The following is a 113,104-nucleotide window of genomic DNA, read 5'->3' on the forward strand; positions in this document are numbered from 1 at the left end:
ACCTTCAAGACCGACGCCGTCAAGGGCGGCCTGCTCGTCGGCACCGCCACCATCACCGCACAGATCAAGTAACACCCAGCGCCACCAGCGCACCCACACGACACGAGAACGCCGCTCCCCGACCGGGGAGCGGCGTTCTCGTCGTGTCAGGCGTCGAAGCGGGTGCCCTTGGGGTTCGACGGCAGCAGGAACACCACGAGCAGCACGAGCGAGCCGATGCCGACGAGCACGTGCAGGAACTGCCAGAAGCCGGACAGGTTCGCGTCGTGCAGCCGACGGGCGCCGAGTGCGAGCGATCCGACCAGCGTCGCCAGGCCCCAGAGCACGAACAGGTACGAGCCCACCGGGTTCTCGAGCATCGGGCTGTCCGGGGTGAAGGCCTGCGGCACCAGTTGCAGCACGAGCCCGATCGCCAGCGACGTGATCGACCACCACCAGAACTCGGAGCGGGATGCTCGCCCGGTGAACACGGTGTACTTCCGCCAGAACCGTCGGAGGGCCTCGGTGAAGGGCGCGCCGATGAAGGGGTCACGCAGGGCCACGCCACCGGGCTGCGGGCTGTCGTCTGTCATGCGGACCAGCCAACCACGCCCGAGCCCGGCGGCGTTGCACCCCCCGACGCACATCGCGCCCCGCAGGAACGGGGCGCGATGGTCATGCGGGGGTGTGATCGGCGAGCGGCCGCGGGGTCCGGCTACACGAGCGAGTCGCGCCAGGCCGCGTGCAGCTGCGCGAAGCGCCCCGTGCCCGCGATCAGGTCGTCCGGCGTGCCGTCCTCGACGATCCGGCCGTACTCCATCACGAGCACCCGGTGGGCGATCGCGACGGTGGACAGGCGGTGCGCGATGATCACGGCCGTGCGGTCGGCGAGCAGGGTCTCGAGTCCCTCCTGCACCAGCCGCTCGGACGGGATGTCGAGCGACGCCGTCGCCTCGTCGAGGATGAGCACCTTCGGGTCGGCGATGAACGCCCGCGCGAACGACAGCAGCTGCCGCTGTCCCGCCGACACACGACCACCGCGCTTGTTCACGTCGGTGTCGTACCCGTCCGGCAGCGCCATGATGAACTCGTGCGCGCCGACGGCCTTGGCGGACGCCTCGATCTCGGCGCGGGAAGCCCCCGGCTTGCCGAGCGCGATGTTGTCCGCGACCGTGCCGGAGAACAGGTACGCCTCTTGCGTGACCATCACGATCGCGCGGCGCATGTCCTTCGTGTCGAGGTCCCGCAGGTCCACGCCGTCCAGCTCGACCGAGCCGCGCGACGGGTCGTAGAACCGCGCCATGAGCTTGGCGAGCGTGGACTTGCCCGCACCCGTCGACCCGACCAGCGCGATCGTCTGCCCCGACGGGATGTGCAGGTCGAACGCCGGCAGCACGACCTTGCCCTTGTTGTACGCGAACTCGACGCCGTCGAAGTCCATCCGACCCTTGGCGTCGGCGAGCCGGGTCGGCTTGACCGGGTCCGGCACGCTCGGCCGTTCCTCGAGCACGCCGGAGATCTTCTCCATCGCGGCCGAGGCCGACTGGTACCCGTTGTAGAACATCGCGAGTTCCTGCGCCGGGTCGAAGAAGCGCTTGGCGTACAGCGCGACGGCCAGCAGCGCGCCGACCTCGAGCGTGCCGCCGATGACCCGGAAGCCGCCGACGACGACGACCGCGGCGAGCGTGACGTTGCCGATCAGCACGAGCACCGGGTCGAACGTCCCGAACAGGTTGAACACCTTCGTGTTCGCCACCCGGTAGTCCTCGACGAAGCCGCCGTACTCGTCCCGGTTGCGTGACTCCTTACGGAAGGCCTGCACGGCGCGGATGCCCGTCATGGTCTCGACGAACTGCACGATGACGCGCGCCGAGGCCACACGGGTCGCACGGAACAGCGTCTGCGAGTTCGACTGGAACCAGCGGATCAGGAACCACAGCGGCACGAGCGCCACGGCGAGCACGAGCCCGGACGTCGGGTCGAGCGACACCAGGGCCACCGCGGTGAACGCCATGTACAGCACGCCCTGGATCAGCTGGTTCAGTCCGGAGTCGAGCAGCTCGCGGATCGAGTCGAGGTCACTCGTCTGGCGGGAGATGATCCGGCCGGACGTGTAGGTCTCGTGGAACTCGAGCGACAGCCGCTGCGTGTGCAGGAACACCCGCTTGCGCAGGTCGAACAGGATCGCCTGGCTGATCCGCGCCGCCAGCACGGTGTACCAGGCGGTCAGGACCGCGCCGAGCACCGCCACGACGATGTACGTCGCGACGACCCCGTACGCCGGCACCCAGTCGTTCCGCTCGAGCACGTCGGGCAGGGCGTTGTCGATGCCCCACGCGATGAGCGCCGGCCCGGCGACCTGGCCGCCGGTGGACACGACCACGACGATGCCGAGCAGCACCAGCCGCAGCTTCAGGGGCGCGGCGAGCGACCCGAGCAGGGCGAGGGAGCGGCGCCGCAGGCGCTTGCTCTCCGCCTTGGTGAAGTCCTGGCGCTCCTCGCCGCGCACACCGAGCGTGGTGATCGACGCGGTGACGGGTGCGGCAGACTGCGACTCGGCGGTGGCCTGCAGTTCCGGATCCGGGCCTCCTGGCCGGTCGGCCGTCCCGACGGGCCGGTTGGTGTCTCCCTGCTGGCTCATGCCATCGCCCCTTCTCGTGCCGTGGCGTCGTCCTCGTCCAGGGACGAGATGACGTAGCGGTAGTGGTCGTTCGTGGCCATCAGCTCCGAGTGGGTGCCGACGGCGGTGACGACGCCGTTCTCCATGAGTGCGACGCGGTCCGCGAGCGTCACCGTCGAGGGACGGTGCGCCACGATGAGCGACGTGGTCTCGGCGAGGACCCGGCGCAGGCCGGCCTCGACCCGCGCCTCGGTGTCGACGTCGAGCGCCGACAGCGGGTCGTCGAGCACCAGGACCGACGGCCGCGCCGCGATCGCGCGTGCCAGGGCGAGCCGCTGTCGCTGCCCACCGGACAGGGACAGCCCCTCTTCACCGACCCGGGTGTCCACGCCGTCGGGCAGGTCGTCCACGAACGACGCCTGCGCGATGTCGAGGGCTTCGCGGAGCAGCTCGTCGGCGGCGGCGCCGGTGACGTCCGGACGGCCGAGCAGCACGTTCTCGCGCACGGTCGTCGAGAACAGGGTGGCGTCCTCGAACGCGACACCCACGTGCCGCCGCAGTTCTTCGCGGGTCAGGTCACGGATGTCGACGCCGTCGATCGTCACCGAACCGCCGGTCACGTCGTACAGGCGCGGCACCAGCGAGAGCAGCGTCGTCTTGCCGCAGCCGGTCAGGCCGACGAGCGCCATGGTCTCGCCGGGCTCGAGCTGCAGCTCGACGCCGTTGATCAGGTCCGGGTACTGCGCCGCCGAGTCCTGGTAGCGGAAGTGCACCGCGTTGAACGACAGCGCACCGTGCGGCTCGGCGATGGTCTTCGGGTGTTCCGGGTCCGTGATCGTGTTCTCGGAGTCCATCACCTCGAAGAAGCGGTCGACCGCAGTGCGCGCGTCGAAGGTCATCGAGAGCAGGAAGCCGATCGACTCGATCGGGAACCGCAGCACCGTCGCCGTCGCGAAGAACGCGAACAACTGTCCGACGCTGAGCTGTCCCTGGCTGGCCAGCCAGATGCCGGCGAGCAGGCACAGCGCGAACGCGACGTCCGGCACGAGCAGCAGCCACAGCCAGATGCTCGCGATGGCCTTCGCCTTCTTGATCTCGGTGCCGCGCAGGGCCTCGGCCTGCTCGCTGAACTCCTCGAGCTTGTACCCGCCGCGACCGAACGCCTTGAGCACGCGGATGCCGTGCACCGACTGCTCGACGCTCGTGGCCAGGTCGCCGACCTGGTCCTGGCTGCGACGCGCGACGACGGAGTACCGCCGTTCGAACAGCAGCCCGTTGATCCACAGCGGGATCGACGCGATCAGGAAGATCAGGCCGAGCAGCCACCCGAAGGTGAACAGCACGGCGAACCCGACGACGATCGTGACGACGTTGACGACGAGCAGCACGACGCCGAACGCCAGCCACCGTCGGATGAGCGACAGGTCGGACACCGAGCGCGACAGCAGCTGCCCGGACTCCCACCGGTCGTGGAAGGCCACGGGCAGGTCCTGCAGCTTGGCGTACAGCGCGTTGCGCATGCTCGTCTCGATGCGGGTCGACGGGCGCATCACCATGCGACGGCGCGAGGCGATGAAGAACGCCTCGAGCACGCCGAGGGCGAGCACACCCAGGCCGGCCGGCCAGATCTGGGCGGAGTCCTTGGAGGACAGGGGCCCGTCGACGAGCCCCTGCAGGACGTAGGGGATGGCGAGCGCCACCAGGGAGGCACCCATCGCCGCGGCCATGCCGGCGATGAGGCGGCCCTGGAAGGGCTTCACGTAGGGGTAGATCCGCGCGATCGCGCGGAAGGTGGACGGGCGCGCCGTGCTGGGCGACTTGGACATGCGTTGCGTCCTCATGCGTCTGCCGGGTCCTGTCGGGTCGCGTCACGCGGCGTGCGTCGCGCGTCGACGGCCAGGAGGCCCGGTGGTGCGTTGCGTGGTCATCATCAGCCGGGCGCGTGGTCGCGCGCCACCGCCGTCACCTGCGTGACGTCGGTCGGGCCGGTAGGCACCGGGGGACAGTGGTCCCCCGGGTTCAGGCGGGTGGTTCGCGGTCGCCGTGTCACCGTGGTGGTGCGGCGCCGCGAGGCCGTGGGAGACGGCCTGGCTAGGCGGCGGCCGCGATCCGTCGGGATCGCGGGGCAGGAGTGGTCCCCACGGCGGACACCAGACCTGCGCGGGCGGCGGTCGCCACTGTTCCGGTCGAGATGTCCATCGTCACTCCAGTCGTCGTCTTCGTCACCGTTGTGTCTGCGGTGCCGCCGATCCCGAGGGATCGTCGGCTGCCTGTCGCAGAGCCTTACAGGCTATTCAGAGGAACCGCGAAGCGCAATGGCCTTGCCACGATTTGTTCAGATCAGTGGAAGAAGTGCCGCTCGCCGGTGAAGTACATCGTCACGCCGGCCGCCGTGGCCGCCGCGATCACCTCGTCGTCACGCACGCTGCCGCCGGGCTGGGCGACCGCACGGACACCGGCGTCGATGAGCACCTGCAGGCCGTCGGCGAACGGGAAGAACGCGTCCGACGCGGCGACCGATCCGGCAGCGCGGTCGCCGGCGCGGGTGACGGCCAGGTGGCACGAGTCGACCCGGTTGACCTGGCCCATGCCGACACCGACGCTCGCACCGCGGTTCGCCAGCAGGATCGCGTTCGACTTGACCGCGCGGCTGGCCTTCCACGCGAACGCCAGGTCGGCGAGGGTCGCGTCGTCGGCGGGCTCGCCGGCGACCAGGTCCCACGTGGACTGGTCGAACGCGGTGAACCGGTCGGCGTCCTGCACGAGGAACCCGCCGGACACCTGCTTGAGCTCACGCGGGGCGAGCGCGAAGTCGGCGGGCAGCGTCAGCAGGCGGATGTTCTTCTTGCGCGACAGGACCTCGAGCGCCTCGGGCTCGAAGCCCGGGGCGACGACGACCTCGGTGAAGACGTCCTTGACCGTCTCGGCCATCTGCAGCGTGACGGGACGGTTGGCGGCGATGACCCCTCCGAACGCCGACAGCGGATCGCAGGCGTGTGCGGCGGCGTGCGCCGAGGCGATCGGGTCGGCCGCGTCGGGTGCCCCGATCGCGATGCCGCAGGGGTTGGCGTGCTTGATGATCGCGACGGCCGGCTCGGTGAAGTCGTACGCGGCCCGGACGGCTGCGTCGGCGTCGACGTAGTTGTTGTACGACATCTCCTTGCCGTGCAGCTGCGTCGCCTGGGCGATGCCGGTGCCCCCGGCGGTCGTGTAGAGCGCCGCCGCCTGGTGCGCGTTCTCGCCGTAGCGCAGGGTCGCACCGAGGTCGGCGGTGACGGTCAGGCGCTGGTCGAAGGTGCCGGGCGTCTCGGGGTCGGGGTCCGTCGCGACCACATCGGCCGCGGGTGCGTCGACCACGTGCTCGGCGAAGTACGACGCCACCGCGGTGTCGTACGCGGCGGTGTGCGCGAAGGCCTGTGCCGCCAGACGCTTCCGGAGCTCGAGCGCGGTCCCGCCGGCGCGGACGGCCTCGACGACCTCGGCGTACGACGCGGGCGAGACGACGATCGCGACGTTCGGGTGGTTCTTCGCCGACGCGCGGACCATCGCCGGACCGCCGATGTCGACGTTCTCGACCACGGTCGCGGTGTCGGCACCCGAGGCCACCGTCTCGACGAACGGGTACAGGTTCACCACCACGAGCTCGAACGCCTGGATGCCCAGGTCGGCGAGCTGCTGCTCGTGCGACTCCAGCCGCAGGTCAGCCAGCAGCCCCGCGTGCACGGACGGGTGCAGGGTCTTCACGCGGCCGTCGAGCGACTCCGGGAAGCCCGTCACGCTGGAGACGTCGGTGACGGCGTACCCGGCATCGCGGATCGTCTGCGCGGTGGAGCCGGTCGACACGAGCTCGACACCGGCGTCCGCCAGCGCTCCGGCCAGGTCGAGCAGGCCGGACTTGTCGCTCACGGAGATCAGGGCGCGACGCACGGGGACGACGTCCCGCTCGCGGTACAGGCTGGGGTCGGCGGCGTGGACGCTCATGCGCTCGTGGTGCCCTTCAGGTCGATGTGTCCGTTGGCGATGTCGAGGACGGTCTGGATGAGCAGGCGGCGCTCGACCGGCTTGATGCGGTCGTGCAGCGTCGACTCGGAGTCGGACGGCAGGACGGGGACGCGTTCCTGCGCCAGGATCGGTCCGCTGTCGACGCCGTCGTCGACCTGGATCACGCTCGCACCCGTCTCGGTGACCCCGGCGGCCAGGGCGTCGCGCACTCCGTGGGCGCCGGGGAACTCGGGCAGGTACGCGGGGTGGGTGTTGATCACCGCGGGGCCGAACTCGGAGACGACGGCCGGGGGCAGCAGGCGCATGAGCCCGGACAGCACGAGCAGGTCCGGCGACCAGGGACGGATCTGCTCGGCGAGCGCCTGGCCCCACGCGGCGCGGGAGTCGTAGCGCGCGTACGGCACCGTGAAGGTGGGGATCGCGTACTCCTCGCCCAGGCCGAGCCCCTCGGCGTCGCGGTCGGCACCGATGGCGACCACACGGGCGGGGTACTCGGCATCGTGGGTCGCCTCGAGGAGGGCTCGGAGGTTCGAGCCGGTACCGGAGATCAGGACGACCAGTTCGAGCACGGCACAAGCCTAGCGGGAGCGGTGTGCGGGCCGGGCACCCGGGGATGCCCGGCCCGCCGAGCACTCAACTGAAGTCGTAGCTGTAGGTCGACGGGGTCGACGAGACACCGTTCAGCGTCTGCACGACGCTGACGGCGTTCTCGCCCGCCGCGAAGGCCGAGGTCACGGTCGCGATGCCGTCGGCACCCGCGACGCCGGACGTCGTCACACCGTTCACGGTGACCCGCACGGTGGCACCGGGCTGCGCCGTGTAGTCGATGGTCTGGTCCACGTCACCCGCCAGCACGGCGCGGTTCATCGCTTCGATCTGCTGGACGGATGACTGGTCGATCGGGGCGGGCAGTGCGGCGTCACCGAACGCCACGGTGACCGGCGTGGTGGCGGTCTCGCCGTCACGGACGACCGTGAACTGCTCGGCGGCCTTGCCGGACCCGAAGACGATCAGCCGCACGGTGCCGCTCGCGTCCGACTGGCGCGCGTCGACCTCGTGGCCGGCGGCGTCACGCACGCTGTAGAAGCCGGGCTGCGACACCTGCACGGTGAGGACGACCCGCCCGGCGACGACGCGCTGCGCAACGCTCGTCACCGAGGACCCGGACGCCTGCGGCGCGCTGCTGGCGGTCGGCGTCGCGAGTGGCGCGGCGTTCGCCATCACGGGAGCGAGCGAGAGCGCGACGCCGAGTGCGGCGGCGGCGCCGATGGTGGTGATGTGACGGTTCATGGGGTTCCTGTTCGATCGGGGGCCGGATCAGCCCCGTCGACCTTGCAGGATCACCACTGAGGTCATTCTGTATGCGATATATTTTAAGCAGGACGCTCAGTGCCGGTCGTCCTTCGGGCGACGCCACCACGGCAGCTCGTCGTCCGGCACCTGGTCGGTGGTGTCCCAGCGCTTCGGGGCGGTCGTCGCGGCAGCCGGTCCGTCGGTGTCGTCCCTGCCGGCGACGAACTCCTCGGTGCTCCACGGGAAGGCGGGCTGCTCGTCGCGGGCACCCGCGACCTCGGGAGGCTCGGGGCGCTGCAGGTCGGGACGGTCGTCCGGCGACCGGTCCGAGCGCTCGGCATCGGCGCCGGTCACACGGTCCCGCAGGCTGCCCGCCCTGACCCGCAGGTCGTCAGCGCGGCCGCGGAGTCCACCCGCACGCGTGCGCAGGTCGTCCGCTCGGCCCTTCACGCCGTCGGCGGCACCGCGCAGGCGGTCACGGATGCCGCTGGAGCGGCTGCCGGACTCGCCGACCGGCTGCGGCGTCGACTCGGGACGGGGAGCCGACACGGCCGGCGCCGCGCCCGTGCGGGCCCAGTCCGGCAGCGGCACGTCGTGGTCCGGGTCGGTCGCGTGGTCCGGGTCGGTCGCGTGGTCCGGGTTGCCGTGCGGCGTGCGGTCCGCCCCGCGGTCCGTTCTCGGACGGGAGGCCGGGGTCACGTCGGGCGCACGCCGCACGTCGTCCGCGATGGTGTCGGTCGCGGTCGTGTCCGACTCGCTGCGGTCGGCGCGGGTGACCGGCTGGTGGGCCTCGGTCACGACGAAGCGGTGGACGTCGGTGGTTCGCCCCGCTCCCGCACGGTCGAGTGCATCGAGCAGCGAGCCGGCCTGCTGCACCTCGGCAGCGTCCTGGGCGGCGTCGTCCGTCTCGTGCCAGCGCTCACGGTTCCACGGACGCTCGGGCAGGCGCACGAGGTCCTGCCCGATCGCCAGGGCGACGATCGCGGGCACACCGACCTCGAGTGCGGCGAACACCCCGACGAGCAGGGCGTGGGGTCCGACGTCGGCCAGACGACCGGGACCGAACGAACCGGACGACAGCCACGCGATGCCACCCGTGACGAGGCCGGCGACGATCCCCGTCGCCAGGCCACCCGATGCCCGCAGCAGTGCGCTGTCGGCGGCACCGAGGGCACGCACGAGCCGTGGCCGCAGGAGCCCGCCGGCGGCGAAGCCGGCCAGCACGGGCACCAGGACCCAGAGCAGCCCGAAGGTGTGGCCCGATGCCGGCAGCGCACCGAACACGGGCAGCGCGGGGATCGGGCCGAGGGTCGTGCCGATCGGCGAGACGCTCGAGCCGGTGCCGATCGCGAACCCCGGCCCGACGAGCCACGACGTCGCCCACCCGACGAAGTCCGGCAGGAACGCGAGCTGGCCGATCGTCAGCGCGATGCCACCGACGACCTCGGCGTGCGAGCGCTCGTACAGCGTGATCACCTCGGCGAAGGAGCCGAACAGCAGGAACCCGACGACGATGCCCGCGACGGCGACGACCATCGCGGTCGCCGCGGTGCCGGCACGCAACCCGAAGCCGATCACGGCCCGCCACACGGCGGGGATGCGGTGCACCTGGTCGAGCACCCGGCCGGTGACCGGGTCGGCGGGTACGGAGCGCCGGCGGCGGCAGACCTCGGCGGCGACCAGGGCGGGGATGCCGAACCAGAGCGCGGGGAACACGACCGCCTGCCACAGCGTGGGGTGGGATGCGGCGGACGTTGCGGACAGCCCGAGGCCGAGTCCGAGCAGCGCGGTCAGCCCGGTGCCGACCAGGATGCCCGTCACGCGGTGGTCCGTCTCGGCGAAGCGGCGGCCGGCCCGTGCGCCCAACCAGGCGGTGACGGCGGCGAACCCGAGGGCGGCGAGCGTGATCGTGATCGGTGCACCGGCGCCGCTCACGCCGGAGGCCTTGGCAGCGGCAGCACCGAGCTCGAACGTCACGTCGACGCCGTGGCCGATGAGCCAGACGCTGCCCGCGGCCTTCCAGAAGACGTCCCAGTCGACCTGCAGGCCGTACTCGAAGCCCCACAGCAGCGTGAGCGGGACGAGGGCGATGCCCAGGCCGACACCGACGGTCACGACCGCTTCGACGGCGGCGAGCAGTGCGGTTCCCAGGCGGTTCATCGCAGCGAGGATACGTGCCCGGCCGTGTGAACGACGGGAGGCTCGGCGCGCAACCCGCACCGAGCCTCCTGGCAGTCCCGTGAAGGACGGATGCCGCTACGCGGCGGCGATCACCTCACGCAGCAGCGCTGCCGTCTCGGACGGCGTCTTGCCGACCTTGACGCCGGCTGCCTCGAGCGCCTGCTTCTTCGCCTCGGCGGTGCCGGCGGACCCGGAGACGATCGCGCCCGCGTGGCCCATCGTCTTGCCCTCGGGAGCCGTGAAGCCCGCGACGTAGCCGACGACCGGCTTGGTGACGTGCGCCTTGATGTACTCGGCCGCACGCTCTTCGGCGTCGCCACCGATCTCGCCGATCATGACGATCGCCTCGGTCTCGGGGTCGGCCTCGAACGCGGCGAGCGCGTCGATGTGCGTCGTGCCGATGACCGGGTCGCCGCCGATGCCGATGGCGGTCGAGAAGCCCAGGTCGCGCAGCTCGTACATCATCTGGTAGGTCAGCGTGCCCGACTTCGACACCAGACCGATCGGGCCCTTGCCGGTGATCGTGGCCGGGGTGATGCCGACGAGGGACTCACCGGGCGTGATGATGCCGGGGCAGTTCGGGCCGATGATGCGGGTCGTGCCGCCCAGGGCCTTGGCGTGCGCCCAGAACTCGGCGGCGTCCTGCACGGGGATGCCCTCGGTGATGACGACGACGAGCGGGATCGCGGCGTCGATGGCCTCCATCACCGCGTCCTTCGCGAACGCCGGCGGGACGAAGACGATCGAGACGTCGGCACCGGTGGTGTCGATGGCCTCGCGCACGGAGCCGAAGACGGGCAGCGACACGTCGCCGTGGGTGACGGTCGTGCCGGCCTTGCGGGCGTTGACGCCACCGACGACCTGCGTGCCCGCCTTGAGCATGAGCGCGGTGTGCTTGGTGCCCTCGCCGCCGGTGATGCCCTGGACGATGACCTTGGAGTCCTTGTTGAGGAAGATCGACATTGTTCTGAGCGCTCCTTACGCCGCTGCTGCGGCGAGCTCGGCGGCCTGCTCGGCCGCATCGTCCATGGTCGCGGCGATCGTCACGAGCGGGTGTGCCGCTTCGCGCAGGATCCGGCGACCTTCTTCCACGTTGTTGCCGTCAAGACGGACGACGAGCGGCTTGGTCGCCGCGTCGCCGAGGATGCCGAGGGCCGCGACGATGCCGTTCGCGACCGCGTCGCAGGCGGTGATGCCGCCGAAGACGTTGACGAACACGCTCTTGACCTGCGGGTCGCCGAGGATGACGTCGAGGCCGTTGGCCATGACCTCGGCCGAGGCGCCGCCGCCGATGTCCAGGAAGTTGGCGGGCTTGACGCCGCCGTGGCGCTCACCGGCGTAGGCGACGACGTCGAGCGTCGACATGACGAGCCCCGCGCCGTTGCCGATGACGCCGACCTGGCCGTCGAGCTTGACGTAGTTGAGTCCGTGCGCCTTGGCCTTCGCCTCGAGCGGGTCCTCGCTGGCGGTGTCCTCGAGGTCCCTGTGGTTCTCGTGGCGGAAGTCGGCGTTCTCGTCGAGCGAGACCTTGCCGTCCAGGGCCAGGATCTGGCCGTCGCCCGTACGGACGAGGGGGTTGACCTCGACCAGGGTCGCGTCCTCGCCCTTGTAGACGTCGTAGAGCTTGACGAAGACGTTACCGACTTGGTCGACCAGCTCGGCCGGGAAGCCCGCAGCGATGGCGAGCTCCGTGCCCTTGGCCTGGTCGATGCCGGTCAGCGGGTCGACCTCGACCCGGGCGAGCGCCTCGGGCTTCTCGACCGCGAGCTGCTCGATCTCCATGCCGCCCTCGACGCTGACGAGCGACAGGTACGAGCGGTTGGCCCGGTCGAGCAGCACCGAGAAGTAGAACTCCTCGGCGATGTCGGCGCCCTGGGCGATCATCACGCGCTGGACGGTGTGGCCCTTGATGTCGAGGCCGAGGATCGCCTGCGCGTGCTCGAAGGCCTCGTCCGGGGTCTTCGCGACCTTGACGCCGCCCGCCTTGCCGCGGCCGCCGACCTTCACCTGCGCCTTGACGACGACCACGCCGCCGATCTGCTCGGCTGCGGCCCTCGCCTGCTCGGGGGTGTCGGCGATGATGCCCTGCAGCACAGGGACGCCGTAGGACTCGAAGAGGTCCCTGGCCTGGTACTCGAAAAGATCCACGCTGTTCTTCTTCCCGCACGGTGGGTGCGATCGGCATCGGTTTCGCGAGGTCGCAGCACTCACCATCGAGGGTCGCTCGATGTCGAGACAACGGCCGCGGACCACACTAGCGTCGCCAGGTGGACGGCGGATGGACCGGGGCGGGGCATCGGGTCGGACCGGGGATGCGCGGTCGCCCGACTCGACGTCGGCGACCGCGCTCCACTCCCCCGAGCACGGCGAGTGTGCACGGTCGGCGTGACACGGAGGTTGCGCGCGGGTGAACGACCGGCGACCTGGGCGGACCCTCACCCCGCGCGGGTATGCAGGAGCCCCCGAACGAAGGAGCACGCCATGAGCGACCCCGGCATCAGCCCCGTCGACGACTTCGACTCCGAGCAGCGTCGCGACGACGACATCGACCGTGAACACGTCGGCCCGTACGAGGTCGACGAGACCGAGGCGTCGATGGAGACCGTCACGAACGACGCCGTCGCCGGCGAGACCGTGGAACCGCAACCGGGCGACGGCACCGACGACGGCCCCACCGGCGGCGCTCCCCGCGAGGGCAGCGCCGACCTGTGGGAGCACGACGACGACACCGAGCGCCCCGACCTGGGCAACGACCTGGGGAACCGGCCGCTCTGAACGGCGGTGCGGTCCGGCCCACTGGTGCCGTGACCACCAGACGGACAGGAGGCTCGGTGCCGGCCGCGCGCCGGGCCTCCAGTCCGTCACCAGGTCGCGATCGCGACCTGACACGTCTGCTGGCGGACAGCACACCGGTCCTGGCCGGTGGACGCGCCATCCTGCTGCAGATCGCCGATCCCGTCGTCGCCGCCGGCGTCCGCCGGCACTCCGACTTCGCCCGTCGGCCGCAGCAGCGGCTCGCCCACACGCTGATGTACGTGTACGCAGTCGTCGTGGGCTCGCCGGAGGACGCCGCGACGGCGACGGCGTTCGTGAACCGGGCACACGCCCCGGTGGCGGGCGCCGACCAGGTCGACCGGCAGCGCTGGGTGGCCGCGACACTGTACGACTCCGCGCTCCGGGCGCACGACGCCTTCGGCGACCCGGTCCCGCCGGACCTGGCACGGCGGATGCTCGACGCCTACGCCCCGCTCGGGGTCGCCCTGCGGGTGCCTGCCGACCGGTGGCCGTCGTCCGTCGACGCCTTCGAGACGTACTGGGCCGACACCCTGGTCGCGCTGCGGGTCTCCGACGATGCCCGCGGGGTCGTGCGTGACCTGCTGCACCCGCGCTTCGCCCCGCTGTGGGTGCGCGCGGCGATGCCCCTCGTGCGGATCGTGACCGTGGGCTTGCTGCCGGATGCCGTGCGCGACCAGTACGGCTTCGCGTGGGGGCCGCGTGAACAGCGACGGTACCGACGGGCGACGGCGGCGATCCGGCGGACCCGCGCGATCGTGCCGCGGTGGGTGCTGCGTCTGCCGGGGCCGCTGCTGCTGCGGGCGATGCGCCGGACGGCTGCGCGACACCCGTAGTTGTCACAGCGACAAATACCGTGCTACGGTCGGGTCATGGCAGTCGAACTCACCACCTGGGACCGCGACGGCACCACCGTCGCCCCGACGTTCTCCACCATGCGGTTCCCGGCGGGCGAATCGCACGTCAAGGTCGCCGTCGAGCACGACGCACCCGCTGACCTGACCGAGATCGCGACCCTGCGCGGCACGGACGGCAACGACCTGCTCATGCTCGGCATGTGGGCGGACGCCGTCCGTCAGCGCGGATCGAGGTCGGTCGCCCTGGTTCCGTACCTGCCGGGTGCACGCCAGGACCGCGGTCTGCCCTTCGGCGCGAAGGTCTACGCGGACGTCCTCAACGGCTTCCACCTCGACCAGGTGATCGCCTTCGACCCGCACTCGCCCGTCATCGTCGGGCTGGTGGACAACCTGACGGTGGTCACCAGCGAGCAGGTGGTCCGCGACGCCGTGCTCGACGTCGACGGGGACGCCTACACGGGCATCATCGCGCCGGACAAGGGTGCCGTCGCCCGGGCCACGGCGGTCGCCGAGACGTGCGGCCTGCCGCTCTTCCGGGCCGAGAAGCACCGCAACCCGGACACCGGCAAGCTCGACGGCTTCACCTGCGAGCCGCTGCCCGCGGACGGCCGGTTCCTGGTCGTCGACGACATCTGCGACGGCGGCGGCACGTTCATGGGGCTCGCCGGCAGCACCGGCCTGCCGAAGGAACGCCTGGGCCTCTGGGTGTCGCACGGGGTCTTCTCCGGGCGCGCCCCGCAGCTCGCCGACCACTTCGGCGAGATCGTCACCACCGACTCGTACCCCGCGCAGAACGCCGTCCCGGGCGTGCGCACGATCGAACTCACCCCCTACCTGACGGAGCAGATCCGATGACCGACACCACCACCGCACTGGCCCCCCGCATCACGACCGCCAGCCCGATCGCCCCGCTGCTGGCCGTCGACGGGTACAAGCACTCGCACCGGCAGGTCTACCCCCGGGGCACGACCCGCATCCTGATCAACTGGACGAACCGGTCGAACGCGCACATGCCCGAGTCGACCCACGCCGTGGTGTTCGGACTGCAGGCGTTCATCCAGCGCCACCTGGTCGAGGCATGGGCGCCGTTCTTCGCCGCCGACGAGGACGAGGTCGCCGACCTGTTCGAGCAGGCCCTGCAGGGCTACTTCGGCCCGAACCACATCGGCGTCGACCACGTCCGCGCACTCCACCGCCTGGGGTACCTGCCGCTGACGATCCGTGCGCTCCCCGAGGGCACCCTCGCGCCGATCGGCGTCGCCACCCTGACCGTCGAGAACACCGTCGACGCGTTCTTCTGGCTGCCGAACTACATCGAGACCGCCCTGTCGGCGTCGATCTGGCACCCCTCGACCGTGGCGACGAAGGCGCTGGAGTACCGCGACCTGATGGAGGACTGGGCGGCCCGCACCGGCGCCGTGCCCGAGAGCATCGACTTCGCCGCCCACGACTTCTCGTTCCGCGGGCAGTCGAGCATCGAGTCCGCCGCCGCCGGCGGCGCGGGACACCTGCTCTCGTTCCTCGGCACCGACTCGATGCCGACGCTCGACTTCATCGACCGCTACTACCCCGGCGACAACGGCTGGGTCGCCGCGAGCGTGCCGGCCACCGAGCACAGCGTGATGTGCGTGCGCGGCGCCGACGGCGAGCTCGAGACGTTCCAGCAGATCCTCGACGTGTACCCGACGGGCATCGTGTCGGCGGTCAGCGACGGCTTCGACCTGTTCAAGGTGATCACCGAGACGCTGCCGCAGCTGAAGGACCGGATCACGGGCCGCGACGGCAAGCTCGTCATCCGTCCCGACTCGGGCGACCCGGTCGACATCGTCACCGGCACCGTGCACGGCGTACCCCAGGACGAGCTGCTGGCCGAGGGGCGCTCGGACGAGCAGAAGGGTGTCGTCGAGCTGCTCGACGAGCTGTTCGGCCACACGGTGAACGCCGCCGGGTACAAGGTGCTCGACCAGCACGTCGGCGTGATCTACGGCGACAGCATCACCCTCGACCGTGCCCGTCGGATCTACGAGCGCCTGGCCGCCAAGGGCTACGCGAGCGACAACATCGTGCTCGGCATCGGGTCGTACACGTACCAGTACATGACCCGCGACAACCTCGGCAGTGCGGTCAAGGCGACCTGGGCCCTGGTCGACGGGCAGCCGGTCGACATCCAGAAGGACCCGAAGACCGGCAGCGGCAAGAAGAGCGCCAAGGGCCGCATCGCCCTGCACCGCGACGCCACCGGCGAGATCCGCCAGACGGACCAGGCAACACCCGAAGACGAGGCGACCAGCCTGCTGCAGCCGGTCTGGGTCGACGGCCGGTTCCTGGTGCACCAGTCCTTCGCCGACGTCCGTGCGACCCTCCGCCGCGAGCGCACGGACCGCGCCGCCCGACGCGCAGCAGCCGCATCGTGACCGACGCGGTGACGACCCGCGACCAGCCGCTCATCGCGATCGACGTCGTCCCGATGTCCTTCTCGGCGACGGAGGGTCTGCGGGTCGCCACCGCGCGTCGGCCGTACGACCCGTACGCCGGCCACCAGGCACTGCCTGGCGTGCTCCTGTTCCCGGCGGAACGCCTGGCCGACGGTGCACAGCGCGCCATGCGCACCAAGGCGGGCATCGGCTCCGACTCGGTCCGGCACCTCGCGCAGATCGGTGCGTTCGACGGGCCCGGGCGGGACCCGCGCGACGCGGCGATCAGCATCGCGTTCGTGGCGGTGGTCGACGCCTCCGGGCACCCCGACGCCACAGCGATCGGACCCAGAACAGCGAAGCCCGCGACCGAGCCGTCGGAACCGCGCCCGCCCGAGGCCGCGCCGGCCGCCGTCTGGCGCGATCCCGCCCAGGCCGAGCCGGGCCTCCCGTTCGACCACGACCGCATCATCGCCGCCGCCCTCGAGCACGCGCGCACCCGGCTGTGGCGCGACGCGGCGCTGACACGGGCACTGCTCGGACCGCGCTTCACGACCGCCGATGCGGCGCGGTTGCAGACCGCGCTGACCGGCACCGCACCCGATCCCGGCAACCTCAACCGGGCGCTGCGGACCAACGCCGCCATCCTCCGGTCGGACGATCCTGCGCCGTCCGCGGCCGGGCGTCGCGGCGGCCGTCCCCCGGTCACCTGGACGTGGCGGGCCTGACGGGCGTTGGCTGGGGGCATGGCCTCCGCTCCCCTGTCCGGTGACACCTCCTTCGCGTTCCCCGAGCTCGACGACCCACCCGCCTCGCCGCTCGACGTCGCCGGCACGTGGGTGGCCGACGCGCAGGACGGCGACGTGTCCGAGCCGATGTCGATGACCCTGGCGACCGCCGCCGACGGTGTCGTGAGCGCCCGCACCGTCGACGTGAAGACGATCGACGACCACGGACTGGTGTTCGGGTCCTCGACGCTCAGCCCGAAGGGACAGCAGCTCACCGCCAACCCGGCCGCCGCACTGCAGGTCTACTGGCGCGAGACGATGCAGCAGCTGCGGTTCGAGGGCACCGTCGTGCAGCTCTCCGAGCAGGAGTCCGACGACCTGTTCGCCGCCCGGTCGCCCAAGTCGCGCGCTGCCACCGCGGTCGCCGACCAGTCCGCGCCGCTCGACGGCTCGTTCCAGGACCTGATCGACGACGCGAACGACCTGCTCGCCGAGTCCGAGGACGTCCCACGCCCCGCGTCGTGGGTGGCGTGGCGGCTCGAGCCGACGTCGGTGGAGTTCTGGCACGGCAGCCGCGACCGGATGCACCGACGGCTGCAGTACCGCCTGGGTCCGGACGGGTGGACCTCGGCGGTGCTGCAGCCGTAGCGCCCGCTACCCGCGCGCGATCGGGTTCGGCATCGCGCCGGCCCGGATCAGCGACGACGACTGGTCGGCCAGGTCGACCATCGACAGGGTGTTGCGCAGCTGCAGCCGGTTCAGGCACGAGTGCTCGAACGTCGGCGCGCGCAGGTCCAGGTCGCGGCGGTCCGGGTGTGCATCGGCGTGCTCGTGGATCGTCGCCGCGACGAGCTCCCAGAACCGCGAGGCCGGCAGCACCCCGTCGTCGTCGAGGATCGCGGCGACGAACCGCAGCACCCCGTCGAACACGTCGGTGAACACCGCCAGGGCGGCTTCGGCGTCGTCGACCGGATGCACGATGCGCTCGATGCCGGCGGGGACGTGACGGGGTGCGAGCACCGCGACCTCTTCGCCGACGTCCTTCATCACCGCGCGGACGACGGCGCCGTCGCGGACGACCAGCACGAGGTTCTCGCCGTGCGGCATGAACGCGACGTCGTGGACGGTCAGGCAGTGCACGACCGGCAGCAGGTACGCGCGCAGGTACCCGGCCACCCACTGCTCGGCGGGCAGGCCGGACGCGGCGATCAGCGCGGCGACCACCGACTGCCCGGCGGCGTCCCGGTGCAGCAGCGCCGCCATCGTCATCAGACGCTCGCCCGGTGCCAGCTGCGGGACCGGGCTCTCGCGCCACAGGGCCGCGAGCATCTTCCGCTGCGGCGACGGCACGTCCACGCGGTGGTACGCGTCCCCGGTGTACCCGATGGCCGCGTGCTCGCGCAGCATCGAGAAGCCCACGGCCCGCAGCGTCGGGTCGCCGTGCACGATGCTCGCCACCCAGTCGTTGACCGCTGGAGTCGTCCGCATGTACGCCGGCGACATGCCCCGCAGGAAGCCCATGTTCTGCACCGCCAGTGCCGTCTTGACGTACGAGCGTGACGGCGACGACCGGTTGAACGCCGTGCGGATCGACTGCTGCGGCTGGTGCAGGTCGGGCCCCTCGCCCAGGTCGACCAGGTCCTGACGCCCCAGGTCGGGCGCGAACGTCACGGCGATCCGGTGCTGCCACTGCCACGGGTGCACCGGCAGCCACACGTACGCGTCCGGGTCCAGGCCGCGCCCTTCGAGCGTCGACCGGAACCCCCGGACGGTCGCGGGGTCGAGCTCGGCGTCCCAGTGCGCCTGCTCGGTGCGGTCGGCCGCCAGGGACAGGTGCGTGTGGTCGCGGCGGGCAGCGAGCCAGCGGTACCGGAAGCGCCCGCCGGACTCCGGCGCGTACGCCCGGTACTCGTCGAGCCCGAACCCGATGCGGCCGTTCGCGGCGACGAACGCGGGATGCCCCTCGGTCATCGCGGACTCGACGTCCTGGAACGCCGCGACGACGTCACCGTCCGAGCGGCCCCGAGCGAGCTGCGCCGCGGACGGTCCACCCCGCCGGTGCTTGGCGGCGGCGCTGGCCAGGGTCGACGCGATCTCCTCCAGGTACGTCCCGAGCAGCGGGTCGGGGATCCCCAGCACGTCGCGCAGCTCGAGCACCAGGTCCTGGGCGCTCAGGGGCAGCGCCGACCCGTCGCGGGTGCGGGTGAGCGAGGCCTCGTCGATCGACCAGTGCTCCAGCAGGTGCACGCGGGCGCGGAACCGGTAGGTCGAGTCCCCGGCGTCCAGCCGCCAGCCGTCGCCGTCGGCGACCGGTGCGACCAGGCGCTCGTGCGTGAACTCGGCGATCGTCTTCGCGACCAGGTGCCGTTCGGCCTGCTCCAGGTGCTCGGGACGCAGGTGCGCCGCGGGGCCGTCGTCGTCCGGCACCCCGATCCGGGCGGTGTCGAGCACGGACAGCAGGGCCCGCTTGCCGTCGACGTCGACCTCGCGCAGCGCACGGAAGCCCACCTCGGCGTTCTTCGCGTGCACGGCCGTGTTGCGCACGTCGGGTTCGACGACGACGCGACGGGCGCCCAGGGCGTCGCGGCAGTGCTCGACGACGGTGCGCATCACCGCGCTCGTGAGCCCGTGCACCCGTGCGTCGGCGGGCGGCGGTGCGACGAGCAGGTGCATGCCGACGTCGCCGGGCTCGGCGGCCCACACGTCGGTGAGCAGCACGCGGGCCGGGTCGTACGTCTCGGCCAGGAAGCACGGCTCCCCGTCCCGACGTCCCAGCCAGGCCGCCTGCGCCGGGTCCTGCTGGACGCCGCGCAGGTACGTCCGCACCCCGTCCACGTCGAGGTGTGCCATGCCCCACCACGAGGACGCCGGGTGCGCGAGCCACGCCTGCACGACGGCGGCGTCGCGGTCCGGGTCCACCGGCTCGACGGACAGGAGGCCCGGGGCCGCGTCCGGCGAGCCGCTGCCGGCCGGCAGGACGGCCGGGTCGACGGCCGAGCGTGCGTCCGGCAGGACGGCGGGGTCGACGGCCGCGCGTGCGTCCTGCGGGACGCCCGCCGCGGCGCTCACGCGCCCACCCCGGCAGGCAGGCCGAACTGCTGGAAGGCGATCCGGTCCTCCAGGCCGTACGGCGACCGACCCGTGACGGACCGCAGGATCGACGCGTTCCGCCACGCGCCCATCCCCAGGTCCGGCGCGGTCAGGCCGTGCGTGTGCTCCTCGGCGTTCTGCACCCAGATGCGACCACCCAGCGTGTCGACGTGGTGGTCGCGGGCGACCGCGAACCGACCGCGGGCATCGCGCTCGACCAAGTGCTCGACCGGGTCCAGGAACCCTGGCGTCCGCGGTGCGTACCCGGTCGCCAGGACCAGCCGCTCGACCTCGTGCTCGTAGGTCCTCCCGAGCTGCTCGTGCCGCAGCGTCAGCCGGTACGTCCCCCGGTCGGCCAGCCACGTCGCATCGACGACGCTGGTCTCGGTCCGGAGCGTCGTCGGGATCGGCCCCCGTGCGCTGATCCGGTAGAGCGCGTCGTACAGCTCGTCGACCAGGTCGGCGCTGATGCCCTTGTACAGGCCGCGCTGCTCGCGGCCCAGACGGTCGCGGGCGGGCTCGGGCAGCGCGTGGAAGTGGTCCGTGTACTCGGGGCTCGTCATCTCGAGCGTGAGCTTGGTGTCCTCCATCGGGAAGAACCGCGGCGACCGGGTGATCCAGTCCAGGCGGTACCCACCGGAGCGGACGTCCTCGAGCAGGTCCCGGTAGACCTCGGCGGCGGACTGTCCGCTGCCGACGACGGCGATGGACCCGGCGCTCCGCAGGGCATCACGGTTCGGCAGGTAGTCCGACGAGTGGATCACCGGACCGGCCAGGTCGCGCAGGGGCTCCGGGACGGCCGGCTCGGTGCCGATGCCGAGCACCACGTGGCGTGCGCGGTACGTCTCCGGACCGTGGTCGGTCTCCGCGTGCACCGTGAACAGGTCGGTGCGCTCGTCGTGGTCGACGGCGACCACGCGGCGACCCCACCGCAGGGTGTCCAGCCGGTCCGCCGCCCACCGGCAGTAGGCGTCGTACTCGCTGCGCAGCGGGTGGAAGTCCTCGCGGATGTAGAAGGGGTAGAGCCGACCGGTCTCCTTGAGCCACGCCAGGAACGAGAACGGCGAGGTCGGATCGGCCATCGTGACCAGGTCCGCCAGGAACGGCACCTGGATCGTCGCGTCGTCGAGCATCATCCCGTGGTGCCAGGCGAAGCCGTCGGCGGTGTCGAGGAACACCGCGTCGACGTCGTCGAGCGGGTCGGACAGGCACGCCAGGCCCAGGTTGAACGGGCCGATGCCGATGCCGACCAGGTCGTGGACGGGGGTGTCGTGCACTGCGGCCGCGGTGGCCGTGTTGTCCGTCGTGTGGGTCGCAACGGCGGCGGTCATCGGGTCGCTCCGGTCGCTCCGGTCGCTCCGGTCGGCACGGCGCCTGCCGCGCGCAGGTCGGCGGCCGTCGCCACCACGTGTGCCAGCGAGCGCTCCACCTGCTCGATCGTGGTGTCGGGGTTCAGCAGCGTGAGCTTGTTGCACGGCCGCCCGTCGATCACGGTCTTCGCGATGAGGACCCGTCCCTCGGCCAGCAGCGCGGCCCGGAGCGGTCCGACCAGGGCGTCGGCCTCGGCGTCGGACACCCCCGCCGGCTGCCAGCGGAACAGCACCGTGCTGAGCTGCGTCGGCGCGACGAGCACCAGGTCGTCGTGCGCTGCGACCAGCGCGTGGGTCTGCTCGGCCAGGTCGATCACGGCGTCGAACGCCCGACCGATCGCCTGGGCACCGCTCGCCCGCAGCGTTGCCCAGAGCTTCAGCGCGTCGAACCGCCGGGTGGTCTGCAGCGACTTGTCCACCTGGTTGGGCTCGGTCGCGTCCTCCGGGTTCAGGTAGTCCGCGTGCCAGGAGGCCCGGGCGAGGTCCGCAGGGTCCCGCACCACGAGCGCACTCGACGACACGGGCTGGAAGAAGGACTTGTGGAAGTCGGCCGTCACACTGCGGGCGCGCTCGATCCCGGCGAGCAGGTGCCGCCGGGTGGGTGACACGAGCAGGCCGCATCCGTAGGCAGCGTCGACGTGCAGCCAGACGTCCTCCAGGTCGCACACGTCGGCGATCGGCTCGAGCGGGTCGATGACCCCGCGGTCCGTGGTGCCGCCCGTCGCGACGACGGCCATCGGCGTGCGGCCGGCGGCCCGGGCAGCGGCGATCGCTGTGGCCAGGGCAGTGGGGAGCATGCGGCCCGCGTCGTCCGTGGCGACGTCGACGACGGCGTCGTCGGGCAGGCCGAGCAGGCGGGCGGACTTGCGGACGCTGAAGTGGGACTCGGCGGTGGCGAAGACGGTGGGGGGAGGGGTCGGGATCGTGCTCGTGCTCGTGTTTGCGGTCATGGCTTCGCGCGCCAGCAGCAGGGCCTGCAGGTTCGACTGCGACCCACCCGAGGTGAAGATGCCGTCGCCCGCGACGAACCCGATCCGGCTCGCGACCCAGTCGACGACGTGCCGCTCCATCTCGGTGCCGATGCGCGACTGGTCCCAGGTGTCGACGGAGGGGTTGACCGCCGCCAGCACCGCCTCGGCCGCGACGGCGGGCAGGGCCACAGGGCAGTTGAGGTGTGCCATCGAGGCCGGGTCGTGGAACCAGACCGCCTCGCGGACGAACAGGTCGTCGACCTCGGCCATCGCCCGGTCGGTGCCGATCGGCGGCGCGTCCAGGTCGATCGCGCGGACACGGCGTCGGAGTTCGGCGGCCGGGGTGTCCGTCGTCGGCCGGTCGACCTGCGCGAAGCGGTCGGCGGTCCGGTCGACCGTGGCCCGGACGACCTGTCGGTAGCGCTCGGCGGTGGCAGTGGAGAGCATCTCGTTGATCGGTGTCACGTTAGGTAAGGCTAACCTCACCATTGGCCGCTGTCACAGGTGATCGAACGCCCGGGCGTGGCGGACATCGGCAGGCCCGGCGGCTCCGACAGGATCGGGTCATGGGAGGACTGACCGCACGACCGGCCGAGATCGCGGACGCCGATGCCATCGCCCGGGTCCACGTGCAGGCCTGGAAGGAGGCCTACGCGCACCTGCTCCCCGCAGCGTTCCTCGACGACAGAGACGTCGGGCAGTACGCCGAGCGGTGGCGCACGATCATCGGGTCCGGCAGCACCGACGTCGCCGTGGCGGACCTCGACGGAGTCGTCGTGGGTTGGGCTGCGGCGGGCGCCGGCCGCGACCACGACGCACCGCGGGACCGTGAACTCGAGGGCATCTACGTCCTGGCCGCCGTCTACGGATCAGGGGCCGGCCAGGCCCTGATCGACCGCGCGGTTGGCGACGCACCGGCGTACCTGTGGATCGCGGAGCACAACCCGCGGGCCGAGGCGTTCTACCACCGCAACGGGTTCCGTCGCGATGGCGTGGTCAAGCGCGAGCAGTTGGGTCCGCACACACTCGACGTGGTGCGGATGGTGCGCTGAGGAGTCCCGGTCAGGCGCCCGGGATCTGCCCGCGGCGGAGGGTGAGACGCCGGTCTTCGACCGACTTCTCGGCAACGACACCCTGCTCGTGCTGTCCGGCGGCCGCGAGCTCCCAGAACGGCCAGGTGTGGGGGCTGAGTTTCGGGTCGAACCACGGGGCAGGTCCGTTGTCGTCCTCGCGGAGCGCCCGCGCCACCGCCGCGTGATCGAGTTCCGGCAGCCCGGCGGCCCGGGCCTCGCTCACCACGCGCATGCCGACCCGCGCCACGACGGCGGACCGACCGACCCGCGCGCGTCGGGTGATGAGCCGCCCCGCGATCGCCCCGCTCACGACGCACGCGGCCGCCACCACCACACTGCCGACCGTCACCCGAGACGCTTCGGCATCCTCCGACGTACGGGACGACGCGATGACGACCACGACGATGCCGAGCACGACCGCGCCACCGATGACCCGGTTCGCGATCGTCGTCGCGCGCTGCAGCGCAACCGTGGCGTCGACCACGGCACCGATGTCGACGACCACGTCCGAGTCGCCGCCGGGGTTCGGGGCAGCCACGCCCCGCTAGAGCTTCTCGATCGGGGCGATCTTGATCAGCAGCTTCTTGCGACCGGCCGCATCGAACGCGATCTCCGCGATGCGCTTGGCGCCCTGCCCCGTGACCGCCGACACCGTGCCCTCGCCGAAGTCGAGGTGCTTGATCCGGTCGCCGGCGGTGAGTTCCATGTCGCCGTTGTCGCGGACCTGCCCGGAGACCCGGTTCGCCCACTCGGTCTTCGGACGGGTCTTCGCCGCAGCGGCCGCCCGGTCGTACGAGCCACCGCCCCAGCCGCCACCCCCGCGGTAGCCACCACCGCCGAACCCACCGGACTCGGCACCGTCACGCTTGGCGTTGAGCGCCCGCGGCTGCGTTCCGCCGCGGCTGTTCGCCATGCCCGGGGACTGCTTCCACTCGATGAGCCCCTCGGGGATCTCCTGCAGGAAGCGCGAGGGCATGGCGACGTTGACGTCACCGAACTGGGCGCGGGTCATCGCGAGCGACAGGAACAGGGACTTCTTGGCGCGGGTGATGCCCACGTAGAACAACCGGCGCTCTTCCGACGGGCCACCCGGCTCGTTCGCGGACATCCGGTGCGGCAGCAGGTCCTCTTCGACGCCGGTCAGGAACACGGCGTCGTACTCCAGCCCCTTGGCGGTGTGCAGCGTCATGAGCGACACGGTGCCCGAGGAGTCGTCGAGCTCGTCTGCTGCGGCGACCAGCGACACCTCGGTCAGGAAGTCGACGAGGGTGCCGTCCGGGTTGTTCTTCTGGAACTCGCGCGTGACCGCGACGAGCTCGTCGATGTTGTCCGCACGCGCGGAGTCCTGGGCGTCGGGCGACTTCCGGAGCTGTTCGAGCAGGCCGGAACCGTCCAACAGCTGGGTCAACGTGTCCACCACCGGCTGGTCGGCCGCCTTGGCGGACACCTCGTCGAGCAGGGCCGCGAACGCCGTGATGGCGTTGCGCACCTTCGGCCCGAAGCCGAGTTCGTCGGCGTGCCGCAGGGCTTCACGCAGAGTGACGTCGTGGTCGTCGGCGTAGCGCTGCAGGGTGGTCTCGGTGACGGAGCCGATCCCGCGCTTGGGCACGTTGAGCACACGGCGCAGCGCCATCGGGTCGGCGGGGTTGGCGACCGTGATCAGGTAGGCCATCGCGTCCTTGATCTCGGCACGCTCGTAGAACTTCGTGCCGCCCAGCACCCGGTACGGGATCGCCGCGCGGATGAAGATCTCCTCGAGCGCGCGCGTCTGCGAGTTCGTCCGGTAGAACACCGCCATGTCGCGGTAGTCCATGCCGTCGTCGTGCAGACGCTGGATCTCGTCCGCGACGAACTGCGCCTCGTCGTGGCCGGTGTAGCCCGTGAACCCGATGATCTTGTCGCCCGCGCCGACCTTGGTGAACAGGTTCTTGACCTGGCGGTCGAAGTTGTTCGCGATGACGGCGTTGGCCGCGTCGAGGATGTTCTGCGTCGACCGGTAGTTCTGCTCGAGCAGGATCACCTTGGAGTTCGGGAAGTCCCGCTCGAACTCGACGATGTTGCGGATGTCCGCCCCGCGGAATGCGTAGATCGACTGGTCCGAGTCACCGACGACGGTCAGCGAGGCCCCGGCGATCGACCCGTCCGCCTCGCGCATGCGAGCGACGTGCTGCCCCTCGTCCTCGAGTCGGTCGACCTGCTCGACCGGCACCGGGCGGGTGAGCTCGCGGATCAGGGAGTACTGGGCGTGGTTGGTGTCCTGGTACTCGTCGACCAGGACGAAGCGGAAGCGTCGCTGGTACAGCGCCGCGACCTCGGGGAAGGCCCGGAACAGGAAGACCGTCTGCCCGATCAGGTCGTCGAAGTCGAACGCGTTGGCCCGGCGCAGGTCGTTCGTGTAGCGCCGGAACACCTCGGTGAACATCACTTCTTGTGGGTCGTTGGCGTTGATGTTCCGCGCGTAGGTGTCGATGTCCTGCAGCTCGTTCTTGAGCTTGGAGATCTTCGACGCCGCAGCCCCGACGGTCAGCCCGAGGGTGTCCGCTTCGAGGTCCTTGATGATCCGCTTCAGCAACGCCCGCGAGTCGGCGGAGTCGTAGATCGTGAACGACTGCGGGAACCCGAACCGCTCCGCTTCGCGCCGGAGGATCCGCACGCACGCCGAGTGGAACGTCGAGATCCACATGCCCTCGGACGCCTGCCCGACGAGTGCACGGACACGCTCGCGCATCTCGGCGGCGGCCTTGTTCGTGAACGTGATCGCCAGGATCTGCGACGGCCAGGCTTCACGGTTCGCCAGCAGCAGGGCGATGCGTCTGGTGAGCACGCTCGTCTTGCCGGATCCGGCTCCGGCCACGATCAGCAGGGACTCGCCGCGGTACTCGACCGCTTGCTTCTGCTGGGGGTTCAGACCGGCGGTGAACGGGTCGTCGTAGGGGCGTTCCCCGGCACCCGGCTCGGGCGTCGAGTCGAATGGGTCGAGCACGATCGTCATGTCCGACCCAGTCTAGGCGCGCCCCCCGACACCACCAGCCCCGTCCGCAACCACCGAACGGGCGTGCACCGCCAGGTCCGTGTGGTCCGCGAAGACGCCGTCGACGCCGGTCCGGATGATCGAGGTGTACCAGCGCTCCCAGTCGCCGTGCGCCGCGACGTCCCCGCCGCGACGGAGCGGTGCGGGCAGGAACCGGTTCTCCGGTCGCAGGGTCCACGTGTAGATCGCGAGCCCCGCCGCGTGCGCCCGGTCGACGATCGGCGACCGCACCGGACGGGGGTCGTCGACCGCGACCGGATCGACCCCCGCCATCAGGGTCTTCAGGTCGACACTGATGCCGTCGAACTCGTCGGCGAGCGCAGCGAGTGCCGGGTCCGTCCGCTCCGTCGCGTACGTGGGAGCCGCCGAACCGTGTGCCGCGACCTCGTCCGCGGCGCTGCCACGTCCCTCCTGCAGGTACACCAGCCGACCACCCGCCCCCCGGGCGGCGAGGTCGCGCAGGACGCCCTTCTCGAAGCACTCGAACGTGAGCCGTTCGTCATCCCGCCAGCCGGCGGCGCCGATCGCCTGGTCGACGAGCTGCCCCATCGGCAGGCTGACGCCGTCGAAGTACGTGGCGTGTTTGACCTCGGCGACCAGCCCGACCGGCCGCGGCGCAGCATCGAGGATCGCGAGCAGGTCCTCGAGTCGCAGGATCGGGTCCTGGCCGTCGTGCGCGGCGGAGTCCGGTCGCAGCGCCGGCAGGCGTTCACGCGTGCGGAGCGTCGTGAGCTCGTCCCACGTGAAGTCCTCGGTGAACCACCCGGTCAGCCGGTCACCGTCGACGGTCTTGGTCGTCCGGCGATCGCGGAACTCCGAGTGGTCCGCAACGTCCGTCGTCCCCGAGATCTCGTTCTCGTGCCGGAGCACCAGGACACCGTCCGCCGTCGGCACCAGGTCCGGCTCGATCGCGTCGGCACCCAGCTCGATCGCGAGTTCGTACGCGCTCCGCGAGTGCTCCGGGCGGTACCCGGAGGCTCCTCGGTGGGCGATCACCAGGGGGGTCATGCGGCCGACCCTAGTGCGCTCCGGTGTCGGGCCCGTGCGTTCCGCAGGACGCCCGGATGATGAGTTCCGCAGGGAACTCGTGGTGTGTCGGTGGGGATCCGTCGAGCAGTCCGCGCACCGCGGCCTCGGCCATCGACTCGACCGGCTGCCGCAGCGTGCTGAGTGGCGGCCACGTGTACTCGGCCTCCCACGAGCCGTCGAACGCCACGACGGCGACGTCCTCGGGAACACGGACGCCGCGCTCGTGGAACGCCCGGAGCAGTCCGACCGCGGTGCGGTCGGACGCCGCGAACACCGCGTCCGGCGGATCGGGTTCGTCGGCGATCTGCAGTCCGGCGACGTACCCGCCTTCGCGCGTGTACCCGCCGTCATACACCCTGCCGGGAGGCACGCCCCACCGCCCACACGTCGCCCGCCACCCCGCATGGCGGGGTTCACGGGTGTCGAGCTGGCCCACGAACGCCACCCTGGTCCGCCCGTGGCCGAGCAGGTGCTCCGTTGCCTGTTCCGCCCCGCCCCGCAGGTCGGCCCCGACGCTCGCGACGCCGGGTCGACCGCCCGTGACGTTGAGATCGACCCAGGGCAGGCCGACCGGGTCGATCGCGGTCCGGTCCGCGACACCACTCGACAGCACCAGGACGCCGTCGACCATGCGGGCGGCGAACTCCTCGAACCGGGTGCGCAGGCCGTCGGGCGCGAACGTCGTCGCCGTCGTCGACAGCACGTACCCGCGGGCGCGGGCGACGGACTCGATCGCAGCGGCGAACTCCGCGAAGAACGGGTTCGAGAAGACCGGGTCCTGTGCGTCCGGCACGGCGAGCACCAGCGTGCGTGCCGAGCCGGACCGGAGCGCACGTGCCGCCTGGTTCGGACGGTACCCGAGTTCGGCGACTGCGGCCAGGACGCGACGGCGGGTGTCGGCGGCGACCGGGGCGCCGCCGTTCAGTGTGTAGCTGACGACGGCGTCCGACACCCCGGCCAGGCGCGCCACGTCGCGGCGGGTGGGCTTGCGAGGCCGATCAGCCGTCGGCACCGCCGCTTCCTGACGAGATGGTTCCGCGCTGGCGACGGCCGAACGTGTGTCCGCGTCGACGGGGCGCGCGCTCGCGCTCGCCGGTCGCACGCTCGGGTCGGTCACTGGTCGATCATGACACCCGGTCGACGGCCGGCAGGCGTTCGCCGACCGCGACGGGTGCATCGCCCTGGTCCGGGATCGTCAGGCGCTCCCCGTTGCGCTTGGCCGACTCGAACGCGACCAGCCCCGGGAGCGTGTACCGAGCCGCCTGCCAGGCGTTGACCGGCGGCAGGACGCGGTCGTTGACGGCCGTGACGAAGTCGTCGACCAGCAGCTGGTGCGAGCCCTCGTGCCCGTTCGGAGCGAAGTCGAACTCGGCGGGCAGGCGCCCGGTCAGGTCGTCGTGCACGGGGGCGTGCCCCGACACGAACGAGCTGCGCAGTGCGGGCGAGACGTCGGCCAGGCGGGGGTCGTCCTCGTCCATGGTCGGTCGGTTCGCGATCTGGTCGGAGACGTCGGTCACGCCGTCGCGGTCCTGCCAGACGGAGTTCGTGACGAGCTGCTCGAAGCTGCCGTCGGTCCCGAACCAGCGGAAGCGGCTCTCGCGGATGTACGAGGGGAAGCCGACGCGACGGAACTCGTTGATGCGCATCGAACCGCCGCCGTCGAGCTCGAACAGTGCAGTCATGTTCGAGAAGTCGTTGTCGAACATGCTGACCTGGGTGTCGAAGACCCCGTCGCCGCGGTCGTCGTGCACACCGATGCAGCTGACGCTGGTGGCGTGACGGGGGACGGCTCCGAGCACGCCCCCGATCGCGTGCGTCGGATACCACATGGGCGGGTAGCTCGCCGTGGCCTTCCAATCGTCGCCGCCGCTGTACTTGTACGCGTCGTAGAACCCGAGGTCCATGTCGTGGACGTAGTCGCCCTCGGCGTAGAACACCCGCCCGAACGCACCGTCGTCGTACTTCTTGCGTGCGAACACCGTCGCCGGGTTGTACTGGCTGGTCTCGCCCATCATGTACGTCAGCCCGGTCTGCTGGACCGCCTGGATGATCGACTCGATCTCGGTCTGCGCGGTCGCCATCGGCACCGCCGAGTAGACGTGCTTGCCGGCCTGCAGTGCCTGCAGCACCAGGGGTCCGTGCGTCCAGCGCTGGGTGAAGATCGCCACGGCGTCGACGTCGGGGCTGGCGAGCATGTCGTCGAACGAGGCGAACGTGCCGGCCAGGTCGAGCTCGTCGACGAGCTGCTGCGCGCGCTCGGGCAGGACGTCGGTGGCGTACACGGCGGAGATGCCGGGGTGCTTGTCGAACAGGGTGGCGAAGTGGCTGGCGAACTGGCCGGCTCCGACCATGCCGAGGGTGAACGTCATGCTGGGCTCCTTCTGGCGGGTGCATCGTTGCTCGTCCATGCTCGCGCGTGGGGTTTACTCGTGTCAACCCTTGGTTTCCCGGGGGATTCTCGACGACCGTCGATCACATGCGCAGCACCCCGCCGTAGAGTTCGGGTACCGGTCCCACCACCGGCGTCCGCTCGCCGCGAATCCCCAGCCTTTCCGGGCCGAGCCCACCTAGGCTGAGAGGACGCGAAGGAACGGATCACCGCTCCTGCACGACCTGAGACCAGAGGAATCCGAGGACACCATGGCTTTCAAGCCCGGTTTCGACCAGTCCCCCGCCTTCAACGACGCGGGCCGGAACGCTTGGAGCGCCGGCTCGCAGCAGCAGCGCGGCGGGTGGGGCCAGACCCCGCAGCAGCCCGGCATGACGCCCGAGCAGCTGCAGTACATGTACGACCGTCCGGCGGCCAACACCGTCGACACCGACCGCATGTCCTACGAAGACACGATCGTCAAGACGCTCATGGCGTTCGGCGTGCTCGTCGTCGGTGCCGTGGCCGGCTGGAACCTCCCCCCGATCGTCTGGATCGCCGGTGCAGTCATCGGGTTCGTGCTCGCCCTCGTCAACACCTTCAAGAAGAAGCCGTCCGCCGGGCTCGTCCTGGCCTACGCCTTCTTCGAGGGGCTGTTCGTCGGTGGCATCTCGGGGTACTACAACTCGGCGTTCGAGGGCATCGTCACGCAGGCCGTGTTCGGCACGCTCGGCGTCTTCTTCGTGACCCTGCTGCTGTTCCGCTCGGGCAAGGTCCGTGCGACGCCCAAGGCGACGAAGTTCTTCCTGGTCGCGATGGTCGGCTACATGGCGTTCTCGCTGGTGAACCTGGTGCTGGCGTGGACTGGCGTCACGAGCACGCCGTTCGGGCTCATGGGCGCGCCGAGCTTCCTGTTCGGCATCCCGTGGGGCGTCATCATCGGCGTCTTCGTCGTGGTGATGGCGGCGTACTCGCTCATCCTCGACTTCGACCAGATCAAGACCGGCGTCCAGCGCGGCGCTCCCCGCATCTACGGATGGACTGCAGCGTTCGGCCTGATCGTCACCCTGGTCTGGCTGTACCTCGAGATCCTGCGCATCCTCGCCATCATCGCGAGCAGCCAGCGCAACTAGCTCCTCCACGCACACATGAAGGGCCCCGGCACACGCCGGGGCCCTTCGTCGTTCCCGGCGCTCCCCCTCGTTCCGAGTCGCGACCGCGTTCCGAGTCGCGACCGGTCACAACTCCCCGCTCACGTTCGCCGAGCGGTCACGAACCGTCGCCCGGCACGCCGCCCACCGACGACGTGTGACCAGTCGACAGACCTCCAGCGGGGTGTTGCGACCAGTCGGCGCCGCTCGAGCCACTGTTGTGACCAGTCGGCGCCGCTCGAGCCACTGTTGCGACCAGTCGGTGCCGCTCGAGCCGGTGATGCCCCGGAACCCCTGGAACGACGACGGGGCCCGGCGCATCGGCACCGGACCCCGTCGTCAGGGGAGTCTCACTCCCACTCGATCGTCCCCGGCGGCTTCGACGTGACGTCGAGCACGACGCGGTTGACGTCGCGCACCTCGTTGGTGATGCGGTTCGAGATCTTCGCGAGCACGTCGTACGGCAGGCGGGTCCAGTCCGCGGTCATCGCGTCCTCGCTCGACACCGGACGCAGCACGATCGGGTGCCCGTAGGTCCGCCCGTCGCCCTGCACGCCCACGGAGCGCACGTCGGCCAGCAGCACGACCGGGCACTGCCAGATCGTGTCGTCGAGGCCGGCCGCAGTGAGTTCTTCGCGCACGATCGCGTCCGCGGACCGCAGGAGTTCCAGGCGCTCCTTGTCGACGGAGCCGACGATGCGGATGCCGAGCCCGGGCCCGGGGAACGGCTGGCGTCCGACGATGACCTCGGGCAGCCCGAGTTCACGGCCGACCGCACGGACCTCGTCCTTGAACAGGGTGCGCAGCGGTTCGACGAGCTTGAACGTCATGTCCTCGGGCAGGCCGCCGACGTTGTGGTGCGACTTGATGTTCGCGGTGCCGGATCCGCCGCCGGACTCGACGACGTCGGGGTAGAGCGTGCCCTGCACCAGGAACTCGACCTGACCGGCGCCGTCGTCGGACGAGTCGGCGCGGGCTTCGAGGACCAGGGCTTCAGCAGCGGCCTCGAACGTGCGGATGAACTCGCGCCCGATGATCTTGCGCTTCTGCTCGGGGTCGCTGACACCGGCGAGGGCGTCGAGGAACTGCTGCTCGGCGTCGACCGTGACCAGGCGGACACCGGTCGAGGCGACGTAGTCCTCTTCGACCTGCTTGCGCTCGTCGGCGCGCAGCAGCCCGTGGTCGACGAACACGCACGTCAGCTGGTCGCCGACGGCCTTGTGCACCAGGGCCGCGGCGACGGCGGAGTCGACGCCGCCGGAGAGCCCGGCGATGACCCGCGCGGAACCGACCTGCGACCGGATGCGGGCGACCTGCTCCTCGATCACGTTGTTCGAGTTCCAGTCACCGGGCAGCCCGGCGGCACGGTGCAGGAAGTTCTCGAGCACGGCCTGGCCGAACGTGGAGTGCTTGACCTCGGGGTGCCACTGCACGCCGTAGAGCTTGCGTTCGTCGGACGCGAAGGCCGCCACAGGGGTGGAGGAACTCGACGCAAGGACCTCGAAGCCCGCGGGCGCTTCGGACACCGAGTCGCCGTGCGACATCCACGTCGTCTGGGACGCCGGCTGCCCGCCGAGCAGGACCGAGTCCGTGCCGGTCACGTCGACGTCGGTGGCGCCGTACTCGCGCAGGCCGGTGTTGGCGACGGTCCCACCGAGCGCCGAGGCCATCGCCTGGAAGCCGTAGCAGATACCGAGCACGGGGACCCCGAGTTCGAGGATCTCGCCGTCGAGCGCGGGCGCACCCTGCTCGTACACGGACGACGGACCACCGGACAGCACGATCGCGGCCGGGTCCTTCGCGCGGATCTCGGCGGCACTCATCGAGTGCGGGACGATCTCGCTGTAGACGTTGGCCTCACGCACGCGGCGAGCGATGAGCTGCGCGTACTGGGCTCCGAAGTCGACGACGAGGACAGGACGCTGATCGGTCTCGCTCAACGAGCGCTCTCTTTCTCCCGCGCCTGCTGCGCGGTCAGCTCGTGGTACGTGGTCATGGCGGCCTTCTGCATGCGGTGCTCCACCACGAAGGACATGAACGGGATGATGCCGCCCAGCGCGATGAGCAGGAACCGCGACGGGCGCCAGCGCATGATGCTCCACAGGCGGAAGTCCATGAAGAGGTACACGACGTACAGCCACCCGTGGGCGATCAGGATCGCGATCGACAGGTTGAACGTGCCGGGGGCCTGGCCGGCGGTGCCGTTCGGGACGAAGAACGTCGGGCCACCGAGCTGCATCTCGAGCTGGAGCGGCGTGTACTTGATGATCACCTCGATCACCAGGGCGAGCAGCAGCACACCGGTGATGTACGCGGAGATGCGGTACAGCCGCACCGCCCCCGGGATCTTGGGGATGTCGCGGGTACGGACGGTCAGGGCCATGGCAGCAATCCTACCGTCGGTCGGACGTTGCCCCGGCGGCGCTGTCAGCACCGTCAGCACCCTCGGCGGGGAACCCGAGGTCGGCCTGCAGACGCTCGTCCTCTTCGCGCTCCCAGGTGTCCTTCACGAACCGCCACCACAGGAACACGGCGAAGCCGGCGAACACGACCCACTCGATCGCGTAGAACAAGTTGAGCCAGTCGAACTGGACCTCGCGCGTGGGGGCGCGGTCGGCGATGGTGCCGAGGTCGGCTGCCGACGCGGTCGTGCCGTCGGCGACGACGTACCCGCCGTACATCCGGTCGTCGAACGCCTTCCACGTGTTGACGAACCGCGCGGGGGCGACGGCCGAGTACTCGGACTGCTGGAACGCGTCCTGGTCCGGCGACTCGGACGGGTAGTACCGGCCCTGGACCGTCACGGTCGCGCCGTCCGCCAGACGGTTACCACCGGCGACGGCGGCAGACCGCTGGTCGGACCAGCCGATGACGACCGGGAGGCTCGCACCGGTGGTCGTGTCGACCATGTGTCCGACGGTCTGGTAGCGACCACCGCCGCTCCGCCCGGTCAGCACGGTCGTGTCACCGGCCACGAAGCGGCCGGTGACGGTCACCTTCTGTCCGGCGAGGCTGTCGCCCACGCCGCGCTCGGGCTTCGAGACGTCGGACAGGACCTGCCGCGTCTCAGTCGTGGCGGGCGCCGGCTTGCCGTTCTCGATGCTCCGCTCGAGCTGCCACTTGCCCAGGAAGGCGAACACCGCAGCGAGGACCAGCGCCAGCAACAGCAGCGCGATCCACCTCGGTCGACGGGCGACGGCCCACATGCGTGTCAGTACTCCGGATCACGTGCTCGGGCCGGGCGTTCGGGACGCTCGGCGGGGATCTCGACGGACGACGTGCCGGTGCTCACCGTCTCCGGTTCGGCATCGGCAGTCGTCTCCGGTGCACCATTCTCGCGCTCGTCCCTGCCAGCCGCCTCCACGAGCGCGAACTCCTCGGCGAACCGGCGGTCGCGCTCGGCCTTGCGTGCGGCCGCGGCCTCGGCCGCGGCGCGCTCGCGTCCACGGAGCTTGCGCACCCGCCCCGGGCGGAGCACCAGGCGGCCGATGCGGTCGGAGTTCGTGGCGAGGATCGGTCCCAACACGGCCATGATCAGGACGTACAGGCCCGCGAAGGCGGTGATCCGTTCCTCCAGTCCGGCGGCAGCCGACAGCGTCGCGAGGATCAGCGCGAACTCGCCACGGTTCACCAGGATGACGGCGGTGTTGATGCCCTGCTGCGCACTGAAGCCGTTCATGCGGGCGACCAGCTGGCCTGCGACGGCGTTCAGCACGACGGTCATGCCGATCGCGCCGAGGACGGGCCAGAGCACCTCGCCGAAGGTCGAGATGTCGAGGCCCAGGCCGAAGTTGACGAAGAAGAAGGCCGCGAAGACGTCGCGCATCGGCAGGGCGAGCTGCTCGATCCGGTCGCGGTAGCGGGTCGCACCGCACAGCAGCCCGATGACGAAGGCGCCGATGGCGTCGGTGACGCCGAGCAGGTCGCCGATGCCACCGAACATCACGGCCAGGCCGAAGAACAGCACGGTGAACAGCTCGTCGTCGCGGGTGGCGAAGATCTTCGAGACCTGTTTGCCACCCCAGCGCGCCAGGCTGAACATGACGATGAGGAACCCGAACGCCAGGCCGAGCTTGCCGATCACGCCCCAGATGTTCGTGTCGCCGGACAGCACGACCGACACGATCGCCAGGTAGATCGCGATGAAGACGTCCTCGATGACGGTGACGCCGAGGATCATCGGGGTCTCGTCGTTCGCCAGCCGCCGCAGCTCGATCAGCAGCTTCGTGACGATCGCGCTCGACGACGTCGCGGTCATGCCCGCGATCACCAGGGCTTCGCGCGTGCCCCAGCCGAGCGAGAAGCCGAAGGCGAACCCGACGGCCATGTTGATCGCGACGTACGTGCCGCCGGAGACCAGGAGCTTGCCGGCGTTGCCGTAGAACTCTTCTTGGTCGAACTCCAGCCCCAGGTTGAACAGCAGCAGGATCAGCCCGAAGGTCGCGATCAGCTCGATCGTGTGGGACTCGACGCTCAGCCCGATCCACGGCGTGTGCGGGCTCGCGATGAGTCCGACGACCATGTAGATCGGGATGGCGGGGAGCCCGATGAGCTTGCCGAGTCGGCCCAGGACGTAGGCGATGAGGAACAGGCCGCCGATGGTCAGCAGCTCACCACCCAGGTGCATGCCGCTAGCTCCGGGGCGGCGCCTCGGCCGCAGATGCCGCCGCGAGTGCACCGCTGCGGTAGAACGAGAACGCCTTGGCGACCTTCTCGGGAGCGCCGGCGACCACGATGGTGTCGCCCGGGAACACGACGAAGTCCGCCGAGGGGGCGGGGTTGGCGCTGTCGCCACGGACGACGGCGACGACGGTCAGGCCGATGAAGCCGGAGTCGTGCAGGTCGCCGAGTGGCTTGCCGGCGATCGCGTCCTCGTAGTCGACGGAGAACCAGTCGATCGACAGACCCGGGATCTCGTCGAGCTTGTCGAGGCCCTCGGTGATACGGGTGCCGCCCAGCAGTTCGGCGAGGGTGTGGGCCTCGTCGTCGCTCAGGCGCAGCGAGACCTTCTCGGACTTGTCGGCGCCGTCGGAGACGTCAGCGAAGGAGATGAGGTCGGAGTGACCCGACCTGTGCGTGATGACCCCGCACTTGCCACCGTCGTCGGTGTAGAAGCTGTGCAGCACGCCGACTCCGGGGAGTTTGACGCGATGAACGTCGACCATGATGGCTCCCTTTCCCAGGACACCCATGCTAACCACCGTGGGCGCTCGCGCATTCCGTTCTCAGCGCAGCAGTCCGAGTGACCGCGCTGCCGACACGGCCGCGGTGCGCGAGGACACCCCGAGCTTCGAGAACACGTGCACCAGGTGCGTCTTCACGGTGGCGTCGGTGATGTGCAGGGCTGCGGCGACGTCGCCGTTGGACGCTCCCGACGCCACGAGTCGCAGCACCTCGAGCTCGCGCGCGGACAGGCTGACCCGCGGCGAGCGCACCCGCTCCATCAGCCGGCTGGCGATGACCGGGGCCAGGGCGCTCTCGCCCGCGGCGGCGGCCCGGACGGCGGCCAGCAGTTCGTCCGGCGGGGCGTCCTTGAGCAGGTAGCCGCTCGCCCCGGCCTCGACGGCGCCCAGGATGTCGCCGTCGGTGTCGTAGTTGGTCAGGACGAGCACGTAGGGCGGGGCGTCGAGCGCTCGGATCGCGCGGGTGGCGTCCGCTCCGGTCTGGGCCTGCCCGAACTGCAGGTCCATGAGCACGAGTTCGGGCGCCAGCTCGGCAGCCAGGGCGACGGCCTGCGCAGGGACAGCGGCCTCGCCCACCACGGTGATGTCGGCGGCGGTGTCGAGCAGTGCCCGCAGGCCGGCCCGCACCACGGGGTGGTCGTCGGCGATCACGACGCGGATCACGGCGCACCGCCCAGGACGACCCGCACGGTGGTGCCGCTGCCGGGTGCCGAGTCGACGTCGAGCCGGCCGTCGAGCTGCCGCACGCGCTCGGTCATCGCGGCCAGGCCGAACGAGTCGCTGGACCCGGCGCGCGCCCGGACGGCCACCGGGTCGAACCCGCGGCCGTCGTCGGACACGGTCAGGGTGGCGCAGGGGCCGTCGACGACCAGGGTGATGCGGACCGCCGTGGCCTCGGCGTGCTGCACGACGTTGGCCAGGGCCCCCTGGGTGATCCGCAGCAGCGCGGTCTGCGTGGCCATGGGCAGCGTCACCTGCTCGGGCACGTCGACGTGGACGGCCAGGCCGGCGCCGGCCAGCCCGGCCCCGGCACGGTGCGATCCCGCCAGTCGGTCGAGCGCCGACCCGATCCCCTGCTCGAGCGTCGGCGGGCTGAGCTCACGGATGAAGCGCCGGGTGTCGGCCAGCCCCTCGGCAGCGGTCTGACGGGCCAGTCGGACGTGCTCGATGCCCGGTCGCTCACCGTCGGCCGATTCGGCAGCGTGCAGCAGCATCTGGATGCTCGAGAGTCCCTGTGCGACTGTGTCGTGGATCTCGCGAGCGAGTCGCGCTCGTTCGGCCAGGACCCCCTGCTCGTGCTGCGTCGCGGCGAGTTCGTCCTGCGTCCGGATGAGCCGGGCGACCAGATCCTCGCGCTCACGTGCCTCTTGCGCGAGTGCCCGGTAGCCGAGTCCGATGAGCAGGGCGACGCCGGCGCCGACGAGCGGTCCGACCACCCCGCCGACGGTGAACCCGCCGTGCAGGCCCAACGCCACGATCGCGATCCCGGTGGCGACGAGCACGGCCACGGGTCCGACGACCCGCGGCAGGACGTGCAGGTACAGGAAGAACAGCGGGAAGACCAGGTACGCGGCCTCGGGGACGAGCACGAGCAGCGCGATCCAGACCACCGTCAACGTGACGAGCCACACGGCTCCGGCGAGGACGCGGCGGGTCGGCCGGGTCGCCGCTGCCAGGCCGCCGAGCACGTACACGATCGCGAAGACGACGACGAGTGCCAGGGCGGACCACGAGGTGCGTCCGGGTTCGACGAGCACGCGCACGACGACGAGTGCCGTGAGGGCGGCGACCAGGACGTGGAGTCCCGTCCGCAGCCCCACGAACACCGGCGTGAGCGTGCTGTGCGACATCGGTGTCCAGCGTAGGGAGCACGCCGCCGGCGGGCATCAACCGAACGGTCGATGCCAGGACCACACCCACCGGCGATGTCCCGGCGCGACCGCCCCGCGAGGCTGGATGCCGTGCCGTGGACCGTCCCGGCACGGAGAGGAGTCAGCGTGTTCGTCGCCTGGCGTGACCTGCGGCATGCGCGGGGTCGATTCGTCCTGATCGGGAGCGTCGTCGCCCTGATCACCCTGCTGGTCGGGTTCCTGGCCGGCCTGACCGGCGGTCTGGCGTCGCAGAACGTGTCGGCGGTGCTGGGTCTGCCGGGCGACCGTCTGGTCCTGCAGCAGCCGTCCACCGGGCAGCCCTCGTTCGCGCAGTCCACGATCGACGAGCAGGCGCGGGTCGGCTGGCAGGACGCGGCCGGGGTCGACGAGGTCGTGCCCGTCGGGATCGTGCAGGGTCGCGCCACCGCCGGTCGTGCCGCTTCCGCCGGCGCCGACACCGCCGTGGGCGTCGCACTGGTCGGGTTGCCGCACGGCAGCGGCGGCGCACGTGGGTCGGTCGTGGCCGATCTCGCCCCGCGGGCCGACGACCAGGTCGGGCTGTCCGCCGGAGCGGCGCACGACCTGGGTGCCGCCGTCGGGGACCGCGTGACCGTCGCCGGCTCGACCTTCCGCGTCGCCTCGGTGGGCGGCGACGCCTGGTACAGCCACACACCCGTGCTCGCGCTCACCCCGGACGCCTGGGCGGCGGCCGACCGCCGTCTCGGCGGCGACGGAGCCGCGACCGTGCTCGCCGTGAGCGGGACGCCGGACTGGTCCGCCGTCTCCGCACGGACGCACACGTCGGCGGCGACACCGCTCGGCAGCCTGACCGCGCTCGAGACCTTCCGATCCGAGGTCGGATCGCTCGGGCTCATGATCGCGATGCTGTTCGGGGTCTCGGCGCTCGTCGTCGGGGCGTTCTTCACGGTCTGGACGATGCAGCGGGCCGGGGACGTCGCCGTGCTCAAGGCCCTCGGTGCGAGCACACCCTCACTCGTCCGCGATGCCCTCGGGCAGGCGCTCGTCGTGCTGGTCGCCGGGATCGGTGTCGGCACGGTCGCGGTCGTCGCCCTCGGAGTCGCAGCGGGCGGCGCGCTGCCGTTCATGCTCAGCCCCCTCACCACCCTGCTGCCCTCGGTCGCGATGGTCCTGCTGGGCCTGGCGGGCGCCGCCGTCGCCCTGCGCACCGTCACCGCCGCCGACCCCCTCACCGCACTCGGGAGCAACCGATGATCACCCTCGACGACGTCACCCTCACCTTCCCCGACGGCGCCACCCGCACCACGGCCGTCGACCACGTCACCCTGCGCGCCGACGCCGGCCTGGTGACGGGGATCACCGGCCCCTCCGGCTCGGGCAAGTCCTCGCTGCTGGCGGTCGCGGCGACGCTGATCCGGCCGGACTCGGGGCGGGTGCTGATCGGCGACCTCGACGCGACCGGGCTCGACCGGCGTGCGGCCGCCGAACTCCGCCGCGACCGGATCGGGATCGTGTTCCAGCAGTCGAACCTGCTGCCGGCGCTCACCGCCCGCGAACAGCTGCTCGTGATGGGACGGCTCGGCACCACGGACCGCGCGGGTCGTGCCCGCATCGCCGCCCGCGCGGACGACCTGCTCGACACCGTCGGACTCACCGCCCATGCCGACAGGCGACCGGCACAGCTGTCCGGCGGCCAGCGGCAACGGGTCGCCATCGCCCGGGCGCTGGTGCACGACCCCGACGTGCTGCTGGTCGACGAGCCGACGAGCGCGCTCGACCAAGAGCGGGGTGCTGCGGTGATGGACCTGGTCCATCGTCTGACGCACGAGCGCGGGACCGCCACGCTGTTGGTCACGCACGACCTGGTCCACCGTGCCGCGCTGGACGCGCTGGTGACCGTCGTCGACGGCGCCGTCACGCGGATCGAGCAGGCCGCGCCGGCGAACGCAGCGTGACCAGCAGACGGACGGGAGGCCCGTGACCAGCCGGTCACGCGCCTCCTGTCCGTCGCGCCCCGCCTAGCTGGGTTCGGTCGTCTTCTCGCCGACCACCTGCTCGTCCGACGCCGTGGCGCCCTCGGCGCCACTGGAGCGGCCGCCGCCGACGACCACGTCGTCCTCCTCGAAGCCGAACGCGATGTCCGGGGCCTCGAGCCGCACGCGGTCGGCGGACTCGTCGTCGGGCTGCAGCTGCGACTCGCGCTCGGCAGCGACACGCTTCAGGTAGTTCGCCACCTCGGCCTCGGTCTGCTCCTGGTCCCAGCCGAGCACGCCCGCCATCAGCTTCGCGGCGACGGGAGCTGCGGACTCGCCGCGGTCCCAGGCCTCGATCGAGACCCGGGTGCGGCGGGCCAGGACGTCCTCCAGGTGCAGGGCGCCCTCGTGCGACGCCGCGTAGACGACCTCGGCACCGATGTAGTCGTCGGCTCCGGGCAGGGCCTCGGCGAGCGCCGGGTCCTGCTTGACCAGGTCGAGCACCTCGGTGGCGAGCGTGCCGTACCGGTTCAGCAGGTGTTCGATGCGGACCTTGTGCACGCCGAAGGTCTTGGCCGTGCGGCCACGCTTGTTCCACGCGGCGGGGTACCCCTCGGCGCCGAGCAGCGGGATGTCCTGCGTGGTCGACGCCGGGATGCGGCCGTCCATCGCGGCCACGGCCTCGTCGATGGCGTCCTTGCCCATCACGCGGTAGGTCGTCCACTTGCCGCCGGCCACGACCACCAGCCCGGGGGCGGTGTGCGCGACGACGTGCTCGCGGCTGAGCTTCGACGTGACGTCGGACTCGCCCGCCAGCAGCGGTCGCAGGCCGGCGTAGACGCCCTCGACGTCCTCGCGGGTGAGCGGCACACGCAGGACCTTGTTGACGTGTTCGAGGATGTAGTCGATGTCGGCCGCGGTGGCGGCGGGGTGCGCCTTGTCGAGGTACCAGTCGGTGTCGGTGGTGCCGACCAGCCAGTGGCGGCCCCACGGGATCACGAACAGCACGCTCTTCTCGGTGCGCAGGATCATGCCCATGTTCGACTGGAACCGGTCGCGCGGCACGACCAGGTGCACGCCCTTCGATGCACGGACCTTGAACTGCCCGCGCGTGCCGACCATCGCCTGGGTGTCGTCGGTCCAGACGCCGGTGGCGTTGACGACCTGCTTGGCCCGGATGTCGAACTTCTCACCCGTCTGGATGTCGTGCGCGTGGGCGCCGACCACGCGCTCGCCGACCTTGATGAAGCCCTCGATCCGCACGCGGGCGGCGGCGTGGGCGCCGTAGGACGCCGCGGTGCGCACCAGCGACGCGACGTAGCGGGCGTCGTCGACCTGGGCGTCGTAGTAGGTCATGCCGCCGACGAACGCGTCCTTCTTCAGCGACGGCATCGACCGCAGCACCTGCGTGCGGGTGAGGTGCCGGTGGTGCGGGACCCCGGGCGGGCGGCCACCGGACCAGCTGAAGGCGTCGTACATCGCCATGCCGATCCCGATGTAGAAGCGCTCCCACACGCGGTGGTTGAGCGGGTACAGGAAGCGGACCGGCTTGACCAGGTGCGGGGCGATGCGCTGCAGCAGCAGGCCGCGTTCGATCAGGGCCTCGCGCACCAGGGTGAAGTTGAGCTGTTCGAGGTACCGGATGCCGCCGTGCACGAGCTTCGACGAGCGGCTCGACGTGCCCGATCCCCAGTCGCGGGCCTCGACGATCCCGACGCTCAGGCCACGGGTGACGGCGTCGAGGGCGCTGCCCCCGCCGACGATCCCACCACCGACGACCAGGACGTCGAGCTCCCTCGTCTTCAGTGCTTCGATCGCATCGGCCCGTTCCTCCGGTCCGAGCTTCGCCTGGGGATCGAACCCCGCCGTGCCGAACGCACCGCCGGGTGCCTTCTTGCCCGAGACCGTCGTTGCCATCATCGCCTCCGCGTCACCGTGGTGGAGCAGCACGTCAGCGTGCTGCCGTCCGGCGCCGGTGCACTCAGCGGTGGTAGGGCGCCACGACCACTTCTACTCGCTGGAACTCCTTGGCGTCGGAGTACCCGGTGGTGGCCATCGACCGTCGCAGGGCACCGACGATGTTCGCGCGGCCGTCCCAGGTGGGGGTCGGGCCGTTCAGGACGCTCTCGAGCGGGGCGATGGTGCCGACCTCGACACGACGACCTCGCGGGAGTTCCGGGTGGTGTGCCTCGGCGCCCCAGTGGAAACCGCCGCCCGGCGCCTCGGACGCACGGGCCAGGACGGTGCCGAGCATGACGGCGTCGGCGCCCATCGCGATCGCCTTCACGACGTCGCCCGCGGTGTCGAGGCCCCCGTCGGCGATGACGTGCACGTAGCGGCCACCGGACTCGTCCATGTAGTCACGACGGGCCCCGGCGATGTCGGCGACCGCGGTGGCCATCGGCGCGTGGATGCCCAGCGCGGCACGGGTGGTCGAGGCGGCGCCGCCACCGAAGCCGACCAGCACGCCGGCCGCGCCGGTGCGCATGAGGTGCAGGGCGGCGGTGTAGGTCGACGCGCCACCGACGATCACGGGGACGTCGAGCTCGTAGATGAACTTCTTGAGGTTCAGGGGCTCGGTGTTCTGCGACACGTGCTCGGCCGACACCGTGGTGCCGCGGATCACGAACAGGTCGACACCGGCGTCGACGACCGTCTGCGAGAACTCCTGCGTGCGCTGCGGGCTGAGCGACCCGGCGACGGGGACACCAGCGGCGCGGATCTCGGCCAGGCGCGCGGTGATCAGCTCGGCCTTGACGGGCTCGGCGTAGATCTCCTGCATGCGCTTGGTGACGTTGTCGTCGGTGAGCTGGCGGATCTCGGCGTAGTAGGGCCCGGGGTCCTGGTACCGGGTCCACAGGCCCTCGAGGTCGAGCACACCCAGGATGCCGAGCTTGCCCATCTGGATGACGGTGGCCGGCGAGGCGACGGAGTCCATCGGTGCGGCCAGGATCGGCGCTTCGAACGTGAAGGCGTCGATCGACCACTGCACGTTGACGTCCTGCGGGTCGCGCGTGCGCCGCGAGGGAACCACCGCGATGTCGTCGAACGCGTACGCCCGTCGTCCGCGCTTGCCTGCACCGATCTCGACTTCACTCACCCGGCAAGCCTACCGGGCGCCCTCTGCGCGGGGCCGCATGGGTACTGGTGCGTCAGCGCGAGCGGCGGCGGCGCTGTCGGAGCACCCGCAGCGTCAGGCCCAGCCCGAGCGCCAGCACGACGAGCACGACCAGCAGCAGCGCGGCGACCTTCACGAGCAGCGCGGCACCGACGAAGAGCACCACGAACACCACCCACACCAGCGCGTCCATGGCGCGTGCCGCGATCCTGTCCACGTCGGGAACGCTACCCGTGTGGCGGTGGTGGGACGAGCCTCCAGGCTGCCACCGGCCCGTCGAGTGCGCGTCGACCGGTCACGACACCCCGTCGGACGGTCGTCGACCGGTCGCGAACCGTCGCTGGGGGCGTCGCGAGTCGACGGAACGCGACCACTCGACGGACGTGAGCGGGGTGTCGCGACCAGTGGGCACGGCAGCACGCCGCACGCCCCACACACCACGCCCCACGGCCGCACGCCCCACGCAGCACGTCCACACGGCAGCACGCCGCGCGCCGCGTGCCGCACGACGAACGGCCGCACGAGGAGCGGGGCCGCGCGGCGCATCAGCGACTGCGCACGGCCCCACTCGGTGCCGGCACCGCCCCCACAGCGACACCGGCGGGTCGACGCCCCTACTTGGCGGCGTCGACGTCCTTGGCGAGCGTCCCGAGGTACAGCTCGATGACCTTCGGGTCGTCGGCGAGCTCACGCCCGGTGCCCGAGTACGCGTTCCGCCCCTGGTCGAGCACGTACCCACGGTCGCAGATCTGCAGGCACCGGCGGGCGTTCTGCTCGACCATGATGATCGAGACCCCGGCCTTGTTGATGCGGCGCGTCCGGATGAAGGTCTCGTCCTGTCGCACCGGGGACAGACCGGCGCTCGGCTCGTCGAGCAGCAGCACCTTCGGGTCCATCATGAGCGCGCGGGCCATCGCGACCGACTGCCGCTCGCCACCGGACAGGGACCCGGCACGCTGCCCACGGCGTTGCGCCAGGACCGGGAACAGGTCGTAGATCACCTCGAGGCGCTCCGCGAACTTCGACGGCCGCAGGTACAGGCCCATCTGCAGGTTCTCCTCGATGGACAGCGAGGGGAAGACGTTGTTCGTCTGCGGCACGAACCCGACCCCCGCCTGCACGAGCTTGTTCGCCTTCATGTTCGTGATGTCCTCGCCCTGCAGGGTGACGGAGCCCTCGCGCACGGAGACCAGCCCGAACAGGGCCTTGAGCAGCGTCGACTTGCCCGCACCGTTCGGCCCGATGATGCCGATGAGCTCGCCCGGACGGCACTCGAGGTCGCACCCGTTCAGGATGTTGACGCCCGGCAGGTACCCGGCGACGAGCCCGCTGGCCCGCATCACCGGTTCCACGGTGGCGGTCGCGGCCGCACCGCTGGTCGGACTGGAGGCTCCGCTCGCGTTCACCGCGTCGCTCGCGTCGGTCATCGTGTCGCCTTCCCGTCGTCGTCGGCGTCCGCCGTCGTGTGCCCCTGCGTGGTCTGCGCGTCTGTCTGCTCTTCCTGGGCGACCTCGGCGCTGAGCTCCTCGTAGGTCTCCTCGTTCAGGAGCGCATCGTCACCCAGGTCGGTGTCGTGGTGTGCTCCGAGGTACGCGTCGATGACCGCCTGGTCGTCCATCACCGAACCGGCGGGGCCCTCGGCGACGACGCGTCCCTCGGCCATCACGACGACCCAGTCCGAGATGTGCCGGACCATGTGCATGTCGTGCTCGACGAACAGCACCGTCATGCCGTCGTCGCGCAGGGACTGGATGTGCCCGAGCAGCGACTGCGTCAGCGCCGGGTTCACCCCCGCCATCGGCTCGTCGAGCATGATCATCGTCGGGTCGGACATGAGCGCCCGGGCCATCTCGAGCAGCTTCCGCTGGCCGCCGGACAGTGATCCGGCGTAGTCGTCCCGCTTCTCCAGCAACTTGAACCGGTCGAGCAGCTCTTCGGCCTTCGCGGTGATCTCGCGCTCGCGCTTCGACCACAGCGGCCGGACCAGGGCGGCGAAGAAGTTCTCGCCGGGCTGGTCCTTCGCACCGAGCAGCATGTTCTGCATCACCGTCAGCCGCGACAGCGCCTTGGTGAGCTGGAAGGTACGGACCATGCCGGCGCGGGCGACCTTCGCGGCGCCGGTGTGGCCGAGGGTCGCACCGTTGAAGACCCAGCTGGCGTCCTTGCCGCTGGAGGGCTTGTCGAAGCCCGTCAGCAGGTTGAAGAACGTGGTCTTGCCGGCACCGTTCGGGCCGATCAGCGCCGTGATCGAGCCGCGCTGGACCTCGAGGTGGTCGACGTCGACCGCGGTCATGCCGCCGAAGCGACGGGTGATGTTGTCGACGGTCAGGATCGCGTCGGGCTTGGCGGCACCCGGGGTGTGGGCGACCGCCGTCGTGGGCGTGGGTGACTCAGACACTGAAGGTCAGCTCCTTCTTGTTCCCGAGGAGTCCCTGCGGGCGGAAGACGATGAGCAGCATGAGCGCGACGCCGACGAGCACGTACGAGAACTGCTCGGCCTGCTGCGAGTTCATGATCGAGTTGGGGATGAAGTCGCTGGCCAGGGTCCGGATGCCCAGGCGGACGACGAAGAACAGCACGGCACCGAGCACCGGGCCGAACACCGTCGCGGCCCCACCGAGGATCAGCGCCGTCCAGATGAAGAACGTCATCGAGCGGCCCATCGCGTCCGGCTGCACCGAACTCGGCAGGACGTAGATGATGCCGGCCAGGGCACCGAGTGCGCCACCGAACACGAGCGACTGCATCTTGTACGAGTAGACGCTCTTGCCGAGGGACCGGACGGCGTCCTCGTCTTCGCGGATGGCCTTGACGACGCGACCCCAGGGGCTGCGCATGAGCAGGAACAGCACGAGCGTGAACAGGGCGACCAGGCCCCAGCCGACGATCCGGATCCACCAGCCGTTGACACCGTTGTTCGAGTACGTGAACCAGAGGATGGTCGTGGTGCCGTCGGGTAGGAAGCTCAGCGCGTTGAACGGGTCGCGGTAGCTCGAGCCGGTGATGCCGTTCGAGCCGCCCGTGGTCGTGGTCAGCAGACTCGAGCGGCCGACCATGCGGATGATCTCCGCTCCCGAGATCGTCACGATCGCCAGGTAGTCACCCCGCAACCGCAGGGTCGGGATGCCGAGGATGACCGCGAAGACGACGGCGATCAGCAGCGCGACCAGGACGGCCATCCCGAAGGGCAGCCCGTTCGTGATCGAGATCGCGAAGCCGTAGGCGCCGAGCAGCAGGAACGCTGCCTGGCCCATGTTCACCAGGCCGGTGAGCCCGAAGTGCACGTTCAGCCCGATCGCGGCGAGCGCGAACGCCGCCGTGGTGGGCGCGAGGGCCTCTTGGGTCAGCGACTGGAGGAGGTTGACGATGTAGTCCATGGCGGCGCTCCTTAGCCGATCCGCTCGGCACGGCCGAAGATGCCCTGCGGCCGGAACAGCAGGATGAGGATGAGGATGACGAGGGCCGTGGCGTACTTGAAGTCGCCCGGCAGCACGAGGTTGGTGAGCTCGACGACGACGCCGATGATCATCGACCCGACCAGGGCGCCGTACGCGGTGCCCAGGCCACCGAGGGTGACGGCGGCGAACATCAGCAGCAGCAGCTGGAGTCCGGTCTGCCAGTTCACGCCGTTCAGCACCAGGCCGAGCATCACGCCGGACAGCCCGGCCAGGCCGGCGGCGAGCGTCCACACGAACCGGATGACCCGGTCGACGTCGATGCCGGACGCCGATGCCAGCGCCGGGTTGTCCGACACGGCGCGGGTCGCGCGGCCGAAGCGGGTCTTCGCCAGGAACAGGCCGGTCGCGATCAGCACGACGAGCGCGATGCCCATCGCGACGTAGGACTGCACCGTCAGCGTGACCCCGGCGAACGTCACCGTGTCGGGGTTGCTCTGCTGGATGCGGACGGTCGAGGCACCGAAGAAGTACTGGAACGCGTACTGCGCCGCGATCGACAGGCCGATCGTCACGATCATGAGCTGCGTCAGGCTGATCCGACGCCGGCGCAGGGGCTTCCAGATGACCATGTCCTGCAGGTACCCGGTCGCCGCGCAGAGCAGGACGACCACCACGCCGGCCAGCCAGACGTTCCACCCGAGCTGGTTCGCGAAGAGGTACGCCAGCAGTCCGCCGAGCGTGACCTGCTCGCCGTGGGAGAAGCTCGACAACCCGGTCGTGCCGTAGATCAGCGACAGGCCGATCGAGGCGAGGGCGAGGAGCAGCCCGAGCCGGATGCCGGACACGAACTGCTGCCAGGCACGGGCCGGACTGACGCTCGTGGACGCGTCCGACGTGGTTGCGCCCTTCTGGTCGGACAGCTGGAAGATCTGTCCCGCGTTCGCGTTGAGGTTCGCCTGCACCTCGCGCTTGGCGTCCGCAGCGTTCGTCAGGAACTGCCCCTTCGGCAGGGTGTCCTGGTCGACGGTGACGCTGTACTGCCCGGCTGCCGGCACGCTCACCGACCAGCGCCCGGCGTCCGTGGTGGTCGAGGTCGCGGTGAAGCCGCCCGGTCCGGCGACGTCGACGGCCACGCCCGCTGCGGGCTTGCGCTCCGAGTCGAGGATCGTGCCCTGGATACAGCCGTTCGTGGTGCTGACGGTGCAGGGCTGCGTGCTCGACGGCGCGGGCCCGGTCGATGCCGACGCGGACGCCGATGCCGTGGGCGTCGCGCCCGCACCGATCGCCGGCGCACTGACGGCCCAGTCGATGGCGAAGGTCGCCAGGAACGCCGCGACGAGCACGACGACGAGCAGCAGTCGGCGACGACCTGGTGCCCCGGGGCGGAACCGGCGCAACAGCGCCGGCCCCGCAGGAGTGATGGATCCCACGGAAGAGCCTCTCGTTCGGATGCCGAGGAACCTATGGGGAATTTGTGTCGCGGGTGTTTCCGAAACGTTCCCTGTGTGATTCGTGCCGAAACTGTGACCCTGTGGAGGAACGGGCCTGCCGGGGGTGGGGCGGGCCTCCTGTCCGGATCGACGCCACCGGGAGCCGGAATGCGCAACGGGGCGCGCGCGTTAGCATGGTCCATCCGGAACCCGACGCTGCGTCCGGTGTTGCAGACCACTTCACCTCGCCCACGAAGGGGACCCATGGACCAGCCGGATCCGTTCGGATTCATCGGACTCACGTACGACGACGTCATGCTCCTGCCGGGGCACACCGACGTCATCCCGAGCGAGGCGTCCACCGCGTCCCGGCTCACCAAGCGGATCTCGGTCAACGTCCCGCTGCTCTCCGCAGCGATGGACACCGTCACCGAAGCGCGCATGGCCATCGCCATGGCACGACAGGGCGGCATCGGGATCCTGCACCGCAACCTGTCGATCGACGACCAGGCCGCCTACGTGGACAAGGTCAAGCGGTCCGAGTCGGGGATGATCACCAACCCCGTCACCACCACCCCGGACGCCACCGTGGCCGAGGTCGACGCCCTGTGCGGTCAGTTCCGCGTCTCGGGCCTGCCCGTCGTCGAGGACGACGGCACGCTGGTCGGCATCATCACCAACCGCGACATGCGCTTCGTGGCGACGTTCGAGCAGCAGACCACCCTGGTGCGGGACGTCATGACGAAGGCGCCGCTGATCACCGCGAACGAGGGCATCGACCCCGAAGAAGCGGTGGCGATCTTCGCCCAGCACAAGATCGAGAAGCTGCCGCTGGTCGACGCCGCCGGCAAGCTCCGCGGGCTCATCACGGTCAAGGACTTCGACAAGAGCGAGCAGTACCCGGACGCCACCAAGGACGACGAGGGCCGCCTGCGTGTCGGCGCCGCCATCGGCTTCTTCGGTGACGCCTGGCAGCGCGCGTGCGCCCTGCGTGACGCCGGTGTCGACGTGCTCGTCGTCGACACCGCCAACGGCGAGAGCGAGGGTGTGCTCGACATGGTCCGCCGGCTCAAGGCCGACCCGTCGTTCGCGGCGATCGACGTCATCGGCGGCAACGTCGCGACGCGTGCCGGCGCCCAGGCGCTCATCGACGCGGGCGTCGACGCCGTCAAGGTCGGCGTCGGTCCGGGCTCGATCTGCACCACCCGCGTCGTCGCCGGTGTCGGCGTGCCGCAGGTGACCGCGGTGTACGAAGCGTCGCTGGCCGCGCGTGAAGCCGGCGTGCCGATCATCGCCGACGGTGGCCTGCAGTACTCGGGCGACATCGCCAAGGCCCTGGTGGCCGGTGCCGACACCGTCATGCTCGGCTCACTGCTCGCGGGCACGGACGAGTCCCCCGGCGACCTGGTGTTCGTCAACGGCAAGCAGTTCAAGGCGTACCGCGGGATGGGCTCGCTCGGCGCGCTGCAGACTCGCGGCAAGAAGACCTCGTACTCCAAGGACCGGTACTTCCAGGCCGATGTCCCCTCGGACGACAAGCTCATCCCCGAGGGCATCGAGGGCCAGGTGCCCTACCGCGGGTCGGTCGGCAACGTCGTGTACCAGCTCACCGGTGGGCTGCGGCAGTCGATGTTCTACGTCGGCGGCCGCACCGTCGCCGAGCTCAAGGCGCGCGGCAAGTTCGTCCGCATCACCGCGGCCGGGCTCAAGGAGTCGCACCCGCACGACGTGCAGATGGTGGTCGAGGCGCCGAACTACACCCGGTAGCGCGCACCCGGCACGAACGAGCGCGGCGGTCCTCGACGAGGGCCGCCGCTGTCGTGTCCCCGGGGTCGGATCGTTCCGGAGCGCTTGCACAGCTTCGTCACGGCTCGGTAACGAAACGTCCAGGTTCGGATTTCGTCACACGGGCGAAACACAATCGCCCTACTTTTGCTCGCATCCACACGGAGGCGTCGCACTCGACCCGATGCGACACACGGCCTCCGTGCCGAGAAAGGGTTCCACGGATGATCAGAACCACCCGCGTCACCACGGCGCTGGCACTGGCGGGAGCAGCCGCAGTGCTGCTCGCGGCATGCTCCACCGCAGGCAGCTCCAGCCCGTCCTCGTCGGCCTCGTCGGCCAAGAAGGACCCGGCGTCCAGCTGCAAGGCCCCCTCATCCCCGAGCACCGACGCGCTGAAGATCGGCACGATCCTGCCGCTCACGGGTTCACTCGCGTACCTGAACCCGCCGGCCGAGTCCGGCGTGGGTCTCGCCGTCGACGACATCAACGCAGCGGGCGGTGTGCTGGACAAGGACGTCTCGATCGACCCGCAGACCGACTCGGGTGACAGCACGGACATGACCGTCTCGAGTTCGGCAGCGACCAAGCTCGTCAACGCGAAGGTTCCCGTGGCGATCGGCGCCGAGTCGTCCTCGGTCACGCTGAACGTGATCGACCAGCTCACCAGCAGCTGCATCGTGGAGATCTCCCCCGCCAACACCGCGACCGACCTGTCCGGCTACTCGTCGTACTACTACCGGACCGCTCCGCCGGACTCGGTGCAGGGTTCCGCGCTCGGGCAGCTCATCACGGGTGACGGCAACGCCAAGGTGGCGTTCATCGTCTTCAACGACACGTACGGCACGGGCCTGCGCAACTCGGTGCAGGAAGCGATCGAGTCGTCCGGCGGCCAGGTCGTCTACGGCGGCAAGGGCAAGGGCCAGGAGTTCCCGCCCGGACAGACCACGTTCTCGTCCGAGGTGACCGCGGCACTGGCCGCCAAGCCGGACGCGATCGTCGTGCTGGCGTTCGACGAGACGAAGTCGATCGTCCCCGAGCTCGTCTCGCAGGGCTGGGACATGTCGAAGACCTACATGTCGGACGGCAACACCGCCGACTACGCCAAGGACTTCGACCCGGGCACGCTGAACGGTGCACAGGGCACGATCCCCGGCGCCTCGCCCAAGGACGACCTGAAGCAGCGTCTGGTCGCGTACTACAAGAAGTCGTCCGGCAAGGACCTCGCTGACTTCTCGTACGCCGCCGAGTCCTACGACGCCACCACCCTGGCCGCGCTGGCCGCGGTGAAGGGCAAGGGCACCGACGCCGGCACCATCCAGGCCAACATGGACAAGGTGTCCGGGGCCGACGGCGGCACCGAGTGCTCGACGTTCGCCGACTGCAAGAAGCTGCTCGACGGCGGCAAGGACATCCACTACACGGGCCCGTCGGGCATCGGTCCGTTCGACGCGAACAACGACCCGTCCAGCGCCTACATCGGCATCTACAAGTTCGACGGGGACAACAAGCCCGTCTACCAGAGCGCCATCCAGGGCTCGGTCAAGAAGTAACACGCGTCACCAGGACGGCCCCGGCAGCACTGCTGTCGGGGCCGTTCCGCGTCCGGCGGCGGCGGGCTCTGCCGTCGCCGAGTCTCGGGCCCGTGGACAGATTGCGGCGTCCGGACGCCGCAATCTGTCCGCCATGCCGAGACTCGGCGCACGGGCCGGACGGTGAACGGCGGCGGGCAGCAGGCGGACGGGAGGCCCGGGCCGGCTCCGTCAGGCGGCTGCCGCGGGCAGCGGGGCGCGCCGGGCGCGCCGGTTCGCCACGAACGAGTCGGTGGTCAGGATCAGCAGCGCGAGCCACACGATCGCGAAGCCGGTCCACCGCGACGGGCTCATCGCCTCGTGCTGGACGGCCACGCCCACGACGAGCTGCATCACCGGGGTCAGGTACTGCGTCAGCCCGAGCGTCGACAGCGACAGCCGGCGGGCCGAGGACGCGAACAGCAGCAGCGGCACCGCGGTCGCCGGGCCCGCGGCGACCATGATCAGCGCGTGCACCCAGCCGGCGCTGCCGAAGGTGATCCCGCCGCCCAGCCCCGTCAGTCCCATCACCACGAGGGCGACGACCGCGACGGGGGTGAGCCACATCGTCTCCATCGTCAGCCCGCTCAGCGCGTCGACCGTGCCACCGACGCGCTTCTTCACCAGGCCGTACAGCCCGAACGAGAACGCCAGCACGATCGAGATCCACGGCATCTGCCCGTACCCGACGGCGATCACCACGACGGCCACGATGCTGATGCCGACCGCCACCCACTGCGCCGGCCGCAGGCGCTCGCGCAGCAGCACGACGCCCAGCGCGATCGTGACGAGCGGGTTGATGAAGTACCCGAGCGCGGCCTCGACCGTGTGGCCGGTCGTCGTCGCGAGGACGTACACGGTCCAGTTCACGACGATGAGCACCGCGGCGACCGCCATGACGCCCATCACCCGGCGTTGCGCGACCAGCGAGCGGGTCCGGCGCCACGAGCGGGTGACGGCGATGCCGACGGCGCAGAACCCCAGCCCGAAGACGATCCGCCAGGCGACGATCTCGAACGCGCCGGCGGGAGCCATCGCGGTGAACAGCAGCGGCATGAGCCCCCAGAGCCCGTAGGCCACGACGGCCTGCAGGACCCCGACGGATGCTTCGCTCCTGGCCACGCGCTCACTCACCCGGCAATGCTACGGACGTGCGCCGACAGGACGACGCAGGCCGGGCCTCCAGGACGGCCACCGCGCCCCGCGACCGGAACGGCGAACGCCCCGCCGGTCCGGGGACCGACGGGGCGTTCGACGAGGAGCTGAGCCTCGGGCTCAGTGCTCGATGACGGCGAGGACGTCGCGAGCGGACAGGACCAGCAGGTCCTCGCCCGAGTACTTGACCTCGGTGCCGCCGTACTTCGAGTAGATGACCTTGTCGCCGACGGCGACGTCGAGCGGGACGCGGTTGCCGTTGTCGTCGATGCGACCCGGACCCACGGCCACGACCTCGCCCTCCTGCGGCTTCTCCTTCGCGGTGTCCGGGATGACGAGACCGGACGCAGTGGTCTGCTCCGCCTCGACCTGACGGATGACGATGCGATCTTCGAGCGGCTTGATGGTGACGGCCACGGTGACCTCTTCTTTCTCGGTACTGACTCGGTAGAGATGAAAACCGGTTGGCACTAGACACACGAGAGTGCCAGGTCCAACTGTAGGGGGCCGCTGGCACTCGGTCAATCCGAGTGCCAGGACTCCCGTCGATGGGAGGATCGTCTCATGGACGCCACCGAACTCGCACAGCTGCTGACGCCGGACGGCATGGCGCTGCTCGACCGGACCCCCGCGGTCTCCGACGGCGGTGAGATCGTCCGGGTGGTCGCACGGCTCCGCAGCGAGGGGCACGACCCGGCGCTCGTCTCCGCGGTCCTGACCCAGGCGAAACTGCGGCAGAAGGCCCGCGGCAAGTTCGGCGACTTCGCCAGCCGGATGCTGTTCACCGAGGCCGGCCTCGAGCAGGCGACACGGCTGTCGGTCGCCGCGCAGCACGCCGGGCGCTTCGCCGCTGCCGGGCTGCGCCGGGTGGCGGACCTGGGCTGCGGCATCGGCGGGGACGCGATGGCGATGGCCGCGCTCGACCTCGACGTCACCGCCGTCGACCGCGACGAGGTCACGGCGGCCGTCGCGACCCACAACCTGGCGCTGTGGGACGACGCCCGCGTCGAGCTCGGCGACGCGGGCACGTTCGACCTGTCCCGCGTGGACGGCGTCTGGATGGACCCGGCCCGACGCACGAGCGGCCACACGAACACCCGCCGACTGGCCGACCCCGACGACTGGTCCCCGTCGCTCGACACGGTGTTCGCCGCCGCCACCACGACCCCGACCGGCGTGAAGCTCGGCCCCGGCATCGACCGCGACCTGATCCCCGACGCGGCCGAGGCGCAGTGGACGTCCGTCGACCGCGAGGTCGTCGAGCTCGCCCTGTGGTTCGGGCCCCTCGCCCGCCCGGGCATCCGACGCGCAGCGACCGTGATCGGCGCCCACGGCATCGCCGAGCTCACGGGCGACGCCGACGCCCCGGACGTCGGGGTCGGCCCGATCGGCGCGTACCTCTACGAACCCGACGGTGCCGTCATCCGGGCCCGGCTGATCGGTGACCTGGCACGGTCGATCGAGGGGAACATGCTGTCGGACGGGATCGCGTACGTGACGAGCGACCAGGCCGTGACGACGCCGTTCGCGCAGGGGTTCCGGGTGCTCGACACCCTGCCGCTCGACGTCAAGCAGCTCAGCGCTCGGCTGGCGGCCGACGGCGTGGGCACCGTGGAGATCAAGAAGCGCGGGGTCGACGTCGACCCCGCGCAGTTCCGGAAGCGCCTGCGGCTGCGCGGCGGCACCCGGCAGGTGACGCTGGTGCTGACCCGCCTGGAGGGCCGCCACACCGCGGTGCTGTGCGAACGGCTCCCACAGGCGGCCAGCTGATCGGACAGCGAGCCGAGGACCGCGGGCCGTTGGCCGCGGTCGACGGTGCCGCGTCGGCCTCGCCGGCCCGTCGGCCGGTCCGTCAGAGGACGAAGGCGCCCGAGTTCGAACCGGAGTCGTAGTCGGAGTAGTTGGCGGACTGCCCGATCGCGAAGACGACCACGGCGATCCACAGGATCCACAGGCCGAGCATGACCCAGCCGGCGATGATGCCGGTGAGCGCCAGACCGCGGCCCCGTTCGCCGCTCTGCTTGATCTTGCCGAGAGCGACGTGGCCGAGGATCGCCCCGGCCGGACCGAGCAGGACCGCGATGAAGAACAGCGGGATCGCGCCGAGGCCGAACACGATCGACAGGATCGCCAGCAGGTTCGTCTTGGGCTGCTGGGCGTAGGGCTGGTACGCCGAGGCGGCGTAGGGGTTCTGCTGCCCCTGCTGCGCGTACGGGTTGTACTGCTGCTGCCCGGGCTGCTGGGCGTACTGGCCGGGCTGGGCGTACTGGCCGGGCTGACCGTTCTGGCCCTGCTGGCCGTACTGACCCGACTGGCCGTACTGGCCCGACTGGTCGTACTGACCGGGCTGGCCGTACTGACCCGGCTGGCTGTACTGGCCAGGCTGCGGCGCCGAGGGGTTCTGCGGGGCCCCGTACTGCGGCTGGGCCGGCTGCTGCGGCTGCTGCCCGTACTGCGGCTGGGCCGGCTGCTGCGGCTGCTGCTGTCCGTACGGCTGCTGCTGGGTGTTCTGGCCGTACCCGTTCGGCTCGGCGGCGGATCCGGGGGCGGGAGTCGACGCATCCGGGCGCTGCCCGTCCGGCTGCTGCTCGCCCGGCTTCGGCCACTGGTTCTGATCGGACACGTTGCACCCCTCCCGACGACCCGTGCGGCCGTCGACAGGAATCCTCCCACAGCCGGCAGCCGCCGGTTCAGACCTGGACGGTCGTCACCGGCAGCGTGGAGTCCGCTGCCAGGCCGAGGTCGCTCGGCGGATGCCCCTCGGCGACCAGCCGGGCACCGACCGCGGCGATCATCGCACCGTTGTCCGTGCACAGGTCGAGCGGCGGGATCCGCAGCTCGACCCCGGCGGCCGCGCAGCGCTCGGTCGCCACGGCACGCAGGCGGGCGTTCGCCACGACACCACCGCCGAGCAGCAGCCGGGGCACGCCGGTGTCACGACAGGCGTTCAGTGCCTTGGTCAGCAGGACGTCGACCACGGCCTCGCGGAAGGACGCGGCGACGTCGGCGACGGGCACCTCGGTCCCCTCGTCGCGGCAGCGTTCGACCCACCGGGCGACCGAGGTCTTCAGGCCCGAGAACGAGAAGTCGTACCGGTGCGCCGCCAGGTCCTTCGGCAGCGTCAGGCCCCGGGGGAACCGGATCGCCGTGGGGTCCCCGTCCGCGGCGGCGCGATCGATCTGCGGCCCGCCCGGGTAGGGCAGGCCGAGCAGCCGGGCGACCTTGTCGAAGGCCTCGCCCGCGGCGTCGTCGATGGTCTCACCGAGCAGCTCGACGTCACCCACCAGGTCGCGGACGAGCAGCAGCGACGTGTGCCCGCCGGACACCAGCAGCGCCACGGTCGGCAGCTCGAGGGCGCTGCCGTCGGCACGCAGCACGTCGGCACCGACGTGGCCGACCAGGTGGTTCACGCCGTACAGCGGCTTGCCGGTGGCCACGGCGAGCGCCTTCGCGGCGCCGACCCCGACCATCAGGGCGCCGGCGAGCCCCGGGCCGGCGGTCACCGCAACGGCGTCGAGCTCGTCGAGGGTCACGCCGGCCTGCGCCAGCGCCTGGGCCAGGGTGGGCGTCATCGCTTCGAGGTGGGCACGGGCCGCGACCTCGGGCACGACCCCGCCGTAGCGCGCGTGCTCCTCCATGCTCGAGGCGATGACGTTGGCCAGCAGGGTCGTGCCGCGGACGATCCCGATGCCGGTCTCGTCGCACGAGGTCTCGATGCCGAGCACCAGCGGTTCAGCCATCCACGGCCTCCTGTCCGATCGGTCCGGGTCGGGTGGCCGCGCTCGGCAGTGCCAGCCGCATCACCCGGGCGTCGACGCCGTCGGGTTGGTAGTAGCGCGGCCGGGTGGCGATGTGCTCGAACCCGAACGCGGTGTACATCGCCTGGGCGACGGGGTTGTCGGCGCGGACCTCGAGGAAGACCTCGTGCACGCCACGACGACGGGCCTCGTCCAGCAGCTCGGTGAACAGGGCCCGGCCGATGCCCGACCCGCGGTGCTCGGCGGCGACGGCGATGGTCTGCACGTCGGCGACGGGGTTGCCGGCCAGCGAGGACAGTCCCGCGTACCCGACGACCGTGGGTGCTGGCCCGTCGGTGGTCTCCACGACGACGTAGTGGCCGTGCGGCGACCACAGCTCGGCCGACATCTGCGACGACGACCAGGCATCGGTCGGGAACGAGGCGTGCTCGAGCCACATCACGTCGTCCAGGTCCTGCGGGTGCGCGCGCCGCAGGCGCAGCCCGTCGGGCAGGGTCACCGGGCCACCCGCTTCGGGGCTCCGGGCATGGTGACGTCGGGGTCGCGGAGGTAGAGGGGCGCGTCGTCGGCGAAGGGCGCACCCACGGCGAGCCGGTCTGCAGCGAGCACCCCGAGCCTCCCGGCCGGGATGGTGACGGCGGTGACCCGCCGGAACCCACTGGAGGCCCCCAGCACGTCGTCCAGGTCGGCGGGCCTGGCGAGACCCGGACCCGCGGTGCGTGCGCCGGTCTGGTCGTGGACGCTCCAGTGGACCTCGCGGCGACGGGCGTCGGTGAGGACGACGAACGGCTCGCCGTCGGCCGCTGCCGCCGCGACCGCGTCGTGGCTGACGACGGGATGGACGGGGACGCCGCGCGCCGCGGCGAACGTGCGGGCGGCGGCGATGCCGACGCGCAGACCCGTGAAGGGGCCGGGTCCCATGCCGGCGACGACGCCCGTGACGTCGGCGGCGGTGATGCCGGCGTCGGACAGGACGTCCTGCAGGAACGGGCCGATCACCTCGGCGTGGCGGCGGGTGTCCTCGGTGGACCGTTCGGCCAGGACCTGGCGGGTGGCGGGGTCGACCACGGCGACGGAGGTCCCGGCGGAGGTGTCGATCGCGAGCAGCACCCGTCCATCGTAGGCGCGCGCTCGGGCCGCATCACCCCCGGTGGCCTGTCCCCCGTTCGCTGGGAATGTGCCGTCAGCCTGGGAAGACACCCGGCGTGGTACATGGACAGGTCGATCGCGGACAGACGGTCTGGTTCGCCCTCCCACTGGGGACACCCCGGCACTTCCGCACTCGGAGAGGTGACCGACAGGCTCTTGTACGAGCCCGTCGGGAGGGCTCCATCCCAAGGAGTGTCCGCTCATGCACAAGCGCTTCACCAGGACGGCGTTGGTCGCCCTCGTCGTCACCTCGGCTCTGATCGCCGCGCCGCTGGCGGACGGCAGCGCCGCGCAGGCCGCCGGGGTGCCGGTCGGCAACATCGGCAAGTTCAAGCAGAACTACCTCGAGTCCTTCAGCACCGCCGCCGCGGCGAACGGTCCGTTCGCGAAGACCTACGCCAACTCGTGGCAGCCCTACCCGGACGGGATGGGCAACGGCCAGTACTGGTCCGGGTCCCAGATCAGCGCCACGGGCGGGATGATGGACATCGCACTCAGCGGCACGCGTGGCGCGGCCGGGACCTTCGGCACGAAGAACGGCGCGTGGTCGTTCGTCGGCGGGAAGTTCACCGTCCGGGCCCGGGCCGTGGGCGGCGACACGAACGGTGCGGCGTTCATCCTCTGGCCGACCTCGAACAACTGGACCGAGGGCGAGATCGACTACCCGGAGGCGAACTACGAGACGTCCCCGATGCTGCACCAGCACTCGATGATCGCCGGCAAGGAGGACACCGCGACGAGCGTCTCCACCCGGGTCTCCTGGCGCGACTGGCACACCTACTCGGTCGAGTGGATCCCGGGGAAGTCCGTGCGCTACCTGCTGGACGACCGGGTCATCGCCACCGTGACGAAGGACGTCCCGAAGACCCCGCACCGCTACATGTTCCAGACCGGCAACTGGGGCAAGGCGGGACACCTGTACATCGACTGGATCACCACGTACACGTACCAGCCCTGACCCGTGGCCCGGACCGTTCCGGATCAGGGCGGTCCGGTCGTAGGTTGGGGCCCATGGGCGACGTACAGGACGACGGGCCGTTCTTCCACGGCACCACCGCGGTGCTGCAGGCGGGTGATCTGCTGACCGCGGGGTTCCGGTCGAACTACCGGCCCGAGGTGGTGATGCGCCACGTGTACTTCACGGCGCTGCCGGACGGGGCAGGCATGGCGGCGGAACTCGCCGTCGAGCTGCGCGCCCGTGCGAGCGCGGAGTCCGAGGCGGTCGCGCCGCACGACCCCGCCGAGCCGGTCGCGGGGGTCGCGCCGCACGTGTACCGCGTCGAGCCGACCGGCCCGTTCGAGGACGACCCGAACGTCACGGACAAGAAGTTCCCCGGCAACCCCACGCGCTCGTACCGCAGTACCGAGCCGGTCCGGGTGGTGGCCGAGGTCACCGACTGGACCCGGCTGACACCCGAGGCCCTGCAGTGGTGGCGGGAGCGGATCGTCGACCGGCCCGCTGACGAGCGCGGGGAGATCCTGAACTGATCCCGCGGTCCGCGCGCGCTCTCATCCGAAGGGATGGTGTGCGGGACCTCGTCCCGATGCCGGTCGTCCGGGTGAACGCTGGTTCCTAGCGTCGATGTGTGGCCGAACGTCGGCCGCACCCCGACGGAGGACATCATGACCACCATCGACCACCCGCGGACGACGGCCCCGCGCCCGAGCGCCCCGAACGTCGTCCAGCGGCACCCGCTCGTCGCGTTCGCCGTGCTGGCGTGCGGCCTCAGCTGGCTCGCCTGGATCCCCTACGTGCTGTCCCCGCACGGCCTGGGCGTGTGGGACCTGCACATCCCGGAACTGCTCGGCTCCGGCCAGCTCGCCGGGGTCCTGCCCGGGGCGCTCCTCGGGCCGCTCGGTGCCGCGTTCGTCGTGACGGCGGCCACCGACGGCCGTGCCGGTCTCCGCACCTGGGTCGGGCGGCTCTGGCGCTGGCGCGTCTCGTGGCGCTGGTACGTGCTCGCCCTGGTCGCGGTGCCGCTCGTCGTCGTGGCCGCCGGCGCAGTCGCATCCGGTGGTGTGATGCGTGCACCGTCGCTGCTGGCGCTCGCCACGATCATCCCCGGGCTGGCCCTGCAGATGGTGACGACGGGCCTGTCCGAGGAGCCCGGGTGGCGCGACTTCGCGCTCCCCCGCCTGCAGCGCCGCTTCGGCCCGCTCGGTGCCGCCGCCGTGCTCGGTCCGCTCTGGGCCCTCTGGCACATGCCCCTGTTCCTCAGCGACTGGGGCGGCTGGCCGGACGCGCACTGGACGGCCCCGGTCCTCTTCGCCGGCTTCACGATCACCTTCAACGTCGTCATGGCGTGGGTGTTCAACCGCACCGGCGAGAGCCTGCCGCTGTCGATGCTGCTGCACGTGGGCGTGAACAACACCGTCTCGGTGCTGTGGACCGACATGTTCCCGGGCATCGACGGCGATCGCGGCGTGCTCGTCCTGTTCGTCGGCGCGACGGTGGCAGCGACGGCGATCGTGATCGGCACGCGCGGCCGGCTCGGGTACACCGGCGACCGCGACGTACGCACCTCCCTAGACTCGGCTCATGGCCAGCGCTGACGCCCGCACGGACACGGCCGTCCGTCGCCGGGACGTCGTCGTCGCGACCCTCACCGCGATCGTCGGCGTCGGGCTGCTGCTGTCCCTCCCCGCGATCGACGCCGCCGACCCGGACGGTGCCTCGCTGGGCGTCCCCGCCCTCGGGCGGGACCAGGGCACCGGTGGGTGGTGGCTGCTGCTGGTCGTGCTGCTCGCGCAGTCCGCGGCGCTGGTGCCGGTCCGCCGGATGCCGGGATCCGTGCTCGTGGCCACCGCGGTGCTCGCGCTCCTGCCGGCGGCGGTGAGCGGTCCGCTGTACGGCCTGTCGGCGCTGCCGGTGGGGGTCGCGGTCGTCCTGCTCGTGCTCACCGTGCCGCCGCTCAGCCGATGGGCAGCCCTCGGTGGTGCGGCGGTCCTGGTGGCCGCCGGTGTCACGGTGAACTCGTCCACGGCGTACGGCGCACCCGTCGTCGCCGGAGTCGGCCAGGGCCTCCTGCAGGCGGTGGGCGTCATCGCGCTGCCGCTGCTCGCGACCCTGGTGGTGCGGTCCCGCCGCGAGGTCACCACCGCCCGTCGGGACGAACAGCGCGCGCTGGTGGCCGAACACCAGGCGATGGTCGACGCCACCCTGTCCCGTGAACGGGCGGCGATGGCCCGCGAACTCCACGACATCGCCGCGCACCACCTGTCCGGCATCGCGCTGATGGCCGGAGTGGTCGACCGACAGATCGACACCGAACCGGACAAGGCGCACGCGGGCGTCCGGCAGGTCCGTGCACAGAGCACGGCCGTCCTCGACGACCTGCGCCGCCTGGTCGGGCTGCTCCGTGACGACACGACTGCCGAGCGGTCGGTCGAGACCTTCGCGACGATCCCCGCGCTGGTCGACCGGGCACCCGTCGAGGCCGCGTACTCCGTCCTGACGGACCACCCCGAGGCTCCGGTGGGTGCCGGCGTCGGTCCGCTCGCACAGCTCGCCGCGTACCGCACCGTCCAGGAGGCCCTGACCAACGCCGCCACGCACGCCACGGGTGCCCTGTGCACCGTCCAGGTCGACGACCGGTCCCCGGACCGCGTCACGATCGTGGTCCACAACGACGCACCGACACGCGCGTCCACCGGTCACCCGGCCGTGCCGCCGACCTCCTCGGGCGGGTTCGGGCTGGTCGGCATGCGGGAGCGCGCGGACCTGGTCGGGGCGGACCTGTCGTACGGCCCCGCGTCGGACGGCGGTTGGGACGTGCGACTCGTCCTGCCCCGGGACGGGTCGACACCGTGATCCGCGTGCTCGTCGCCGACGACCAGGCACTCGTGCGGGCCGGCGTCGTCGCACTGCTGGACGGGGAGCCGGACATCCAGGTGGTCGGCGTCGCGAGCGACGGCGCCGAGGCCCTGGCGCTCGCCCGGAGCACCCGTCCGGACGTGGCCTGCCTGGACATCCGGATGCCGGTGGTCGACGGCATCGAGGTCGCCCGGCAGCTCTGCGCTCCCGACGCCGACCCTGCCGTGTCCGTGCTCATGCTGACGACGTTCGACCTGGACGACCTGGTGTTCGGCGCGCTCGAGGCCGGGGCGTCCGGCTTCCTGCTCAAGGACGCCGACCCGGACACGATCATCGACGCCGTGCGGCAGGTCGCTGCGGGCAACGGCACGATCGACCACCAGCTCACGCGACGGGTCCTGCGGGAGTTCGTCGAGCGCCGGCAGCTGCAGCCGGTGACGGGGGACCGCGCGGACGGCCTGCTCACCGCCCGTGAACGCGACGTGCTGCTGTTGCTGGCGCAGGGCATGTCGAACGAGGAGATCGCCGGGGCGCTCGTCGTCGAGCTGTCGACGGTGAAGTCGCACGTCGCCCGGATCCTGCCGAAGCTCGGCGTCCGGTCACGGCTGCAAGCCGTGGTGTGGGCCTACCAGAACCGCATCGTCCGCCCCGCCGACGACTAGAGCGAGACGCGGTCCCAGCGCGGGCCCGAACCCGTGACGACGACGCGGCGCGGTTCGTCGGGCACGTCGTCGGGGTCGAGGTCCTGGTCGGCACCGGCCGCGTCGGCACCGGTCGAGCGGCTGATCTCGACGTCGAGCACGCTGTCGCTGATGCCGTCGACCATGCCGCGGCCCCACTCGACGACGACGATCGCGCCGTCCCAGTCGAGGTCGAGGTCGTCGAGCTCGACGGGGTCGCTCAAGCGGTAGGCATCGACGTGCACCAGGTCGGGTCCGGCCGTCGTGGGATGGGTCCGTGCGAGCACGAACGTCGGGCTCGACACCTGACCACGGGCACCCAGAGCAGCCCCGAGTCCGCGGGTCATCGTCGTCTTGCCGGCCCCGAGCGGCCCCGTCAGCACGACGAGGTCACCGGCACGCAGCACCTGGGCGAGCCGGGCACCGAGCTCCCCCATCGCCGCAGTCGTCGCGACGGAGGTGTCGAGCAGGACGGTCACGGGTGCTCCCCGCGCAGGTGATCGCCGACGCGGCCCTCGACGGAGTGCCCCTCGTAGACCCGCGGGACCCGCTGCCCGATCCGGCAGACGATCTCCTCGCCGATCGTGTCGAGCGCCTGACCCCACTCGAGGACGGTCATCTCGTCGTGCTCACCCGTGCCGAACAGCACGACGGTGTCGCCCACGCGCACGTCGTCGTCCCCGACGTCCACCAGGAACTGGTCCATCGCCACCCGGCCGGCGATCGGGTAGCGCGTGCCGCCGATCGCGACCTCGACCCGACCCTGCGCCAGCCGCGGGACACCGTCCGCGTACCCGACGGGCACCAGCGCGAGCGTCGTCTCGGTCGCGGTGCGGTACGTGTAGTCGTACGACACTCCGGTGCCCACCGGCACCCGCTTGGTCTTCGCCACCGAAGCCGTCAGCGTCATCACGGGTTCCAGCCCCAGATCGGCTGCCGACACACCGTCGGCGCCCGGGATGCCGAACAGGTTGGCACCCATCCGGACCATGTCCTTGCGGTACTCCTTGCGCTCCAGTCCCGCCAGCGACGCCGCGACGTGCTCGACCGGCACGTCGAGCCCCAGGTCCTCGGCCTGCTCCACTGCCTGGTCGAACAGCGACACCGCGCTGGCGTCGTCCTGGTCCGACGACTCGGCCAGGTGCGTGTACGCCGCCACGACCTCGATCCGCCCCGCACGCTGAGCATCCCGAGCGAGCGCGACGAGCCCGGGCCAGTCGGCCGCCGAGGCGCCGTCGCGGTGCAGCCCCGTGTCGACGCCGAGGTGCACGCGCGCCGGTCGGTGGTCGACGGCGTCGATGACGCGCTGCAACTCGGCGACGTTCGACACACCCAGGTCGACCGCGGAGTCGATCGCGTCGCGGAAGTCCAGCGCAGGGTCGTGCTGCCACGTGAACAGGTGGACGTCCTCGCCCACACCGATCGACCGGAGCCGCAGCGCCGCAGGCACCGTCAGCACGCCGATCCACCGGACGCCGGCATCGACGGCGGCGAGCGCGATGGGCTCGAGGCCGTGCCCGTAGGCGTCGGCCTTCATGATCGCCATCAGCTCGACCGGGTCCATCCACTCGCGGACCAGGTCGAGGTTGGCGCGGTAGGCATCCAGGTCGATCACGGCCTGGCGCAGGCGCGCACTCACGTCGTCCTCCGTTCGATGCTCCGCCCGAGCCGGGCGACGACCTCGTAGTTGATGGTGCCGACGGCCGCTGCCCAGTCCTCGACCGCGGGGTCGCCGTTCGCAGGGTCGCCCCACAGCACGACCTCGTCGCCGACGGACACGTCCGCGTCCCCGATGTCGACGTGCATGGCGTTCATCGCGACCCGGCCGACGACCGCGAAGCGTGCGTTCCCGATGCGGACCGACACGTGGTTGCCGAACGCCCGGTCGAGGCCGTCGGCGTACCCGAGCCCGATGACCGCCAGCCGCGTGTTGGTCTGGGCACGCCAGGTGTAGCCGTAGCTGACGCCGTCGCCGGCCGGGACGTCGACGGTGCGCAGGACCGATGCCGTCAGGCGCATCGCCGGGCGCAGGCCGAGGTCGGCCGACGAGCGGTCGGCGAACGGACTGAGACCGTACAGCGCGATCCCGACCCGGGCCAGGTCGCGACGGGTCTCGGGGAGCGCCATGCTCGCCGCACTGGCAGCGAGGTGCACGACGTCCGGACGGATGCCACGCGCCGCCAGGCCGTCCAGCGCTCGCTGCAGCCCGGCGTCCTGGTCGAGGTCGTCGGTGCGCGAGGCGTTCGACAGGTGCGACATGAGCCCCTCGACGCGGGTCCGGGCTCCGCTGCGTGCCAGGGCACCGGCCCGGTCGAACAGCTCGGGCCACTCGGACTCCACCGCGCCGTTCCGGCTGAGACCCGTGTCGACGCAGACGTGCACGGCCGGGACCTCGGCGTCCGCGGCGCTCGAGAGCTGCTCGACGCTCGACACCGCCGGGGTGATGCCGAACTGGGCCGCGCGGCGGAAGTCCTCGTCGGGCGCGTGCAGCCACGCCAGGATCCGGACGTCCTCGTCGATGCCCGCCTGGCGGAGCGCGATCCCCTCGTCGATGTCGGCGACGCCGAGCCAGTCGGCGCCGGCGTCGACGAACGCCCGGGCGGCGTCAGCCGCACCGTGTCCGTACCCGTTCGCCTTGACGACCGCCATGACGCCGGACGGAGCCACCTGTTCGGCGAGCGTCGCGTAGTTGGCGATCAGAGCCTCCCGGTCGAGGGTGATGCCCGTGAACGCACTCAAGCCGTGTCCCCTGCTCCTTCGATGACGACGAATGCCGTCGCGATCCCACCATCATGCGAGAGCGACAGGTGCACGGACATGACGCCACGCGCGCCCGCCACCTGCTGCGCCTGCCCGCGGAGCGTCAGCGACGGGTTCCGCTGGTCGTCGGACACGACCTCGAGGTCCTGCCAGCTCAACCCCGCACTCGACCCGAACGCCTTGATCAGTGCCTCTTTCGCCGCGAAGCGCGCGGCGAGCGACGCCACCGGACGGGGCTCCCCGTCGCGCACCTGCTCCGCCGGGGTGAACAGGCGCGTCCGCATGGCGGGTGTGCGGGTCAGCACCCGCTCGAAGCGTTGCAGGTCGACCACGTCGACACCGATGCCGATGATCACGGTCCGACTACTCGACGGTGACCGACTTCGCCAGGTTGCGTGGCTGGTCGACGTCGAGTCCCTTGGCGGCGGCGAGCTCCATGCCGAACATGTGCAGCGGCGCGACGGCCAGCAGCGGCTCGAAGAGCGGCGTGGCGAGCGGGATGCGCAGCACCTCGTCGGCGAAGGGCAGCACGGCGGCGTCCCCTTCTTCTGCGATCGCGATGACCCGGGCACCGCGCGCGCGGATCTCCTGGATGTTCGACACGACCTTCGGGTGCAGCGAGCGGGCGTCACGCGGCGACGGCACGATGACGAAGACGATCTGGCCCGGCTCGATGAGTGCGATCGGACCGTGCTTGAGCTCGCCGGCGGCGAAGCCCTCGGCGTGGATGTAGGCGAGCTCCTTGAGCTTCAACGCACCTTCGAGGGCGATCGGGTACCCGACGTGGCGGCCGAGGAACAGCACGCTGCGGGTGTCCGCCATCCACTTCGCCAGCTCGGCGACCCCGGAGGCGTCCTCGATGGTCTGCTGCAGCTTGGCCGGCAGCCCCTCGAGCTCGGCGACCTGCTCGGCGATCTGCTCGGGCGTCATCGTGCCGCGGATGGTGGCCAGGTGCAGCCCCAGCAGGTACAGCGCGACGCCCTGCGCCAGGAACGCCTTGGTCGATGCGACGGCGACCTCGGGGCCGGCGTGCGTGTAGATCACCGCATCGGACTCACGCGGGATCGTCGCACCCTGGGTGTTGCAGATCGAGAGCACCTGGGCACCCTGCTCACGCGCGTACTTGACGGCCATGAGCGTGTCCATCGTCTCGCCGGACTGGCTGATCGACACGACCAGGGTGTTCTCGTTCAGCACGGGGTCGCGGTACCGGAACTCGTGCGCGAGCTCGACCTCGACCGGCACGCGGGCCCACTGCTCGATGGCGTACTTGCCGAGCATGCCAGCGTACGCCGCGGTGCCGCAGGCGATCACGATCACGCGGTCGACGTGCTGCAGACGCTCGGCGATCGGCGCGAGGTCGGTCAGCGTGACCGCACCGTCGTGCACGCGGCCGAGGACCGTCTTGGCGACGGCCTCGGGCTCTTCCGAGATCTCCTTCGCCATGAACGAGGACCAGCCGCCCTTGTCCGCGGCCGAGGCGTCCCAGTTCACCTCGAACTCGTCCGGGTCGGCGCGCGTGCCGTCGAAGTGGATGACGTCGACGCCGTCGGGACGGATCGTCGCGATCTCGTCCTGCCCGATCGACAGCGCCCGCTGCGTGTAGGCCACGAACGCGGCGACGTCGGAGCCCATGAAGTTCTCGCCGTCGCCAAGCCCCACCACCAGCGGCGAGTTGCGACGGGCGCCGACCACGACACCGGGCTGGTCGGCGTGCACGACCAGCAGCGTGAAGGCGCCGTCGAGTCGCTGCACGGCCTGCTGCATCGCCGTGGTCAGGTCGCCCGTGGCGCGGAAGGCACGGGCGACCAGGTGCGCGGCGACCTCGGAGTCGGTCTCGCTGAGGAACTCGACGCCCTCGGCGACCAGTTCCTCGCGCAGCGCCGAGAAGTTCTCGATGATGCCGTTGTGGATGAGCGCGAGCTTGCCGCCGTCGGCCAGGTGCGGGTGCGCGTTCTCGTCCGTCGGTCCGCCGTGTGTGGCCCAGCGCGTGTGACCGATGCCGGTGCCACCGTCGTGGATCGGGTGCGCCTCGAGCTCGTCCACGAGGGCCTGCAGCTTGCCGGCCTTCTTCGCCGAGGTCATGTCGCCCGACGGGTCGATCACCGCGATGCCGGCCGAGTCGTACCCGCGGTACTCCAGCCGACGCAGGCCCCCCAGGAGCACGTCCGTGCTGCTGTTGCTGCCGACGTAACCCACGATTCCACACATGGCGTCGATCTTATGGTCTCCTCCGACCACCACCTTGTGAGGAGACCAGATCGAGACCGGTCGTGCGGTCTCGTGCTTTCTCGACAACTCTGTCGCGAAAGACAGAATCACGTAGAATCAGACAGATGCACGCCCAGTTGAACCCGTACGCCCCCGGCGCCGGCCTCCGTCCACCCGAGCTCGTCGGCCGGCAGCTCGAAGTGGACGCGTTCGATCTGCTGGTTGCTCGGTCGCGTCGTGGGCAGACCGGACGGAGCCTGGTGCTCCATGGCCTCCGAGGAGTCGGCAAGACGGTGCTGCTCAACCAGTTCCGGATCCAGGCGGACGGCGCCGGCTGGCTCGTCGTCGACGTCGAAGGGCAGACCTCGGACTCCGGACGACAGACGACTCGGCGGCGCCTGGCCCGCGAGATCGCGCTCGCTGCCCGGCGACTGCATCGCGGACGCGCGATGTCCGCCGCGGTGCGGGACGCGCTCGCCACCGTCAAGTCCTTCGGTGTGCAGTTCGGCGGGCTCGGGTTCTCGATCGACATCGACGCAGCATCGGGACGAGCCGACACGGGCGTGATCGAGATCGACCTCGAGGAACTCATCGAGGACCTCGCGCCGGCCCTCCGCGAGCAACAGCGGGTGATCGCCCTGTTCATCGACGAACTCCAGGACCTCGAACCCGAGCTCCTGGGGGCGTTGCTCACGGTCCAGCACCGCGCCGGGCAACGGGGGTGGCCGTTCGTCGTGGTCGGAGCCGGGCTCCCGAGCGTTCCGGGCGCACTCACGTCCGCGAAGTCCTCCGCCGAGCGCCTGTTCGACTACCGCGAGATCGGCTCGTTGCCGTCAGGCGCCGCGGCAGACGCGCTCGTGCTCCCGGCGCGACGTGCTGGCGTGACCTTCGACGCGAGTGCCCTCGACGTCCTGCTCGACGCGGCCGGCGGGTACCCCTACTTCCTGCAGACCTACGGGGCAGCGGCGTGGGATCTCGCCGAGGACAAGCGCATCACCGAGGCAGACGCTGTGGGCGCGATCGATCGTGGCAACGCAGAACTCGACAGCGGGTTCTTCCCCGGCCGTTGGGCGAGTGCGACGCCCTCCGAACGGCAGTACCTCGTCGCCATGGCCGATGACGAGGACGGCGAGTCCTCGACCGGAGCGGTGGCCTCGCGGCTCGGCGTTGCGGCGAACGCAACGAGTCAGGCCCGGCACGGCCTGATCAGCAAGGGAATCGTGTTCGCACCGCAGCGCGGCAGGATCGCCTTCACCGTGCCGCACATGCGCGCGTTCGTCCGTCGTCAGGCCGATCTCGACATGGTCGACTAGGTTCCGGTCCATGGGACGTTTCGACGAGATCGCCATCACCACGCTGCACGGCGAGCAGACCACCTTCGGCGAGTACGGCGACAAGGCGGTGCTCGTGGTGAACGTCGCGTCGCGCTGCGGACTCGCACCGCAGTACGAGCAGCTCGAGGAGCTCCAGAAGACCTACGGCCCGCGCGGCTTCACGGTGCTGGGCTTCCCGAGCAACCAGTTCCTGCAGGAGCTCGGCTCGTCCGAGGCCATCGACGAGTACTGCTCCACCACCTGGGGTGTGACCTTCCCGATGTCCGAGAAGGTCAAGGTCAACGGCGGCGGCGCACACCCGCTGTACAAGGAGCTCAAGCAGACGCCAGACGCCGCGGGCAAGGCCGGCCGCGTGATCTGGAACTTCGAGAAGTTCCTCGTCGCCCCGGACGGCACCGTCACCCGCTTCCGTCCGACCACCAAGCCCGACGCCCCCGAGGTCATCGCCGCCATCGAGGCAGCGCTCCCCGCCTGATCCGTCGCCCTCGGTCGCGCCCGGCGCGACCCGCGGTTCCGGACGGGAGGCCCGGATCGCGTGCGCCGATCGGCGCACGTGATCCGGGCCTCCCGTCTGTACGCTCGATCCCATGCCGATCCCGGAGACCACCGTCGCGCACCCCACCCCCTTCGTGGAGATCCCGCGCGCGGAGTGGTCCCAGCTCGCGCCGAAGGAGCACCTGTCCCTGACGGAGCGCGAGATCGTCCAGCTGCGCGGGCTGGGTGACCGGCTCGACATCCACGAGGTGCAGGAGGTCTACCTCCCACTGTCGCGGCTGCTCACGCTCTACGCCGCCGGCGCGCGGAACCTGCACGCCGAGACCAGCCGGTTCCTGGGCGAGCGGGCCGGACGCACCCCGTTCGTGATCGGCGTCGCCGGGTCCGTCGCCGTCGGCAAGTCCACCGTCGCCCGACTGCTGCGCGAGCTGACGAAGCGCTGGCCGGACACCCCGCGGGTGGAACTCGTGACGACCGACGGGTTCCTGTACCCGAACGCCGAGCTCGAACGCCGCGGGATCATGGACCGCAAGGGCTTCCCCGAGTCCTACGACCGACGCTCCCTGCTGCGCTTCGTCAGCCAGGTGAAGAGCGGCGCGACCGAGGTCCGGGCGCCGTACTACTCGCACCTGGTCTACGACATCGTGCCCGACGCCGAGATCGTCGTGCGGCAGCCGGACATCCTCATCGTCGAGGGTCTCAACGTGCTCGCACCGCCGTTGCACGGGCGTCTGGCGCTGTCGGACCTGTTCGACTTCACGATCTACGTCGACGCGAAGACCAAGGACATCGAGTCCTGGTACGTCGACCGGTTCCTGGCGCTGCAGGAAGCGGCCTTCGCCAGCCCGGACTCGTTCTTCCACCGGTTCGCGTCACTGTCGCGCGAGGACGCCGTCGAGACGGCGACCCAGGTGTGGCGGGCGATCAACGAGCCCAACCTGCTCGAGAACGTGCTGCCCACGCGCTCGCGGGCGACGCTCGTGCTGAAGAAGGGCGCGAACCACACGGTCAACTCGGTCCTGCTCCGCAAGATCTAGCGCGGCGGGGCCCGGGCGCGGGCCCGGCGCCGGGCTCGCGGTTCGCACCCCCGCAACGACATCGCGCCCCGTCTGCACGGGGCGCGATGTTCGTCAGCGGGCGCGAAGCGGACCGAGCTACGCGGCGTCGAGCGCCAGACGGTCCTCGACGACCGCGGCGAGTTCCTCGGCGATGCGCTGGGCGTCCTCCTGCGAGGCGGCCTCGACCATCACGCGCACGACGGGCTCGGTTCCCGACGGACGCAGCAGCACACGGCCGGTGTCCCCGAGCGCGGCCGAGGCGGCAGCCACGGCGTCCTGCACACCCTGGTCGGCGAGCCCGTGGCGGTCGACACCCTTGACGTTGAGCAGCACCTGCGGGAAGACCGTCATGCACGCGGCGAGCTCGTGCAGCGTCTTGCCGGTGCGGGCCATCTCGGCGACCAGGTGCAGCCCGGTCAGGATGCCGTCGCCCGTGGTGGCGTACTCCTGGAAGATGATGTGCCCGGACTGCTCCCCGCCGAGCGAGTAGCCGCCCTCGTTCATCTTCTCGAGCACGTAGCGGTCACCGACGCCGGCCTCGATCACGGTGATGCCCGCGTCGGACATCGCGCGCTTGAGACCCAGGTTCGACATGACCGTCGCCACCAGGGTGTCGGCCACCAGGTGCCCGCGCTCCTGCAGCGACAGGGCCAGGATCGCCATGATCTGGTCGCCGTCGATGGCGTTGCCCAGCGCGTCGACCGCCAGGCACCGGTCGGCGTCACCGTCGTGCGCGATCCCGATGTCGGCACCGGCTTCGAGCACGGCACGCGACAGGTTGTCGATGTGGGTCGAGCCGACCCCGTCGTTGATGTTCCAGCCGTCCGGGTCCGCGCCGATGAGCGTCACGCGGGCTCCGGCGTTGACGAAGACCTCGGGCGAGACCCCGGCAGCGGCACCGTTCGCGCAGTCGAGCACCACGTGGATGCCGTCCAGCCGGTGCGGCAGCGTGCCGAGCAGGTGCACGACGTAGCGGTCCTCGGCATCAGCGAACCGGGTGATGCGGCCGACACCGATGCCCGTCGGCGTGGGGGCCGAGTGGTCGTGCATGGCGGCCTCGATGCGGTCCTCGACCTCGTCGGGGAGCTTCTTGCCGCCCGTGGCGAAGAACTTGATCCCGTTGTCGGGCGCCGGGTTGTGCGAAGCGGAGATCATCACACCGAAGTCGGCGTCGACGTCCGCCACCAGGAACGCGGCGGCGGGCGTGGGGATGACCCCGGCGTCGAGCACGTCGACGCCGGCGGAGGCGAGCCCGGCCGCCACAGCGGCACCCAGGAACTCACCGGAGACGCGCGGGTCGCGCGCCAGGACCGCGCGGGGGCGCGGTCGGCCGGACGCCCGACGGGCGTCCGCATGGTGTCCGTGCGTGAGCACGGCCGCGCTCGCCTGGGCAAGACCCAGTGCGAGCGCGGCCGTCAACTCGCCGTTGGCGAGGCCACGAACGCCGTCGGTACCGAACAGACGCGGCATTGCATCCTCCGCCGTCGGTTGATCAGCGCTTCGAGAACTGCGACGCCTTGCGGGCCTTCTTGAGACCGGCCTTCTTGCGCTCGATGACGCGAGCGTCACGGGTGAGGAAGCCAGCCTTCTTGAGGATCGCGCGGTTGTTCTCGCGGTCGATCTCGTTCAGCGTGCGCGCGATGGCCAGGCGGAGTGCACCGGCCTGACCCGAGGGGCCACCACCCGTGATGCGGGCGGTCACGTCGTACGAGCCCAGGAGCTCGAGCACCTTGAACGGGTCGTTGATGAGCTGCTGGTGCAGCTTGTTCGGGAAGTAGTCCTCGAGCGTGCGGCCGTTCACGACGAACGTGCCGGAGCCCGGGACGAGCCGGACGCGCGCGATTGCCTCCTTGCGGCGCCCGACGGCACCGCCGGAGACGTTGAGGATCTGACGGGGAGCGGCCTCGGCAGCGGCGGGTGCGCTCTCCGTGGTGAAGCTCTCCGGGGTCTGGTCGAGGGAGTCAGCGATCTGAGCCATGAGTTTTCTCTGTTCCTTGGAAGTCGTCGTGGCCGGGCGTTACTGCGAGACCTGGTCGAAGGTGTACGTCTTGGGCTGCTGCGCGGCGTGGGGGTGCTCGGCACCCGCGTACACCTTGAGCTTCTTGAGCTGCTCGCGGCCCAGCGTGTTCTTCGGCAGCATGCCGCGGATCGCCTTCTCGACGGCGCGGGTCGGGTGCTTCTCGAGCATCTCCGGGTACGACGTCGCGGTCAGGCCGCCCGGGTAGCCCGAGTGACGGTAGTAGACCTTCTTGGCGAGCTTGGAGCCGGTGAGGGCGACCTTGTCCGCGTTGACGATGATGACGTAGTCACCCATGTCCATGTGCTGGGCGAAGGTGGGCTTGTGCTTGCCGCGGAGCAGGGCGGCGACGTGCGAGGCGAGACGGCCGAGGACGACGTCGGTCGCGTCGATGACGATCCAGTCGTGCTGGACGTCTGCCGGCTTCGGTGAGAACGTGCGAGTCACAGGAGTGCTGCTTTCGTGTCGAGGTGAGGAGTCCGTGAATCCCGCTCCGGTCCGGGTTCTGCGCGGCAAAGCCGTCGGAACTCCGGGGTGGAGGGCTCATCTGACTGTCTGGCACACAACGGTGCGCAGACCAAGGTGAGATCCTACCGGACGCGACTCGCCCGGGTCAAACGCCGCCACCTGACGAGACGGGAGGCCCGGTGCCAGCTGGCACCCGGCCTCCCGTCTCGTTCCTGGTTACGCGGCGCTGGCGCGGCGACGGCGCGCGATGAGCACGCCCGTCCCGGCTGCGAGCAGCAGCAGCGCGGCGGCGATGCCGCCACCCAGCTGCGCACCCGTGAACGCCAGGTCCCCGCTCGTCACCGCACCCGTGGCCGGGTCGATCCGGATGCCCGTCCACCCGATCAGCGTGCCGTCAGCCGCCGTCACCGCCAACCGGTGCGCACCCGGCGTCGTACCGGCCGGGATCGTCACCCGCACCGTCCCGTCCGCCGCGACCGTCTCCGAGCCCAGCAGCACCGGATCCGAGAACAACCACACGTTCACCCGCTCGCCGACGTGCGACGAACCGACACCGACCGTGATGGTCTCCCCCGCACGCGCCGACACCGGAGCCGTGATCCCCCCACGCACCGCATCAGTCAACGACGAACCCGACGGCGCAACCGGCGCCGGCGTGGTCGTCCCGCCGTCGCCCGGCGTGCCTCCGTCACCCGGCGTGCCTCCGTCGCCGGGCGTGCCTCCGTCGCCGGGCTCGGTGTCGCCGTCGGCCAGGTCGAAGCCGACCAGGATCGGGTCGTGGTCGCTCGCCCGGTACACGTCGTCGGTGTACAGGTTCGTGGCGTTGGCGTTGTAGCGGCTGTACTCCAGGCCCACCGACTCGACCGAGTTGATGTTCCAGATGTCCACGCCGGTGACCGTCTCGAGTGCGGCGGGCGAGGCGAGCACGTGGTCGAGCGACCCGCTCAGACCGCTGAACACGTAGGACCACTCCGAGGCGTCCTCCGTCGGGCCCAGGTCCGTGTACCCGGCATCGTCGAGCACGACCATCGGGTCCTCCTTGCTGTAGGCGTTGAAGTCGCCGAGCATGAAGACCTTGTCGGTGCCGTACTGCTGCTGCATGTCGGCAGAGAAGGTCACGAGTGCCTTCGCCTGGCGCACACGGTCGGCGTTCGAGGCGCCCTGGCCGTCGCCCTGGTCGGCGTTCTCGCCGGTGCCGGAGCCCTTCGACTTGAAGTGGTTCGCGATCACCAGGAACTCGTCGTCCGCGGTGCCGCCGACGGGCCGGAAGGCGTCTGCGACCGGCTGGCGGGCGTTCGTGAACGCGGCGTCGAGCAGGATCGTCGACTCGCCCGTCGGTGCGACGCGGGCCTTCTTGTAGATGAGGGCGAGACGGATGACGTCCTCGCTGGCGGGCAGCGTCTTGGGGGACGGGACGTACGCCCACGTGTCGCTGCCGGTCGCGGCGTTCAGCGCGCCGACCAGGGTGGCGACGGCCGCGTCGCGGTCCTGGCCGAACTCGCGGGAGTTCTCGATCTCCTCGAGTGAGACCACGTCGGCGCCCAGCCCGTTGATCGCCTTGACGATCTTGACCTGCTGGCGCTGGAAGTCCTGCTGGTCGGCGGCACCGCGGGCGTCGCAGCCCGAGTTCACCGTCACGGGGTCACCGTCGCGGTCCGTGTAGTACGAGCAGCCCGTCAGCTGGTCGCCGGTGGTCGGGAAGTAGTTCAGGACGTTGAACCCGGCCAGCTTGACGTCACCGCCGACGTCGGCCGGCTTCGTCGTGCGGACGTTCGAGAACGTCGTGGGCAGGTCGGGCTTCGGGGTCGCGCCGGTGATCGGTGCGGTCGGCTGGAACTTCCACGCGTTGTTGCGGTAGTCCAGGACGACCGGTTTCGTGAAGGACGCGGCGGCGCCGACCGTGACGGGGGCGTCGTTCGTCAGCCACGAGACCGGGATGGACTGGTTCGCCTTCGACAGGAAGTTCGTGCTGCCACCGTCGTCGAGCGTGACCTTGCGTGCGGCGTTGTCCGCGGCGACGGCGAGCGCGGCCGGGGACCCGGGACGGGCGACCTCGGTCGGCTGGATGAGTCGCTTGGTGCCGGTGGCCAGGACGATCTCGCCGTACTGGTTCGTCGTGTAGTTGTCCGCGACGGTGTAGTCGCCCTGCGGTGCGACGAGCATGCTCTCGAGCGACTCGCGCTGGGCGTCGGTCGACGGGAACGCGACCGCGGCGGGCTGCGGCGCGGGCACCGTGTCGGTCAGCATCGTCACGCCACCCGCGGCGACGGTCAGCTCGGTCAGCCCGGAGAACTCGGACACGGTCCCGGTGAGCTCGACGTGGTCGCCCGCGTGCACCGACCCGGCCGTGGCAGCCGAGTAGACGAACACGGCGTCGCTCGCGGTGTGCGTCGCCAGGTCGACCGCGCCGCCCGTGCCCGGGGTCTGGACCGTGTAGCCGTTGAAGCCGCCCGTGGCGTACACCGCGGTGACCACGCCGGACGTGACGACGGTCTTGCCGACGTACGGCGAGGTGTCGGTCGTGCCCTGCAGCTGCGCGATGGTGACGGCCTGGGCGGGAGCGCCCGGGTCGGTCGGCGTGCCCGGGTCCGTCGGCGTGCCCGGGTCGCTCGGCGCTGCCGTCTCGCCCTTCGCGTTCTGCGGTGTGATCGTCGTGCTCAGCGAGAAGTCCGTCGCGTTGTCGTCGGTGTCCGTGGCGCCGGCAGCCCGGACCAGGGCGTCGGCCACGCTGTTCGCCGTGCCGGTCGTCGCGGCGGCGGTCTCGAACGTGTTCGACGTGCCGTAGCCCAGCACGTCGACGACGCCGGCGGTCCCCGCGGCGACGGTGCCGGCCGGGAGTGCCAGGGCGGTCGCCTGGTCGGACAGCACGAGCGTGCCGTTCGAGCCCGACGCGTTCAGCGACGACACCGCGTCCGGCGTCGGCAGGGCCGCACCGGTCGTGCCGTTCGAACTGCCCTGCACCAGGTACGTGCCGTGCGCGGGCACCGAGCCGGTCAGCGGGACGACGGTGCTCGACGCCGCGACCGACGTGGCGGAGCGGTACTGCAGCGACCACCCGTCGACCGCGACGGCCGTGTCCGTGGGGTTCGCGATCTCGACGAACTTGTTCGTGAACGGCTGGTTCGCGCTGCCGCCCTTCAGGTACGCCTCGCTGATGACGAGACCGTTGCCCGCGGTGTTCGCGCTGGCGGTGGTGGCGGTGGCGAGTGGTGCGGCGAGGAGTGTCGCTGCGACCGTGGCGCACAGCAGGGTGCGCCGGACGTTCGTGGGCATGCTGACCTTCTGGGTCGGGGGCGGGGAACCCTCAGACCGTACAGATCTGCGGGGTCATTCAGGTTTCGGCCAGGTGAACCATTGCACCCGACGCCGCCCCGACGACCGTCACGACCGGACCGGCACCCACTCCCGCCCGACCCGGTGCACCGCGGGCCCGTGCCCCGGCAGCACGATCTCGGGGATCGGCAGCGCCCGCGCCGACTCGAGCGCGAGCGCCTGGTCGTGCGTGAAGAACGGCGTGATCATCCGCGGGCGGGGGCTCCACGACCCGGGCTGGGTGTCGTGGTGCGACACCACGGCGTCGCCGGTCACGATCGCGTCCGCGGCGGGCAGCAGGTAGGTCGTCGAGCCGTCGGTGTGCCCCGGCGCCGGGAACGGCGTGATGGCCCGGCCCTCGAAGTCGTGTCCGGTGAACGCTCGCGCAGACGGCACCGTGACCGGTCGCAGGGCGTCCGACCGCACGGCCCGCCCCAGCCAGCGCAGCACGCGGGGCGACGCGAGCCGCCCACCGATCTCGGCCGGGGTGACCTGCTGGCGCGACGGTCCGCGGACGTTGTCGAGTTCGGACGCGTGTGCCAGGACCTCGACGTGCGGGAACAGCTCGAGGATGCCCGGGATGCCGCCCACGTGGTCGACGTGCCCGTGGGTGACGTAGATGCGGCGCAGGTCGCCCAGCTCGTGTCCGGCGTACCGCACGGTGTCGAGCACGAGTTCGGTGTCGGCGGGGTACCCGGCGTCGATCAGGGCGACGCCGTCCTCTTCTGCCAGCACGACCCAGTTCGACACGGGACCCTCGACGAAGACCACACCGGGGGCGACGGAGACGACGGACCGGGGTTCGCGGGAGCTCATCCCTCGACGGTATCCGAGCCGGCGGGCGCCGCGCTGACGGGCCCGGAACCGGCAGGCGCCGAGCCGGCAGGCGCCGAGCCGGTCGGCGTCGCTCGACGCGCACGGGTCTGGTCCGCCCGCGCCGCGAGCTCGTCGTCGGGCGGGTACCCGACCTCGGTCAGGGTCAGCCCCTTCGCCGGTGCGACCGTGAACGCGCTCGTCCGCTCCCCCGCCACGCGGAGCTCCTGCAGCCGCTCGGCCCCGAAGCGCCCCTCGCCGACCGCGATGGTCGCCCCCACCATCGCGCGCACCATGGAGTGGCAGAACGCGTCGGCCTGGAGGCTCGCCACCAGCACGCCGTCCGGCTCGCGGTCCCAGCGGAACTGCTGGAGCGTCCGGATGGTCGTCGCGCCCTCACGCGGCTTGCAGAACGCCGCGAAGTCGTGCAGCCCCAGCAGCGTCAGCGCACCGCGCTCCATCGCCGCCGGGTCCAGACGCCCCGGGTACCAGAGCGTGTGCCCGCGTCGACGTGGATCGTGGGGGGCGTCGGCGTCCGCGACCCGGTACTCGTAGCGACGCCACAGCGGCGAGAACCGGGCGTCGAACCCGTCCGGTGCGACGGACGCCCCCGTGACGACGACGTCCCCGGCAGCGCCGGCCAGCCCGTTGAGCCGCTTGACCAGTCCGTCCAGCGGCGAGCGCCCTGCCCCTCGCTTCGGGGCACTGAGGGCTGCCCACTGCGATGCGTCGAGGTCCAGGTGCGCGACCTGCCCGGTGGCGTGGACTCCGGCGTCGGTCCGGCCGGCGACCGTCAGCTGCGGCGGCGCTCCCCAGCGGGTGAAGACGGTCGCGAGTGCGGCTTCGAGCACGCCCTGCACGGTGGCCAGCCCGGGCTGGCGGGCCCACCCGGAGAACGCAGCGCCGTCGTAGGCGACGTCGAGCCGCAGCCGCACGGTTCCTTCACTCACGCTGCAACGGTACCGATGTCAGCGCCGCGTCAGTGCCGCGTGAGTGCCCGGCGGCACGATCGACCTCGACATCCACGCGAACCCCCACGAAAGGACCTGCGCGATGAGCACCACACCACTCGCGGTCGAGGCGATCGGCCTCGTGAAGACCTTCGGGCAGAACCGGGCCGTGGACGGTGTCGACCTGCGGGTCGAGGCCGGCACCGTCTACGGCGTGCTCGGACCGAACGGCGCCGGCAAGACCACGACGATCAGCATGCTGGCGACGCTCCTGAAGGCGGACGGCGGCGAGGCCCGCGTGTTCGGCCACGACGTCCGGCGCGAGGCGCAGCAGGTCCGTCGGCTGATCGGCGTGACGGGGCAGTACGCCAGTGTCGACGAGACCCTGAGCGCGACCGAGAACCTGGTCGTCTTCGCGCGGCTGCTCGGGCTGAGCCGGACCGAGTCCAAGCGGAAATCGAACGAGCTGCTCGAGCGCTTCGGTCTGACCGAGGCGGCGAACCGGCCGCTCAAGGGCTTCTCCGGCGGCATGCGTCGGCGGCTCGACCTGGCCGCGAGCCTCATCGCGCAGCCGCCCCTGATCTTCCTCGACGAACCGACCACGGGCCTGGATCCCCGCACCCGGGCGCAGATGTGGGACACCATCCGCGAGCTCGTCGCGACCGGGTCGACGGTGTTGCTCACGACGCAGTACCTCGACGAGGCCGACCAGCTCGCCGACCGCATCGCCGTGATCGACCACGGCAGGGTCGTCGCCGAGGGCACGAGCGACGAGCTCAAGGCATCGATCGGCACGGCCTCGCTGCAGCTCCGGCTGACGGACGCGCTGCGGCTCGACGCTGCGCGCACGATCGTCCGCACGGCGCTCCGCGTCGAGGCGGTCGTCAGCCCAGAGGGTTCCCGGCTGACCGCCCCGATGACCGACCCGGACCGCGTGACCGACCTGCTGGTGTCGTTCCGCGACGCCGGCATCTCCCTCGCCGAGATGAGCGTGCAGAAGCCGACGCTCGACGAGGTCTTCCTGACCATCACCGGCTCGCCGACCGCCGCCGCGGCCGACGACGCCGATCGCGAGCTCGAAGGGAGCCGCGCATGACCACCCTGACCCCCACCGCTCCGACCACGCCCCGCATCGCACCACGACCCGGCGTCGGTGGGACCGGCCTCGGCGCGACGATCCGCCAGTCCCTGACGATGGCGTACCGCGGGCTGATCAAGGTCCGTCGCACGCCCGAGCAGCTGTTCGACGTCACCCTGATGCCGATCGTCTTCACCGTGATGTTCACGTACATCTTCGGTGGCGCGATCGCCGGCAACGTGGCGGCCTACCTGCCGATCATCATCCCGGGCATCCTCGTCCAGACGAACATCACGTCGTCGATCGTCACGGGCGTGCAGCTCCGCGAGGACATGGACAAGGGCGTGTTCGACCGCTTCAAGTCGCTGCCGATCGCCCGGATCGCGCCCCTGGCCGGAGCGCTGCTGGCCGACACGGTCCGCTACGCCATCGCCACGACGATCACCTTCGTGGTCGGCATAGTGATGGGGCTCCGTCCCGCGCACGGCGTGTGGACGGTCGTCGTCGCCGGTCTGCTCGTCATCGTCGTCGCCTGGTCGATCAGCTGGATCTTCGCGTACTTCGGCGTCATCGCCCGCACGGCGTCGAGCGTCTCCGGCATCTCGAACCTGGTGCTGTTCCCGCTGACGTTCCTGTCGAACGCGTTCGTGCCGGCGGACACCCTGCCGAGCTGGCTGCGCTGGTTCTCCGAGGTGAACCCGGTCTCGCACCTGATCACCGCGGTGCGTGAGCTCGTGAACCACGGGGCCGTGGGTGGCGACCTGGTCTTCTCGCTGGTCGGCGCCGCGGTGGTCGTCGCGGTGTTCGCGCCGCTGACAGTCCGCGCCTACATGCGGAAGGCGTGACGCGCGCCCAGGTCCTCCAGCAGCACGCGAGTCCGCCCGACGGCCTCGGCCCGGTCCCACCCGGCCGAGGCCGTCTCGGCGTCCACGACGACCTGCTCCCCGGCCACGGCGACCACCAGCGGACGCAGCCGGACGTGCGCGAGCACCGCGAAGTCCTGTCGTGACCCGAACCGGCGGGCGAGCGCCCAGCACCGTGCGGCGTCTGCCGGCAGGCCGGCCCGTGCGGCCGCGACGGCCAGGCCGGCCATCGCGGTCCCGATGACGGGCAGGTCGAGCCACCGCGGATGCAGGCGCAGCATCACGAGCGTCTGCACCCGCAGGGTGCGGGCAACCGCCTGGAGGCCCGGCTCGGCTCCGCTGGGCCGGCCCGCCGCCGCCTCGTCCTCGGCCGCGATCCGTGCGGCTGCCGTCGTCAGCACCCAGTGCGGCGCGGTGTGGCGGCTCGGCAGCACGTCCTGCCAGGCTCGCGCGTACGCGGCGGCAGCGGCCTCCAGGTCCCCGGTGCTCCGCGCGCACTCCGCACGGATCGCGGTGGCCAGCACCGCGATCTGCGCCGCGTCGCCGTCCGGGCCACCGCGGTTCGCGATCGGCTGGTGCGCCAGGTCGGCCGCGATCGTCAGGGCCTGGTCGACGGCGCCGGTCGCTGCGGCGCACAGTCCGACGGTCCAGCCGATCTCGTACAGGTCGTCCTCGGCCCCGAACACCTCGAGCTGTGCGCGCGCCAGCTCGGCCACGGCGAGGGCCTCGGTGTGGCGGCCGGTCTGCGCGAGCAGCTGCGTCCGCGTCACTGCGCCCGATCCGAGTGCCCACGCGTCGTCGACCTGCCGGGCCAGGGCGATCGCCCGGTCCGAGAACGCCAGCGCTGCGGCGAACTCGCCGTCGTTCTCGGCCAGGGGTGCGCTCAGCGTGTAGGCCAGGCAGGCGACGGCCGGGTGCGGGTCGTCGCGGAAGCGTGCGAGCAGGTCGAGTCCCCGCTCGGGACGGCCGAGGGTCAGCAGCAGTGCCGCCTGGGCGTCGAGCACCGGGAACCCCGTCGATCCGCGCCGGGTGACCCTCCGCAGGGCCGAGATGGCGAGCGCCGCCGTCCGCCGGTCCCCGAACGCCGACGAGCCGCCGACCAGCACGAGCCCGAGCACGGTGGCCGGCAGGTCCGCAGGCTGGGTGTCGGCACTGCGCAGGACGGTCACGACCTCCAGCCCGAGGGCGATCACCTCGCCGTGCGCGCCGCGGAGCGTCCAGTACCCACCGAGTGCCGCGAAGACCCGGGCGACGGCGCTCGGATCACCGTCCTGCAGGCTCCAGCGCAGCAGCGTGACCAGGTTGTCGGCCTCGCGTGCGACCTCGCGGAACCACTGCCGCTGGTCCTCGCCCGTCGCGGTGAACAGGTTGCGGGCGACGGCGAACTCCTGCCCCCACCGCACCATCGCCCGACGGACGGCGTCGGCTTCGCCACGCTCGTGCAGGCGGGCGGCCCCGAACTCGCGGACCGTCTCGAGCAGGCGGTACCGGACCGGTCCGCCCTCGTGCTCGACGAGCTGCACGAGGGACTGTTCGACCAGCTCGGCCAGGTCGTCGAGCGCGTCGTGTCGGCGGCCGGCAGCGGCGACGGCCTCGACCGCGTCCACGGCGAGCCCGTCGGGGAACAGCGCCAGGCGCGGCAGCAGGTCCTGCGCTCCGTCGTCGAGCAGCCGCCAGCTCCACTCGATCACGGCCAGCAGGGTCCGGTGCCGCTCGGGTGCACTCCGGTCCCCGCCCCGCAGCAGGGCGAACCGGTCGTCCAGCCGGCGCTCGATCTCGTCCGCGCTCATGCCGCGGATCCGAGCGGCAGCGAGCTCGATCGCGAGCGGTGACCCGTCCAGTCGTGTGCAGATGCGTCGGACGGCGTCGACGGGCAGGACGGCACCGGGCCGGGCGGCACGGGCACGCTCGGTGAACAGGCGGACCGCGGCACCGTCGGCGTCGACGGGCAGCGGGGCGAGGGGCGCGACGACCTCGCCGGCGATGGCGAGCGGTGCGCGCGACGTCGTCAGCACGCGCAGCGACGGCAGGACCGCCAAGAGCTCGGCCACGAACGCGGCGATCTCCTCGACCAGGTGCTCGCAGTTGTCCAGCACGAGCACCGTCGGCTCGTCGCCGAGTGCCCGGAGCACCCGGCCACGCAGGTCGGCGACGACGACGTCGCGCAGGGTCCTGGCGCTGCGGACCTCGGCGATCCCCAGCAGCGCACCCAGCGCGGGGACGACGTCGTCGCCCGAGGTCAGCGGTGCCAGCTCGAGCACCACGACCCCGCGGTCCTCGGGCACCGCGGCCGCGACCGCCTGCGCGAGCCGGGTCTTGCCGAGCCCACCGGCCCCCAGGACCGTCACCAGCCGTCCGTGGGACAGCAGGTCCGTGACGGCGGCGACGTCGCCCTCCCGTCCGACCAACGCGGTGGGCGACGCCCGCAGGCCGACACGACGGACCCCGCCCGCAGCCGACGCACTCCGGCGGAGCAGGTCGGCGTTCAGGCGGACCAGGTCGGCGGACGGGTCCGCGCCGAGCCCGTCGGCCAGGCGCTCGCGGTGCTCGGCGAACACGGCGAGCGCCTCGGTGGTCCGACCGGCGGCAGCGAGCGCCTGCATCGCTCCGCGCACGGCGACCTCGTCGAACGGGTCGAGGGTGGCCTCGTCACGCCAGAGTTCCGCGGCCGCCCCGGCATCGCCCGCCGCCAGCAGTGCGGCGCCCAGCAGCCGGCGGAGCCCGCGACGCGCGGACGCTGCCCGGTCGGCCAGCGCCGTGCCGAGCTCACCGTCGAGGTCGGCCCCCGGGTCGCCCCGCCAGAGCGCCAGGGCACCTTCGACCGCCTGCCGGCCCTCGGCATCGCCGGCGGTGCCGAGCCGTTCCGCCTGACCGAGGTCCACGTCGTCCGGAGCGACGGCGAGTGCGTACCCGGTGGCGGTCGACACGACCAGCCCGTCGGCGGTGCTCCGGTGCAGGCGGGACACCAGCGTCTGCAGTGCGGCCCGCGCCCCCTTCGGCGGGGTCTCGCCCCAGAGCTCGTCGATGAGCGTCTCGGTCGGCAACGCGTGGCCTCGGGCGAGCACGAGCGCCACCAGGAACGACCGGGCGAGGGCACCCGGCACCGGGGTCGGCGCGCCGCTCGGGTCCTCGACCAGGACGGGTCCGAGGACGGCGATGCGGGGGTGCTGCGGCACGGTCCGAGTCTACGGAGCCGCAGCCGCACCGCGGGCGGGTTCAGGCCGGACGGCGAGCCGAACCGAACGGTCCGGTCTTCGTGTCGATGTCCGCCGTCGCACGGCGCTCCGACTCCACGATCCCGCGCAACGACACGAGCGCCGAGGCCGTGACGGCCACGTGGGACGGGTTCTCGCGCGACGCGTCGAGTGCCCGTTCCACCGCGGCGACCGCACGGTCCGCGGCGTCCTCCGGGCAGTCACCGCGGATCACGCAGGCGATCTCGTCGAGCGCCGCGGCGAGCGGCTCGGCGAACGCCGGGTCGGGTCGTCCGATGCCCTCGGCGACCGGACCCGACCGTGCGACCAGCTCGGTGAGGTCGGTCGTGTACCAGGCGACCCGCTCCAACGCCCGGAACCGGGCGCCGTCCTGCTGCAGCCGTGCCCGCGATCCCCGCAGTGCCCCGCGCGGGTTGATCTTCCGGCTCTCGTGCGCGATGGACACCCGCGACCGCACGTCCGCGATCGCCCGGTCCAACCGGTCCTGCTGCCGGTCCCAGGCGGCGACGTCGCGCTGCCCCTCGCGCAACACCACCGCCAGGCCGTCGAGGTGGTCGGCGAGGACCCCGTTCACCGCGTCGATCCGGTGTTCCGCGTCCCAGAAGTGCAGCGGCGGGAACACCAGGAAGTTCACCAGCAGGCCGACCACCACGCCGACGGCCATCTGCACGAGGTACCCCAGCGAGTAGCCCTCGGCGTGCGCGCCCCCGACCAACAGGACGAACAGCGCCGCGGTCGACACCCACGAGCTGCCCTCGCCGAGCACCCGGAACCCGCCGACCAGCACGCCGATGCCGACCGCCAGCGCGACGGCCAGCACGCCCGGGTCGCCGACCCACATGGTGAGGGCCGCGACCCCGATGCCGAGCGCGATCCCCACGAGCGTCTGGATCCCGCTGCGCAACCCGGCGAACACCGTCGTCTGCATGGCGATCACGGCGCCGAGCGGCGCGTAGTACGGGTAGTCCGACGCGACCCCGGGGACGTGCCGCGCGACGAACCACGCCAGCGCGGCAGCGCCGGCGGCCTTGGCGGCGTGCAGCAGACGCGGCTGCGTGCCGGACGTGCGGCTCCACCGCCACACCCGCGTCCCGACGCCCGCGACGTGTTCGAATCCCATGTGTCCTCCGTGCCGTCGACCCCCACCCGGTGGGCCGACCGGTCACCCTACGGCCCGGGCACTGGGAGCGCTGCCGGGTCCGTCTCCCGTTCCCCCGGACGCCGGAAGGCCCCCACAGCGAGTGCTGCGGGGGCCTTCCGTGGTGACGCTGTGACTACTTGGTGTCGTCCGACTTCGCGGCGTCGTCCGACTTCTCGGCGGCGTCGGCCTCGACCTCGGCTGCTGCCGCGGTCTCGGTCTCGGTCTCGACGGGTGCCGACTCCTCGGTGGTCTCGGTCGACTCGACCGGGGCCGCTTCAGGGGCCTCGTCCGCGGCGGGCGCAGCGGCGGCCGGGGCAGCCGTGCGGTTCACCGGGGCCGGCGTGCCGGACACGGGCTCGAGGACGAGCTCGATCGAGGCCAGCGGGGCGTTGTCGCCCTTGCGGAAGCCGAGCTTGGTGATGCGGGTGTAGCCACCCTGGCGCTCGGCCACCTGCGGCGCGATCTCCGTGAACAGGGTGTGCACGACGGTCTTGTCACGCAGGGCTGCGATGACGCGACGGCGGGCGTGCAGGTCGCCACGCTTCGCGAACGTGATGAGACGCTCGGCGACCGGACGCAGGCGCTTGGCCTTCGTCTCGGTGGTGGTGATGCGGCCGTGCGTGAACAGGGCGTTGGCGAGGTTGCTCAGGAGCAGGCGCTCGTGAGCGGGACCGCCACCGAGGCGGGGGCCCTTGGTGGGCTTCGGCATGTCAGTTCTCCAGTGGTGAAAGAGGGGTGCGCGCCGTGACGACGCGCGTGCGCATCAGCGCGAGGTCAGTTGCTGGACTCTTCTTCGTCGTACCCGCTGTAGAAGTGGGCGCCGTCGAATCCGGGGACGGTGTCCTTGAGGGACAGGCCGAGCTCGGTGAGCTTGTCCTTGACCTCGTCCACCGACTTCTGACCGAAGTTGCGGATGTTCATGAGCTGCGTCTCCGACAGGGCGACGAGCTCGGACACCGTGTTGATGCCCTCGCGCTTCAGGCAGTTGTAGCTGCGGACCGACAGGTCGAGGTCCTCGATCGGGGTCTGCAGCTCGTTCGAGAGCACGGCGTCGACCGGCGCGGGGCCGATCTCGATGCCCTCGGCAGCAGTGTTGAGCTCACGTGCGAGCCCGAACAGCTCGACCAGGGTCCGACCAGCCGACGCGATGGCGTCGCGCGGCGTGATCGCCGGCTTCGACTCGACGTCGACGACCAGACGGTCGAAGTCCGTGCGCTCACCGGCACGCGTCGCCTCGACGCGGTAGGTGACCTTGAGGACCGGGGAGTAGATCGAGTCGATCGGGATCTGACCGGCCTCGCTGAACTCCGAGCGGTTCTGCGTCGCCGAGACGTAGCCACGGCCACGCTCGATGGTCAGCTCGAGCTCGAAGCGCGCGGTGTCGTTCAGGGTCGCGATGACGAGGTCCGGGTTGTGGATCTCGACGCCGGCCGGAGCGGAGATGTCCGCTGCGGTGACCTGACCGGCACCCTGCTTGCGCAGGTACGCCGTGATGGGCTCGTCGTGCTCGCTGGAGACGACCAGGCTCTTGATGTTGAGGATGATCTCCGTGACGTCTTCCTTGACACCGGGAACGGTGCTGAACTCGTGGAGGACGCCGTCGATGCGGATGCTGGTGACAGCCGCGCCGGGGATCGAGGAGAGGAGCGTGCGGCGCAGCGAGTTCCCGAGGGTGTAGCCGAAGCCCGGCTCGAGCGGCTCGATGACGAAGCGCGAGCGGTGCTCGGAGATCGATTCCTCGGTGAGGGTGGGGCGCTGTGCAATGAGCACTGTGGGATTCCTTTCGGCGAAGTGTCCGCTATATGACACTTGGCGGTACGACGGGGCCGGCCGGGCCCCGACGGGTCTGTTGAGTTGTGATCACGCGTACTGAGGTACGCGATCGAACGACCAGGAATGGCCGCCTCCGCTCGTCCCCGTCAGGGAACGTGTCGTCCGGTCAGGGAACGAGCGGAGAACGGCCGGTTGCTCCTCGCGTCAGACGCGGCGGCGCTTGGGCGGACGGCACCCGTTGTGCGCCTGCGGCGTGACGTCGTTGATCGAGCCGACCTCGAGGCCGGCGGCCTGCAGCGAGCGGATCGCGGTCTCACGACCGGAACCCGGGCCCTTCACGAAGACGTCGACCTTCTTGACGCCGTGCTCCTGCGCCTGACGCGCAGCGGACTCGGCGGCGAGCTGCGCCGCGAACGGCGTCGACTTGCGCGAGCCCTTGAAGCCGACGGCTCCCGAGGACGCCCAGCTGAGGACGGCACCCGACGGGTCGGTGATGCTGACGATCGTGTTGTTGAACGTGCTCTTGATGTGGGCCTGGCCCACGGCGACGTTCTTCTTCTCCTTGCGGCGCGGCTTGCGCGCGGCAGTCTTGGGGGTAGCCATGATGATCTCCTATCGGGCCTTCTTCTTGCCTGCCACGGTGCGCTTCGGTCCCTTGCGGGTACGCGCGTTGGTCTTCGTGCGCTGACCGCGCACCGGGAGACCGCGACGGTGACGAAGCCCCTCGTAGCTGCCGATCTCGACCTTGCGGCGGATGTCGGCTGCGACCTCGCGACGGAGATCACCCTCGACCTTGTAGTTGCCCTCGATGTAGTCACGAAGGGCGACCAACTGGTCGTCGGTGAGGTCCTTGACGCGGATGTCACCGGAGATACCGGTGTCCGCGAGCGTCTTGACCGCACGAGTGCGACCGACGCCGTAGATGTACGTGAGTGCGATCTCCACGCGCTTCTCACGCGGGATGTCGACGCCTGCTAGACGTGCCATGTGCTGGCTGCTCCTGTTGTCGATGGAGGTGTGGCGCAGTACCGGTGCTCGGGCCTCCGCCCCGAGGTGTCCCCCGCGTCCGTCTCGGTGAGCCGGACGTGGGTTCTGGTACTGCGTGTTCGATGTTGAGTTGTGCTGCTGCGCAGGCCGTCCGATGGACGTTCCGCGTCAGGCGGCGACCGGGACTAGCCCTGGCGCTGCTTGTGACGCGGGTTGCTCTTGCAGATCACCATGACGCGGCCCTTGCGGCGGATGACACGGCAGTGCTCGCAGATGGGCTTGACGCTGGGGTTGACCTTCATTGCTGGTTCCTCGTGCTCGCTGGCTTCGTGCTCGGCGGGTTCGCCGAGTCGTTCCTTTCCAGCTCGCGGATCACTTGTAGCGGTAGACGATCCGGCCGCGGGTCAGGTCGTACGGGCTCAGCTCCACGATCACGCGGTCCTCGGGGAGGATGCGGATGTAGTGCTGGCGCATCTTCCCGGAGATGTGCGCGAGGACCTTGTGCCCATTGGTCAGCTCAACGCGGAACATCGCGTTGGGCAGAGCTTCGAGCACCGAGCCTTCGATCTCGATGACGCCGTCTTTCTTGGCCATAGCCTCACTGTCGCTTGATTGGATTACCGGTGTGATCCCCGAGCCGGTCTGCGGGTCGGTCGCCAGCCCCACAGGGCATGGCACACCAAAGATCGATCTTATGTGACAGCCGCCCGTTTGCCAAGTGCGCGCGCCGCGCCCCCCGAGCTGGGGTGTTCCTGAACGGGGCGCCAGCGTTCCACAGTGGTTCCACGGCGCGCTCCGGGGGACGAGCAGGGACACGGCCCTACGGTGGCAACGCAGCCTGCCGAACGGAGACCCCAGTGCCAGCCACCCGCCCCCCGCGGTCGATCGCCCGCCACGGCCGTCTGGCGCGCCGTCGCGGTTGGACGACCCTGGTGTCCGTCGTCGCCTCCGCCCTCGCCGTCGTCCTGGTGAGCGGCACGAGCGTCGCCGCCATCGCCGGCGCGCAGCTCGCCACCGCTCCGCACACCGTGCAGCTCAGCAAGGACGACCAGAGCACCGCGAAGACCGCCGACATCACCGCGATCAAGGGCGGCGCCAACATCCTGCTGATCGGCAGCGACACCCGCGTCGGTCAGTTCGACTCCGACGAGGACGTCGAGGGTGCGCGCAACGACGTCACGATCCTGGTGCACGTCTCGCAGGACCACCAGCAGCTGACCGCGGTGAGCTTCCCCCGCGACCTGATGGTGCCGATCCCCGCGTGCACCAACCCGCAGACCGGCACGACCTACCCCGCGGCGTCCTCGGCGCAGTTCAACACCGCGCTCGGCAACGGCGGCGTCTCGTGCGTCGTCGACACCGTCGAGAACCTCACCGGCCTGAGCGTGCCGTACGCCGGCCTGATCACGTTCGACGGCGTCATCGAGATGTCGAACGCGCTCGGCGGGGTCGACGTCTGCGTCGCGAAGGCCATCGACGACAGCTACACCGGCCTGCACCTGACCGCGGGGTCCCACACGCTCGCGGGCTCGGACGCGCTGGCCTTCCTGCGGACCCGGCACGGCGTCGGCGACGGCAGCGACCTGGCGCGCATCAGCTCCCAGCAGGTGTTCCTGTCGGCCCTGCTGCGCAAGGTCACGTCCGGTGACACCCTGTCCAACCCGGTGACGCTCTACAAGCTCGCCGGCGCGGCCCTGAACAACATGACGCTCTCCGACGGGCTCGCCCAGACCCGGACACTCGTCGGCCTCGCGGGTGCGCTGCGCGGGATGAGCACCTCGAACATGCTGTTCGTGCAGTACCCGGTCGTCGACGACCCCGCCGACAGTGCACGCGTCATCGTCGCGCAGGACGCGGCCCACGCGTTGAACGTGGCGCTGCAGACCGACGAGAAGACCACGTTGGGCGACTCCTCCACCGGACGCGCCTCCGAGAGCACGGGCGGCACGGACACGACCGGCGGCACTGCTGCACCGAGCGCACCGTCCGCGGGCTCGTCGGCTGCCGCCTCGTCGCCCGCTGCCGCGGCGCCCACGGCGTCGGCCACGGCACTGCCGTCGACCATCACCGGACAGAGCGCAGCCGAGCAGACCTGCTCCGTCGGCAACTGACGCCGGCGGGGCGGGGCCGCGCCGGGCCTCCAGGGCGTCGGTCCGTCACCGGCCGGACACCAGGCCCGACCTACGCGATCGGGACCGGTGTCACACCCAGCGGGGCCAGGCCCGCCGCGCCGCCGTCGGCGGCCGTGAGCACCCAGATCCCGTCCGCGTGCACCGCGACGCTGTGCTCCCAGTGCGCGGCGTCCGAACCGTCCAGCGTGCGGACGGTCCAGTCGTCGTCGTCCGTGGAGCTGTCGATCGTGCCGGCCGTGACCATCGGCTCGATGGCGACCACGAGCCCGGGCCGCACGGCCGGTCCGGCACCGCGGATGCGGTGGTTGAAGACGGGCGGGTCCTCGTGCATGGACCGGCCGATGCCGTGTCCGGTGAAGTCCTCGACGATGCCCCAGGTGCCGTTCTCGTCGATCGCGTCCTCGACCGCGTCACCGACCTCGTTGAGGTTGCGCGCGCGCGCGAGTGCCGCGATGCCGTGCCAGAGCGAGCGCTCCGTGACGTCGGCAAGCCGCTGGCGCGCAGCGGACAGGGTCGCGTCACCGCCGGGGACGACCGTGGTGAAGGCGCTGTCACCGTTCCAGCCGTCGACCTCGGCACCGGCGTCCACGGACACGATGTCGCCGGGCTGCAGCACACGGTCGCCGGGGATGCCGTGCACGATCTCGTCGTTGACCGACACGCACAGCGTGTGGCGGTAGCCCGGCACGAGCTGGAAGTTCGGGATGCCCCCGCCGTCGCGGATGGTCCGCTCGGCGATCGCGTCGAGCTCACCGGTGGTGATGCCGGGGCGGATCGCCGCGCGCACCGCGACGAGCGCTGCCTCGGTGAGCAGGCCCGGCGCCACCATCGCGCGCAGCTCGTCCGGCGTCTTGTAGATCGAGGGCTTGCGGAAGCGGACCACCGGGTCAGACGGCGGCGGTCAGACCACGCGACGACAGCGCCGACTGGATCCGGTCGCCGACCTCGTCGATGGCGCCCAGGCCGTCGACCTCGACCACGAGACCACGCTGCTGGTAGGCGTCCACGATCGGAGCGGTCTGCTCGACGTACACCTGCTGGCGACGACGGATCGTGTCCTCGTTGTCGTCGCTGCGACCCTGCTGTTCGGCACGCTTGAGCAGACGCCCGACGAGTTCGTCCTGATCGGCGACCAGGCGGATCACCGCGTCGATGCCGGTGCCCTGCTCGGACAGCAGCGCGTCGAGGTACTCGACCTGGCCGACCGTGCGGGGGTAGCCGTCGAGCAGGAAGCCGGTCTCGGCGTCGGGCTCCTGCAGCCGCGACTTCACGAGCTCGTTCGTCAGCGAGTCGGGGACGTAGTCACCCGCGTCCATGATCGCCTTGGCCTGGACCCCGAGCGGCGTTCCCTCGGTCACGTTCTTGCGGAAGATGTCCCCCGTCGAGACCGCCGGGATGCCGAAGGACTCGGCGATGCGGCCCGCCTGCGTGCCCTTCCCCGCTCCGGGAGGTCCGACGATGATGAGACGTGCGCTCAACGGAGAAGCCCTTCGTAGTGACGTTGCTGCAGCTGCGAGTCGATCTGCTTCACGGTCTCGAGACCGACACCCACGATGATCAGGATGCTCGCGCCACCGAACGGGAAGTTCTGGTTCGCCCCGAACAGCGCCAGTGCTGCCAGCGGGATGAGCGCGATGAGACCGAGGTAGAGCGCACCGGGCAACGTCACCCGGGTCAGGACGTAGTCGAGGTACTCGGCCGTCGGGCGACCGGCACGGATGCCCGGGATGAACCCGCCGTACTTCTTCATGTTGTCGGCGACCTCTTCGGGGTTGAAGGTGATCGCGACGTAGAAGTACGTGAAGCCGACGATGAGCAGGAAGTACAGGACCATGTAGAACCAGTTGTCACCCGAGGTCAGGTTGCTCTGGATCCAGGTCACCCACGCGGCCGGCGCGGAGCCGTCGGAGGGCTGGTTGAACTGCGCGACCAGGGCCGGCAGGTACAGCAGCGACGAGGCGAAGATGACGGGCACGACGCCGGCCATGTTCACCTTGATCGGGATGTAGGTGTTGTTGCCGCCGTAGGTCCGACGGCCCACCATGCGCTTGGCGTACTGCACCGGGATCCGTCGTTGCGACTGCTCGACGAACACGACGGCCATCATGATGACCAGGCCGACCAGGATGACGAACAGGAAGAGCTCGAAGGACTGCGACTGCTCGATCTGCCAGAGCGCCGAGGGGAACTGCGCTGCGATGGACGTGAAGATGAGCAGGGACATGCCGTTGCCGATGCCGCGCTCGGTGACGAGCTCGCCCATCCACATGATCAGGCCGGTACCGGCGGTCAGCGTGACGACCATCAGCATGATGGCGTACCAGCTCTGGTTCGAGATGATCGAGCCACACGAGGCGCTGGCGTTCTGACCGAACAGCTGCCCCGAGCGGGCGACGGTGATCAGGGTCGTGGACTGCAGGACACCGAGCGCGATCGTGAGGTAGCGGGTGTACTGCGTCAGCTTGGCCTGGCCGGTCTGGCCTTCCTTGTACAGCGCGTCGAAGTGCGGGATCACCACGCGCAGCAGCTGCACGATGATCGACGACGTGATGTACGGCATGATCCCGAGCGCGAAGACGGAGAGCTTCAGCAGCGCGCCACCCGAGAACAGGTTGATCAGGTCGTACAGGCCGCCCGAGGACGAGGCACTCGCCAGGCAGGTCTGGACCGCGGTGTAGTCGACGTACGGTGCCGGGATGTAGGACCCCAGGCGGAACAACGCGATGATCGCGAGGGTGAAGCCGATCTTCTTGCGAAGGTCGGGGGTGCGCATGATGCGCGCGACCGCTCTGAACACGAGAACTCCGAACTGCTGGGGACCGGTCTTGCCGATCGTGCCGGGCGCAACCGCCCGTGGCCGGAAGCGCCGACCGCGTGGCCCGGTCCCGCTGACGCGGTGCGCGGGCCTCCATCAAGGAAACCGTAACGGCGGCCCGTGCGCAATGCACGGGCCGCCGACGGGACTACTCGGTGACGGTGCCGCCCGCAGCCACGATCTTGTCCTGGGCAGAGCCCGAGACCTTGTCGACCGTGACGGTGAGCTTCACGTTGATGTCACCCTGACCGAGAACCTTGACCTTCTCGTTCTTGCGGACCGCGCCCTTGGCGACGAGGTCCGCAACGGTGACGTCGCCACCGTTCGGGTAGAGCTCCGCGATCTTGTCCAGGTTCACGACCTGGTACTCGACGCGGAACGGGTTCTTGAACCCGCGGAGCTTCGGGGTGCGCATGTGCAGCGGCATCTGCCCACCCTCGAAGCCGACGCGGACCTGGTACCGGGCCTTCGTGCCCTTGGTGCCGCGGCCCGCGGTCTTGCCCTTCGAGCCTTCACCGCGACCCACACGGGTGCGGTCCTTCTTCGAGCCAGCGGCCGGACGAAGGTGGTGCACCTTCAGGATCTGGACGCGCTCGTTCTTCTCGTCGCTCATGCGTCGACCTCCTCGACCTTCACGAGGTGCGCCACCGTCGCGATGTACCCGCGGTTCTGGGAGTTGTCCTCGCGCAGGACCGTACGGCCGATGCGCTTGAGACCCAGGCTGCGGAGCGTGTCGCGCTGGTACTGCTTCTCGCTGATGACGGACTTCGTCTGCGTGATCTTCAGCATGGCCATCAGGCACCTGCCTTCTCGGTCGCTGCGGCACGTGCTGCCGCCTCGGCCTTCAGCAGGCGAGCCGGCACGACGTGGTCCACGTCGAGGCCACGACGTGCGGCGACGGCGCGGGGCTCCTCGAGCTGCTTGAGGGCCTCGACCGTGGCGTGCACGATGTTGATGGTGTTGGACGACCCGAGGGACTTGCTCAGGACGTCGTGGATGCCGGCGCACTCGAGCACGGCGCGGACCGGACCACCGGCGATGACACCGGTACCGGCAGCAGCCGGACGCAGCAGCACGACACCGGCAGCGGCCTCACCCTGGACGGGGTGCGGGATGGTGTTGCCGACGCGCGGGACGCGGAAGAAGTTCTTCTTCGCCTCTTCGACGCCCTTGGAGATCGCCGTGGGGACCTCCTTGGCCTTGCCGTAGCCGACGCCCACCAGACCGTTGCCGTCACCGACGACGACGAGTGCGGTGAAGCTGAAGCGACGACCACCCTTGACGACCTTGGAGACGCGGTTGATCGTGACGACGCGCTCGAGGAACTGGCTGTCGCCACCCCGCTTGTCACGGTCACGGCCCTGCTGACGGTCACGACCGCCACCACGGCGGCCACGGTTGTCAGCGGAGTCGCGGTTGTTCGACGCGGAGCCCGCGGCGGTCTCGACCGGACGCTCGGCGACGGGGGCAGCTGCCTCCGCCTTGGCGTCGGTGCCCTCGGCCTTGGGAGCCTCGTCAGTGCCGGGGGTCTCCTCGGCGCTGGTGGCCTCGGTCGCCTCGGCGCTGGTGGCCTCGGTCGTCTCAGCGCTGGTGGCCTCGGTCGTCTCCTCGACGGCCGGGGTCTCCTCGGCGTTGCTGTTGTTCGCGATGTCGCTCACAGGTTCAGCCCTCCTTCACGGGCACCATCGGCGATCGCGGCGACGCGACCGGCGTACTTGCTACCACCGCGGTCGAACACGACGGCTTCGACACCGGCGGTCTTCGCACGCTCGGCGAGGAGCTCGCCGACACGACGCGCCTTGGCGGTCTTGTCGCCGTCGAACGAACGGAGGTCGGCCTCCATCGTCGAAGCGCTCGCCAGGGTGTGACCCTTGGTGTCGTCGATGACCTGCACGAACACGTGGCGTGCCGAGCGGGTGACAGCGAGACGCGGACGTGCCTCGGTGCCGGTGATCTTCTTGCGGAGGCGGTTGTGGCGGCGGGCCTTGGCGGCCGCCTTGCTCTTGCCTCGGGTACGAGTTCCGATAGCCATGATCACTTACCTGACTTTCCGGCCTTGCGGCGCACGTTCTCGCCCGCGTAGCGGACACCCTTGCCCTTGTAGGGCTCCGGCTTCCGCAGCTTGCGGATGTTCGCGGCGACCTCGCCGACGGCCTGCTTGTCGATGCCGTTGACGGTGACCTTGTTGTTGCCCTCGACGGCGAAGCTGATGCCCGCCGGCGGCTCGACCGTGATCGAGTGGGAGTACCCGAGCGCGAACTCGAGGTTCGAGCCCTTCGCCTGGACGCGGTAACCGGTACCGACGACCTCGAGGCCCTTGGAGTAGCCCTGGGTGACGCCGATGATCTGGTTCGCGATGAGGGTCCGGGTCAGGCCGTGCAGCGAACGCGACGTGCGCTCGTCGTCCGGACGGGTGACGAGGACCTGGTTCTCCTCGACGCTGGCCTGGATGGGCTCCGCGATGACGAGCGCGAGCTCGCCCTTCGGGCCCTTGACCGCGACGTTCTGGCCGTCGACTGAGACGGTCACGCCAGCGGGGATGTCAATGGGAAGACGTCCGATTCGAGACATGTCGGGTCACCACACGTAGGCGAGGACTTCCCCACCCACGCCCTTCTTCTCGGCTTCGCGGTCGGTCAGGAGCCCCGAGGAGGTCGAGAGGATCGCCACGCCGAGGCCACCGAGGACCTGGGGGATCTCCGTCGACTTCGCGTAGACCCGGAGGCCCGGCTTCGAGACGCGCTTGATGCCGGCGATCGAACGCTCGCGCTCGGGGCCGTACTTCAGCTCGATGGTGAGGGTCTTGCCCACGCGGGCGTCCTCCACCTTCCACTCGCTGATGTAGCCCTCGCGCTTGAGGATGTCAGCGATGGTCGTCTTCAGCTTGGAGCTCGGAAGCGAGACGGCATCGTGGTGTGCCGAGTTCGCGTTCCGCAATCTGGTCAGCATGTCTGCGACCGGATCGGTCATCGTCATGATGTGATTCCGTTCTCCGCCTGGTTTCGACACCCGTTCCACGAATGCCGACCTGAGCGATCGAGTGACCCCGGAGCGAATCCCCGAGGTCTGTGTGTTCGTGCGAGCGGGCCGGAGGACTTGCATCCTCCGGCCCGCGTCGCTCGAAGTAGCTTAGACCGTCTGCTCGCCCGAGCGGAACGGGAAGCCCAGCTGCTTGAGCAGTGCACGTCCCTCGTCGTCCGTCTTCGCGGTGGTCACGACGGTGATGTCGAACCCGCGGACACGGTCGATGCGGTCCTGGTCGATCTCGTGGAACACGCTCTGCTCCGTGAGACCGAAGGTGTAGTTGCCGTTGCCGTCGAACTGGCGGTCCGACAGACCGCGGAAGTCGCGGATGCGGGGAAGCGCCAGCGACAGCAGGCGGTCCAGGAACTCCCAGGCACGGTCGCCACGCAGGGTGACGTGCGCGCCGATGGCCTGGCCCTCACGCAGCTTGAACTGCGCGATGGACTTGCGGGCCATCGTGACCTGGGGCTTCTGACCCGTGATCGCGGTGAGGTCCTTGATGGCCCCGTCCATGATCTTCGAGTCGCGAGCGGCCTCACCGACACCGGTGTTGACGACGACCTTGACCAGGCCGGGGACCTGGTTGACGTTGCTGTAGCCGAACTGCTCGGTCAGCGCCGTCTTGATCTCGTCCTTGTACTTCTGCTTCAGGCGCGGCTGAACTTTCTCAGTCGTCGCGGCAGTCGTGTCAGTCATCAGAGCTTCTCACCAGACTTCTTGGCGTAGCGGACCCGGACGGTCTTCTTGACGCCGTCCTTCTCCACCTCTTCGGTGCGGAAGCCGACACGCGTCGGCTTCTTCGTCTTGGGGTCGACGATCGCGACGTTCGAGACGTGGATCGAAGCCTCGTGCTGCTCGATGCCACCCGTCTTCGAACCACGCTGCGTCTGGCCGACGCGGACGTGCTTCGTGACGAAGTTCACGCCCTCGACGACGACGCGGTTCTTGTCCTTGAGGACCTCGATGACCTTGCCCTGCTTGCCACGGTCGCCGCCACGCTCCTGCGTTGCGCCCGTGATGACCTGGACGAGGTCACCCTTCTTGATGTTCGCCATGGCTTACAGCACCTCCGGCGCGAGCGAGATGATCTTCATGAACTTCTTGTCGCGAAGTTCACGACCGACCGGCCCGAAGATGCGCGTTCCGCGCGGGTCGCCGTCGGCCTTGAGGATCACTGCCGCGTTCTCGTCGAACTTGATGTAGGAGCCGTCGCCGCGACGGGTCTCCTTCTTGGTGCGAACGATGACCGCCTTGACGACGTCACCCTTCTTCACGTTGCCGCCGGGGATGGCGTCCTTCACCGTGGCGACGATGACGTCACCGAGTCCGGCGTAGCGACGACCCGAGCCACCGAGAACGCGGATGGTCAAGATCTCCTTGGCACCCGTGTTGTCGGCGACCTTCAGGCGGGATTCCTGCTGAATCACTGCTGTCTCCTATTTCCGCAAGCGGGCCGCGAGGCCTACTTGGCCTTCTCGAGGATCTCGACCAGGCGCCAGCGCTTGGACGCGCTGAGGGGACGGGTCTCGCTGATCACGACGAGGTCGCCGATGCCGGCCGAACCAGCCTCGTCGTGCGCCTTCACCTTGGAGGTGCGGCGGATGACCTTGCCGTAGAGGGCGTGCTTCACGCGGTCCTCGACCTCGACGACGATGGTCTTGTCCATCTTGTCGCTGGTCACGTAGCCGCGACGCGTCTTGCGGTAGCCGCGGTTGAGGGCGGCGGAGTCCTTCTCTTCGTTCGCCATCAGTTCTCCTCGGCGGTCTCGGCCTCGGCCGACGCGGCGGGCTTGTCAGCCTTCTTCGTCGACTTCTTGGCCTTGGTTGCGGTCTCGACGGGCGCAGGAGTGGCACGGATGCCGAGCTCGCGCTCACGCAGGACGGTGTAGATCCGGGCGATGTCGCGCTTGACGGCACGGAGACGGCCGTGGCTCTCCAGCTGACCGGTGGCCGACTGGAAGCGGAGGTTGAAGAGTTCCTCCTTGGCCTTCTTCAGCTCGTCTGCGAGTCGCTCGTTCTCGAAGGTGTCGAGCTCCGTCGGACGGAGCTCCTTGGAACCGATCGCCATTATGCGTCGCCCTCCTCGCGCTTGATGATGCGTGCCTTGAGGGGCAGCTTGTGAATGGCACGGGTGAGTGCCTCGCGAGCGATCTCGTCGCTCACGCCGGAGAGCTCGAAGAGCACACGGCCCGGCTTGACGTTGGCGACCCACCACTCGGGGGAACCCTTACCGGAACCCATGCGGGTCTCAGCAGGCTTCTTGGTGAGCGGACGGTCCGGGTAGATGTTGATCCACACCTTGCCGCCACGCTTGATGTGACGCGTCATCGCGATACGAGCGGACTCGATCTGACGGTTGGTCACGTAGGCGGGGGTCAGAGCCTGGATGCCGTAGTCACCGAAGGAGACCTTGGTGCCACCGGTGGCCTGACCCGAACGCTTCGGGTGGTGCTGCTTGCGGTGCTTGACTCGACGGGGAATAAGCATGGTTACGCCTCAACTCCTGCGCCGGCCGGCGCGTCCTGCGGGGCCTGCTGCTCGCGACGGTCGCCACCACGACGGTCACCGCGGTCGTTGCGGTCGCCACGCGGGCCTCCGCGACGCTCCGGGCGCGACGAACGCTGGTTCGCCTGCTCGCGAGCGAGCTCCTTGTTCGTGATGTCGCCCTTGTAGATCCAGACCTTCACGCCGATGCGGCCGAAGGTGGTGCGCGCCTCGTAGAAGCCGTAGTCGATGTTCGCGCGGAGGGTGTGCAGCGGCACACGGCCTTCGCGGTAGAACTCCGAGCGCGACATCTCGGCGCCACCGAGACGACCGGCGACCTGGATGCGGACACCCTTGGCACCGGCGCGCTGTGCACCCTGCAGGCCCTTGCGCATGGCGCGACGGAACGCGACACGGGCGGAGAGCTGCTCGGCGATGCCCTGCGCGACGAGCTGGGCCTCGGTCTCGGGGTTCTTGACCTCGAGGATGTTGAGCTGGATCTGCTTCTTGGTGAGCTTCTCGAGCTCACCGCGGATGCGCTCGGCCTCGGCGCCGCGGCGACCGATGACGATGCCCGGACGCGCCGTGTGGATGTCCACGCGGACACGGTCACGGGTGCGCTCGAGCTCGATGCGGGCGACGCCGGCACGGTCGAGGGTCTTCTTCAGGTACTGACGCACCTTGATGTCCTCGGCGACGTAGTCCGCGTACCGCTGACCGACCTTCGTGCTGTCGGTGAACCAGTGCGAGACGTGGTCCGTCGTGATCCCGAGACGGAAGCCGTACGGGTTGACCTTCTGGCCCATTACTTGCTCGCCTTCTTGCTCGTCGCGGCAGCCTCGGCCTCGTCAGGGGTCGCGAGGACCACCGTGATGTGGCTGGTGCGCTTGTTGATCCGGAAGGCACGGCCCTGCGCACGCGGCTGGAAGCGCTTGAGGGTCGTTCCTTCGTCGACGAAGACGCGGCTCACGTAGAGGTCGCGCTCGTCCAGGAAGCTGTTCGCCGAGTCCGCCTTGACACGTGCGTTGGCGATCGCCGAGGCGACCAGCTTGTACACGGGCTCCGAAGCGCCCTGGGGGGCGAACTTCAGGATGGCAAGCGCCTCGTGGGCCTGCTTGCCGCGGATCAGCTCGATGACGCGACGGGCCTTCTGAGGCGTGACGCGGATGTGTCGCACGCGTGCGATCGACTCCACCATTTCGTTCCTCCTCTTCGTCGCCGCCTTAGCGGCGACGGCCCTTCTTGTCGTCCTTCACGTGACCGCGGAAGGTACGGGTCGGCGCGAACTCGCCGAGCTTGTGACCGACCATCGACTCGGTGACGAACACCGGGATGTGCTTGCGCCCGTCGTGCACCGCGATGGTGTGACCGAGCATGTTCGGCACGATCATCGAACGACGCGACCACGTACGGATCACGTTCTTCGTGTTGGCCTCGTTCTGCGTGACGACCTTGCGAAGCAGGTGCTCGTCGACGAAGGGGCCCTTCTTCAGACTGCGTGGCATCTTCTGAACTCCTACTTGCGCTTCTTGCCGGCGTTACGGCGACGGACGATGAGCTTGTCGCTCGGCTTGTTCGACTTGCGCGTGCGACCCTCGGACTGGCCCCAGGGGCTGACCGGGTGACGGCCACCGGACGTCTTGCCCTCACCACCACCGTGCGGGTGGTCGATCGGGTTCATCGCGACACCACGAACGGTCGGGCGGACGCCCTTCCAGCGCATGCGGCCGGCCTTGCCCCAGTTGATGTTCGACTGCTCGGCGTTGCCGACCTCGCCGATCGTGGCGCGGCAGCGGGCGTCGACGTTGCGGACCTCGCCCGACGGCAGACGGAGCTGCGCGTAGGGGCCGTCCTTGGCGACGAGACGCACCGAGGCGCCGGCCGAACGCGCGAGCTTGGCGCCGCCACCGGGGCGGAGCTCGATCGCGTGGATGACCGTACCCACGGGGATGTTGCGCAGCGGCAGGTTGTTGCCGGGCTTGATGTCAGCACCGGCGCCCTGCTCGACGACGTCGCCCTGCTTGAGCTTGTTCGGCGCGAGGATGTAGCGCTTGGTGCCGTCCACGAAGTGCAGGAGCGCGATGCGCGCCGTGCGGTTCGGGTCGTACTCGATGTGCGCGACCTTGGCGTCCACGCCGTCCTTGTCGTGACGACGGAAGTCGATCACGCGGTACTGGCGCTTGTGGCCACCACCGATGTGGCGGGTGGTGATGCGGCCCGAGCTGTTGCGGCCACCGGTCTTCGGCAGCGGGCGAAGCAGGGACTTCTCCGGGGTCGAGCGGGTGATCTCGGCGAAGTCGGAGACCGAGGAGCCACGACGACCAGGGGTCGTCGGCTTGTAGTTACGAATAGCCATGATTTATCCCTCTGGTCCTCAGCCGACAGCCGTGAAGATGTCGATCGAACCGGACTTGAGCGTCACGATGGCACGCTTGGTGTCCTTGCGCTTGCCCAGACCGAACTTGGTACGGCGGGTCTTGCCCGGACGGTTCAGCGTGTTGATGCCGGCGACCTTGACGTTGAAGATCTTCTCGATCGCGAGCTTGATCTCGGTCTTGTTCGCGCGGGGGTCCACGATGAACGTGTACTTGCCCTGGTCGATGAGCGCGTAGCTCTTCTCCGACACGACCGGCGAGATGATGATGTCGCGCGGGTCCTTGTTGAAGCCGCTCATGCGGTGATCTCCTTCGCGGTCTTCGACGCGATGAAGGCGTCGAGGGCGCTCTTGCTGAAGACGATGGTGTCCGACACGAGGACGTCGTAGGCGTTCAGCTGGCCGTACGAGAGCGCGTGGACGTTCGGCAGGTTGCGGATCGACTTGAGCGTCAGCTCGTCGTCCGACTCGAGCACGACGAGCACGTTCTTGACGGGCGCGACCTTCTCGAGCAGCGTGCGTGCGGTCTTGGTCGACGGCACCTCGGCGGCGACGAAGCCCTCCACAGCGGCGATGCGGCCACCGCGGGCGCGGTCCGAGAGCGAGCCGAGCAGGGCTGCGGCGATCATCTTCTTCGGGGTGCGCTGCGAGTAGTCGCGCGGGGTCGGTCCGTGGACGACGCCACCACCGGTGTGCTCCGGAGCGCGGACCGAACCCTGACGGGCGCGGCCGGTGCCCTTCTGCTTGAACGGCTTGCGACCGGCACCGCGGACTTCGCCGCGGTTCTTGGTCTTGTGGGTGCCCTGACGCGACGCGGCGCGCTGCGCGGTGACGACCTGGTGGATCAGCGGGACGTTGGTCTCGACGTCGAAGAGCTCGGCGGGGAGCTCGACGGTGCCGGACTTGACCCCCGATGCGTCGAGGACGTCGATCGTGGTTGCGGTCGTGGTGGCCATGATCACTTACCCTTCACGGCGGTGCGGACGAAGACGGAGCGGCCACGAGCACCGGGGACGGCGCCCTTGACGAGCAGCAGACCCTTCTCGGCGTCGACGGCGTGCACCGTGAGGTTGAGGACGGTGACGCGCTCGCCACCCATGCGACCCGCCATGCGCATGCCCTTGAAGACACGCGACGGGGTCGAGGAAGCACCGATCGAACCGGGCTTGCGGTGGTTGCGGTGCGCACCGTGCGATGCGCCCACGCCGTGGAAGCCGTGGCGCTTCATGACACCCGCGAAGCCCTTGCCCTTGCTCGTGCCGACGACGTCGACCTTCGCGCCGGCCTCGAACGTGGCGTCGACGGTGAGCTCCTGGCCCAGCGTGTACTCGCTCGCGTCCGACGTGCGGATCTCGGTGAGGGTGCGGCGCGGGGTGACCCCGGCGGCCTCGAAGTGGCCGGCGGCCGGCTTGTTCACCTTGCGGGGGTCGATCTGGCCCGCGGCGATCTGGATCGCCTCGTAGCCGTCGCGCTCGACGTTGCGGATCTGGGTGACCACGTTCGGGCCGACCTCGATCACGGTGACGGGGATGAACTTGTTGTTCTCGTCCCACACCTGGGTCATCCCGAGCTTCTTGCCGAGGAGGCCCTTGACGGTCTTGGTTGTGTTCGCCATCAGTGCAGCCCCCTTACAGCTTGATCTCGATGTTGACGTCGGCCGGCAGGTCGAGACGCATGAGCGAGTCGACGGCCTTCGGCGTCGGGTCGACGATGTCGATGACGCGCTTGTGCGTGCGCTTCTCGAAGTGCTCGCGCGAGTCCTTGTACTTGTGAGGGGAACGGATCACGGCGATCACGTTCTTCTCGGTGGGGAGCGGCACCGGGCCGACCACGGTCGCACCGGCACGGGTCACCGTGTCGACGATCTTCCGGGCCGACGTGTCGATGACCTCGTGGTCGTACGACTTGAGCCGGATGCGGATCTTCTGTCCCGCCATGTGTTCTCTGTCCTCTCTGCGCCGCGCACCCTCAGGCCGCCTGACACCGCCTGGATCCGCCCTGTGCGGATCTGGCTGTTTACGTGGAACCGGGCGCATCCACGGGGGATGTCCGCTGTTCTCCTGTCAACCGCGCGGGCGGTCATGCTGTCGTGCACATGGCGGCCCGCGTGGACGTGTCGTCTCCACACACACCGGCTGGCCGGCGTGGTCTGGGGATTCGACGTGTGTTCTGCTGCCTGCGGCCCAACCCAGCTCTGCTGGACAGAGGGGTTGTGCACTGCCAGAGCAGTGATCCCCGCGAGCGCGAACCCACGGAGAATTCCGGAACCGGACAAGTCTCCCATAGGGGCACCATCCGTGCAACCCGGGCGTGTCGCGCAGTTCCGGGCGTGTCGCTCCGGAGGGACTTCCGCAGCCCGCCGCGGAAGCACCGCCCTGGAGGCCCGGCTCGGTTCCGCCCCGCACGGTGCCCTGTCGGGACCCACGCCACGGACGCATCGCGCCCCCGGACGGACGTCGCGCCCCCGTGGAACGGGGTGCGATGTCCACGCGGGGGCGCGACGTGCGAGCGGGGCGACCGGCGGCCCGCCTGCGGCGGTCCACCGGTCGGTGGTCTCAGTCCTCGTCGGGGACCACGGGTGGGACGAACCACGGCGGGAAGACCGCGACGCGGGGGGCGTGTCCGCCGTGCTCGGACAGGATGTCCTTCACCGCGTGCCGCGTCCGGTCGTTCGGGACGCCGATGACCGCGACCGACGAGAACGGCACGCTCGGCCCGGCCAGGACCTCGAGGCCGTGCATCTCCGGGTCGGTCAGGTCCGTGCGTCGCAGCAGGTTCGCCGCGGCTTCCGGGCCCACGGCGAAGCGGGCATCGTCGGCATCGGCATCGGTGTCCGCCAGGATCACGGACGCGCCGAACGCCGCCGTGGGCACGACGAGCACGACGAAGTCGATCCCCTTGGCGTGACGCGCGGCCTCGGACCACCGGGTCTCGTCGTGGGCACCACGGCGCACCTCGTCCCACCGGGCGCCGTCCGGCGAGAGCGAGAACGGGACGTGCGCTGCCACCGGTGAGCCGTCGGGAGCGGTCGCGGCCGCACGACGTGCACGCAGTTCCGGGGAGCTGATGTCGTACGAGGGCGTCACGCGGTCGGCGGCGGTGATCGCCTGGTCGGCGACGATGCCGTCGAAGTTGTCGATGTGGGTGACGTGGTGCGCGCGCAGCGTCCCGAACACCCGCGCCGCGGGCATCTCGGGTTCCGCGACACGCAGAGCCGTGGCCTTCGCCCGCGCCGGCGAACCGCCAGGGGTCGACCGGAGCGAGGTGCTCACGCGGGTGCGCCGTGGCGCAGGGGTCTTGGGGACGTCCGGCAGGTCGCGCTGTCGCGGCGCGCAGATGTCGCAGAGTTCAGTGGGGAATCCGTGGATGCACTCGTCGGTCACGACTGGTGTGGGTCCTTCCGTGCCGCGTGGGGGTGGAACGGCACAAGGGTCAACGCTACGTCATCGGGGCCCGATTGCGGCACCGATCCGCTCATCGGCGGTACAGCAGCGCCCGGACCTCGGACTCCGCGGCGTGGAGTCGGGCCGGATCGATGGTCTCGCCGTGCTCGTAGGCGTCGAGCAGGCGGGGGTCGATGTAGCTCGCCCGCGCGACGGTCGGGGTGTTGCCGAGGACGTCGCTCGCGGCCTGTACCGCGTGCGACACCGCGCGCTTCCGTTTCGTCGCTGCCGACTGCGAGCCCGTCTGCGCCAGGTCGATCGCGGCCGCCACCGTGCCGTGCAGCGTCCGGAAGTCCTTCGCCGTGAACTCGTCGCCGGCGCGCTCCTTGACGTAGGCGTTGATCTCCTCTGCCGTCAGCGGCTCCCACCGGGCGCCGCGGGTGCGGCGGTAGGACAGCAGTCGTGCGGTGGGGCCCCGACGCTGCATCCCGACGATGACCTTCGCCAGGTCCGCGTCGTGGATCGACGACGACCACTCCTGGTGGCTCTTGCCGGGGAAGGCGAGCTCGATGTCGGCCCCGGAGACCGTCGCGTGCGCACAGAGCAGCGTCGACAGTCCGCGGCTGCCGTGCTCGGTCGCGTAGCGTTCGGACCCGACCCGCAGCGAACCCTGGTCGAGCATCCGGAACGCCGCCGCCAGTGACCGCCGTTGGTCCGGTTCGGGGCGCCGCAGGTCCTGCGTGACCATCCGTCGTGCGCTCGGGAGCGACTCCGCCAGACCGAGCGCCCGGTCGTACTTGATCTTGTCCATCCGGTCCCGCCACGACGGGTGGTACATGTACTGCCGACGACCCGCACCGTCGATGCCCGTCGCCAGGATGTGACCGTTCGCGTAGGGCGAGATCCAGACGTCGTCCCAGGCCGGCGGGATCACGAACTCCTCGAGCCGCGCACGGATCGCCGGGTCGGTGACCGTGGCGCCGTCGGGGTCGCGGTAGGTGAACCCGCGCCCGCTGCGGAGCCGGTGGTAGCCACGACCGTTGGTCTTGGATCTGCGGAGACGTGTCACCCGTCGAGCCAACACGGCCCGGGCTGGACGTGGGCACGGCCGGGGTCCTCAGCCGGTGGTCACTCCTTGCCGACGTGCTCGTCGACGGTGTCCGCGGCGTCGTCGACCTGCTCGTCGAACCGGCCGCCCGTGACCTTCTTGATGCCGTCCGCGAGCCCGTGGATGATCTTGTCGGAGACGTCCTCGACCTTGTCGCTCTTGAGAGCCTCTTCGATCTTGTCCTTGTTCGCATCGACGAAGGCCTTGGCCTTGTCGGTGACCTCTTCCGCCTTGGCGGACACGTTCTTCTGCAGGTCGTCGAAGCTGCTCATGATGTCTCCACGTCGGGGCCGGACACTCCGACCCTCTGGCCCTCATGCTGCCCCGTTCCGCACCGTCTGTCCACGGACCGCGGGAGAACACCCGGCGACGGCGCGGGAACACGACAGCGGAGCCGGGAACACGACAGCGGGGCCCGGAAAACGACAGCGGGGCCGAGCCCGAAGGCCCGACCCCGCTGCAACAGGTGACGAGAATTACTTGATGATCGTCTCGACCGTACCGGCACCGACCGTACGACCACCCTCGCGGATGGCGAAACGGAGGCCCTCTTCCATGGCGATCGGCTGGATCAGCTCGACCGTCATCGAAACGGTGTCGCCGGGCATGACCATCTCGGTGCCCTCGGGCAGCGTGATGACGCCGGTGACGTCCGTGGTGCGGAAGTAGAACTGCGGGCGGTAGTTCGCGTAGAACGGGTTGTGACGACCGCCCTCTTCCTTGTTCAGGATGTACGCGTTCGCCTTGAACTCGGTGTGCGGCGTGACCGAACCCGGCTTCACGACGACCTGGCCGCGCTCGACGTCCTCGCGCTTGAGGCCACGGATGAGCAGACCGGTGTTGTCACCGGCGACTGCCTTGTCCAGCAGCTTGCGGAACATCTCGATGCCCGTGACCGTGGTCTTCTGGGTCGCCTTGATGCCGACGATCTCGACCTCGGAGTTGAGGTCCAGCTCGCCACGCTCGACGCGGCCGGTGACGACGGTGCCACGACCGGTGATCGTGAAGACGTCCTCGATCGGCATCAGGAAGGGCTGGTCGGTGGCGCGGATCGGGTCCGGCACGCTCTCGTCGACAGCGGCCATGAGGTCCTGGACGGACTTGACCCACTTCTCGTCGCCCTCGAGCGCCTTGAGCGCCGAGACCTGCACGACGGGGGCGTCCTCGTCGAACTCCTGCGAGCCGAGGAGCTCGCGGACCTCGAGCTCGACGAGCTCGAGGATCTCTTCGTCGTCCACCATGTCGGACTTGTTCAGCGCGACGACGATGTAGGGCACGCCGACCTGGCGGGCGAGCAGCACGTGCTCACGCGTCTGGGGCATGGGACCGTCGGTGGCGGCGACCACGAGGATCGCGCCGTCCATCTGGGCCGCACCGGTGATCATGTTCTTCACGTAGTCAGCGTGACCAGGAGCGTCGACGTGCGCGTAGTGGCGCTTCTCCGTCTGGTACTCGACGTGCGAGATGTTGATCGTGATGCCGCGCTGGCGCTCTTCGGGAGCGTTGTCGATCTGAGCGAAGTCGCGGGCCTCGTTGAGGTCCGGGTACTGGTCGTGCAGAACCTTGGTGATCGCCGCCGTGAGCGTGGTCTTGCCGTGGTCGACGTGACCGATGGTTCCGATGTTGACGTGCGGCTTGGTGCGCTCGAACTTGGCCTTGGCCACTGTGGGTCCTCCTCAGGACTCGGATGCGGCACCCCCGGGGGCATCCCGGTCGGGATGCGAGCGAGTGGTCCGCGGTGTGTGTGTCTTTTACTGTACTTGGTGGCGAGGGGCCCGTCGCCGGGCGCCCTCGCCTGTGGAGAACACGCTCGGAAGCGTTATTCGCCCTTGGCCTTCGCGACGATCTCCTCGGCGACGTTCGACGGGACCTGGTTGTAGGTCTCGAAGGTCATCGAGTAGACGGCACGACCGGAGGTCTTCGAACGAAGGTCTCCGACGTAGCCGAACATCTCGGACAGCGGCACGCTCGCGCGGACCACCTTGACGCCCGAGGCGTCCTCCATCGCGGCGATGTTGCCACGACGGGAGCTGAGGTCACCGATCACGTCGCCCATGTACTCCTCGGGCGTGCGGACCTCGACGGCCATGATCGGCTCGAGGATGACCGGACCGGCCTTGCGGGCCGCTTCCTTGTACGCGATCGAGCCGGCGATCTTGAACGCCATCTCGGACGAGTCGACGTCGTGCGCCGCGCCGTCCTTGAGGGTCGCCTTCACGCCCACCGTCGGGTAGCCGGCGAGGATGCCGACCTGCATCGCGTCCTGGATGCCGGCGTCCACCGAGGGGATGTACTCGCGGGGGACGCGTCCACCGGTGACGGCGTTGACGAACTCGTAGACCTTCTCGGAGGTGACCTCCATCGGCTCGAGCGCGATCTGCACCTTCGCGAACTGACCGGAGCCACCGGTCTGCTTCTTGTGGGTGTAGTCGTAGCGCTCGACGACCTTCGTCAGGGTCTCGCGGTAGGCCACCTGGGGCTTGCCGACGTTGGCCTCGACGTGGAACTCACGCTTCATGCGGTCGACCAGGATGTCGAGGTGGAGCTCGCCCATGCCCTTGATCGTGGTCTGACCGGTCTCCGGGTTGAGCTCGACGCGGAACGTCGGGTCCTCTTCGGCGAGCTTCTGGATGGCCGTGGAGAGCTTCTCCTGGTCGGCCTTGGTCTTCGGCTCGATCGCGACCTCGATGACGGGCTCGGGGAACGTCATCGACTCGAGGACGACCTGGTCCTGCGGGTCGCAGAGCGTGTCGCCGGTGGTCGTGTCCTTGAGGCCGATGACCGCGTAGATGTGACCGGCGGTGACGGCGTCGACCGGGTTCTCCTTGTTGGAGTGCATCTGGAAGATCTTGCCGATGCGCTCCTTCTTGCCCTTGGTCGAGTTGATGACCTGTGCACCGGACTCGATGTGGCCGGAGTACACGCGGACGTAGGTCAGACGACCGAAGAACGGGTGCACCGCGACCTTGAAGGCGAGCGCGGAGAAGGGCTCGGAGGCCTCCGGCTTGCGGATGATCTCCTTCTCTTCGTCCTTGACGTCGTGACCGATCATCGGCGGGACGTCGAGGGGCGACGGCAGGTAGTCGATGACCGCGTCGAGCATCGGCTGGACGCCGCGGTTCTTGAAGGCAGAACCACAGAGGACCGGGTAGATCTCGCTGTTGACCGTGAGCTGACGGATTGCGGCCTTGATCTCGGCGACCGAGAAGTCGGTGTCGCCCTCGAGGTAGCGCTCCATGAGCTCGTCGTTGGCTTCGGCCACGCGCTCGATGAGCTTCTCGCGGTACTCCGCAGCACGGTCGGCGAGGTCCGCGGGGATCTCCTCGATCTCGTACTTGGCGCCCATCTGGACGTCACCCTTCGCGTCGCCGCGCCAGGTGAGTGCCCGCATCTCGACCAGGTCGACGACGCCCTCGAACGAGGACTCCGCACCGATCGGGAGCTGTAGGACCAGGGGCTCTGCGCCGAGGCGGTTCACGATCGTGTCGACGGTGAAGTAGAAGTCCGCGCCGAGCTTGTCCATCTTGTTGACGAAGCAGATGCGCGGGACGTTGTACTTGTCCGCCTGACGCCACACGGTCTCGGACTGGGGCTCGACGCCCTCTTTCCCGTCGAAGACGGCGACGGCACCGTCGAGGACGCGGAGCGAGCGCTCCACCTCGACCGTGAAGTCGACGTGACCCGGGGTGTCGATGATGTTGATCTGGTTGTTGTCCCAGAAGCAGGTCGTCGCGGCCGACGTGATCGTGATGCCGCGTTCCTGCTCCTGCGCCATCCAGTCCATGGTGGCTGCGCCGTCGTGGACTTCACCGATCTTGTGCGTGATGCCCGTGTAGAACAGGATGCGCTCGGTGGTCGTGGTCTTGCCAGCATCGATGTGCGCCATGATGCCGATGTTGCGGACCTTGTTCAGGTCGGTGAGCACGTCCTGTGCCACAGGGTTCCTCCGGAAGAGTTGTAGGAGAGGTTGGCGTCCGTCCGGGCGCCGGGGTTCTTGACCGCCGGCGCCCGGACAGTGCCGGGACTACCAGCGGTAGTGCGCGAAGGCCTTGTTCGACTCGGCCATCTTGTGGGTGTCTTCACGACGCTTGACAGCGGCGCCGAGACCGTTCGACGCGTCGAGGATCTCGTTCATGAGACGCTCGGTCATCGTCTTCTCGCGGCGGGCCTTGGCGTACGAGGTCAGCCAGCGCAGGGCCAGCGTGTTCGCACGGTGCGGCTTGACCTCGACCGGGACCTGGTAGGTCGAGCCACCGACGCGGCGGCTGCGGACCTCGAGGGTCGGTCGGACGTTGTCGAGCGCCTTCTTGAGCGTGACGACGGCATCCTGCTGGTTCTTGGCGGTCACGCCTTCGAGTGCGTCGTAGACGATGCGCTCGGCGAGACCCTTCTTGCCGTCCAGGAGGATCTTGTTGACGAGCTGGCTGACGATCGGTGCGCCGTAGACGGGGTCTGCGACGACGGGGCGCTTGGGGGCCGGTCCCTTACGAGGCATGTTCTCAACCCTTCTTCGCGCCGTAGCGGCTACGCGCCTGCTTGCGGTTCTTGACGGCCTGCGTGTCGAGCGCGCCGCGGATGATCTTGTAGCGCACGCCGGGCAGGTCCTTCACACGACCGCCGCGGACGAGCACCATCGAGTGCTCCTGCAGGTTGTGGCCCTCACCGGGGATGTAGGCCGTGACCTCGGTACCGTTCGAGAGCTTCACACGAGCGACCTTGCGCAGTGCCGAGTTGGGCTTCTTGGGGGTGGTGGTGTAGACGCGGGTGCACACGCCACGCTGCTGGGGGTTCGCCTTCAGCGCCGGGGCCTTGGTCTTGACGACCTTGGGGCTCCGACCCTTGCGAACGAGCTGCTGGATGGTAGGCAACTGTTCTCCTGGTTCTCGCTCGTGTTCTCTGGCCGACGCGGTCCGTCGGCATCCTCGCCCACGCAGACGTCGGCCGATTCGGCAGACGTGGATCGGGGGCGGACTGTCCGGATCGAGGTCATCGACCCGCCGGACATGGGGGCGCGCCCGAAGGCGCACACCCGGAAGAGCCTACCTGTGGTACCCCGTGGGGTCAATCCCAGCCATCCCCGCGCGGCGCGCGTCCGCTGAGGGGTGAGCCGGGCCTCCAGTCCGGTGCGCGACGTCGTCGTCGCACACCCCGCCCCGGTCAGGAACCGGTGTCCGAGGCGCCGTTGCCGACGGCCGACGCGAACGTCGCACCGCTGTCCGAGAAGCCCGTGATGTAGCCGCTGGCGTTGACGTTGATCGGCCCGGCAGTGGCCGTCCCGGCCCCCGACGGCCCGGTGAAGTCGGCCGTGTAGGTCGCGGACCCGAACGACGACGTCGTGATCGTCCACCCCTTGGGCAGCCACTCGCCGACCGTGACGGTGGGTCGCGAGTCGAGCGTCCACTTCTGGTTCGTGTACGTGTTCGCCGGGTTCTCGCCGTAGGCGTAGAAGCTGCACCCCTCGGGCTTGGTCGAGGTGGACGCGATGCAGCGGTCGACCCAGGCGTTGACGGCGTCGGTCGCGGCCTGCTTGCCGGCATCGGTCATCTCGGTGGTCAGAGAGACCGGGCTGCCGGTGGAGCTGCCGAACCCGCGGACCGCCGCCGTCTCGGTGGGCGCGGAGAACCACTTGCCCCCATCGACCGCGACGGCGTAGGCGCCGGGCAGTGCCGAGAGCGTCAGCCCACCGGACGAATCCGTGCGCTCCCGCTGGCCGGCGACCGTCACCGTCGTGTTCGGCGGCCCCTGGACCGTCAGGTCCACCGCGCCCAGACGGGGAGCCTGCAGCTTCCAGATCGGGAACACGCCCCAGTCGGCGCCGGTCTTGTCGAGCGTGAAGGTCGCGGGGACCTGGCGACCCGCCTGCGTCAGGTAGGCGCTGACCGTGGCCGTGTCACCGTCCGGCTGCACCGCGGTGATGCGGTAGCCCGTCACGCGGTCCTTCGCCTTGGCGTAGGCGGCGTCGGTGAGCAGGACGTCGGACTTGGTGTGCCGGATGCCGGCCGATCGGAGGGCGTCGTCGACCTTGCCCGCGGACAGGTCGTCGAGGAACGCCCGGACCGGACGGTCGGCGGAGTGCGAGTCGGTCTGCACCGAGTAGCCCACGACGCCGGCGACCAGCAGGAGCACGACGGCCGCACCACCGGCGATGATGCCGATCAGGGGGCCGCGGCCCAGGCGACGACGCGGACGCGGCAGCACGCTCGGAGCCGCCGGACCCACGGCCGGGGCTTCGTGGGTGCCGGAGATCGCGCCGACGTGCGGCACCGATCCCCAGCCACCGGGAGCCGTCGCGCCCGCAGTCGGCGCACCGTACGCCGGTGCACCCGCAGCCGGCGCACTCTGCGTTTCAGGCGTGTCAGGCGTGTCGGGCGAGGTCGGCTGATCGGTCATGGGTCCCCCGTTGTGTCACCGTCGGGTTGGCGACCCGACACCAGCAGCCTAGCGGCGACCGACGTCAGTGGGAGGGCGTCGTCTGCCGTCGGGCGAGGGCGATCGCCCCCACCACGACCAGGATGGCGACGACGACGGAGCCGACCACGAACGGCCCGAGGGCGTAGCCGGCCGGGAAGACCAGGAGCTCGGTGACGTCACGGCGGATCAGCGCGTACCCGACGGCGCCGACCCCGAGCATGACGAGGTACGTGGTGGCGGCGGCGACCAGCCCGGTCACGCCGGGGTTGCCCTCGCGGATGCCGAGCCCCGTGGCCACGAACACGACCACCGCACCCCCGATGACCATCGCGGGGCCGAGGTACGGGGTGGCGTCGGTCTGCGCGATGACCTCGACGTTCGCGAGCAGGGCTTCGAACCCGGTCACCGCGATCACCAGGGCGATGAAGAGGACGGACGTCATCGTCGCCACGAGCCATCGGGACATGCAGCGATCGTATCGCCGGGCAGTGACCCTTGCGGCCGCGAGGTCAGCGGACGCGGTCTGCCCGGTCGTCCGCGGTGGCCTGGTCGCGTGCCGTGCCGTCGCTGGTCGCGCCGGTCTCGCTGGCTGCGTTGGCCGCGCCGGCTGCGCGGGCTGCGCGGGCTGCGCCGGCGCGATGCTGCTGCTGGGCCGCGTTGACGAGGGCCAGGGCGATGGTCGCCGTGATCACCGGCACGCTGGCGGTCATCGGTGCGGCCGGTCCGGGCTGGAGGCTCGGTGCAACGTCCGCCTGGTCCGTCACGGTCGACGCGGCCTGGAGGCCCGGGGGCGCGTCCGTCGGGTCCGTCGCGGCCGACGCGGCCTGGAGGCCGGGGGACGCGTCCGTCGGGTCCGTCGCTGCCGCGTCGGGCTGGTGGACGGCGGGGCCGATCACGGGCAGCACCGCGGTCGTCGCCGCCAGCTCGGTCGAGCGTTCGACCAGCGGCACGAGACCGGACCGTCGTGCGATGCGTCGCGCTCTGGCCATGCGGACCAGGACGACGACGGCGACGACCGCCCAGATGCCGTTCACCATCGTGGACGGGACGGCGTGGTGAGCGGCGACGTTGATCGCGACCGAGACCCCTCCGACGAGGTTGAACAGCTGGTAGACGGGGCCGTTCGGGAGCTTGCCTGTTGAGAACAGGATGTAACCAGCAAGGACGGTTACGGCTCCGAACCAGCCGAGGAATTCCACGATTCCAGACAACACGCGCGACTCCGGGCACGACGAGGAACGCCCGGATCGAGCCGGCCGTTCGAGAGGGTGAGGCGAGCCACGAGACGCGGCATCAGGAGCATCGTACGCACAACGACAGGCGTTGCGGAAGAGGACTCGGCGTGGTGTGGACGACCCCAGTTGGCGGGGTGTTGTGGAGGAGCGGTGTCAGCCCGCGGCGGGGGCGGCGGACGATGCCGGGGTGGCCTCGCCTGCCGCTTCCGTCGCCGTCGCCGTCGCCGTCGCCGACTCTGCGTGGACGACGTACACGTACCCGGCCAGCGACCAGGACTGCGATCCGACCGTGGCCTCCTTCGCGGTCTGTGACAGCGAGTCGACCAGGAACAGACGGTCCCCGTGCTGCAGCCGTCCCGCCAGGTCGAGCGCCTGATGGTAGCTGCTGACGTCGACGGCCACGGTGACCGGCATCATGTCGAACGTGCTCGAGGTGATCTGCGGGTTGCGGTACGGCTGCGGAGCTGCGGGCGTCGGCGGAGCCGACGGGGCTGCCGCTGGTGCGGACGTGGCCGTCGCGGCGTCGGTGGGTGTACCACCGTCGCCCGATGTGCCGCCGTCGGTGGACGTCGGGGCGTAGGCCTGCAACGCACCGAACGTCAGGGAGGTCAGCGTGGCCCCCGAACCCGACACCGCGTCGTCGACCTGTCGGGTGAATCCGGCCGTGTCAGCAGTCGCCGGCACGGAGCGACGCAACTGCTCGAGGGTCGACTTCGATGCGTCGAGCTCCGTGAACTCCTGCTCGAGCTGCTGCAACACCACGCGGTTGTCCTGGTTCGTGGCCTCGATGGTCGATCGCTGGGTGTCGTCGGTCGACGCGGAGGCGAGCTGTGGCTGGATCCCGAAGAACCACCCGCCCGCCACCATGGCGACGGCCGCGAGGACCGCTCCGATGACGGAGAACTTGTGCTTGTCCATGTCAGTTCGCCGCCTTGTACTCGTAGGTCTTGTCGAACGCGGCGGGACCGAGTTCGAGGCTGATCTGACCCGCGTAGGTCGCACCCTGCCCCTCGCTCGACACGGTCGAGATGGTGGCGTCCACGTACCCGGGAACGTCCTTGAGCCGATCGGCCAGGTCGGGCACGGACGGCACGGTCGGGCTGGCGATCGTGATGTCCACGGTGGCCACCCGCGTCGCGGCGAGCGGCTCGACCGACTGCGTGAAGCCCTTGACCGGGTCCATCGAACTGACCGTCAGACCGGTCACGTCGGTCCCGGTCGGCAGCGCCGTGTCGACGGCTCCGAGTACCGATGCCCAGTCGATCTGGGCCGACCCGCCCACTGCCTGCGCGGCCTGGATCAGGTCGCTCTCCCGCTGGACGGTGCGGACACCGCTGTACTGCAGCTGCTGCTGGAGGACAGAAGCGCCGGCAGTCTGGGCCTGCGCGAGGTCAGATCGTGCGCGGAGACCGTCGGCAGTGGCGAGACCGGTGACCAGCACCACGACCGCGCCGACCACGACCACCGCGAGCCAGGCGCGCCGCGCGACCGCTCGAGCACGCCGCTCGACGTGCACCTCGGCGGGGAGCAGGTCCACCCGGGGCTCCCCGCCCAACGCCTGGACGGGGACCCGCTTCGACCGCGTCGGGCGTTCGAGGACCTCGGGGACGGGGCTGGTCGACGGCACGGGTTCGCCAGCCGGAGCGCCCTTGCCCCCGCGACGACGGAACCGGCCGCGCGCGGGTCCGTTCGTGATCGTGACCTCGAGGTTGCTCATGCTGCCCGGCTCCCGACTGCGAGACCGTACGCCACCGTGACCGACTCACGGCGCAGGGCGATGTCGTCAGCGTCGATCGTCCTGGCGAAGAGAGCATCCGCGAACGCGTCGCCCTGCTCGACGGCAAGACCGG

Annotated in this window: 116 protein-coding genes (1 of these 116 cut by a window edge); 24 read left to right on the forward strand and 92 right to left on the reverse strand. The window is 70.5% G+C overall.

Going from position 1 to position 113,104, the window contains the following annotated elements:
• Positions 1-146: 146 nt before the first annotated feature.
• From MT346_RS15295 to sucC, 9 genes are all read right to left on the reverse strand, one after another.
• Positions 147-572, reverse strand: coding sequence for a DUF805 domain-containing protein (locus tag MT346_RS15295; protein ID WP_243563957.1), 426 nt, complete (start codon positions 570-572; stop codon positions 147-149).
• Between the two features lie 122 nt (positions 573-694).
• Positions 695-2,620 (reverse strand): ABC transporter ATP-binding protein, encoded by a 1,926-nt coding sequence (locus MT346_RS15300; RefSeq protein ID WP_243563958.1) that lies wholly within the window; start codon positions 2,618-2,620, stop codon positions 695-697.
• Positions 2,617-4,425, reverse strand: a complete 1,809-nt coding sequence (locus MT346_RS15305; protein ID WP_243563959.1) for an ABC transporter ATP-binding protein — start codon at positions 4,423-4,425, stop codon at positions 2,617-2,619. Before MT346_RS15305 ends, MT346_RS15300 begins: the two co-directional genes overlap by 4 nt.
• A gap of 514 nt (positions 4,426-4,939) precedes the next feature.
• The gene (gene purH / locus MT346_RS15310) at positions 4,940-6,580 is read right to left on the reverse strand and encodes a bifunctional phosphoribosylaminoimidazolecarboxamide formyltransferase/IMP cyclohydrolase (protein WP_243563960.1); all 1,641 of its coding nucleotides are present in this window, start codon (positions 6,578-6,580) and stop codon (positions 4,940-4,942) included.
• The gene (gene purN / locus MT346_RS15315) at positions 6,577-7,170 is read right to left on the reverse strand and encodes a phosphoribosylglycinamide formyltransferase (protein WP_243563961.1); all 594 of its coding nucleotides are present in this window, start codon (positions 7,168-7,170) and stop codon (positions 6,577-6,579) included. Before purN ends, purH begins: the two co-directional genes overlap by 4 nt.
• Before the next feature lie 64 nt (positions 7,171-7,234).
• Positions 7,235-7,891 (reverse strand): hypothetical protein, encoded by a 657-nt coding sequence (locus MT346_RS15320; RefSeq protein ID WP_243563962.1) that lies wholly within the window; start codon positions 7,889-7,891, stop codon positions 7,235-7,237.
• Positions 7,892-7,987: 96 nt separating this feature from the next.
• Positions 7,988-10,054 carry a DUF6350 family protein gene (locus tag MT346_RS15325; RefSeq protein WP_243563963.1) on the reverse strand — a complete coding sequence of 689 codons (2,067 nt, stop codon included), beginning with the start codon at positions 10,052-10,054 and terminating at the stop codon, positions 7,988-7,990.
• Between the two features lie 96 nt (positions 10,055-10,150).
• Entirely contained in the window at positions 10,151-11,038 is an 888-nt protein-coding gene (sucD, locus tag MT346_RS15330; protein WP_243563964.1) for a succinate--CoA ligase subunit alpha, read from the reverse strand.
• Positions 11,039-11,053: 15 nt separating this feature from the next.
• The gene (gene sucC / locus MT346_RS15335; protein ID WP_243563965.1) at positions 11,054-12,223 is read right to left on the reverse strand and encodes an ADP-forming succinate--CoA ligase subunit beta; all 1,170 of its coding nucleotides are present in this window, start codon (positions 12,221-12,223) and stop codon (positions 11,054-11,056) included.
• A gap of 333 nt (positions 12,224-12,556) precedes the next feature.
• On the opposite strand from sucC, the gene MT346_RS15340 reads away from it, so the two are divergent.
• Genes MT346_RS15340 through MT346_RS15365 form a run of 6 tightly spaced genes read left to right on the forward strand, consistent with a single transcriptional unit; the run spans position 12,557 to position 17,515 of the window.
• Entirely contained in the window at positions 12,557-12,850 is a 294-nt protein-coding gene (locus tag MT346_RS15340; RefSeq protein ID WP_243563966.1) for a hypothetical protein, read from the forward strand.
• Positions 12,851-12,879: 29 nt separating this feature from the next.
• Positions 12,880-13,704, forward strand: a complete 825-nt coding sequence (locus MT346_RS15345; RefSeq protein ID WP_243563967.1) for an oxygenase MpaB family protein — start codon at positions 12,880-12,882, stop codon at positions 13,702-13,704.
• A 36-nt stretch (positions 13,705-13,740) separates the two neighbouring features.
• The gene (locus tag MT346_RS15350) at positions 13,741-14,580 is read left to right on the forward strand and encodes a phosphoribosyltransferase family protein (protein ID WP_243563968.1); all 840 of its coding nucleotides are present in this window, start codon (positions 13,741-13,743) and stop codon (positions 14,578-14,580) included.
• A complete protein-coding gene (locus MT346_RS15355) occupies positions 14,577-16,139 on the forward strand; it encodes a nicotinate phosphoribosyltransferase (RefSeq protein WP_243563969.1) in 1,563 nt (520 codons plus the stop codon). The genes MT346_RS15350 and MT346_RS15355 overlap by 4 nt, the downstream gene beginning before the upstream one ends.
• Entirely contained in the window at positions 16,136-16,867 is a 732-nt protein-coding gene (locus MT346_RS15360; RefSeq protein WP_243563970.1) for an NUDIX hydrolase, read from the forward strand. The genes MT346_RS15355 and MT346_RS15360 overlap by 4 nt, the downstream gene beginning before the upstream one ends.
• Positions 16,868-16,885: 18 nt before the next feature.
• Positions 16,886-17,515, forward strand: a complete 630-nt coding sequence (locus tag MT346_RS15365) for a pyridoxal 5'-phosphate synthase (protein WP_243563971.1) — start codon at positions 16,886-16,888, stop codon at positions 17,513-17,515.
• 6 nt (positions 17,516-17,521) lie between these two features.
• Here the strand turns inward: MT346_RS15365 and MT346_RS15370 are convergent, their stop codons facing one another.
• The 3 genes from MT346_RS15370 to MT346_RS15380 are packed head-to-tail and all read right to left on the reverse strand — an operon-like array spanning position 17,522 to position 22,763.
• Positions 17,522-19,936: a GNAT family N-acetyltransferase gene (locus MT346_RS15370; RefSeq protein ID WP_308221909.1), complete on the reverse strand. Its 2,415-nt coding sequence runs from the start codon at positions 19,934-19,936 to the stop codon at positions 17,522-17,524.
• On the reverse strand, positions 19,933-21,288 hold the full coding sequence (locus MT346_RS15375; protein WP_243563972.1) for a lysine N(6)-hydroxylase/L-ornithine N(5)-oxygenase family protein: 1,356 nt from the start codon (positions 21,286-21,288) through the stop codon (positions 19,933-19,935). The genes MT346_RS15370 and MT346_RS15375 overlap by 4 nt, the downstream gene beginning before the upstream one ends.
• A complete protein-coding gene (locus tag MT346_RS15380; RefSeq protein ID WP_308221910.1) occupies positions 21,285-22,763 on the reverse strand; it encodes a pyridoxal-dependent decarboxylase in 1,479 nt (492 codons plus the stop codon). The genes MT346_RS15375 and MT346_RS15380 overlap by 4 nt, the downstream gene beginning before the upstream one ends.
• A gap of 101 nt (positions 22,764-22,864) precedes the next feature.
• Between MT346_RS15380 and MT346_RS15385 the strand changes: the two genes are divergently transcribed.
• On the forward strand, positions 22,865-23,350 hold the full coding sequence (locus MT346_RS15385) for a GNAT family N-acetyltransferase (RefSeq protein WP_243563973.1): 486 nt from the start codon (positions 22,865-22,867) through the stop codon (positions 23,348-23,350).
• Between the two features lie 10 nt (positions 23,351-23,360).
• Here the strand turns inward: MT346_RS15385 and MT346_RS15390 are convergent, their stop codons facing one another.
• The 5 genes from MT346_RS15390 to MT346_RS15410 all read right to left on the reverse strand — a co-directional run bounded on the left by MT346_RS15390 (position 23,361) and on the right by MT346_RS15410 (position 29,800).
• A complete protein-coding gene (locus MT346_RS15390; RefSeq protein WP_243563974.1) occupies positions 23,361-23,909 on the reverse strand; it encodes a hypothetical protein in 549 nt (182 codons plus the stop codon).
• 6 nt (positions 23,910-23,915) lie between these two features.
• Positions 23,916-26,363 (reverse strand): ATP-dependent helicase, encoded by a 2,448-nt coding sequence (locus tag MT346_RS15395; protein WP_243563975.1) that lies wholly within the window; start codon positions 26,361-26,363, stop codon positions 23,916-23,918.
• 12 nt (positions 26,364-26,375) lie between these two features.
• Entirely contained in the window at positions 26,376-27,410 is a 1,035-nt protein-coding gene (locus tag MT346_RS15400) for a glycerophosphodiester phosphodiesterase family protein (RefSeq protein ID WP_243563976.1), read from the reverse strand.
• A gap of 10 nt (positions 27,411-27,420) precedes the next feature.
• Positions 27,421-28,443 carry a LacI family DNA-binding transcriptional regulator gene (locus MT346_RS15405; protein WP_243563977.1) on the reverse strand — a complete coding sequence of 341 codons (1,023 nt, stop codon included), beginning with the start codon at positions 28,441-28,443 and terminating at the stop codon, positions 27,421-27,423.
• Between the two features lie 112 nt (positions 28,444-28,555).
• A complete protein-coding gene (locus MT346_RS15410; RefSeq protein ID WP_243563978.1) occupies positions 28,556-29,800 on the reverse strand; it encodes a Gfo/Idh/MocA family protein in 1,245 nt (414 codons plus the stop codon).
• A 271-nt stretch (positions 29,801-30,071) separates the two neighbouring features.
• On the opposite strand from MT346_RS15410, the gene MT346_RS15415 reads away from it, so the two are divergent.
• Entirely contained in the window at positions 30,072-30,932 is an 861-nt protein-coding gene (locus MT346_RS15415; protein WP_243563979.1) for a Bax inhibitor-1/YccA family protein, read from the forward strand.
• 368 nt (positions 30,933-31,300) lie between these two features.
• Here the strand turns inward: MT346_RS15415 and guaA are convergent, their stop codons facing one another.
• From guaA to MT346_RS15450, 7 genes are read right to left on the reverse strand one after another with little or no spacing between them, the layout of a single operon-like run.
• Complete coding sequence (gene guaA / locus MT346_RS15420; protein ID WP_243563980.1) at positions 31,301-32,890, reverse strand: glutamine-hydrolyzing GMP synthase; 1,590 nt, start codon at positions 32,888-32,890, stop codon at positions 31,301-31,303.
• Positions 32,887-33,333, reverse strand: a complete 447-nt coding sequence (locus MT346_RS15425; protein WP_243563981.1) for a DUF3817 domain-containing protein — start codon at positions 33,331-33,333, stop codon at positions 32,887-32,889. The genes guaA and MT346_RS15425 overlap by 4 nt, the downstream gene beginning before the upstream one ends.
• Positions 33,334-33,343: 10 nt before the next feature.
• On the reverse strand, positions 33,344-34,156 hold the full coding sequence (locus MT346_RS15430) for an SURF1 family protein (RefSeq protein ID WP_243563982.1): 813 nt from the start codon (positions 34,154-34,156) through the stop codon (positions 33,344-33,346).
• 5 nt (positions 34,157-34,161) lie between these two features.
• Positions 34,162-35,577: a cation:proton antiporter gene (locus tag MT346_RS15435; protein ID WP_243563983.1), complete on the reverse strand. Its 1,416-nt coding sequence runs from the start codon at positions 35,575-35,577 to the stop codon at positions 34,162-34,164.
• Positions 35,578-35,581: 4 nt separating this feature from the next.
• Positions 35,582-36,115: a cation:proton antiporter regulatory subunit gene (locus MT346_RS15440; RefSeq protein WP_243563984.1), complete on the reverse strand. Its 534-nt coding sequence runs from the start codon at positions 36,113-36,115 to the stop codon at positions 35,582-35,584.
• A 60-nt stretch (positions 36,116-36,175) separates the two neighbouring features.
• Positions 36,176-36,796, reverse strand: a complete 621-nt coding sequence (locus tag MT346_RS15445; protein WP_243563985.1) for a response regulator transcription factor — start codon at positions 36,794-36,796, stop codon at positions 36,176-36,178.
• Positions 36,793-37,983: a sensor histidine kinase gene (locus MT346_RS15450; RefSeq protein WP_243563986.1), complete on the reverse strand. Its 1,191-nt coding sequence runs from the start codon at positions 37,981-37,983 to the stop codon at positions 36,793-36,795. Before MT346_RS15450 ends, MT346_RS15445 begins: the two co-directional genes overlap by 4 nt.
• A gap of 147 nt (positions 37,984-38,130) precedes the next feature.
• On the opposite strand from MT346_RS15450, the gene MT346_RS15455 reads away from it, so the two are divergent.
• Together MT346_RS15455 and MT346_RS15460 are read left to right on the forward strand one after the other, a co-directional pair.
• On the forward strand, positions 38,131-39,237 hold the full coding sequence (locus tag MT346_RS15455) for an ABC transporter permease (RefSeq protein WP_243563987.1): 1,107 nt from the start codon (positions 38,131-38,133) through the stop codon (positions 39,235-39,237).
• Entirely contained in the window at positions 39,234-39,938 is a 705-nt protein-coding gene (locus MT346_RS15460; protein WP_243563988.1) for an ABC transporter ATP-binding protein, read from the forward strand. Before MT346_RS15455 ends, MT346_RS15460 begins: the two co-directional genes overlap by 4 nt.
• Positions 39,939-40,001: 63 nt before the next feature.
• Here the strand turns inward: MT346_RS15460 and MT346_RS15465 are convergent, their stop codons facing one another.
• The 7 genes from MT346_RS15465 to MT346_RS15495 form a co-directional block, all read right to left on the reverse strand.
• Positions 40,002-41,873, reverse strand: coding sequence for a glycerol-3-phosphate dehydrogenase/oxidase (locus tag MT346_RS15465; protein ID WP_243563989.1), 1,872 nt, complete (start codon positions 41,871-41,873; stop codon positions 40,002-40,004).
• 64 nt (positions 41,874-41,937) lie between these two features.
• Positions 41,938-43,056 carry a GuaB3 family IMP dehydrogenase-related protein gene (locus MT346_RS15470; RefSeq protein WP_243563990.1) on the reverse strand — a complete coding sequence of 373 codons (1,119 nt, stop codon included), beginning with the start codon at positions 43,054-43,056 and terminating at the stop codon, positions 41,938-41,940.
• Positions 43,057-43,108: 52 nt separating this feature from the next.
• Positions 43,109-43,291 carry a hypothetical protein gene (locus tag MT346_RS15475; protein ID WP_243563991.1) on the reverse strand — a complete coding sequence of 61 codons (183 nt, stop codon included), beginning with the start codon at positions 43,289-43,291 and terminating at the stop codon, positions 43,109-43,111.
• Between the two features lie 397 nt (positions 43,292-43,688).
• Positions 43,689-44,501, reverse strand: coding sequence for an ABC transporter ATP-binding protein (locus MT346_RS15480; RefSeq protein ID WP_374202534.1), 813 nt, complete (start codon positions 44,499-44,501; stop codon positions 43,689-43,691).
• Entirely contained in the window at positions 44,498-45,472 is a 975-nt protein-coding gene (locus tag MT346_RS15485; protein WP_243563992.1) for an ABC transporter ATP-binding protein, read from the reverse strand. Before MT346_RS15485 ends, MT346_RS15480 begins: the two co-directional genes overlap by 4 nt.
• Positions 45,465-46,451, reverse strand: coding sequence for a branched-chain amino acid ABC transporter permease (locus MT346_RS15490; protein ID WP_243563993.1), 987 nt, complete (start codon positions 46,449-46,451; stop codon positions 45,465-45,467). Before MT346_RS15490 ends, MT346_RS15485 begins: the two co-directional genes overlap by 8 nt.
• Before the next feature lie 11 nt (positions 46,452-46,462).
• The gene (locus MT346_RS15495) at positions 46,463-47,902 is read right to left on the reverse strand and encodes a branched-chain amino acid ABC transporter permease (protein WP_243563994.1); all 1,440 of its coding nucleotides are present in this window, start codon (positions 47,900-47,902) and stop codon (positions 46,463-46,465) included.
• Positions 47,903-48,166: 264 nt separating this feature from the next.
• Here MT346_RS15495 and guaB point away from each other — a divergent pair, with 264 nt between their 5' ends.
• Both guaB and MT346_RS15505 read left to right on the forward strand, forming a co-directional pair.
• A complete protein-coding gene (gene guaB, locus MT346_RS15500; RefSeq protein ID WP_243563995.1) occupies positions 48,167-49,669 on the forward strand; it encodes an IMP dehydrogenase in 1,503 nt (500 codons plus the stop codon).
• A 242-nt stretch (positions 49,670-49,911) separates the two neighbouring features.
• A complete protein-coding gene (locus MT346_RS15505; RefSeq protein WP_243563996.1) occupies positions 49,912-51,240 on the forward strand; it encodes an ABC transporter substrate-binding protein in 1,329 nt (442 codons plus the stop codon).
• Positions 51,241-51,450: 210 nt separating this feature from the next.
• Here the strand turns inward: MT346_RS15505 and rarD are convergent, their stop codons facing one another.
• Together rarD and groES are read right to left on the reverse strand one after the other, a co-directional pair.
• On the reverse strand, positions 51,451-52,392 hold the full coding sequence (rarD, locus tag MT346_RS15510; RefSeq protein ID WP_243563997.1) for an EamA family transporter RarD: 942 nt from the start codon (positions 52,390-52,392) through the stop codon (positions 51,451-51,453).
• Positions 52,393-52,533: 141 nt separating this feature from the next.
• Positions 52,534-52,830 (reverse strand): co-chaperone GroES, encoded by a 297-nt coding sequence (gene groES / locus MT346_RS15515; RefSeq protein ID WP_056121496.1) that lies wholly within the window; start codon positions 52,828-52,830, stop codon positions 52,534-52,536.
• A gap of 147 nt (positions 52,831-52,977) precedes the next feature.
• Between groES and MT346_RS15520 the strand changes: the two genes are divergently transcribed.
• A complete protein-coding gene (locus MT346_RS15520; RefSeq protein ID WP_243563998.1) occupies positions 52,978-54,183 on the forward strand; it encodes a class I SAM-dependent methyltransferase in 1,206 nt (401 codons plus the stop codon).
• 82 nt (positions 54,184-54,265) lie between these two features.
• On the opposite strand, the gene MT346_RS18485 is transcribed toward MT346_RS15520, so the two are convergent.
• From MT346_RS18485 to tsaB, 4 genes are all read right to left on the reverse strand, one after another.
• Positions 54,266-55,036: a DUF4190 domain-containing protein gene (locus tag MT346_RS18485; RefSeq protein WP_243563999.1), complete on the reverse strand. Its 771-nt coding sequence runs from the start codon at positions 55,034-55,036 to the stop codon at positions 54,266-54,268.
• Positions 55,037-55,103: 67 nt separating this feature from the next.
• On the reverse strand, positions 55,104-56,153 hold the full coding sequence (gene tsaD / locus MT346_RS15530) for a tRNA (adenosine(37)-N6)-threonylcarbamoyltransferase complex transferase subunit TsaD (RefSeq protein WP_243564000.1): 1,050 nt from the start codon (positions 56,151-56,153) through the stop codon (positions 55,104-55,106).
• Entirely contained in the window at positions 56,146-56,670 is a 525-nt protein-coding gene (gene rimI, locus MT346_RS15535; RefSeq protein ID WP_243564001.1) for a ribosomal protein S18-alanine N-acetyltransferase, read from the reverse strand. The genes tsaD and rimI overlap by 8 nt, the downstream gene beginning before the upstream one ends.
• Entirely contained in the window at positions 56,667-57,281 is a 615-nt protein-coding gene (gene tsaB / locus MT346_RS15540) for a tRNA (adenosine(37)-N6)-threonylcarbamoyltransferase complex dimerization subunit type 1 TsaB (RefSeq protein ID WP_243564002.1), read from the reverse strand. The genes rimI and tsaB overlap by 4 nt, the downstream gene beginning before the upstream one ends.
• A 241-nt stretch (positions 57,282-57,522) precedes the next feature.
• Between tsaB and MT346_RS15545 the strand changes: the two genes are divergently transcribed.
• The 5 genes from MT346_RS15545 to MT346_RS15565 all read left to right on the forward strand — a co-directional run bounded on the left by MT346_RS15545 (position 57,523) and on the right by MT346_RS15565 (position 61,796).
• Positions 57,523-58,278, forward strand: a complete 756-nt coding sequence (locus MT346_RS15545; RefSeq protein WP_243564003.1) for a glycoside hydrolase family 16 protein — start codon at positions 57,523-57,525, stop codon at positions 58,276-58,278.
• A 53-nt stretch (positions 58,279-58,331) separates the two neighbouring features.
• On the forward strand, positions 58,332-58,808 hold the full coding sequence (locus MT346_RS15550) for an NAD(+)--rifampin ADP-ribosyltransferase (RefSeq protein ID WP_243564004.1): 477 nt from the start codon (positions 58,332-58,334) through the stop codon (positions 58,806-58,808).
• A gap of 135 nt (positions 58,809-58,943) precedes the next feature.
• Positions 58,944-59,873 carry a CPBP family intramembrane glutamic endopeptidase gene (locus MT346_RS15555; protein ID WP_243564005.1) on the forward strand — a complete coding sequence of 310 codons (930 nt, stop codon included), beginning with the start codon at positions 58,944-58,946 and terminating at the stop codon, positions 59,871-59,873.
• Entirely contained in the window at positions 59,860-61,131 is a 1,272-nt protein-coding gene (locus MT346_RS15560; RefSeq protein WP_243564006.1) for a sensor histidine kinase, read from the forward strand. Before MT346_RS15555 ends, MT346_RS15560 begins: the two co-directional genes overlap by 14 nt.
• Positions 61,128-61,796, forward strand: a complete 669-nt coding sequence (locus tag MT346_RS15565; protein ID WP_243564007.1) for a response regulator transcription factor — start codon at positions 61,128-61,130, stop codon at positions 61,794-61,796. Before MT346_RS15560 ends, MT346_RS15565 begins: the two co-directional genes overlap by 4 nt.
• Here the strand turns inward: MT346_RS15565 and tsaE are convergent.
• The 5 genes from tsaE to glmS are packed head-to-tail and all read right to left on the reverse strand — an operon-like array spanning position 61,793 to position 66,785.
• Positions 61,793-62,293 carry a tRNA (adenosine(37)-N6)-threonylcarbamoyltransferase complex ATPase subunit type 1 TsaE gene (tsaE, locus tag MT346_RS15570; RefSeq protein ID WP_308221911.1) on the reverse strand — a complete coding sequence of 167 codons (501 nt, stop codon included), beginning with the start codon at positions 62,291-62,293 and terminating at the stop codon, positions 61,793-61,795. The genes MT346_RS15565 and tsaE overlap by 4 nt on opposite strands.
• Positions 62,290-63,453 carry an alanine racemase gene (gene alr, locus MT346_RS15575; protein WP_243564008.1) on the reverse strand — a complete coding sequence of 388 codons (1,164 nt, stop codon included), beginning with the start codon at positions 63,451-63,453 and terminating at the stop codon, positions 62,290-62,292. Before alr (MT346_RS15575) ends, tsaE begins: the two co-directional genes overlap by 4 nt.
• On the reverse strand, positions 63,450-64,553 hold the full coding sequence (alr, locus tag MT346_RS15580) for an alanine racemase (RefSeq protein ID WP_243564009.1): 1,104 nt from the start codon (positions 64,551-64,553) through the stop codon (positions 63,450-63,452). The genes alr (MT346_RS15575) and alr (MT346_RS15580) overlap by 4 nt, the downstream gene beginning before the upstream one ends.
• Entirely contained in the window at positions 64,550-64,930 is a 381-nt protein-coding gene (locus MT346_RS15585) for a holo-ACP synthase (protein ID WP_243564010.1), read from the reverse strand. Before MT346_RS15585 ends, alr (MT346_RS15580) begins: the two co-directional genes overlap by 4 nt.
• Before the next feature lie 7 nt (positions 64,931-64,937).
• Complete coding sequence (glmS, locus tag MT346_RS15590; RefSeq protein WP_243564011.1) at positions 64,938-66,785, reverse strand: glutamine--fructose-6-phosphate transaminase (isomerizing); 1,848 nt, start codon at positions 66,783-66,785, stop codon at positions 64,938-64,940.
• Positions 66,786-66,910: 125 nt separating this feature from the next.
• Between glmS and MT346_RS15595 the strand changes: the two genes are divergently transcribed.
• The 3 genes from MT346_RS15595 to coaA all read left to right on the forward strand — a co-directional run bounded on the left by MT346_RS15595 (position 66,911) and on the right by coaA (position 69,651).
• Positions 66,911-68,098: an ATP-binding protein gene (locus MT346_RS15595; protein WP_243564012.1), complete on the forward strand. Its 1,188-nt coding sequence runs from the start codon at positions 66,911-66,913 to the stop codon at positions 68,096-68,098.
• 10 nt (positions 68,099-68,108) lie between these two features.
• Positions 68,109-68,594, forward strand: a complete 486-nt coding sequence (locus MT346_RS15600) for a glutathione peroxidase (protein WP_243564013.1) — start codon at positions 68,109-68,111, stop codon at positions 68,592-68,594.
• 112 nt (positions 68,595-68,706) lie between these two features.
• Positions 68,707-69,651 carry a type I pantothenate kinase gene (gene coaA, locus MT346_RS15605; protein WP_243564014.1) on the forward strand — a complete coding sequence of 315 codons (945 nt, stop codon included), beginning with the start codon at positions 68,707-68,709 and terminating at the stop codon, positions 69,649-69,651.
• A 117-nt stretch (positions 69,652-69,768) separates the two neighbouring features.
• On the opposite strand, the gene glmM is transcribed toward coaA, so the two are convergent.
• The 6 genes from glmM to MT346_RS15635 form a co-directional block, all read right to left on the reverse strand.
• The gene (gene glmM / locus MT346_RS15610; RefSeq protein WP_243564015.1) at positions 69,769-71,142 is read right to left on the reverse strand and encodes a phosphoglucosamine mutase; all 1,374 of its coding nucleotides are present in this window, start codon (positions 71,140-71,142) and stop codon (positions 69,769-69,771) included.
• A gap of 22 nt (positions 71,143-71,164) precedes the next feature.
• A complete protein-coding gene (gene rpsI / locus MT346_RS15615; RefSeq protein WP_243564016.1) occupies positions 71,165-71,650 on the reverse strand; it encodes a 30S ribosomal protein S9 in 486 nt (161 codons plus the stop codon).
• Between the two features lie 39 nt (positions 71,651-71,689).
• Positions 71,690-72,136 (reverse strand): 50S ribosomal protein L13, encoded by a 447-nt coding sequence (gene rplM / locus MT346_RS15620; RefSeq protein ID WP_243564017.1) that lies wholly within the window; start codon positions 72,134-72,136, stop codon positions 71,690-71,692.
• A 237-nt stretch (positions 72,137-72,373) separates the two neighbouring features.
• The gene (locus tag MT346_RS15625) at positions 72,374-75,430 is read right to left on the reverse strand and encodes an ExeM/NucH family extracellular endonuclease (protein ID WP_243564018.1); all 3,057 of its coding nucleotides are present in this window, start codon (positions 75,428-75,430) and stop codon (positions 72,374-72,376) included.
• A gap of 108 nt (positions 75,431-75,538) precedes the next feature.
• The gene (locus MT346_RS15630; protein WP_243564019.1) at positions 75,539-76,285 is read right to left on the reverse strand and encodes an MBL fold metallo-hydrolase; all 747 of its coding nucleotides are present in this window, start codon (positions 76,283-76,285) and stop codon (positions 75,539-75,541) included.
• Positions 76,282-77,232, reverse strand: coding sequence for a tRNA pseudouridine(38-40) synthase TruA (locus MT346_RS15635; protein WP_243564020.1), 951 nt, complete (start codon positions 77,230-77,232; stop codon positions 76,282-76,284). The genes MT346_RS15630 and MT346_RS15635 overlap by 4 nt, the downstream gene beginning before the upstream one ends.
• A 103-nt stretch (positions 77,233-77,335) precedes the next feature.
• Between MT346_RS15635 and MT346_RS15640 the strand changes: the two genes are divergently transcribed.
• Together MT346_RS15640 and MT346_RS15645 are read left to right on the forward strand one after the other, a co-directional pair.
• Positions 77,336-78,328, forward strand: coding sequence for an ATP-binding cassette domain-containing protein (locus tag MT346_RS15640; protein WP_243564021.1), 993 nt, complete (start codon positions 77,336-77,338; stop codon positions 78,326-78,328).
• Positions 78,325-79,155 carry an ABC transporter permease gene (locus tag MT346_RS15645; RefSeq protein WP_243564022.1) on the forward strand — a complete coding sequence of 277 codons (831 nt, stop codon included), beginning with the start codon at positions 78,325-78,327 and terminating at the stop codon, positions 79,153-79,155. The genes MT346_RS15640 and MT346_RS15645 overlap by 4 nt, the downstream gene beginning before the upstream one ends.
• Here MT346_RS15645 and MT346_RS15650 read toward each other — a convergent pair.
• The 8 genes from MT346_RS15650 to infA form a co-directional block, all read right to left on the reverse strand.
• Positions 79,137-82,349 (reverse strand): BTAD domain-containing putative transcriptional regulator, encoded by a 3,213-nt coding sequence (locus MT346_RS15650; protein ID WP_243564023.1) that lies wholly within the window; start codon positions 82,347-82,349, stop codon positions 79,137-79,139. The two genes, MT346_RS15645 and MT346_RS15650, sit on opposite strands and share 19 nt — an antisense overlap.
• A gap of 40 nt (positions 82,350-82,389) precedes the next feature.
• Positions 82,390-83,508 carry an aromatic acid exporter family protein gene (locus MT346_RS15655; protein WP_243564024.1) on the reverse strand — a complete coding sequence of 373 codons (1,119 nt, stop codon included), beginning with the start codon at positions 83,506-83,508 and terminating at the stop codon, positions 82,390-82,392.
• A gap of 154 nt (positions 83,509-83,662) precedes the next feature.
• Positions 83,663-84,238: a 50S ribosomal protein L17 gene (gene rplQ / locus MT346_RS15660; protein WP_243564025.1), complete on the reverse strand. Its 576-nt coding sequence runs from the start codon at positions 84,236-84,238 to the stop codon at positions 83,663-83,665.
• A 65-nt stretch (positions 84,239-84,303) separates the two neighbouring features.
• Positions 84,304-85,299: a DNA-directed RNA polymerase subunit alpha gene (locus MT346_RS15665; RefSeq protein ID WP_243564026.1), complete on the reverse strand. Its 996-nt coding sequence runs from the start codon at positions 85,297-85,299 to the stop codon at positions 84,304-84,306.
• Positions 85,300-85,506: 207 nt separating this feature from the next.
• The gene (gene rpsK / locus MT346_RS15670; protein ID WP_017885507.1) at positions 85,507-85,905 is read right to left on the reverse strand and encodes a 30S ribosomal protein S11; all 399 of its coding nucleotides are present in this window, start codon (positions 85,903-85,905) and stop codon (positions 85,507-85,509) included.
• Between the two features lie 9 nt (positions 85,906-85,914).
• Positions 85,915-86,289 (reverse strand): 30S ribosomal protein S13, encoded by a 375-nt coding sequence (gene rpsM / locus MT346_RS15675; RefSeq protein ID WP_071299484.1) that lies wholly within the window; start codon positions 86,287-86,289, stop codon positions 85,915-85,917.
• Between the two features lie 185 nt (positions 86,290-86,474).
• A complete protein-coding gene (rpmJ, locus tag MT346_RS15680) occupies positions 86,475-86,591 on the reverse strand; it encodes a 50S ribosomal protein L36 (RefSeq protein WP_022903266.1) in 117 nt (38 codons plus the stop codon).
• Between the two features lie 70 nt (positions 86,592-86,661).
• Positions 86,662-86,883, reverse strand: a complete 222-nt coding sequence (infA, locus tag MT346_RS15685) for a translation initiation factor IF-1 (protein ID WP_017885509.1) — start codon at positions 86,881-86,883, stop codon at positions 86,662-86,664.
• 263 nt (positions 86,884-87,146) lie between these two features.
• Here infA and MT346_RS15690 point away from each other — a divergent pair, with 263 nt between their 5' ends.
• A complete protein-coding gene (locus tag MT346_RS15690) occupies positions 87,147-88,400 on the forward strand; it encodes an LCP family protein (protein ID WP_243564027.1) in 1,254 nt (417 codons plus the stop codon).
• Positions 88,401-88,470: 70 nt separating this feature from the next.
• On the opposite strand, the gene map is transcribed toward MT346_RS15690, so the two are convergent.
• The 36 genes from map to pilM form a co-directional block, all read right to left on the reverse strand.
• Complete coding sequence (map, locus tag MT346_RS15695) at positions 88,471-89,304, reverse strand: type I methionyl aminopeptidase (protein WP_308221912.1); 834 nt, start codon at positions 89,302-89,304, stop codon at positions 88,471-88,473.
• A gap of 4 nt (positions 89,305-89,308) precedes the next feature.
• Positions 89,309-89,899: an adenylate kinase gene (locus tag MT346_RS15700; protein ID WP_243564028.1), complete on the reverse strand. Its 591-nt coding sequence runs from the start codon at positions 89,897-89,899 to the stop codon at positions 89,309-89,311.
• The gene (gene secY / locus MT346_RS15705; RefSeq protein ID WP_243564029.1) at positions 89,896-91,218 is read right to left on the reverse strand and encodes a preprotein translocase subunit SecY; all 1,323 of its coding nucleotides are present in this window, start codon (positions 91,216-91,218) and stop codon (positions 89,896-89,898) included. Before secY ends, MT346_RS15700 begins: the two co-directional genes overlap by 4 nt.
• A gap of 166 nt (positions 91,219-91,384) precedes the next feature.
• Entirely contained in the window at positions 91,385-91,849 is a 465-nt protein-coding gene (gene rplO / locus MT346_RS15710; protein WP_243564030.1) for a 50S ribosomal protein L15, read from the reverse strand.
• Complete coding sequence (gene rpmD, locus MT346_RS15715) at positions 91,846-92,031, reverse strand: 50S ribosomal protein L30 (protein WP_082517835.1); 186 nt, start codon at positions 92,029-92,031, stop codon at positions 91,846-91,848. Before rpmD ends, rplO begins: the two co-directional genes overlap by 4 nt.
• Complete coding sequence (gene rpsE / locus MT346_RS15720; RefSeq protein WP_243564031.1) at positions 92,031-92,894, reverse strand: 30S ribosomal protein S5; 864 nt, start codon at positions 92,892-92,894, stop codon at positions 92,031-92,033. Before rpsE ends, rpmD begins: the two co-directional genes overlap by 1 nt.
• Positions 92,891-93,268 carry a 50S ribosomal protein L18 gene (rplR, locus tag MT346_RS15725; RefSeq protein ID WP_243564032.1) on the reverse strand — a complete coding sequence of 126 codons (378 nt, stop codon included), beginning with the start codon at positions 93,266-93,268 and terminating at the stop codon, positions 92,891-92,893. The genes rpsE and rplR overlap by 4 nt, the downstream gene beginning before the upstream one ends.
• Positions 93,269-93,270: 2 nt before the next feature.
• Positions 93,271-93,807 carry a 50S ribosomal protein L6 gene (gene rplF / locus MT346_RS15730; protein WP_243564033.1) on the reverse strand — a complete coding sequence of 179 codons (537 nt, stop codon included), beginning with the start codon at positions 93,805-93,807 and terminating at the stop codon, positions 93,271-93,273.
• A gap of 6 nt (positions 93,808-93,813) precedes the next feature.
• On the reverse strand, positions 93,814-94,212 hold the full coding sequence (gene rpsH / locus MT346_RS15735; protein ID WP_056121440.1) for a 30S ribosomal protein S8: 399 nt from the start codon (positions 94,210-94,212) through the stop codon (positions 93,814-93,816).
• A 153-nt stretch (positions 94,213-94,365) separates the two neighbouring features.
• On the reverse strand, positions 94,366-94,956 hold the full coding sequence (gene rplE / locus MT346_RS15740) for a 50S ribosomal protein L5 (protein WP_243564034.1): 591 nt from the start codon (positions 94,954-94,956) through the stop codon (positions 94,366-94,368).
• Positions 94,956-95,315: a 50S ribosomal protein L24 gene (gene rplX / locus MT346_RS15745; RefSeq protein ID WP_056121433.1), complete on the reverse strand. Its 360-nt coding sequence runs from the start codon at positions 95,313-95,315 to the stop codon at positions 94,956-94,958. The genes rplE and rplX overlap by 1 nt, the downstream gene beginning before the upstream one ends.
• Before the next feature lie 3 nt (positions 95,316-95,318).
• Positions 95,319-95,687, reverse strand: coding sequence for a 50S ribosomal protein L14 (rplN, locus tag MT346_RS15750; protein WP_243564035.1), 369 nt, complete (start codon positions 95,685-95,687; stop codon positions 95,319-95,321).
• Between the two features lie 35 nt (positions 95,688-95,722).
• Entirely contained in the window at positions 95,723-96,007 is a 285-nt protein-coding gene (rpsQ, locus tag MT346_RS15755; protein WP_243564036.1) for a 30S ribosomal protein S17, read from the reverse strand.
• A complete protein-coding gene (gene rpmC, locus MT346_RS18195) occupies positions 96,007-96,327 on the reverse strand; it encodes a 50S ribosomal protein L29 (RefSeq protein WP_056121427.1) in 321 nt (106 codons plus the stop codon). Before rpmC ends, rpsQ begins: the two co-directional genes overlap by 1 nt.
• Positions 96,327-96,746, reverse strand: coding sequence for a 50S ribosomal protein L16 (gene rplP, locus MT346_RS15765; RefSeq protein ID WP_055950897.1), 420 nt, complete (start codon positions 96,744-96,746; stop codon positions 96,327-96,329). The genes rpmC and rplP overlap by 1 nt, the downstream gene beginning before the upstream one ends.
• Positions 96,747-96,748: 2 nt before the next feature.
• Positions 96,749-97,549 (reverse strand): 30S ribosomal protein S3, encoded by an 801-nt coding sequence (rpsC, locus tag MT346_RS15770; RefSeq protein ID WP_243564037.1) that lies wholly within the window; start codon positions 97,547-97,549, stop codon positions 96,749-96,751.
• Positions 97,549-97,941 (reverse strand): 50S ribosomal protein L22, encoded by a 393-nt coding sequence (rplV, locus tag MT346_RS15775; protein ID WP_243564038.1) that lies wholly within the window; start codon positions 97,939-97,941, stop codon positions 97,549-97,551. The genes rpsC and rplV overlap by 1 nt, the downstream gene beginning before the upstream one ends.
• Before the next feature lie 25 nt (positions 97,942-97,966).
• Positions 97,967-98,248 carry a 30S ribosomal protein S19 gene (rpsS, locus tag MT346_RS15780; RefSeq protein ID WP_017885529.1) on the reverse strand — a complete coding sequence of 94 codons (282 nt, stop codon included), beginning with the start codon at positions 98,246-98,248 and terminating at the stop codon, positions 97,967-97,969.
• Between the two features lie 11 nt (positions 98,249-98,259).
• Positions 98,260-99,099 carry a 50S ribosomal protein L2 gene (rplB, locus tag MT346_RS15785; RefSeq protein ID WP_243564039.1) on the reverse strand — a complete coding sequence of 280 codons (840 nt, stop codon included), beginning with the start codon at positions 99,097-99,099 and terminating at the stop codon, positions 98,260-98,262.
• A gap of 18 nt (positions 99,100-99,117) precedes the next feature.
• A complete protein-coding gene (gene rplW / locus MT346_RS15790; protein WP_243564040.1) occupies positions 99,118-99,417 on the reverse strand; it encodes a 50S ribosomal protein L23 in 300 nt (99 codons plus the stop codon).
• A complete protein-coding gene (gene rplD / locus MT346_RS15795) occupies positions 99,414-100,073 on the reverse strand; it encodes a 50S ribosomal protein L4 (protein WP_243564041.1) in 660 nt (219 codons plus the stop codon). Before rplD ends, rplW begins: the two co-directional genes overlap by 4 nt.
• Before the next feature lie 2 nt (positions 100,074-100,075).
• Positions 100,076-100,732 (reverse strand): 50S ribosomal protein L3, encoded by a 657-nt coding sequence (gene rplC, locus MT346_RS15800; RefSeq protein WP_243564042.1) that lies wholly within the window; start codon positions 100,730-100,732, stop codon positions 100,076-100,078.
• 13 nt (positions 100,733-100,745) lie between these two features.
• A complete protein-coding gene (rpsJ, locus tag MT346_RS15805; RefSeq protein ID WP_017885534.1) occupies positions 100,746-101,054 on the reverse strand; it encodes a 30S ribosomal protein S10 in 309 nt (102 codons plus the stop codon).
• 618 nt (positions 101,055-101,672) lie between these two features.
• Positions 101,673-102,389, reverse strand: coding sequence for a DarT ssDNA thymidine ADP-ribosyltransferase family protein (locus MT346_RS15810; protein WP_243564043.1), 717 nt, complete (start codon positions 102,387-102,389; stop codon positions 101,673-101,675).
• 202 nt (positions 102,390-102,591) lie between these two features.
• The gene (locus MT346_RS15815) at positions 102,592-103,569 is read right to left on the reverse strand and encodes a DNA topoisomerase IB (RefSeq protein ID WP_243564044.1); all 978 of its coding nucleotides are present in this window, start codon (positions 103,567-103,569) and stop codon (positions 102,592-102,594) included.
• Between the two features lie 59 nt (positions 103,570-103,628).
• Positions 103,629-103,880 carry an antitoxin gene (locus tag MT346_RS15820; protein WP_243564045.1) on the reverse strand — a complete coding sequence of 84 codons (252 nt, stop codon included), beginning with the start codon at positions 103,878-103,880 and terminating at the stop codon, positions 103,629-103,631.
• 204 nt (positions 103,881-104,084) lie between these two features.
• Complete coding sequence (gene tuf / locus MT346_RS15825) at positions 104,085-105,272, reverse strand: elongation factor Tu (RefSeq protein WP_243564046.1); 1,188 nt, start codon at positions 105,270-105,272, stop codon at positions 104,085-104,087.
• Between the two features lie 155 nt (positions 105,273-105,427).
• On the reverse strand, positions 105,428-107,545 hold the full coding sequence (fusA, locus tag MT346_RS15830; RefSeq protein WP_243564047.1) for an elongation factor G: 2,118 nt from the start codon (positions 107,543-107,545) through the stop codon (positions 105,428-105,430).
• Positions 107,546-107,632: 87 nt separating this feature from the next.
• A complete protein-coding gene (gene rpsG, locus MT346_RS15835) occupies positions 107,633-108,103 on the reverse strand; it encodes a 30S ribosomal protein S7 (RefSeq protein ID WP_056121395.1) in 471 nt (156 codons plus the stop codon).
• Between the two features lie 4 nt (positions 108,104-108,107).
• Positions 108,108-108,476 carry a 30S ribosomal protein S12 gene (rpsL, locus tag MT346_RS15840; protein WP_056121393.1) on the reverse strand — a complete coding sequence of 123 codons (369 nt, stop codon included), beginning with the start codon at positions 108,474-108,476 and terminating at the stop codon, positions 108,108-108,110.
• Between the two features lie 289 nt (positions 108,477-108,765).
• The gene (locus tag MT346_RS15845) at positions 108,766-109,998 is read right to left on the reverse strand and encodes a hypothetical protein (protein ID WP_243564048.1); all 1,233 of its coding nucleotides are present in this window, start codon (positions 109,996-109,998) and stop codon (positions 108,766-108,768) included.
• Between the two features lie 64 nt (positions 109,999-110,062).
• Positions 110,063-110,485 (reverse strand): DUF6121 family protein, encoded by a 423-nt coding sequence (locus MT346_RS15850; RefSeq protein ID WP_243564049.1) that lies wholly within the window; start codon positions 110,483-110,485, stop codon positions 110,063-110,065.
• A gap of 43 nt (positions 110,486-110,528) precedes the next feature.
• A complete protein-coding gene (locus MT346_RS15855) occupies positions 110,529-111,218 on the reverse strand; it encodes a hypothetical protein (protein WP_243564050.1) in 690 nt (229 codons plus the stop codon).
• A gap of 189 nt (positions 111,219-111,407) precedes the next feature.
• Entirely contained in the window at positions 111,408-112,172 is a 765-nt protein-coding gene (locus MT346_RS15860; RefSeq protein WP_243564051.1) for a hypothetical protein, read from the reverse strand.
• A 1-nt stretch (position 112,173) separates the two neighbouring features.
• Positions 112,174-112,971, reverse strand: coding sequence for a hypothetical protein (locus tag MT346_RS15865; protein WP_243564052.1), 798 nt, complete (start codon positions 112,969-112,971; stop codon positions 112,174-112,176).
• Positions 112,968-113,104, reverse strand: partial view of a type IV pilus assembly protein PilM gene (gene pilM / locus MT346_RS15870; protein WP_243564053.1) — the final stretch only. The gene runs 916 nt beyond the window's last position; the window shows 137 of its 1,053 coding nt (coding positions 917-1,053); its start codon lies beyond the right edge, outside the window — the gene reads right to left on this strand; it ends in the stop codon at positions 112,968-112,970. Before pilM ends, MT346_RS15865 begins: the two co-directional genes overlap by 4 nt.

The sequence above is a fragment of the Curtobacterium sp. VKM Ac-2922 genome, assembly GCF_022815645.1.
In the GTDB taxonomy this organism is placed as follows: Bacteria; Actinomycetota; Actinomycetes; order Actinomycetales; family Microbacteriaceae; genus Curtobacterium.

Excerpts from the sequence above, each read along its gene's own strand:
- MT346_RS15295 (WP_243563957.1), bottom strand. The coding sequence starts at position 572 with ATGACAGACGACAGCCCGCAGCCCGGTGGCGTGGCCCTGCGTGACCCC.
- MT346_RS15300 (WP_243563958.1), bottom strand. The coding sequence starts at position 2,620 with ATGAGCCAGCAGGGAGACACCAACCGGCCCGTCGGGACGGCCGACCGG.
- MT346_RS15305 (WP_243563959.1), bottom strand. The coding sequence starts at position 4,425 with ATGTCCAAGTCGCCCAGCACGGCGCGCCCGTCCACCTTCCGCGCGATC.
- purH (WP_243563960.1), bottom strand. The coding sequence starts at position 6,580 with ATGAGCGTCCACGCCGCCGACCCCAGCCTGTACCGCGAGCGGGACGTC.
- MT346_RS15320 (WP_243563962.1), bottom strand. The coding sequence starts at position 7,891 with ATGAACCGTCACATCACCACCATCGGCGCCGCCGCCGCACTCGGCGTC.
- MT346_RS15325 (WP_243563963.1), bottom strand. The coding sequence starts at position 10,054 with ATGAACCGCCTGGGAACCGCACTGCTCGCCGCCGTCGAAGCGGTCGTG.
- sucD (WP_243563964.1), bottom strand. The coding sequence starts at position 11,038 with ATGTCGATCTTCCTCAACAAGGACTCCAAGGTCATCGTCCAGGGCATC.
- MT346_RS15340 (WP_243563966.1), top strand. The coding sequence starts at position 12,557 with ATGAGCGACCCCGGCATCAGCCCCGTCGACGACTTCGACTCCGAGCAG.
- MT346_RS15350 (WP_243563968.1), top strand. The coding sequence starts at position 13,741 with ATGGCAGTCGAACTCACCACCTGGGACCGCGACGGCACCACCGTCGCC.
- MT346_RS15355 (WP_243563969.1), top strand. The coding sequence starts at position 14,577 with ATGACCGACACCACCACCGCACTGGCCCCCCGCATCACGACCGCCAGC.
- MT346_RS15365 (WP_243563971.1), top strand. The coding sequence starts at position 16,886 with ATGGCCTCCGCTCCCCTGTCCGGTGACACCTCCTTCGCGTTCCCCGAG.
- MT346_RS15375 (WP_243563972.1), bottom strand. The coding sequence starts at position 21,288 with ATGACCGCCGCCGTTGCGACCCACACGACGGACAACACGGCCACCGCG.
- MT346_RS15385 (WP_243563973.1), top strand. The coding sequence starts at position 22,865 with ATGGGAGGACTGACCGCACGACCGGCCGAGATCGCGGACGCCGATGCC.
- MT346_RS15395 (WP_243563975.1), bottom strand. The coding sequence starts at position 26,363 with ATGACGATCGTGCTCGACCCATTCGACTCGACGCCCGAGCCGGGTGCC.
- MT346_RS15400 (WP_243563976.1), bottom strand. The coding sequence starts at position 27,410 with ATGACCCCCCTGGTGATCGCCCACCGAGGAGCCTCCGGGTACCGCCCG.
- MT346_RS15410 (WP_243563978.1), bottom strand. The coding sequence starts at position 29,800 with ATGACGTTCACCCTCGGCATGGTCGGAGCCGGCCAGTTCGCCAGCCAC.
- MT346_RS15415 (WP_243563979.1), top strand. The coding sequence starts at position 30,072 with ATGGCTTTCAAGCCCGGTTTCGACCAGTCCCCCGCCTTCAACGACGCG.
- MT346_RS15425 (WP_243563981.1), bottom strand. The coding sequence starts at position 33,333 with ATGGCCCTGACCGTCCGTACCCGCGACATCCCCAAGATCCCGGGGGCG.
- MT346_RS15430 (WP_243563982.1), bottom strand. The coding sequence starts at position 34,156 with ATGTGGGCCGTCGCCCGTCGACCGAGGTGGATCGCGCTGCTGTTGCTG.
- MT346_RS15435 (WP_243563983.1), bottom strand. The coding sequence starts at position 35,577 with ATGCACCTGGGTGGTGAGCTGCTGACCATCGGCGGCCTGTTCCTCATC.
- MT346_RS15440 (WP_243563984.1), bottom strand. The coding sequence starts at position 36,115 with ATGGTCGACGTTCATCGCGTCAAACTCCCCGGAGTCGGCGTGCTGCAC.
- MT346_RS15450 (WP_243563986.1), bottom strand. The coding sequence starts at position 37,983 with ATGTCGCACAGCACGCTCACGCCGGTGTTCGTGGGGCTGCGGACGGGA.
- MT346_RS15460 (WP_243563988.1), top strand. The coding sequence starts at position 39,234 with ATGATCACCCTCGACGACGTCACCCTCACCTTCCCCGACGGCGCCACC.
- MT346_RS15465 (WP_243563989.1), bottom strand. The coding sequence starts at position 41,873 with ATGGCAACGACGGTCTCGGGCAAGAAGGCACCCGGCGGTGCGTTCGGC.
- MT346_RS15480 (WP_374202534.1), bottom strand. The coding sequence starts at position 44,501 with ATGACCGACGCGAGCGACGCGGTGAACGCGAGCGGAGCCTCCAGTCCG.
- MT346_RS15490 (WP_243563993.1), bottom strand. The coding sequence starts at position 46,451 with ATGGACTACATCGTCAACCTCCTCCAGTCGCTGACCCAAGAGGCCCTC.
- guaB (WP_243563995.1), top strand. The coding sequence starts at position 48,167 with ATGGACCAGCCGGATCCGTTCGGATTCATCGGACTCACGTACGACGAC.
- MT346_RS15505 (WP_243563996.1), top strand. The coding sequence starts at position 49,912 with ATGATCAGAACCACCCGCGTCACCACGGCGCTGGCACTGGCGGGAGCA.
- MT346_RS15520 (WP_243563998.1), top strand. The coding sequence starts at position 52,978 with ATGGACGCCACCGAACTCGCACAGCTGCTGACGCCGGACGGCATGGCG.
- tsaD (WP_243564000.1), bottom strand. The coding sequence starts at position 56,153 with ATGGCTGAACCGCTGGTGCTCGGCATCGAGACCTCGTGCGACGAGACC.
- MT346_RS15545 (WP_243564003.1), top strand. The coding sequence starts at position 57,523 with ATGCACAAGCGCTTCACCAGGACGGCGTTGGTCGCCCTCGTCGTCACC.
- MT346_RS15550 (WP_243564004.1), top strand. The coding sequence starts at position 58,332 with ATGGGCGACGTACAGGACGACGGGCCGTTCTTCCACGGCACCACCGCG.
- MT346_RS15555 (WP_243564005.1), top strand. The coding sequence starts at position 58,944 with ATGACCACCATCGACCACCCGCGGACGACGGCCCCGCGCCCGAGCGCC.
- MT346_RS15560 (WP_243564006.1), top strand. The coding sequence starts at position 59,860 with ATGGCCAGCGCTGACGCCCGCACGGACACGGCCGTCCGTCGCCGGGAC.
- glmS (WP_243564011.1), bottom strand. The coding sequence starts at position 66,785 with ATGTGTGGAATCGTGGGTTACGTCGGCAGCAACAGCAGCACGGACGTG.
- MT346_RS15595 (WP_243564012.1), top strand. The coding sequence starts at position 66,911 with ATGCACGCCCAGTTGAACCCGTACGCCCCCGGCGCCGGCCTCCGTCCA.
- MT346_RS15600 (WP_243564013.1), top strand. The coding sequence starts at position 68,109 with ATGGGACGTTTCGACGAGATCGCCATCACCACGCTGCACGGCGAGCAG.
- coaA (WP_243564014.1), top strand. The coding sequence starts at position 68,707 with ATGCCGATCCCGGAGACCACCGTCGCGCACCCCACCCCCTTCGTGGAG.
- glmM (WP_243564015.1), bottom strand. The coding sequence starts at position 71,142 with ATGCCGCGTCTGTTCGGTACCGACGGCGTTCGTGGCCTCGCCAACGGC.
- rpsI (WP_243564016.1), bottom strand. The coding sequence starts at position 71,650 with ATGGCTCAGATCGCTGACTCCCTCGACCAGACCCCGGAGAGCTTCACC.
- MT346_RS15625 (WP_243564018.1), bottom strand. The coding sequence starts at position 75,430 with ATGCCCACGAACGTCCGGCGCACCCTGCTGTGCGCCACGGTCGCAGCG.
- MT346_RS15630 (WP_243564019.1), bottom strand. The coding sequence starts at position 76,285 with ATGAGCTCCCGCGAACCCCGGTCCGTCGTCTCCGTCGCCCCCGGTGTG.
- MT346_RS15640 (WP_243564021.1), top strand. The coding sequence starts at position 77,336 with ATGAGCACCACACCACTCGCGGTCGAGGCGATCGGCCTCGTGAAGACC.
- MT346_RS15645 (WP_243564022.1), top strand. The coding sequence starts at position 78,325 with ATGACCACCCTGACCCCCACCGCTCCGACCACGCCCCGCATCGCACCA.
- MT346_RS15655 (WP_243564024.1), bottom strand. The coding sequence starts at position 83,508 with ATGGGATTCGAACACGTCGCGGGCGTCGGGACGCGGGTGTGGCGGTGG.
- rplQ (WP_243564025.1), bottom strand. The coding sequence starts at position 84,238 with ATGCCGAAGCCCACCAAGGGCCCCCGCCTCGGTGGCGGTCCCGCTCAC.
- rpsK (WP_017885507.1), bottom strand. The coding sequence starts at position 85,905 with ATGGCTACCCCCAAGACTGCCGCGCGCAAGCCGCGCCGCAAGGAGAAG.
- rpsM (WP_071299484.1), bottom strand. The coding sequence starts at position 86,289 with ATGGCACGTCTAGCAGGCGTCGACATCCCGCGTGAGAAGCGCGTGGAG.
- rpmJ (WP_022903266.1), bottom strand. The coding sequence starts at position 86,591 with ATGAAGGTCAACCCCAGCGTCAAGCCCATCTGCGAGCACTGCCGTGTC.
- infA (WP_017885509.1), bottom strand. The coding sequence starts at position 86,883 with ATGGCCAAGAAAGACGGCGTCATCGAGATCGAAGGCTCGGTGCTCGAA.
- rplO (WP_243564030.1), bottom strand. The coding sequence starts at position 91,849 with ATGAGCGACGAGAAGAACGAGCGCGTCCAGATCCTGAAGGTGCACCAC.
- rpmD (WP_082517835.1), bottom strand. The coding sequence starts at position 92,031 with ATGGCCATGCTGAAGATCACGCAGACGAAGTCCGTCATCAGCGAGAAG.
- rplR (WP_243564032.1), bottom strand. The coding sequence starts at position 93,268 with ATGGCTATCGGAACTCGTACCCGAGGCAAGAGCAAGGCGGCCGCCAAG.
- rplF (WP_243564033.1), bottom strand. The coding sequence starts at position 93,807 with ATGTCTCGAATCGGACGTCTTCCCATTGACATCCCCGCTGGCGTGACC.
- rpsH (WP_056121440.1), bottom strand. The coding sequence starts at position 94,212 with ATGACGATGACCGATCCGGTCGCAGACATGCTGACCAGATTGCGGAAC.
- rplE (WP_243564034.1), bottom strand. The coding sequence starts at position 94,956 with ATGACTGACACGACTGCCGCGACGACTGAGAAAGTTCAGCCGCGCCTG.
- rplX (WP_056121433.1), bottom strand. The coding sequence starts at position 95,315 with ATGGCGAACATCAAGAAGGGTGACCTCGTCCAGGTCATCACGGGCGCA.
- rpsQ (WP_243564036.1), bottom strand. The coding sequence starts at position 96,007 with ATGGCGAACGAAGAGAAGGACTCCGCCGCCCTCAACCGCGGCTACCGC.
- rpmC (WP_056121427.1), bottom strand. The coding sequence starts at position 96,327 with ATGGCGATCGGTTCCAAGGAGCTCCGTCCGACGGAGCTCGACACCTTC.
- rplP (WP_055950897.1), bottom strand. The coding sequence starts at position 96,746 with ATGCTTATTCCCCGTCGAGTCAAGCACCGCAAGCAGCACCACCCGAAG.
- rpsC (WP_243564037.1), bottom strand. The coding sequence starts at position 97,549 with ATGGGCCAGAAGGTCAACCCGTACGGCTTCCGTCTCGGGATCACGACG.
- rplV (WP_243564038.1), bottom strand. The coding sequence starts at position 97,941 with ATGGTGGAGTCGATCGCACGCGTGCGACACATCCGCGTCACGCCTCAG.
- rpsS (WP_017885529.1), bottom strand. The coding sequence starts at position 98,248 with ATGCCACGCAGTCTGAAGAAGGGCCCCTTCGTCGACGAGCACCTGCTT.
- rplB (WP_243564039.1), bottom strand. The coding sequence starts at position 99,099 with ATGGCTATTCGTAACTACAAGCCGACGACCCCTGGTCGTCGTGGCTCC.
- rplW (WP_243564040.1), bottom strand. The coding sequence starts at position 99,417 with ATGAGCGGCTTCAACAAGGACCCGCGCGACATCATCATCTCGCCGGTC.
- rplD (WP_243564041.1), bottom strand. The coding sequence starts at position 100,073 with ATGGCCACCACGACCGCAACCACGATCGACGTCCTCGACGCATCGGGG.
- rplC (WP_243564042.1), bottom strand. The coding sequence starts at position 100,732 with ATGGCGAACACAACCAAGACCGTCAAGGGCCTCCTCGGCAAGAAGCTC.
- rpsJ (WP_017885534.1), bottom strand. The coding sequence starts at position 101,054 with ATGGCGGGACAGAAGATCCGCATCCGGCTCAAGTCGTACGACCACGAG.
- MT346_RS15820 (WP_243564045.1), bottom strand. The coding sequence starts at position 103,880 with ATGAGCAGCTTCGACGACCTGCAGAAGAACGTGTCCGCCAAGGCGGAA.
- rpsG (WP_056121395.1), bottom strand. The coding sequence starts at position 108,103 with ATGCCTCGTAAGGGACCGGCCCCCAAGCGCCCCGTCGTCGCAGACCCC.
- MT346_RS15845 (WP_243564048.1), bottom strand. The coding sequence starts at position 109,998 with ATGACCGATCAGCCGACCTCGCCCGACACGCCTGACACGCCTGAAACG.
- MT346_RS15850 (WP_243564049.1), bottom strand. The coding sequence starts at position 110,485 with ATGTCCCGATGGCTCGTGGCGACGATGACGTCCGTCCTCTTCATCGCC.
- MT346_RS15860 (WP_243564051.1), bottom strand. The coding sequence starts at position 112,172 with ATGGACAAGCACAAGTTCTCCGTCATCGGAGCGGTCCTCGCGGCCGTC.
- MT346_RS15865 (WP_243564052.1), bottom strand. The coding sequence starts at position 112,971 with ATGAGCAACCTCGAGGTCACGATCACGAACGGACCCGCGCGCGGCCGG.